Source organism: Pseudomonas sp. RW409, assembly GCF_003184125.1.
Taxonomy (GTDB): Bacteria; Pseudomonadota; Gammaproteobacteria; order Pseudomonadales; family Pseudomonadaceae; genus Aquipseudomonas; species Aquipseudomonas chlororaphis_I.
The window spans coordinates 752,383-861,266 of record NZ_QHHP01000041.1; the positions used below are offsets into that span (position 1 = coordinate 752,383).

Below are 108,884 nucleotides of genomic sequence, written 5' to 3' on the forward strand. Positions count from 1 at the left end.
ACAAAAGCAGCCGTTCATGAACAACTGCCTCGGAACCAAAGCACGCCTTCCACTCAAGACTGCTCAGTGTGGGCTGGCAGTCGGACGAACCACAATCTCACTTACATCAACATCGTCGGGCTGTTCGATGGCATAGGCGAGCGCTCGTGCAATAGCGTCTGCGTTGAGCGCCACACGACGGAAGGCTTTCATTTCCTCTCGCGCCACCTCATCGGAAATCGTATCGGCCAGTTCAGATTCGACGACACCCGGGCACACCACGGTGACCCGGATCTTGTCCGTTTCCTGCCGCAGGCCATCTGAGATTGCCCTGACTGCGAATTTTGTCGCGCAGTACACCGCGGCTGTCGGAGAGACCGCAAGGCCGCCGATCGACGAAATATTGATGACTTGACCGGACCCTTGCGCCTCCATGCCCGGCAAGACGGCGGCAATACCGTGCAGCACCCCGCGAACGTTGACATCGAGCATCTGGTTCCACTCGTTGACCTTTAACGAGGCCAAGGGAGACAGGGGCATCACGCCCGCGTTGTTGATGATCACATCAACTTTGCCATGTTGCGCCTTGGCGAACGCCACGAACGCATGCATGGACTCCAGATCCGTAACGTCCAGTGCGCAGGCACTTGCCGAGCCACCTTCGGCCTGGATCTCGCTCACAAGTTTTTCCAGACGCTCGGTACGGCGGGCACCGAGTACCACACGGGCACCTTTGGCGGCGATCAGCCTGGCCGCCGCTTCGCCAATACCACTGCTTGCCCCGGTAATCAGTACGACTTTGTTTTTGATGTTCGACATATCCGTAGCTCCTGCTGTATGCATTGAAGTTTCAGCTCCAACCGCTGATAACGCGGATGTTGCTGCGGGGTACGTCGGAAAGGTTAAGGGCACTGGCCTGGTCGACGCGTGCCAAAACCTGCGCACCTTTTGCCTATTCGTGTCTGTGTGCATCACCCGCAAAACCTGTCACGGAAAGACACTCATGCACCTCGGAACTTACTGGGCGTTACGCCCACCTCGCGACGAAACACCTGAGAGAAGTGACTGGGGCTTGAGTAGCCGACCTCCAGCCCGACGTCGATGACGCTACGCCGGGTCTCGAGCAACAGCTGCCGCGCGCGAACTATGCGCAAGCGGATAAAGTACTGGGAGGGCGACAGTCCCGTCGCACGCTTGAACATGCGGCTGAAGTGGTACTCACTCAGCTCGGCAAGCCTGGCCAGCCTCGCCAAGCTGAACTCAGCGCCTAGATGCTCACTCATGGCGTCAGTCACTTTGCGCAGCTTGTACGCTTGCAAGGCGTTGACCCGACGCCCAGGCTGGATATCGGCGAGATAGCTGCGCACCAGATGTACGGCCAGCGCCTGTGCCAGAGAACGGACGAAAAGGGAGCTGGGCGAGCGCTCTACAACCAGTTCGGTGCGCAACTGCTCCATGACAGACGCGACGCGCCCGTCCCGTGCCCCTGAAACATCGCGCAAACGCACTGGCCCGGCGTGCTCACCCAACAGCTCCCGTGACGCTTGCTCGATCAGCGGTAACCCCAGATAAAGGTGCATGACTTCGAAGGTGTCACCCCCGTGAGTCTGCCACCGCATTTCATACGGCTCATCAGAACTGGTGAGAAAAAAATCGCCGGCGCTGACCTCTGCCGCTTCCCACTCCCCACCCAGTACGCGCTCCTCCACCCTCGCCGCCCCCGCCAGAACCAGGACGACCAGCGGTTCCACCACCGCAGGCACGAGAATGGGCTCAATGACGCTGCGATGGGTAAACAGCTGAATCACAATGTCCTTGATTTCCGGGCACTGCGGTAAAGCCTGCGGCTCGCCTGGCAGGTATTCACGCATCGACTCCCCGGTGATGCGCAAGCCTGGCGAGAATGTCGACATCTGTTCGAGGGACGTTAACCCGGTATTCGCCATGAACATGTCCTTTTCATACTCGACTGTGCAAAGTCAGACAGGCTTCAACCACTCTCCAGGCGCTTGCCCGACCTCTGCGCGATGAGACCGGATCGATGATATCGAGCTTTTCCCGCTCGTTGAACCGAGCGCCGAACCTTCCTCACTTAACATTCGGCGCAAAATCCCGACAGCCTGGGCAAGCCCACGAAAGCCGACTTCGCCTCGCTGCGAGACAGTAGGCCCGTCGCCGATGACAGCGCCTTGCAGGTGCCGACACGGCTCACCCCCTACTCGATCACAACGCTGGAGAAAATCATGACCGATATCAAGAACAGCATGCCAAACGAAGTGGCAGGTAAAGTCGCCTTGGTCACTGGCGCGGCCAGTGGCATCGGCAAGGCAATCGCACTGTTGCTGCACGCCCGCGGCGCCAAGGTCATCGCCGAAGATATAAACCCTGAGGTGGAGGCGCTGGCCTGCCCCGGCCTGGTACCACTGGTGGCCGACATCACTCAGGACGGTGCCGCCGAGCGTGCGGTCGCATTGGCCGTCGAGCAATTCGGTCGGCTGGACATCCTGGTCAATAACGCCGGCATCATCATCAACAAACTGGTCATCGACATGACCCGCGAAGATTGGGAGCGCATTCAGGCGGTCAATGCTACAGCGGCATTTCTGCATAGCCGGGAAGCGGTCAAAGCGATGATGCCAAATAAATCCGGCTCGATCGTCAACATCGCGTCCTATGCCTCCTACTTCGCCTTCCCCACTATTTCCGCCTACACCGCCTCCAAAGGTGCGCTTGCCCAACTGACGCGAACCCTTGCGCTTGAGGTCATCGCCCACGGCATCCGCGTCAATGCTGTCGGTGTTGGGGATGTGGTGACCAACATCCTCAACAATGTGGTCGACGATGGCCCTGCTTTTCTCGCCAAACATGGCGAAGCCGCGCCGATCGGCCGCGCCGCACGGCCGGAAGAAATTGCTGAAGTGGTCGCGTTCATCGCCTCGGATCGTGCCAGCTTCCTGGTCGGTTCGGTGGTCATGGCAGACGGAGGCATGACCGTCACGGCCGGGTGAGCCTCCGCTGGAAGGCGCCGCCGGGCATTCTCGGCAAGCCCGAGAGGATCAGGCAAATCTGCGACAGTTTCGACCTAACCCCCCTCCGCTCGGCTACGTAATCTGAAAACACGCAACAGATGCAGAAACAGGCCATGGCAGGCCATTCAGCTGAACAACATCGATGAGGACTGAACAATGAAAAACGCAAACCGGCTTTCCATTTCACTGGCTATGAGCGCGATCGTTGCTTGCGCGGTCAATCTCTCCTCCACCAGCCTTTACCTGGCCGCAGACGGGGCCGACCGAACTCCCGGCATGCGGGTGACTGAAGGTGGCAGTGACCGCACACCCGGGTTCAGGGTTGCCGAGGGTGGCTCGGACCACACTCCCGGCATGCGCGTAAGTGAGGGCGGCAGTGACCGCACACCGGGTTTTCGCGTTGCCGAAGACGGCTCAAGCCAAACTGCCCTGGGTCGTATCGGCTAAGCATGCAATCGAGGAGAAGCCCTATGAAAAATGCTAAACGAGCCACTCCCGATCATCGTTACGCAGGTATGTGGGTAACCGCTGATGGATTCATCCGTCACGAGCTTCTGGCAACTGGGCGTTACGACGAGGCCCGTGGTAAAAATAAGAGCGCCTATCAAGGCCGCTACGAAATAGTGGGTGACTACATCCAGTACTGGGACGATAGCGGCTTCACCGCCGATGGGCACTTTCATGACGATGTGCTGTATCACGCCGGCATGATCCTCTATCGGCAATGAGCAATTTGATGATGTCGGGTGAATATGGTCTGCCTGGACAGCCACCAGGCAGATGCTCATGAATACGTGTGAGAGCCTTGAAATGGAACAGAGCGATGCTTTCATCCTTCAGAACACAGCCATATACCGTGACGAACTGGTTCGCTTACTGACGCAACGGTTTACGACACCCGGGATCTATGAGACCGCCATAGCGCCCCTGCATGTCATTCGTTTTGACGCCCCCTCGGAGCTTATCCATACCGTCCACAAGCCGGCACTTTGCCTGATCGTGCAAGGACAAAAAGAAATCGGCGTGGGTGACGACCATTATCTGTACGACCCGCTCAGTTACCTGGTGGTATCGGTGACACTTCCAGTTTCCGGTCGCGTGCTGATGGCCAGCCCGGAGGCGCCTTACCTGTGTATCCGTCTTGATTTCGAGGCCACGGAAATTGCCCAGGTCATTGCCGATGCTCCCCCGACGGGCGTCCCGGACGAACCGGAGCGTGGCCTTTTCCTTGAGAAAGTCGATGTTCCCCTGCTGGAAACAATGCTTAGGCTGGTACGTCTGCTGGAGACGCCGAAGGACATCGGCATGCTGGCTCCGCTCGCCCTGCGGGAGTTGTATTACCGCCTCCTGCGAGGCGTGCACGGTAGCCGCCTGTATGAGCTTGCCCTCGGTGATTCACAAATGCGGCGGGTGACGCGGGCAATCGATTGGTTGAACAACCATTACACCCACCCCTTGCGCATCGAAGAACTTGCACGGGTAGCCAATTTGGGCAGTTCTACTTTGCATCACCACTTCAAGGCAGTGACCGCGATGAGTCCGCTGCAGTATCAGAAACAACTTCGTCTGCAGGAAGCCCGCCGACTGATACTCGGCGAAGGGCTGGATGTGGCGAGTGCATGTTATCGAGTGGGCTACGAAAGCCCATCGCAATTCAGCCGAGAGTACAGTCGCCAGTTCGGGTGTCCGCCATCCAGAGATACCAGTCGAGTTCGTCGCCCTGCATGAAAGGCTACTGGACGGTCTACGGCTGATGCGGTTCTACTCGTATCCTCAGGGCTGAGTAGCTGTTGCCCTGGAACCCAATTCACCGAATAGCCCACTTTCACTAATGGCAGTATTTGGCCGATTGCTGCCGGTCCCGAATGGCAGTAAATGGCCGATAGCAGCCCGCGACGAATGACTACATCGAGTTGTGGATTCAACCGGTCGATGCAACACAACTAAATTCTGTGTAAGCAGAAGGAGTGTTGCAGATGAAGCAGAGACCTCGGATCTATTACACCGAAAGCCAGAAGAAACTGATGTGGGATCACTGGCAGAAAGGCGACTCTCTCCAGCAGATCGCCCAACTATTTGATCGAAACCACTCATCGGTACAGCGCATCCTGGCGGAAACAGGGGGTATTAGACCCGCTGTACGGCGCAGGTCCAGATTGGCCCTGACGTTGGCTGAACGCGAAGAGATTTCGCGGGCAGTGGTGGCAGGTAACTCGATCCGTTCCATAGCCGCGCTGCTAGGGCGAGCAGCCTCTACGATCAGTCGTGAGATCAGACGCAACGGTGGCCAAGGAGGCTACCGGGCTAATCGAGCTGATCAGGCGGCCTGGGATCGCGCCCATCGACCCAAGGTCTGCAAGCTTGTTGAGAACCGAGCGGTGGCGCAAATTGTTGCAGACAAGCTTCAATTGCAGTGGTCACCGGAACAAATTGCCGGCTGGCTGAAGCGCACCTACCCGGATGATACGAGCTATCAGGTGTCACACGAGACGATCTATCGCACCCTCTTCATACAGGCTCGCGGGGCCCTGAAGAAGGAGTTGCTTGAGCATTTACGGCGCACGAGAGCCATGCGTCGCTCGCGACATCACACGCAGAAGAAAGAAAATCACGGCCGAATCACAGACGCGGTATCCATCCGCGAACGCCCGGCCACGGCTAAGGATCGGGCGGTGCCTGGTCACTGGGAAGGTGACCTGCTGTGCGGCAGCAGGAACAGCCAGATCGCCACTCTTGTTGAGCGAAATACCCGCTACGTGATGCTGGTGAAGTTGGCCGGTAAGGATACCGAGACGGTCATCAGCGCCCTGATCGAAAACGCCCGCGAACTCCCCGAGGAACTCTACCAATCGCTGACGTGGGATCGCGGCAAAGAGATGGCTGACCATAAGCGTTTTACGGTGGCGACCGACATCAAGGTCTACTTCTGCGACCCCCATCGTCCCTGGCAACGGGGATCGAATGAGAACACCAACGGGTTGTTAAGGCAGTACTTCCCGAAAGGGACCGACCTGGCGGAGCACTCGCAAGCCACGCTCAATGAAGTGGCAAGGCAGTTGAACAGTCGTCCTCGGAAAACACTAAACTACGAAACGCCCGCTGAACGATTTAGCCAATCTGTTGCATCGACCGGTTGAATCCACAGTCAAAAGCAGCCTCTTCTACAGCTTCCATCTACACATCCAACCAAGCCCCACACCCGATTTACCATTAAACTCTCCCCCCTCACGCCGCTCTCCTCTTCCCTGCGGCTCACCTGATTGTTTGCGGAGTTTGCCTTGCGTCTGTTTCACACCTCCGACTGGCACCTGGGGCAGAACCTCCATGGCCAGGAACGCGATTTCGAGCATGCTTGCTTTCTTGAATGGCTGTTGCGCCAGCTGGCGCTGCACAGCCCTGACGTACTGCTGATCGCTGGCGATATCTTTGACACGGTCAATCCGCCGGTCAAAGCCCAGGAGCGGCTGTACGACTTTATTGTCAGTGCCCATGAACAGCAGCCCGGCCTGACCATTGTGATGATCGCCGGCAACCATGACTCCGGTTCGCGCATCGAGTTGCCGGCGCCCTTGATGCGGCGTCTGCGCACCCATGCCCTGGGCCGGGTGCTGTGGCTGGACGACGGGCAACTGGACAGCGAGCGTCTGTTGCTGCCGTTGCCCGATGCCAGCGGCGCGATTGCCGGTTGGTGCCTGGCGCTGCCGTTCCTGCGGCCGGCGGAAGTCACCGGCCCGCACCTGGGCGACGATTACCTGCGCGGTATCGGCCAGGTGCATGAGTGGCTGATCGCCGCGGCCAACGCCAAACGTCAGCCAGGCCAGGCGCTGGTCGCCATCAGTCACGCGCACATGGCCGGCGGTTCGGTGTCGGAAGACTCCGAGCGCAGCCTGATCATCGGCAATGCCGAGGCCCTGCCCGCCAGTCTGTTCGGCCCGAGCATCAGCTACGTGGCCCTGGGGCATCTGCACAAGCCGCAGAAGGTCAACGGCGAGGAACGCATCCGCTACAGCGGCTCGCCGATTCCGCTGTCGTTCTCGGAGATCGACTACCAGCACCAGATCCTCGATATCCAGCTCGACGGCGAAACCCTGGTCAGCGTCGAGCCGCGGCTGATCCCGCGGGCGGTCAACCTGCAACGCCTGGGCCCGGCGCCACTGGCGGAGATCCTGCTGCAACTGGAAGAACTGCCGGACATCGACCTGTTGGCCGAAGAGCAGCGCCAGCCCTGGCTGGAAGTACGGGTGCGCCTGGACGAGCCGCAACCAGACCTGCGCCAGCAAGTGGAAAGCGCCCTGCAGGGCAAGGCCGTGCGCCTGGTGCGGATTGCCGCCGAATACGCCGGCAATGGTGGACGCGAGGGCGACGACGGCGCCGCGCAACTGGTGGAGCTGGACCAGCTCAGCCCGCAGGACCTGTTCAGCCGCGCCTGGCTGGACAGCTACGGCAGCGAGGTGGACGAACAGACCCTCAAGGACTTCGCGCAACTGCTCCAGGAAGTGCAGCACGAGGAGGAGCAGCCATGAAGATTCTTGCCATCCGCCTGAAGAACCTGGCCTCCCTGGCCGGCCCCTTTGAAATCGACTTCAGCGCCGAACCCCTGGCCAGCGCCGGGCTGTTCGCCATCACCGGGCCCACTGGCGCCGGCAAGAGCACCCTGCTCGATGCGCTGTGCCTGGCGCTGTTCGGCGCGGTGCCGCGGCTGAACAATATCGGCCGCGAAACCAAGGTGCCGGAGGTGGACAGCGAAATGCTCACCAGCGACCCGCGCACCCTGCTGCGCCGTGGCACCGGCAGCGGTTACGCCGAGGTCGACTTCGTCGGCATCGACGGCCATCGCTACCGCGCCCGCTGGGAAACCAACCGCGCCCGGGACAAGGCCAACGGCAAGCTGCAGGCCAGCAAGCAGAGCCTGCACGACCTGGACAGCAATCAACTGCTGGCCAGCCAGAAGCGCGACTACGAGCAGTTGATCGAAGCCAAGCTGGGGCTCAACTTCGAGCAGTTCACCCGCGCGGTGATGCTGGCCCAGAGCGAGTTCAGCGCCTTCCTCAAGGCCGACGACAAGGAACGCAGCGAGCTGCTGGAAAAGCTCACCAACACCTCGATCTACAGCCAGCTCGGGCGGCGCGCCTACAGCAAGAGCAAGGAAGCCGAGGAACAGCACAAGACCCTCAAGGCCCAGGCCAGCGGCATCACCCCGCTGGAGCCCGAGGCCCGCGCCGAGCTGGACCAGCGCTTCGACGCCGCCCAGCAGCAGCTCAAGGCCCAGCAGGCGCAGCTCAAGCAACTGGAGCTGCAACACGCCTGGCTCAAGGAACTGCAGCAGCTGCAGGACCAGCAGCGGAGCGCCGCCGAGCAACTGCAACAGGCGCAAACGACCTGGGAAGGCCTGGGCAGCGAGCGGACCAGGCTGACCCGCCTGGAACAGCTGGCGCCGCAACGCCATCAGTTCGCCCGGCAGGTGGAACTGAACCAGCAACTGACGCCGCTGCGCGAGCAGATCCGGCAACAGCGCCAGCAACAAGGCGCAGAGCAAAAACGCCAGGGCGAACTGGAGCAACAACTGAGCACGGCCCAGGCCGCGTTGCTCGCCGCCCAGGAACAGCAAAGCGCCGGCGCCCCGCTGCTGCGCGAGGCCTTTGCCGAGCAAAGCACCCTCGCCCACCTGGGCAAGACCTGCGGCGAAGCCGGCGAGCTCAAGGACAAACTGCAACAGGCCAGCGAACAAGGCCAGCAGGCGACCCAGGCCATGCTCGAACAGCAGCGCCTGGTGGGCGAACGCCTGCAGCGGATTGCCGAACAGCTGGAACACAGCACCCATCTGGCGCCGCTGAGCGATGCTTGGAATGCCTACCGCGATCGCCTGCAACAGCTGATGCTGGCTGGCAACCGGCTGAACAAGGGCCAGGAAGAACTGCCCGGCCTGCAACAACGGGCCGCCAGCGCGGCGCAGCAGTTGGCCGCACAACGCGATGAGCTGCAAGTGCTGTACAGCGAGGCCGGCGCCGAGCCCCATGCGGTGGCCGAACAGTTGCAGATCCTCAGCGACCTGCTGCAGGACAACCGCAAGCAACAGCGCGCCTTCGAAGAACTGGCGCGGCTGTGGGCCAGCCAGCAGGAACTGGACAAGCGCGGCGCGGAACTGGCGGACAAGCTGCAGACCGCCGCACGCCAGCGCGAAGAACTGAACCGGATCGGCTTGCAGAGCAAGGCCGAACTGACGATCGCCGAACAGACCCTGACGGTGACCCAGCAACTGCTGGAACGCCAGCGCCTGGCGCGTAGCGCCAGTGTCGAAGAGCTGCGCGAGCAGTTGCAGGACGACCAGCCCTGCCCGGTCTGCGGCAGCCACGAGCACCCCTACCATCAGCCCGAGGCGCTGTTGCAGAGCCTGGGTCGCCACGACGAAAGCGAAGAAGCCAACGCGCGCAAGGCGGTGGATGAACTCAAGGAAAAGCTCGCCGAACTGCGCAGCCAGGTCGGCGGCCTGATCGCCCAGCAAAAGGAATTCCTCCAGCAACAGGAGCAACTGGCAAGCCAGCAGCAGGCCCTGGCGCCGAGTATCGAAGCCCATCCGCTGTCGGCGGCGCTGCTCGACCAGGACGCCGGCAAGCGCGACGCCTGGCTGAACCAGCAACTGAGCCAGCTGAACCAAAGCATCCAGCAGGACGAACAGCGCCAAGGCGCCCTGCTGAAACTGCAAAAGGATGCCGGGCGCCTGCAACAGCAACTGCAAGCGGCGGTCGAGGCCAGCCAGGAAGCCACGCAACAGCTGACCCAGCAGCAACAGCAGCTGGGCGCGGATCGCCAGCGCCTGGAGGAAGAGCTGTCGGCCTTCGCCACCCTGCTGCCGGCCGATACCCTCGAAGCCCTGCGCAGCGACCCGGCCGCGACCTTTATGCAGATCGACCAGCAGGTCATGCAGCGCCTGGAACAGCTCGACCAGCAGAAGGAAGAACAGCAGGAACAACAACAGCGCCAGCTGGCCCTGGACAAGGAACAGGACCGCCAGCAGACCCGCGTGCAGCAACTGCAAGCCGCCCAGGAGCAGTTCAATACCCTGGCCGAGCAACAGCAGGCCGCCCGCAACAAGCTCGCGCAACTGCTGGGCGAACACGCCAGTGCCGAGCAGTGGCAGCAGCATCTGGAACAGGCCGTGGAACAGGCGCGCGCCGCCGATGTGCAGGCCAACCAGCAGTTGCAGGAGGTCCGCAGCCTGCTGGTGCAACTGGGCGCGGAACTGCAAGGCAAGGAGGAACGCCTGCTGGCCCTGGAAGCCGAACAGCAGGCGCTGGGCAGCAAGATCGCCGACTGGCGCCAGCAGCACCCGGAGCTGGACGACGGCGGCCTGGAACAGTTGCTCAGCCTCGACGACCAGCAGGTCGCCGCGTTGCGCCAACAACTGCAAGAGCGCGAAAAGGCGGTGGAACAGGCCAAGGTCCTGGTCACCGAACGCGAGCAACGCCTGCACAGCCATCAGGCCCAGCACGACGGCCAGCTCGACGCCGAACAACTGGCCAGCGCCCTGAGTGAACTGCACAGCCAGCTGGCCGCCAGCGAACAGCTGAGCGCCGAACTGCGCGCCCAGCAGACCGAGGACCAGCGCCGGCAAGACGCCAACCAGGCGCTGGGCGAGCAGATCGCCCAGGCCTACGCCGAATGGCAACGCTGGGCGCGGCTCAATGCCTTGATCGGCTCGGCCAGCGGCGACACCTTCCGCAAGATCGCCCAGGCCTACAACCTCGATCTGCTGGTGCATCACGCCAACGCGCAACTGCGCCAGCTGGTGCGGCGCTATCGCCTCAAGCGCGGCGGCAGCATGCTCGGCCTGCTGGTGATGGACACGGAAATGGGCGATGAGCTGCGCTCGGTGCACTCCCTGTCCGGCGGCGAGACCTTCCTGGTGTCCCTGGCGCTGGCCCTGGGCCTGGCGTCCATGGCCTCCAGCACGCTGAAGATCGAGTCGCTGTTTATCGACGAAGGCTTCGGCAGCCTCGATCCGGAATCCCTGCAACTGGCGATGGACGCCCTCGACGGCTTGCAGGCCCAGGGCCGCAAGGTGGCGGTGATTTCCCATGTGCAGGAAATGCACGAGCGGATTCCGGTGCAGATCCAGGTACGGCGCCAAGGCAATGGCCTGAGCACCCTGGAGGTGAAATGAATACTTTGTATTCGTTCCGCCGCTGCCCCTACGCCATGCGCGCCCGCCTCGCGCTGCGCTACAGCGGAGTGCCGCTGGAGATAGTCGAGGTCAACCTCAAGGCCAAGCCGGCCGAGATGCTGGCGCTGTCGCCCAAGGGCACGGTGCCGGTGCTCAACGCTGACGGACGGGTGATCGACGAAAGCCTGGACATCATGCGCTGGGCCCTGGCCCAGCACGATCCGCAGGATTGGCTGCTGAAGGACGATGGGCCGGCGCAGCAACGGATCGAGGCGCTGATCGCGGAAAACGACCAAGTGTTCAAGCTGCACCTCAATCGCTACAAATACGCCGAGCGTTACCCCGAACAGCCGATGGAGCATTACCGCAGTCAGGGGGAAGTATTTCTACGGCAGCTGGATGAACTGTTGAGCCAGCACGATTACCTGCTGGCAGATCACCCGAGCCTGGCGGACATGGCCCTGGCGCCTTTCGTGCGGCAGTTCGCCCATGTCGATCGCGAGTGGTTTGCGCAGACGCCTTACCGGCATTTGCAGCGCTGGTTGCAGCGGTTCCTGGAGTCGGAGCTGTTTGTCGCGGTCATGGCCAAGGCCTGAGCCTGACACCTGTTATGTAGGAGCGAAGCTTGCTCGCGATAAATCCGCAACGATAACGCGATGCGATGGATAGAGCGCTGCTGCGCAGCGATCGCGAGCAATCGAGCGTCGACCGGCAGCTCCTACAGAAGACTGTGTTGCGTTCAACTCAGCACACTGCACATCTGCAACGCCGAGCAATCGACGCTGAACGGGCCGAAGAACGCGGCCCTGGGTTTGGCTGGCGGGTTGCCGGCCAGCAGGCCCTGGGCCTTGGCGGTTTCAATGTTGTGGGCGATGTTGTGATTGCATTCGATGGCCCGGGCCAGCGAGCCCGCCGAGCCCTGCCCGATCCCCAGCAAGAAAGCGCCATTGGTCATGAACGCCAGGACGGCAATGACCCAGAACCTGCGTCCTTTCATAGCAGCGCCACTCCCGCATCAGGAACCTGTTCGGCGGCTTGCGCGCGGTGTTCGAACTGGATGGCCGGGTAAGCGACCTGGATCGGCGGTTGCACCGTCGACGGGGTCTGGGCCGAGAGGCTGACCAGGAGGACCATGGCCAGGTACAGGCCAATGGCGACATAGGCGCCGCGCTTGGCAGAGGTGAGGATCGAGTGGGCCATGGTGGTCTCCGTGGGCATGTTTCAGTGCCCACAGAATCCGTTAAAAACGCCCGACGCAGAAACAACCTCGGTGCATAGTCACCATCAGTTGGATTGATCGTTGGTCCGCGGCCAATCAATCCTCAAGCAGGGTCAGCATTCGCTCGCGGGAGGTTTCCGGCTCGCCTTCAATGGGCTGGGCAGCCGAGAGAATCGGGGTGGAATAGAGGAACAGAAGAACCACTGCCAGACGCATCGCCATGCTGTCGATCCTTGGAAAGGAGGAGTCAATTAATTAGCGTCAAATTTAAACATATGGCGATATGACATTACCAAGCTAATTTGCCTGGCATGGGGGAAAACGTCGCATACAGGTAATGCAGGAGCGACATCACTGCTGATCCACCGGATGAACGAGTCCATTCAGGGAAGCCAGTGACTTCGCTCCTGCATACCTGGGCGGTGCGGGGAATTTCAGTGTTGGATCTTGTGATCCAGCGCGGCGTAGAAGTTGGCGCTCTGTTGCAGGTATTTCTGGGTGTAGGTGTTGGTCGCGGATTTTTTCTCGCTGATTTCCACGTTGGCGCTGGCTGGCAGGGCCACGGTAGCGGAGATGGCGGAAGCGGCGATCACGGAGAAGAGATTGAAGTTCATTGGGTAACCCTCGTATGCAGTCGGCTTGTTTGCCCGGAAGCCTTGATGCGCCGGGCCGTGAAGCAAAACTACGCCCGAGGGTTGGCGGGTTGAAATTTTTTCCAGCAGTAGCAGATATCAGCGTCATTAATAGAAAGGCGCAGGCCCCGTCAACCGGGGCCTGCGGCCTATTGACGCACCAGGAATTTGATATCGCTGGGTGAATCGAACGGCAGTTTCTGCACGGTCTTGCCGAGGAAACCGGTCTTGGCGTCGCGCTCGATCACCACGATTTCGTTGCTCTTCTGGTTGCCGATCAGCACGTACTTGTTGCTCGGATCGAGGCTGAACTCACGCGGGTGATCGCCCTCCACCGAACGCCGCTGGATCTCCTTGAGCTGGCCGGTGGCTTCGTCGATGGCGAACACCAGCAACTGATTGGCCGTGCCGCGGTTGCTCACGTACAGGTACTTGCCGTCCTTGGAAGCATGCAGCGCACCCGCCGCCTTCTTGTCCTTGCCGCCGCTGGTCAAGTCGAGGATCTGCTTCTGGGTCAGCTTGCCGTCCTGGTAGTCGAACACCGCCACCTGGGCGCTCATTTCCAGGGTCAGGTAGGCGTGCTTGCCATCGGCGCTGAACAGCAGGTGGCGCGGGCCGCTGCCCGGCGGCAGCTCGACGAACGCCGGCTCGGCCGCGGTCAGTGGGCGTTCGGCGTTGGCCTTGGGGTCGTAGCGGTAGACGAAGACCTTGTCCGCGCCCAGGTCGCTGGCGAACACGAACTGGCCGTCCGGCGACGACACCACCGAATGCACGTGGGCCGCCACCTGGCGCTCGGGGTTGACCCGGCTGCCTGGGTGGCTGCTGAGCTGGACCACCGGCGACAGCTTGCCATCGGTACCGACCGGCAACACCGCGAGGCTGCCGCCCGGATCCGCAACCACCGAGTAGTTGCTGACGAACAGGTAGCGACCATCGCCGCTCAGGCTCGAGTGCGTCGGCTCGTTGCCCAGGCTCTGCACCTGGTTGATCGGGTTCAGCTTGCGGCTCTTGGCTTCGATGCTGAAGCTGCTGACCCGGCCGATCGGGTCGGCTTGCCCAGGCCCGTTCTCATTGACCACGAACAGCTGCTTCTGGTCCTTGGACAGGGTCAGCCAGGACGGGTTGGCGCTCTTGACCACCTGCAGCGGCTTGGCCTCGATCTTGCCGGTGCGACCGTCGAACTTGAGGCGGTAGATGCCTTCGCTCTGGCCCTGGGTGTAGGAACCGACCAGCAGTTCCTGGGTCTCGACCGGCGCGGCCTGCACGGCCATGGCGCCGATACTGCCAGCCATCAGCAGTGGCCAGAAGTTACGCATCCTCATGTTCATCCTCCTCATCGTTACGGGCACTGAAAGCACTCATGCACACCAGGCGGTGCTCACCGGAGTCGCCGACGATGGTCCAGCTTTGCAGGGTGTCGTCGAAGGTCGCGGCGTTGACCTGGGCCAGGCTGAAACTCCAGCGCTTGGCCGCACGGCCGTCCATGCATTCGATCAGCAGCTGTTGGTCGTCAAGGGTGAAGTCGAAGGCATGCAGCCCGTCGATTTCCAGCATGTCGCAGGCTTGGAGGGCAGTCAGCAAAGTGTCTGTAGCGGCAGTCATAGTCGTCAGTCAGCAATGGAAAGCGGCCATGATAGCGGGTCCGGCGCGGCGCGGCTGTAGTGGCATTGCAAAGTTCGCACGAACCATTGCTACAAATTCTGTAGCCGCTGGCGCAGCTGCGCCAGGGCCGAAGGCCCTCCTGCACCAGGAACACCGCTGCGAGCGTGCCGGTCGATCGCAGCCTCGCGGGCTCGGCAGCGGCTACAGGGGCCGGTGGTGTCTGGCCGGGCAATAAAAAACCGCGACCTGGGTCGCGGTTTTGCTTGGAGCTTAGGGGATTAGTGGGCGAACAGCGAGTGGCCCTTCTGCCCCGCCAGTTTTTCCGGCTTGATCAGGAATCGCGCCAGCGCCGGCAGCAGCCACAACGCGCCGAACATGTTCCACAGGAGCATGAAGGTCAGCATCAGGCCCATGTCGGCCTGGAACTTGATGGCCGAGAAGATCCAGGTGGCGACGCCGATGGCCAGGCACAGGCCAGTGAACAGCACCGCCTTGCCGGTGGATTTCAGGGTCTGGTAGTAGGCCTCCTGCAACGGCAGGCCGGCACGCAGGAAACTTTCCAGGCGGCTGTAGATGTAGATCCCGTAGTCCACGCCGATCCCCACCCCGAGCGCCACCACCGGCAAGGTCGCGACCTTGACGCCGATGCCCATGAACGCCATCAGCGCGTTGCCCAGCACCGAGGTCAGCACCAGCGGCAACACGATGCACAGGGTCGCCGCCCAGGAGCGGAAGGTGATCATGCACATCACCGCCACGCAGATGTACACCAGTACCAGGATGGTCAGTTCCGAGCGCTTGATCACTTCGTTGGTGGCCGCCTCGATCCCGGCGTTACCCGCCGCCAGCAGGAACTCCAGGCCGTCCTTGTTGTGTTCCTTGGCGAACTCCTGCACCGCATGCACCGCGCGGTCGAGGGTCTCGGCCTTGTGGTCGTTGAGGAAGATCAGCACCGGCGCCAGCGAGCAATTGTTGTTGTACAGGCCATCGGCACGGGCGATGGAGTTGTTCAGCACATCCGGGTTGCGCGACAGGGTTTCCCATTTCAGGTTGCCCTCGTTCATGCCCTTGATCATCTGCTTGGACACGGTCACCAGGGAAATCGCCGATTGCACGCCCTCGGTGTTCTGCATCTTCCACATCAGCTCATCGATCGGCGCCATGGCTTCGTAGCGCGAGCAGCCTTCGGAGGCGGTCTTGACCATCACCACCAGCACGTCGGAACTGGTGGAATAGTTGTTGATGATGAAGTTGTTGTCCTTGTTGTAGCGCGAGTCCGGACGCAGCTCCGGCGCGCCCTGGTCGAGGTCGCCGATCTTCAGGTTCTGGCTGTACCAGAGGCCGCCACCGAAGGCCAGCAGGGCCAGGAAGATCGACACCGGGGCGACTTTCGGGCTGGCGAAGTTCGACAGCAGGCGCCAGAACGGATGCTCGCGGGTAGCGTCCCTCTTGCTGCGCTCGATTGCGCGCTTGCTGATGCCGACATAGGAAATCGCCACCGGCAGCAGGATCAGGTTGGTGAATACGATCACCGCCACGCCGATGGACGCGCCGATGGCCAGCTCGCGAATCACCCCGATGTCGATGATCAGCAGGGTGATGAAGCCCACGGCGTCGGCGAGGATCGCGATCATCCCCGGCAGGAACAGCTGGCGGAAGGTACGCCGGGCCGCGGTCAGGGCGTTGTCGGCACCGCTGGATTGCAGGGCGATACCGTTGATTTTCTGCACGCCGTGGGAAATGCCGATGGCGAAGATCAGGAACGGCACCAGCATCGAATAGGGGTCGAGGCCGAAGCCCACGGCGTGCATCAGGCCCAGTTGCCAGACCACCGCCACCAGGGTGGTGATGAGCACGGCGATGGTGCTGCGGATGCACCAGGTAAACCAGTACAGCAGCACCAGGGTGATCAGGAAGGCGACGCCGAAGAACATCACCACCATGATCAGGCCGTCGATCAGGTCGCCGACCTTCTTGGCGAAACCGACGATGTGGATCTTCACATTGGGGTTCTGCGCCTCGAACTTGTCGCGGATCTTTTCTTCAAGCTCATGGGAGAACTTCTGGTAGTCCAGGGCCAGCAGCTTGCCCTGGTCCTGCGGGTCCGGGTAGGACTCCAGCAGCGGAATGTCGACGATGCTCGACTTGAAGTCGTTGGCCACCAGGCGCCCGACCTGGCCCGACTTGAGCACGTTGTTGCGCAGCAGATCGAGGCTGTCGGCCGAGCCGTTGTAGCTCTGCGGGATCACTTCGCCGCCGGCGAAGCCCTCTTCCGTCACCTCGGTCCAGCGCACGCTGGGGCTCCACAGCGACTTGAGGCCCGAGCGGTCGACGCCGGAGATGTAGAACACCTCGTCGTGGATCTGCCGCAGTGTCTCCATGTAGTCCTTGGTGAAGATGTCACCGTCCTTGGCCTCCACCGAGATGCGCACGGTGTTGCCCAGGTTCGCCAGGTCGTTGCGATGCTCCATCATCTTCTCGATGAAGGGATGCTCGAGCGGGATCATTTTTTCGAAGCTGGTGGACGGTTTGATCAGCGTGGCCTGCCAGAACAGGAAAACGCTGACCAGCAGGCAGATGATGATCACTGCCGGGCGGTTGTTGAAAATCAGACGCTCGAGAAACGTCGCCTTGTCGGTTTGATGACTGCTCATGGAAGTGTTCCCGCCTTCTTATTATTGGCCCGGCTTGCTTGCCCTGATTATTTTCCGAGATCGGCGCCATTCGACGAGGTCGAGCGCACACCGCCCTGCCCCGCCAGAATCAGGTTGCCATTGCCGGCTGCCGTCACCGCTGCCAGGGAGATCCGGTCCGGACGGTTGTAGACGCTGAAGGTCACGCCGTTGTCGGTGCTGCGCACCACGCTGCCGCCGTTGCCGACGATCACCAGCGAACCGTCGTCCAGCAGCGTGGCGCCGGACAGGCCGAACTCCAGGCTGCCGCGGGCGGCCTTGAGTTCGACCTGCTCCCAGGTGCTGCCGAAGTCGGTGGAGCGATAGAGGTTGCCGCGCAGGCCGTAGGCCAGCAGCGTGGCGGGCTGGGCGGTGCCGATCACGCCGAAGAACGAACCTTCATAAGGGCCTTCGAGGCGTTCCCAGGTTTGTCCCCAGTCGGCGGAGCGGAACATGCTGCCCTGCTCGCCGACGATGAACAGGCCGGAATCCTTCACCGCAGCGATGGCGTTGAGGTGGTACTGGTCTTCGTTGTCCAGGCGGTCGCTGGCGTCTTCCCAGGTTTTACCGCCGTCGGTGGTGGCCAGCAGCGCGCCGTAGGCGCCCACGGCAAAGCCGTTGCTGGTGTCCTGGAACCACACGTCCAGCAGCGGTGCTTCACGCTTGAGGTCTTCGAATTGCTTGGTCCAGGTCAGGCCACCGTCTTCGCTGGCGAGCACCTGGGCATCGTGGCCGACGGCCCAACCGTGCTTGGCATCGACGAAATACACCGCGGTCAGCAGCTGCCGGGTCGGCACCTTGGCCTGGGTCCAGGTCTGGCCCTGATCGTCGGAATAGAGAATGTGCCCGCGATCGCCGACGGCGACCAGGCGCGGACCGGCATGCACGACATCGAGCATCAGGCCCTTGCTGGCCTTGGCCGATTCGGTGGAATAGACAGTGTCCGCCGCGGACGCGGCGGCCTGGACCGGGGCCGACAACAGGGCGACCCCCAACAGCGAGAGCGCTGTAGCCAGCAACGCAAATCTGCGCAAGGCCGGCGGGCGGCAGGAACTCACACCCATGACAGGCTCACTCATAGACCTCTCCCCCATTTATTATTGTTAGGTCGTTCAACCTTTACAGGGCGCCGTTCGGGGCGGTTAGGACAATGTCCTGAAACCTGCAATCTAGAGCCCCTTCGGAAGCTGACCTATCCTATCGGGCTTTCGAAACGTCTGACAATCGACGCCACGTTATCTTTTGTTAACCATCGCCCCAGCCTGGAACCTGACTGCTCAGTCGATACTGGGGGTGGTGTACGAAGCGTAGCTGAGGCAAGAACACCAACGCCGCGGACTGCACTCCTCGATCCCAGTGGCTGCAGCCGATAGCCGCGCAAAGACTGACTCAGGCCATGGGCCGCGCCTCCTGGCTTTGGCTATGATGAGCAGCGTGATCTGCGAGTCGGATGTCGGGAGTGAGCCATGATTGCCATACGCGAGGCGTGGAAAGCCGGATTGCTGGGACGCGCGCACTGGGCCCGCAACCTGGTGTCCGGGGTGATTGTCGGCGTGGTGGCGCTGCCCCTGGCCATGGCCTTCGCCATCGCCTCCGGGGTCAAGCCCGAACAGGGGATCTACACCGCCATCGTCGGCGGCCTGCTGGTGTCGCTGTTCGGCGGCAGCCGCTTGCAGATCGCCGGTCCCACCGGGGCCTTTATCGTGATTCTGGCCGGGGTCACTGCCAAGTACGGGGTCGACGGCCTGCAACTGGCGACCATGATGGCCGGGATCATCCTGTTCCTGCTGGGCATCAGTCGCCTCGGGGCGCTGATCAAGTTCATCCCGGACCCGGTGATACTCGGCTTTACCGCCGGGATCGGGGTGATCATCTGGGTCAGCCAGTGGAAGGACTTCTTCGGCCTGCCCGCCGTCGGCGGCGAGTACTTCCACCAGAAGCTCTGGCACCTGCTGCAAGCCCTGCCCGACCTGCACCTGGCCACCACCTTGCTGGCCCTGCTCAGCCTGGCGCTGTTGTGGGGCGTGCCGAGGATCGCGCAGCTCAAACGCCTGCCGGCGCCCCTGGTCGCCATGACCCTGGCCACGGCCCTGCAGTCCCTGTTCCAGTTCGACGGCGTGGCCACCATCGGCAGCGCCTTCGGCGGTATTCCCCAGGGGTTGCCGGCGTTGCAGCTGCCTGAAATCAGCCTGCCGCGAGTGCTGGACCTGATCGGTCCGGCCTTCGCCATCGCCATGCTCGGCGCCATCGAGTCGCTGTTGTCGGCGGTGGTGGCCGACGGCATGGCCGGCACCCGCCACGACTCCAACCAGGAACTGATCGGCCAGGGCATCGCCAACCTGGCCACCCCGCTGTTCGGCGGATTCGCCGCCACCGGCGCGATTGCCCGCACCGCAACCAATATCCGCAACGGCGGCAGCAGCCCGCTGGCGGGCATCATCCACGCGCTGGTCCTGGTGCTGATCATCCTGTTTCTCGCGCCACTGGCGGCCAATATCCCGCTGTGCGCCCTGGCGGCGATCCTGTTCGTGGTGGCCTACAACATGAGCGAACTGCACCACTTCAAGCGCATGGTGCAACGGGCGCCCCGGGCGGACGTGGCGATTCTGCTGGCTACCTTTGTCCTCACGGTGTTCAGCGATCTGGTGATCGCGGTGAATATCGGGGTGATCCTGGCGATGCTGCACTTCCTGCGGCGCATGGCCTCCTCGGTGGAGGTGCAACAGGTGGTGGAGCAGGACCTGCAACACGAGCTGCACGGCAACGGCCAATTGCATCTGCCACCGGGCGTGCTGATCTACACCATCGAGGGGCCGCTGTTCTTCGGTGCCGCGGAGACTTTCGAGCGCGCGCTGGCGCAGACCCACAGCGACCCGCAGGTGCTGATCATTCGCCTGAGACACGTGCCTTTCATGGACATCACGGGCTTGCAGATGCTGGAGGAAGTGATAGGCCAACTGCACAAGCGCGGGATTGTGGTGAAGCTGTGCGAAGCCAACCTCAAGGTCCACACCAAGCTTGAACGGGTCGGCATCCTGCACGCCATCGGCGCGCAGAACTATCACCGGGATCTGCCTGAAGCCTTGCAGAGCGAGCCGGACAGCTCCACTCCCCTGTAGGAGCGGCCGGTCGACGCTCGATTGCTCGCGATAAGACCTGAACGACAACGCGCGGCATCTGGGGCCGCGCGTTGGCTTGAGTTTTTTCGCGAGCAAGCTCGCTCCTACAAGGGTCAGGCCAGGCTTTTGCTGACCACTTCGAACACATCGCTGGACAGCTCACCGGAGGCGCGGATGCGTTCCAGCTCGCCTTTCATCAGCGCCTGGCGGGCGCTGTCGTATTTGCGCCAGCGGGTCAGCGGCGCCAGTTGCCGCGAGGCGATCTGCGGGTTGAAGCCGTTGAGCTGGATCACCAGGTCGGCCAGGAAACGGTAGCCGGAGCCGTCCGCGGCGTGGAAGTTGATCAGGTTCTGGCCGGCGAAGGCGCCGATCAGGGCGCGCACCTTGTTCGGGTTCTTGATGTTGAACGCCGGGTGCTGCATCAGCGCCTTGACCCGCTCCAGCCCGCCCGGCAGCGTGCTGCCGGCCTGGACGCTGAACCACTGGTCCATGACCAGGGCGTTGTCCTTGAAGTGCTCGGCGAACACCGCCAGGGCCTTGGCCTTCTCGGCCTCGAACGGCGAGTTGACCAGCACCGCCAGCGCTGTCAGGCGCTCGGTCATGTTGTCGGCGGCGTCGAACTGTTCGATGGCCGCCGCCAGCACTTGCGGCTTCTCGGTGAGCATCAGGTACGACAGCGCGATGTTTTGCAGGGCGCGACGGGCGAAGTGCGCGGACTCGGCGACATAGTCGGTGCTCCGAGAGACCTCGCGATTGGCCTGGTAACGCTTCCACAGCGCGTCGAACAGGCTATCGGCCAATTGCTGGCGAGCGAACTCGCGCGCCGCATGAATGGCCTCGACATCCGCCACTTCGCTGATCTCGGTCAGGTAGGCCTCGCCCGGCAGCGAGAGCATTTCCGCGACCATGGCCTGGTCCAGGCTGTCATCGGCCAGTAGCGTCGCCAGCGCGGTGACCAGACGCTGGTCCAGCACCAGTGCCTGGCCCTGCTGGTGCTGGGCAATCAGGTCTTGCAGCACCTGCACCGCCAGTTGCTGGCCGGCGTCCCAACGGTTGAAGCCGTCGCTGTCGTGCTGCATGAGGAACATCAGCTGGTCGCGGTTGTACGGGAAGCTCAGCTTCACCGGCGCCGAGAAGCCGCGCAGCAAGGACGGCAGCGGTTGTTCGGCGATGTCGACGAAGGTGAAGGTCTGCTCGGCCTCGGTCACCGAGATCACCCGCGAAGTGCCTTGCGCGGCGGCTTCGCCGGCCAGGCGCAGGGCAATGGCCGCGCCCTTGGCGTCCAGCAGGCCCAGCTCGACCGGAATCACGAACGGCAGCTTTTCCACCTTGTCCGGGGTTTGCGGGCAGCTCTGGCGGAAGGTCAGGCTGTAGGTCTTCGCCGCCGCATCATAGGCCTCGCTGACCGCCAGGCGCGGGGTGCCGGCCTGGCTGTACCAGCGCTTGAACTGGGCGAGGTCGATGCCGTTGGCGTCTTCCATGGCCTTGACGAAATCGTCGCAGGTCACGGCCTGGCCGTCGTGGCGCTCGAAGTACAGGTCGCTGCCCTTGCGGAAGCCTTCGGCGCCCACCAGGGTGCGGATCATGCCGACCACTTCCGAGCCCTTCTCGTACACGGTCAGGGTGTAGAAGTTGGAGATCTCGATAAAACTTTCCGGGCGCACGGCGTGAGCCATGGGGCCGGCGTCTTCGGCGAACTGGTGGGTGCGCAGGTAGGCCACGTCCTGGATGCGCTTGACCGTGCGCGAGTTCATGTCCGAGGAGAAGCCGGCATCGCGGAATACCGTGAAGCCTTCCTTGAGCGACAGCTGGAACCAGTCGCGGCAGGTCACGCGGTTGCCCGACCAGTTGTGGAAGTATTCGTGGGCGACGATCGCCTCGACCCGCTGGTGCGCGGCGTCGGTGGCGGTCTCGGCGCGGGCCAGCACGGCGCTGGAGTTGAAGATGTTGAGGCCCTTGTTTTCCATGGCGCCCATGTTGAAGTCGTTGACCGCGACGATCATGAAGATGTCCAGGTCGTACTCACGGCCATAGGTCTGTTCATCCCAGCGCATGGACTTCTTCAGGCTGGTCATGGCGTGCTGGCACTTGTCGATGTTTTCCGGCTCGACGTAGATGCGCAGCGCGACCTCGCGCTGGTTCATGGTGGTGAAGCTGTCCTCGACACACCACAGATCGCCCGCTACCAGGGCGAACAGGTAGGCCGGTTTCATGAACGGGTCTTCCCAGGTCGCCCAGTGCCGGCCGTCTTCGCCCGGCCCGCTGGCGATCGGGTTGCCGTTGGACAACAGCACCGGATAGCTGTGCTGCTCGGCCACCACTGTGGTGGTGAACTTGCTCATCACGTCCGGGCGGTCGAGGTAGTACGTGATCTTGCGAAAGCCCTCGGCCTCGCACTGGGTGCAGAACATGCCGCTGGACTTGTACAGGCCTTCCAGGGCGGTGTTGCTTTCCGGGTGGATCTTGACGCTGGTGTCGACTGTGAAGGATTCGCTGGTCGGCTGCAGGGTCAGGTGGTTGGCATTCAGCTGGTAATCCGCGGCCGTCAGCTCGCGGTCGCCCAGGGACACCGACAGCAGCTCCATCTGCTGGCCGTCGAGCACCAGCGGCGGCAGGCCGCCACCATGCACCGGATTGCGGCGCATCACCAGTTGCGCATGGACCAGGCTGTGGTCCTCGAACAACTCGAAGGTCAGGTGTGTTTCGTCGATCAGGTACTCGGGCGCCTGATAGTCCTTCAGGTAAATCATCTTCGGTTGTTCGGTGCGCATGCGTCGAATCCTTCTACTGATGCACGGCGAGCTGGTAGGCCGTGTATTTACGAATGTTGATCACGCCGGTATCGAAGATCAGGTATTGGCCCTTGATCCCCAGCAGCGTGCCTTCGGCAATCGGGTTCTTGTCCAGGTTGAAGCTGACGATCTTGGCCGGGTACTGCTCGACCGGGTAGCGGATCTCGATCGGCTCGACATCGCTGACCGGTTGGATCGCCTGCAGGCCGAAGCGTTCCTGCAAGGCGCGCAGGCCCTCGGCGCAGGAGGCGAACAGCTGGTCGCGCACCTGCGCCAGGTCCACCGCCTCGGCGTCGCCCTTGAGCAAGGCGCGCCAGTTGGTCTTGTCGGCCACCTGGGTGCGGAACAGGTCCTCGACGAAACCGGACTGCTGGCGGGTCGCCACGCGCATGATCGGCAACGCCTGGCTGGCGCCCTGGTCGAGCCAGCGGGTCGGTAGCTGGGTGGCGCGGGTAATGCCGACCTTGATCCCCGACGAGTTGGCCAGGTACACCACGTGGTCGGTCATGCAGAACTGCTCGCCCCAGGACGGCTCGCGGCAAGTGCCGGCGTCGTAGTGGCAGCGTTCCGGGCTCATGATGCAGACATCGCACTGGGCCAGCTTGGTCATGCACGGGTAGCAGTAACCCTGGCTGAAGCTGGTCTTGGTCTTGCGCCCGCAATGGGTGCAGTGGATCGCCCCCAGGTATTCCAGGCGCACAGTGCTGCCGATCAATGGATTGACCGGCACCTCGGTGTCGCCAAGACGAAAGGCGTACTGGACATCCGCCCCGTCCAGGCGCGCCGACATTTTACTGATGGAGCCACGGCCAATTTCGATCAATGGATGGCATCCGACTTGAACAGGATGTTCGGCACTTCGATCGACTTCGAGGCACACTCCTGCGGGCCCATGTAGCCGGTGCGCTGCTCTTCGGGCAGGTTCTGCATTTCCCAGGCGATCATCGCCTGCAGGGACAACTCGCGCTGCTCGGCGGTGAGCTTGCGGCCATCGGACCATTTGCCGATCTCTACCGCCAGTTTCAGGCTCTGGTAGATGTCCGGGGTGATGTTTTCAATCATTTCAACAAACGACGACATAAGCGGTCTCCAGCATTAGAGGGCCAGTTTACGGCGACTGTACAAGCCGCCCAACAAACCTGTGAGGCATCCGACGAGCAACCCGCCGACGTGGGCGGCGTTGGCGATTTCACCGAAGCCGATCACCGAGATCAGCCCCGACATACAGATCAGCAACCACACCAGCATCATCGCCAGGACTCCGCGAGGCAGGCGATAGGCCGGGTTGGGCGACAGCAACTGATAGATCCAGCAATGCCCGAGCAGGCCGTAGAGCACGCCGGACAGGCCGCCGAACAGGCTCGGCCCGCTGAACAGGTATTGCGCGTAGTTCGACACCAGGCTGAACAGCAACGTCAGGCCCAGCAGGTTGATGCTGCCCTGGCGCTGTTCGATGCGCCGCCCCAGCTCCCAGTACCACATGCCGTTCATGGCGATGTGCAGGAAGCCGAAGTGAATCAGCATCGGCGTGACCAGGCGCCACCACTGCCCCGCCGCCAGGCTGTCGGCCAGGGGCGTGAACTGGATGTAGTCGCCGACCACGCGGAACTCGAGGAAAGTCAGCCAGCGCAGGGTGCCAAGGTTTTCACCGAGCAAAGTCAAGGCGGCAACAATCAGGCTCAGCAGCAAGATCAGCGCGGTGGCCGGGCTACGCCGCAGTTGCTCGACGAACCCCGGACGACGCAGGGCGGCGCCGGCCTCGGGGATGTCCAGTTGCTGCTCGGGATCGCCCGCCGGAAAACGCTCGTACAACGAACGCACGTCCTCGCTGATGGCATCCGGCACCCAGAGCACCTGCTCCCCCGCTTCCTCGCTGACCCGGTGCGGCACCTGCATGCGCTGCAACAGTTTGACGAAGCCACTCAGGTCCACATTCAACGGCAGACGCAATACCGCAACCGCACTCATTGCTGCTCCTCCGGTCGCTCGACATAGACCCAGACGAATTTGTCCGGGTCCAGGCGGGTTTCCTGGTCCAGGCGATAAGCCACCAGCTTGCCGTAGAGCACCGCGCTGTAATCCAGGCAGGCCAGGTTCGAGCGAATCGGCGCCGGTTTGCCGCTGCGCCAGTAATGGCCGACGAACAGCAACGGCTCATCGACGCCGTAGCGCAGCAGGTTGTTTTTCTCCGCCGAGGACAGCGGCGTGCGAGCTACCGGCTCGGGCAGCGCATCGGGCTGGAACACGATGTCGCCGTAGGTCTGCGGGTCGTCTTCCCAGAACTTGGTGCGGAAGAACGAACGGGTCAGGCCATCGCCGCTGGTCATGGTCAGGCCATGGGGCAGGCGCATGTCGGTGCCGCGCAGCAGGCGGTCGAACACGTTATTGGCGAAGCTGCCGGGTACCGCCGAGGCCTGGAGGAAGTGCTCGTCGATGCAGCCGTCGGGGTATTGCGCCCGCAGCGGTTCGATCAGGCCGGCGTCCCAGCAGGCATGCACCACGCGAAAACGCCCGGCGTCGATGAACAGCGGCATCTGGTAGAACCAGTCGAGGAAATCGTGCCAGTCCTTGGGGTACTGCTCGAATTGCGCCAGGGTCTCATTGATCAGCCGGGCATGGCGCGGCGTGTGTTCGCGCACGAAATGCCTGCCGCCGCCGGGCGCTGCCGGGGTGACCCAGCCCAGGGCGTTGAACTCATGGTTACCCATGACGCACAGCGCCTGGCCGGCCTCGACCATGTCGTGGACGATGTGCAAGGCTTCGCGGATCCGTGGGCCGCGGTCGATGATGTCGCCGAGGAACACCGCCATGCGCGACGGATGCCGCCAGACGCCGCCCTGCTTGCGATAACCGAGCTTGTCCAGCAGGTGTTCGAGGGTCAGGGCGCAACCGTGCACATCACCGATCAGGTCATAACTTCGCGCGGGATCGAGCATCAGTCGCCTCCACCACCCAGTCGGCTGCCCCAGCCGAGCTTGGTCCGGCAGACCTCGTAATAGTTGTGGTCCAGCGGATGGATCAGGCGCAGTTTCTGCGCCTTCTTGCTGACAGTGATGGTGTCACCGGGGGCACAGGTGAAATGGTTCTGCCCGTCGCAGGAAACCTGCGGGTAGATCTGCATATCCTTGGACACGACGATTTTCAGCTCGCTGTTGCCATCGACCACGATCGGCCTTCCCGACAAGGTATGGGGGTACATCGGCACAATCACAATGGCGTCGAGCTTGGGATGCATGATCGGCCCGCCGGCGGACAAGGCGTAGGCGGTGGAGCCGGTCGGCGTGGCGACGATCAGGCCGTCGGCCTTCTGGCTGCAGACGAACTGGCCGTCGATGTAGATCTCGAACTCGATCATCCGCGTCGACTTGCCCGGGTGCAGCACCACATCGTTCAGTGCGTCGCCCTGGCCGATGGCTTCGGCGTGGCGCCGCACTTCGGCCTGCAGCAGGAAACGGTTTTCCACCAGGTAATGGCCGTCGAGGACTTCGGCGACCTTGACTTCCAGCTCGTCCGGACGAATGTCGGTGAGGAAGCCCAGGCTGCCGCGGTTGATCCCCAGCACCGGAATGTTGTGGCGCGCCAGGGCGCGGGCCGCGCCCAGCAGGCTGCCGTCGCCGCCGACCACGATCACCATGTCGCAGACTTCGCCGAGCAGCTTGCGCGAGGAGGTCTGCAGGCCGTGGCCGGGCAGCACTTCGGCGATGGTGTCTTCGAGGATCACATGCAGGTGGCGGGCGAGCAGAAACTTTTTCAGTCGGCGAACTGTGTCCAGCACCTGGGAACTGCCCAAGCGACCGATAATGCCGATATTGCGAAATTGCTCCATGGGGCTCCTGCAGGGGTTCTGGGACGGGCAAAGCAGAGATTATGGGCGAAAGCCGGCCATAGACAAAATCCTTTCAGCCTCGACGTTAGGCGCTATGCTCGCAGAATGATCCTGTTTCCCGGCTTGCTCGACCTCCCCCGCCAGTTGCGCCACCCCGAAGTGCGCGACCTGGCCTGGGTCATCCTCGCGCCGCCGATGCTCGACCAGACGCCCTGGCCGCAGCGCCATCCACTGGCCGGCAGCGACTGGGTGCAGGCGCCGCAGTTGCTGGCGCACTGGTTGCGCCAGCTGGACCAGGACAGCCGCGCCCTGCGCCGCTGGCTGGCCCTCGGGCCGACCAAACGCCTGGGGCTGTACTACGAACGCCTGTGGCAATTTGCCGTACAGCACGCGCCCGGCGTCGAGCTGCTGGCGGCCAACCTGCCGATCCGTCGCGCCGGCCACACCCTGGGCGAACTGGACATGCTGCTGCGCGATCGCGACGGCATTCACCATCTGGAACTGGCGATCAAGCTCTACCTCGGCCCGCAACATGGCAACGGCGCGAACACCGCGTTGTGGCTGGGCCCCGGCTGCCACGATCGCCTGGACCGCAAGCTGGCGCACCTGAACGAACACCAGTTGCCGATCTCCGCCCGCGCCGACAGCCTGGAAGTGCTGGCGGCCATGGATATCCAGGACTTCAGCGCCCACCTGTGGCTCGGCGGCTACCTGCTCTACCCCTGGCCCGGCACCACGCAACCGCCCCGCGGCGCCCACCCGCAGCACCTGCGCGGGCGTTGGCTGCACCAGCGCGACTGGCCGGCCTTTATCGCGCAAAGCCCGCCCGGGCGCTGGCAACCCTTGCCACGCCAGGCCTGGCTGGCGCCCGCGTCCTACCCGGCGGAACAAACCTGGAGCGCCCCGCAGCTGCAAGCCTGGCTGGAGGAACTCGACCCGCACGCCCCGGCGCAACTGCTGGTGCGCCTCACGGAAAACCGCGCCGGCGACTGGGAGGAAACCGAACGCCTGTTCCTGGTGGCGGACCTCTGGCCGAATGTGCCAGGGGCGAGTTGAGCTTCTATAACTCCTTCAACTGCGCCAAACACCGAACCTGTAGGAGCGAGCTTGCTCGCGACAGGGGCAACGCGGGGTGCCAGATACGACACTTCGCGAGCAAGCTCGCTCCTACAGGTTACGTGGTGGATGCGGGTTTTCGACGAATACGAACCTGCCCCTCACATCACCGACAAGCGCAGGGCCAGCGCCGCCAGGGTCACCAGCAGCACCGGCAGGGTCAGCACGATGCCGACCTTGAAGTAGCGGCCCCAGCCGATATGGATGTCCTTGCGATCCAGCACGTGCAGCCAGAGCAAGGTGGCCAGGCTGCCGATCGGAGTGATCTTCGGCCCCAGGTCGCTGCCGATCACGTTGGCGTAGATCATCGCGTCCTTGACCACGCCGCTGGCCTGGCTGGCGTCGATGGACAGCGCGCCGATCAGCACCGTCGGCAAGTTGTTCATGATCGATGACAGGACGGCGGTCAGCAGCCCGGTGCCCATGGCCGCGCCCCAGATGCCGTAGTCGGCGAAGCGGTCGAGCCAGCCGGCCAGGTGGGTGGTCAGCCCGGCATTACGCAGGCCGTACACCACCAGGTACATGCCGAGGGAGAAAATCACGATCTGCCACGGCGCTTCCTTGAGCACCTTGCGCGTCGAAATCTTGTGGCCCTTGGCCGCGATGCCCAGCAGCAAGGCCGCGCACACCGCCGAAATCGCGCTGATGGGAATGCCCAGCGGCTCCAGGGCAAAACAGCCCAGCAGCAGGATGACCAGCACCCACCAGCCGGCGACGAAGGTGGCCTTGTCGTGGATCGCGCTGGCGGGCGGCTCCAGTTCCTCGGGGTTGTAGGCCTGCGGAATGTCGCGGCGGAAGAACCACAGCAGCACCGCCAGGGTCGCGGCCACGCTGACCAGGTTCACCGGCAGCATCACCGCGGCGTACTGGTTGAAGCCGATATTGAAGAAGTCCGCGGAAACGATGTTCACCAGGTTCGACACCACCAGCGGCAGGCTCGCGGTATCGGCGATGAACCCGGCGCCCATGACGAACGCCAGGGTCGCCGCCCGGGAGAAGCGCAACGCCAGCAGCATGGAAATCACGATCGGCGTGAGAATCAGCGCCGCCCCGTCGTTGGCGAACAGCGCCGACACCAGCGCCCCCAGCAGCACCATGAAGGCAAACAGCTTGCGCCCGCTGCCCTGCCCCCAGCGCGCCACATGCAAGGCCGCCCAGGCGAAAAACCCGGCCTCGTCGAGCAGCAGGCTGATGATGATCAAGGCCACGAAGGTGCCGGTGGCGTTCCAGATGATCTGCCAGACCACCGGAATGTCCGTCAGTTGTACCACCCCGAACAGCAACGCCAGCACCGCGCCGAACACCGCGCTCCAGCCCACGCCGAGGCCCTTGGGCTGCCAGATCACCAGGGTAATGGTCAGCAGGAAAATCAATGAAGCAGTCAGCATGCCGGGCAGCCTTGAACAGGAAAAGTGAGGTGGATGGGAATTCAGCAGCAGCGCACGGGGCGATCGGGGCGATCGGCCATGGTCTGCAAGCGTTGCAGGTCAGCCTGCAGCCAGGGGCTGTTGGCCTCCAGCGTGTCCTGCAGCAATGTGGTCACCCAGGGTGACAATTGCGGGTGCAGCCGGTAGTAGATCCATTGCCCCTGGCGGCGATCGGCCAGCAGGCCGCAACTGCGCAACAGCGCCAGGTGCCGGGAGATCTTCGGCTGGCTCTGGCCCAGGGCGGCGGTCAACTCACAGACACACAACTCGCCTTCGCGGGTCACGAGCAAGGCGATGCGACTGCGGGTTTCGTCGGCAAGCGCCTTGAACAGTTCGGCGGGGTTGAGAGCGTCGGACACCAGGGCCACTCCAGGCAGTTGGAGCGGCGAATATATGAATATTCAGATATGCGGTAAAGCGCTTTTCTCACGACGAGAGGAATATCCCATCACCCGCGGAAGCCGGCTGGCCGACTCCCGCGGTGCCAGGATCAGAGCTTTTTGTGCTGCTCGACCCACTGCGCGTAGGCGTTGATGAACTTCTCCAGGAACGGCTTGAGCGACTCGGACAGCTTGCCCGCCTCGTCGAAGGCCGAACCGGCGCCGCTCAGGTAGGCTTCCGGCTGCTGCATGCACGGTACATTGAGGAACACCAGGGACTGGCGCAGGTGATGGTTGGCGCCAAAACCGCCGATAGCGCCCGGGGATGCGCTGATCACCGCCCCCGGCTTGCCGTTCCAGGCGCTCTTGCCGTAGGGGCGCGACCCCACGTCGATGGCGTTTTTCATGGGTGCGGGAACCGAGCGGTTGTATTCCGGAGTGACGAACAGCACGGCATCGGCGGCGCTGACCTGCTCGCGGAACACCTTGTAGGCGGCCGGCGGGTCTACATCGATGTCTTCGTTGTAGAGCGGCAGGTCGCCGATCTCGACAATCTGCAACCGCAGGTTGGCCGGCGCCAGTTCGGCCAGGGCCAGCGCCACTTTCCGGTTGATCGAGGCCTTTCTCAGGCTGCCAACCAGCACTGCAATCGTGTAGACGTTGCTCATAGTGAATCCCCGACTTCTGGTTAAGGAGGCTGATAGTTATAGATGATCCACCCTGCCCACAACCACCTGCCGCAGGAAATTCCGTGGGCTTTTCCAGGCTCCACGCCGCTGCACGCCAGTTGCAATCAGGACCGCGGACTATTTTTTTTCCGCCGCTAAACTTACTTCGCCCAGGCACGGTCTACAGGACCGCAAATTGAGTGTTTATCTCCAGAGGCTCTAAAGATGGCAGCAGTACTCGTCGGACAATTTCATGCCAGGGACGCGGAAGGCCGGGTCTATTCGGTGCATGAGTTCCAGGAATCCACCCCGTCGCCAGACGGCATCGCCGGCTCGGAGCCCGTTACCACCTATCGCCTGGCCATTGGCGACCGCGTCAACAAAATGGACGACAACCAGTTTCTCCTCGTGCAATCGGGCGTCACCCTCATTCGCGAACCCGAGACCATCCTTCCTTCATAACGTGCCGTTATGAGCAGAAGTCATATGCGCGGACATGAGTTAGGATTCAGTGTGAATCCCTCACCGGCTGGACATGGACTTCAAGCATGCGTTTACGTCATATCGAAGTGATTCAGGCGCTCCTGCAAACCGGACACCTGGGCACGGCCGCCGAGCTGCTGCAACTGCCGGTGGCCGAGGTGGAAACGATCCTGCGCGACGCCGAAAGCCAATCGGGTTTCATGCTCTTCGCCAGTGTCCGCGGACGCCTGCAAGCCACCCGGGAGGCCCGCGAGCTACAGCCGGCGATCGCCACCCTGTATGACGCCTTCGAACCCGTGCAACGCCTGGCCGACAGCCTGAAGCAATACCAGGCGCCGCCCTTGCGCATCATCGGCACCCCGCCCCTGGCCCAGCAACTGTTGCCACAGAGCATCGCCGCCCTGCGCCGGCGTTTTCCCGACACCCCGTGCAACCTCGCCAGCCAGGGCACCCGCGACATGGTCAAGAGCCTGTTGCTGCGCGAAGGCGACCTGGGCCTGAGCCTGCACAACCCCGATCACCCCGATATCCAGTGCGTCGCCCTGGCCCAGGGCAAGCTGCAACTGCTGGCCCCGCACGGCTGGCTGCAACCGAAGCAGAAGTATATTTCCCTGCAGGACCTGGCGGGCCAGGCCATGGTCGGCCTGGAAGGCCAGGACCCGCTGAGCGTGGCCCTGGACAGCAAGCTGCAGAACCTGCGCCCGAGCCCGACTATCCACACCCGGGTGCAAACCCACCAAATGATGCGCAGCATGGTCGAGGCCGGCGAAGGCCTGGCGATTGTCGACCCCTTCACCGCACTGGGCGCGCGCGAGGGCGGCCTGGACGTCTGCCCGCTGTCGCCACCGATCCCGGTCACCCTCTATGCCCTGACCCGCAGCGGCACCCCCTCCTCGCCCACCCTGGAGGCGCTGCTGGAAACCCTGACGGAAAAGGCTGAAGGCATGCTGGCCGGCTAGACCCCGGTTTCCCGCGCCAGCTCGTCGTTGAACAGCCGATACCAGAAAATCGCCACCTCGGCGGTGGTCGGATCGATCCCGCGGTAACGCAGATGATCGATGCCGCCGACCACATAACCGCAGCGCTCGTACAAGCGGCAGGCCCCCAGGTTGTTGTTCTGGGTCTCGAGCATGATGCCCGGCAGTTTTTTCTTGCGACTCCAGAACTGCGCCACATCCAGCAAAGCCTTGGCCACCCCGTGGCGCCGCGCCGGCGCGTGCACCGCCAGCTCGTCGATATGGGCGTAACCGTTCCAGTTGGTGCTGACCACCACATGGCCGACCGGCTCGTCGTCCAGGTAGGCCATGAACACCGCGCTGTCGGCGGCGTCGCGATAGCTGCTGAATTCTTCGGGGTCGATGCCGTAGCACTTGCGGTACGGGGTGATGTGATGCAGCGGCCACTTGGCCACCACCTGCTCGCTCTGTGCCTGGGCATAGGCGCTGACCTCGAAGCTGAAGTCGCTACCCCAGACATACGCGGCGAAACCGTCGTCGGCGACACGTACCGACAGGCCGGGGTACTTGGGATTGATCATTGGCTGCATAGCGGGAAACGTCCTCAAACCTTGATGCAATCGACGGTGTACTGCCGCCCATTGCCTTCGTCTTCATGCTGCAATCCATGCACATCCGCGACAAAGCCGGGAAAGCTACTATCGAACGTACGGGCGAAAGCCAGGTAATCGATGATCGAGCGGGTCGACTCGGTGAAGCGCTCGCCCGGCATGATCAGCGGAATACCCGGCGGGTATGGCACCAGCATCACCGCCGCCACCCGCCCGGCGAGGGCATCGATGGAGACCGCCTCGACCTCGCCCCGCACCAACTGATCGTAGGCGTCGGCGGGCTTCATCGCCACCTCCGGCAGCACGGTGTACATGCGCTTGAGGTGCTTGGCCGTGGCATTGCTGCGGTAGCAGGCATGCAACTGATCGCAGAGGTCGCGCAGGCCCATGCCCTGGTAGCGCGCCATGTCTTGCTGGGCGATGCTCGGCAGGCAGGCGGCGAGGCTGACATTGGCGTCGTAGTTGCGCTTGAACTCCAGCAGTTCGGTCAGCAGCGTGCTCCACTTGCCTTTGGTGATGCCCATGGAAAACAGCACCAGGAACGAATACAGGCCGGTCTTTTCCACCACCAGGCCGCGCTCCCAGAGAAACTTGCTGACCACCGCCGCCGGTATCCCGCGCTCGCTCAGGGCACCGCCAGCGGTGAGCCCGGGCATCACCAGGGTGACCTTGATCGGGTCCAGCAGCACATAGTCGTCGGTCACCCCGGCGAACCCGTGCCACTCGCCTTCCGGCTCCAGCAGCCAGTCCGCGGTGCTGACCTGGTCGATGCCTTCTACCCGCTCCGGCTGCCAGATGGAAAACCACCAGTCGTCCGCGGCGATGTGCTGGCGCAGGTTGGCCAGGGCCCGGCGGAAGCTCAGGGCCTCGTCGAACATTTCCTGCAGCAGCGAACGCCCCGCCGGCCCTTCCATCATCGCCGAGGCCACGTCCAGCGAGGCGATGATGCTGTACTGCGGCGAGGTGGAGATGTGCATCATGAAGGCTTCGTTGAAGCGGTCGCGATCCAGCTGCCGGGCACCGCCGTCCTGCACATGGATCATCGAGGCCTGGCTGAAGGCCGCCAGCAGCTTGTGGGTGGAATGGGTGGTGAACACCAGCGGGCTGTCGGCGCTGCGCGAGGTGCCCATGCCGTAGCGTCCCTCGAAGAACTCATGGAAGGCCGCGTAGGCGTACCAGGCCTCGTCGAAATGCAGCACCTCGACGCTGTTGCCCAGGCTCTGCTTGATCAGTTCGGCGTTGTAGCAGAGGCCGTCGTAGGTCGAGTTGGTGACCACCGCCAGCTTGACCTTGGCCGGCCGGCCCCGGGTCAGCGGGTTGGCGTCGATCTTGGCCTGGATCGACTCGCGGCTGAATTCGCTCAGCGGGATCGGGCCGATGATCCCCAGCTCATTGCGCTCCGGACAGAGGAACAGCGGGATGGCGCCGGTCATGATGATCGAGTGCAGCACCGACTTGTGGCAGTTGCGATCCACCAGCACCAGGTCATCGCGACCGACCATGGAATGCCAGACGATCTTGTTGGCGGTCGAGGTGCCGTTGATCACGAAAAAGGTGTGGTCGGCGCCGAAATTGCGCGCCGCCCGCGCCTCGGCTTCCGCCAGGGGCCCGGTGTGATCGAGCAGCGAGCCCAGCTCCGGGACCGACACCGACAGGTCCGAACGCAAGGTGTTCTCGCCGAAGAACTGATGGAACGCCTGGCCTACCGGGCTCTTGCGATAGGCCACGCCACCGCCGTGCCCCGGGGTGTGCCAGGAATAATTGGAGTCGGCCGTATGCTGCACCAGCGCCTTGAAGAAAGGCGGCAACAGGCCATCGAGGTAATTGCGCGCCGCCCGCGCCACCTGCCGCGCCAGAAACGGCACGGTGTCTTCGAACAGGTAAAGAATGCCGCGCAGCTGATTGAGCTCGCTCATGGCGTCGGCCGGGGCGTTTTCCAGGGTCACCTGCTCGCCCAGGGCAAAGATCGGCAGGTTCGGCGCGCGCACCCGGGCCAGGCGGATCAGTTCCACCATGTTCTGCAGCAGGTGGGTGTTTTCCCCGGCGCCTTCGGCGGCGATCAGCATGCAGGCCAGGCCGTGATGGGTCGAGGCCACCAGGCGCCCTTCGGCATAGTCCACTGCGGAAAAGATACTGAAGCCTTCCTGCTCCAGCTCCCTGGCGATCCCCCGCACCCGGTCGCCGGCGACAGTGTCGGCCTTGATGTCGCGATGCACGATAAGGACGGGGAATTTCAGGTCTTTGTACATGGCACCAGGCATCCTGAGGCGGCGGACAAGGGCCCGCCAATCATCTCAGGGTAGAAGCTCGGGGGCCGGCGCGTAACCCCGTCAACGACCTCCTGTAACAAAAGGTCGCCCACGAACAACTACTGTTGCTGGGCCTTGGCTTCGGCCAGCTGGGTCCAGAGCGCCGGGGCCCCGGCAGATTTGGCGATGATTTCGAGACGCACCTGGTGCTCGGCCAGTTCGGCTTCGCTGGCGCGAATGACCCGCCCACGCTGGCGATCCGCCGACAGACGCCGGATTTCGCTGGCGCGGTTGCCCGAACCTTCGCTGCCGTTACCGTCCGAGGCGTTGCCGGCCAGGGACAGGCTGGTCTGGCCGCCGGTCATGGTCAGGTAGACGTCGGCGAGAATCTCCGAGTCGAGCAAGGCGCCGTGCAGTTCACGGCCGGAGTTGTCGACGTCATAGCGCTTGCACAAGGCATCGAGGCTGTTGCGCTGGCCGGGGTGACGTTCCCGGGCCATCAACAGGGTGTCGAGGATGGTGCAGTGCTGGGTGATGTCGGCGCGGTCGTGCTGGCCCATCAGGGCGAATTCGTTGTTGATGAAGCCAACGTCGAACGCCGCGTTGTGGATGATCAGCTGCGCGCCCTGGATGAACTCGAAGAACTCGTCGGCGACTTCGGCGAAGCGCGGCTTGCCCACCAGGAACTCGTTGGTGATGCCGTGGACGCCGATCGCGCCCTCGTCGCTCTCGCGATCCGGTTGCAGGTAGACGTGGAAATGCCGACCGGTCAGGCGCCGTCCGATCAACTCGACGCAACCGATTTCAATGATCCGGTGGCCGTCGGTCACCGGCATGCCGGTGGTTTCGGTATCGAGTACAACAGATCTGTTGGCCATCAGGGGTCAGTTCTCAACGGTGGAAGTCTTTCAAGGCGCGGGATTTTAGCACGCTCTCGCGGCATGGCACGCATGGCGGATTCGCCTGGCCCCGGCGTGCGCAGTTTTTAACAATCATTCGCAAAGCTCATGCAGTTTGCCGCACAGGGGCTTGTTAGGGTGCGCGACGATATTTTTAGCGGACTCCACCCTGCCATGACTACCTGTAAAACCCGCCTGGCCTTTTTGTTTTGCACCTGCCTGTTCGCCGACATCGGCCAGGCCACCAGCCTGGTGATCAGTACCGACATCACCATGAGCCTGGCCTTGAGCACGACCGAAGGCAGTTCGAAAGCCACCAGTTCCTTCAAGGACGACAAACTGGTGCTCGCCGCCAGGACCGATGCCGCGGCCTTTGTCGCCAGCGCCGGCGAGATCCGCGGCGCCCAGCTGGAAGCAGCGATGCGGCACATTCGCCAGACGCTCGGCAACCCACAGTACTCCGACCTGCAACTGGCCAGCGCCATCCTCACCCTTTGATCGCCCCGGAACAGGGCCACTCATTCACCCCGAGCACCACGCGTTTGTTTAAATGAGCGCGGCCATTGCGCTACTGTACGGCCCACTCAGGCGGGCAGGGCTGGCACCCGGCCTTGCACTCATTTCCAGGAAACCGCCCTCCCATGCTCAAGACTCGACAGATGCTCCCACTGCTGTTGGCCGCGGCCTTCATCAGTGGCTGCTCTTCCCTGCCAGCAACGGAGCCCGACGCCGGGCAAGCCCCCTTGATCGTCGCCCATCGCGGCGGCGCCGCAGACTTTCCCGAGAACACCCTGCTGGCCATCGACAACGCCCTGCGCAACCGTGCAGACATGCTCTGGCTGACGGTGCAACTGAGCCGCGACGGCGTGCCGGTGCTGTACCGACCGGCGGACCTGAGCGCCAATACCCCGGCCTCCGGCGCGGTCAGCGAGAAAACCCTGGCACAGTTGCAAACACTGAATGCCGGCTGGAACTTCAAGCAGACCGCGGCCGATGGCCAGGTGACATTTCCCTTTCGCTCCCAGGCGGTGAGCATCCCCTCGCTACAGCAGGCGCTGGCGGCGATCCCCGACGCCGTGCCGGTCATTCTCGACATGAAGGCCCTGCCCGCCGCGCCCCAGGCCCAGGCGGTCGCGCAGTTGCTGGAACAGCTGCACGCCTGGAACCGGGTGCTGATCTACTCCACCGATGCCGGCTACCAGCAGGCGTTCGCACACTATCCGCAGGCGCGGCTGTTCGAGTCCCGGGACAACACCCGGGATCGCCTGGCGAGTGTCGCCCTGGCCCACAGCTGTACCACGCCGCCGGCGCCAGCCAGCTGGGTGGCTTTCGAGTACCGGCGCCCGGTGCAGTTGGTCGAGACTTTCACCCTGGGTGAAGCCCGTTCGAAGGTGGATGCCCGGCTGTGGACGCCCGCGGCGGTGGATTGCTTCCAGTCCCGGGGCAAGGTGCGGATGCTGGCGATCGGGGTCAATACGGCCGAGGATTACCAGGCGGCCGCCTGCCTGAAGATGGACGCGGTGCTGGTGGATTCGCCCCGCGCGATGCGGGACATGAAGCAGCGGCTCGAACGGCCGCTGCGTTGCGACTGACTACCCGTTCAGGGCATCAGGCCTGTTTGTAACCGCGCACCTCGTCGACGCCGCGGTTGGCCAGTTGGTCGGCCCGTTCGTTGCCGTGGTGGCCGGTATGGCCGCGCACCCATTTCCAGGTGACCTGGTGGCGGTTGACCTGCTCATCGAGCTGCTGCCACAGGTCGGCATTTTTCACCGGCTCCTTGGCCGCGGTTTTCCAGCCGCGCTTTTTCCAGTTGGCCATCCACTCGTTGATGCCCTTCATCACGTACTGCGAGTCGGTGACCAGGATCACCTGGCACTCGCGCTTGAGCTCTTCCAGGCCGCGGATTGCCGCCATCAGCTCCATGCGGTTGTTGGTGGTGTTGGCTTCGCCGCCCCAGAGTTCCTTCTCCACGCCCTTGAACACCAGCAGTGCGCCCCAGCCCCCCGGGCCAGGATTGCCCTTGCAGGCGCCGTCGGTGAAGATTTCTACGCTATCGCTCATGCCAGACTTCCAATCGAAAATACCTGTGGCTTGCCGATCGTCGATCGACAACGCCCAAGCCGGGCAGGTTCGGCCCGGCTAAATTAAAGAGGGGGTTCGCTGTGCCGGCGGTTGACCTTGGCCATCGGCAGCGGCACCAGCTTGCCCATCGGCTCGCGGCGTACCTGGCGCACCGGGCGCAGGCCGACCACTATCTTGCGTGCCACCAGCAGGTAGAAGCCGCCGCCGGACAGTTGCCAGTCACCGGCCTTGCGCTCCCAGCCGGCCAACCGAGCCTGCCAGGCCGCCGAGGCAAGCGGCGGACGATAGCACCCGAAGCGGCGTTTCTCCAGCGCGAAGCCCAGCAGGTTCAACCAGTCGGCGACCCGCGACGGGGAAATGCAGCGCGCCTTGCGCAAGGCGTCATGGGCGAACACATGGCGCAGGCCCCAACTGCTCCAGGGATTGATACCGACGATCAACAGGTGCCCACCCGGTCGCACGGCGCTGGCGGCTTCGCGCAGCAGGCCGTGGGGCGACAGGCAGAAATCCAGACCGTGCTGCAGCACCACCACATCGGCGGCGTGCTCACTGAGCGGCCAGGCCTGCTCCTCGCAGACGATCTCGACGCCGGGCAGCGGCGCGCCCAGGCGTACATTGCGCTGCACCTGGGGCGCCGTCGGCGGGGTTTGCGCCGACGGGCCATAATGCACCAGGTAGCCGCCGAAGAAGCGCCCCAGCTCGTCGTCGAGCATGCGCCGTTCTTCATCCAGCAGAAATTGCCCCAGTGGCCCGGACAGCCACTCACGGGCGGCACTGATCAGGGCCAGCCAGTCAGGATCGGCCTGAGCGAACGCTTTATCGGTCATTGCATTCTCCAACCCGCCAAGAAGTTCTAAGATGCGCCAATGTTTTCCGCTTGGCGACTCCAACGATGATACAGATCAGTGCCCTGCCCGCGTTCACCGATAACTACATCTGGTTGTTACAGGACCATCGCCATCAGCGTTGCGCAGTGGTCGACCCGGGTGACGCCGCACCGGTACAGGCCTGGCTTGCCGAACATCCGGGCTGGGTGCTGAGCGATATCCTGGTGACCCATCACCACCACGACCATGTCGGCGGTGTCGAACAGCTGAAAAAAGCCAGCGGCGCCAAGGTCTGGGGCCCGGCCAACGAAAACATCCCGGGGCGCGACGTGGCCCTGCACGACAACGACCGCGCCAGCATCCTTGGCTGGGACTTCGACATCTACGCGGTGCCCGGGCATACCCTGGGGCATATTGCCTACTACCATCACGGCCTGCTGTTTTGCGGCGACACCTTGTTCGCCGCCGGGTGCGGGCGCCTGTTCGAGGGCACGCCGGAGCAGATGCACCATTCCCTGAGCCGCCTGGCCGCGCTGCCCGAAGACACCCTGGTGTATTGCACCCACGAATACACCCTGAGCAACCTGCGTTTTGCCCAGGCGGTGGAACCGGATAACCCGGACATCGCCGAGCGCCTGCGCAAAGTCAGCGAACTGCGGGAAAACGGCCGCATGACCCTGCCTTCCACCCTGGCCCTGGAAAAGCTCACCAATCCCTTCCTGCGTACCGGTGAAACATCCGTTAAACAAAAAGCGGACGAACGGAATGGCCTCGATAACCGGGCTCAGAGTGCGGTTTTTGCTGCCTTGCGGGCTTGGAAAGATAAGTTCTAAGCAGGCTGCGAGTTGGTACGAAAATTCTGAATGGTTGACCGCACCGGGTGCGCTTTCTAGAATCGCCCGACATTTTTGCCCGGAACTTACTTCCAGCCAATGTCGTCATCTATTCGTAAATCCATCAATTCAGACGCATTGACGCGGTTGGCTCAAGCCATCGCGGTGGCTGTGTCCGCCACTCTGGCGGGCTGCCAAAGCACGAGCCACGTCCCGCAAACCGACGCTTCGCACACCCAGAATTTCAACGCCCGCATCAAGCAGAAACCCATCTGGCTGAATGAAAAACCCAGCCCGCAATTGCCCCAGGACGTCTGGGAGCGCATGCGCGAAGGTTTCCAGTTGCAGGAAGGCATCGGCGTCAACCCGCGCATCGAACAGCAACGCCTGTGGTTCGCCAGCAATCCATCGTTTCTCGAGAATGCCAGCGAACGCGGCAGCCTCTATATCCATTACATCGTCGAGCGCCTTGAAGAACGCAACATGCCGCTGGAGCTGGCCCTGCTGCCAGTGATCGAGAGCGCCTACAACCCGATGGCCTATTCCCGGGCCGACGCGGTGGGCCTGTGGCAGTTCATTCCGTCCACCGGTCGTTCCTTCAACCTGCGCCAGACCCGCTTCTATGATGGCCGTCGCGATATCACCGCCTCGACCACTGCGGCCATGGATTACCTGACCCGCCTGCACGACATGTTCAACGGCGACTGGCTGCTGGCCCTGGCGGCCTACAACGCCGGCGAAGGCACGGTCAGCCGGGCCATCGAGCGCAACGAGAAGCTCGGCCTGCCCACCGACTACTGGAACCTGCCGCTGCCGTCGGAAACCCAGGCCTACGTGCCCAAGCTGCTGGCCCTGTCCCAGGTGGTGCTGGCGCCCGAAGCCTATGGCGTCAACCTGAACCCGATCGCCAACGAACCCTACTTCCAGGTCGTCGAAATCAACCAGCGCATGGACCTGTCCAAGGTCGCCGCGGTGGCCAACATCGACGAGGACGAACTGTTCCAGCTCAACCCGGCCTTCAAGCAGCGCACCACCATCGACGGTCCCCAGCATCTGCTGGTGCCGACGTCCAAGGCGCAACTGCTGAGCGCCAGCCTGTCGACCATGAAGCCCGAGGAGCTGATCAGCCAGCGTTCGTTCAAGCCGGTGTTCGAGGGTGCCGACAGTCGCGAAATGGCCCAGGCCAAGCGCAACTACCGGGTCAAGCGTGGCGATAACCTGTCGCAGATCGCCAAGGCCAACAAGGTCGACGTCAAGGACCTGCAACGCTGGAACAAGCTGAGCGGCAAGCAGCTCAAGGTCGGCCAGACCCTGGTCATGCAGGACACCAGCAAAGCCAAGGGCAGCAGCAAGACCAGCGCCAAGGCTTCCGGCAAGAAGACCCTGGTCGCCAGCGCCGACAAGAAGTCGACCCAGTACAAGGTCAAGCAAGGCGATTCGCTGTACATGGTGGCCAAGCGCTTCAACGTCGAGATGCAACACCTCAAGCGCTGGAATCCCCGCGCCGGCCAGGCCCTCAAGCCAGGCCAGATGCTGACCGTCTACCTGCCTCACTAATCCCCAGAGCCCTATCTGTAGCCGCTGCCGCAGGCTGCGATAGGGCCGCAGGCCCTCCTGCGCCCTGAAGATCCCCGCGACCGTACCGGTCGATCGCAGCCTTCGGCAGCGGCTACAGATTGCGGCGTATCCAGCGGCGGCAAGCAAATGTCGCGGCCAGCCCGGGGCGGCCTTTTTCCTGTCGATACAAGCTGTTACTGTACGGAGCACAAAGCCCAAGCCGCCTGGATCGGATCTCTGCCTTGATGCGTCCCCTCCTCCTGTCCCTAATCAGTCTGGCCTTGAGCTTTCCCGCAGGCGCAACGATCACTGAAAGTCATGGTTACGCGCAGTTCGGCACGCTCAAGTACCCCGCCAAATTCACCCATTACGACTGGGTCAACCCCACCGCGCCCAAAGGCGGGACCTTGCGGGTCATGGCGTTTGGCACCTTCGACACCCTCAACCCCTACACCTTCAAGGGCAGCAGCCCGGTTTCCACGCCCAACTTCCTGCAATACGGGGTCAACGAGCTGAACGAGCCGCTGATGGTCGGCACCGGCCAGTACGCGCCGTCCGGCGACGAGCCGACTTCCAGCTACGGCCTGATCGCCCGCTCCGTCGAATACAGCGAAGACCGCAGCTGGGTAGTGTTCAACCTGCGCCCCGAGGCGCGTTTCCACGACGGCCACCCGATCACCGCCTACGATGTGGCGTTTTCCTACCGGCTGCTGCTCAAGGAAGGCCACCCGCAATACCGCACCAACCTGCAGGAAGTGCAGCGCGTGGACATCCTCGGCCCACAGCGCATCCGCTTCGTGTTCAAGCGCTCCGGCAACCCGCTGCTGATCCTGCGCCTGGGCGAGTTGCCGGTGCTGCCGCAGCACTACTGGAAAGACCGCGACTTCAAGGCCACCACCTTCGAGCCGCCGCTGGGCAGCGGCCCCTACCGCATCACCCGGGTGCAACCGGGGCGCTCGCTGCTGTTCGAGCGGGTCAAGGACTACTGGGGCAAGGACCTGCCGGTCAATCGCGGCTTCAACAATTTCAACAAGGTCGCGGTGGAGTTCTACCGTGACAGCGACGTCGCCTTCGAAGCCTTCAAGGCCGGCGAGTTCGACATCTACATCGAGCACCAGGCAAAGAACTGGGCCAATGGCTACAACTTCCCCGCGGTCAATCGCGGCGACATCATCAAGGCCCAGGTGGCGCACCAGATCCCGACCCAGACCCAGGGCCTGTTCATGAACAGCCGCCGGGCGATCTTCGCCGACCGTAAGGTGCGCGAAGCCCTGGGCCTGATGTTCGACTTCGAGTGGACCAACCGCACCCTGTTCAGCGGCGCCTACAAGCGCGCGACCAGCTACTACCCCAACAGCGAGTTCTCCGCCACGGGCCTGCCGGTCGGCCATGAATGGCTGCTGCTCTCGCCCTACCGCGAGCAGTTGCCCGCCAGCCTGTTCACCCAGCCCTTCAGCCTGCCGCAGACCGATGGCCGCGGCATCCCGCGGGCGACTCTGCGCCAGGCCCTGGGCCTGCTCGCCGAAGCCGGCTGGAAGCTCAACGGCCAGCGCCTGCTCGACAGCAACGGGCAACCGCTGCGCTTCGAGCTGTTGCTGGTCAACCCGAACCTGGAACGGATCCTCCAGCCCTACGTCGAGAACCTGGCCAGCATCGGCATCGACGCACGCCTGCGCACCGTGGACCGGGCGCAGTACAAACAACGCCTGGACCAGTTCGATTTCGACATGATCCTCATGACCCTGAACCAGACCCTGAGCCCGGGCCTGGAGCAATGGCAGTACTTCCACTCCAGCCAGGTCGGGGTCAAGGGCAGCAAGAACTATGCAGGCATCGACAACCCCATCGTCGATCACCTGCTGGAACAATTGCTCGCCGCGCAGAGCCGCGACGAGCAACTGGCCGCCGGTCGGGCCCTGGATCGGGTGCTGCTGTGGCAGCACTACATCATCCCCAACTGGTACCTCAACTATCATCGCCTGGCGTACCGCAACCGGTTCGCCTTCGTCACCACGCCGCCCTACCAGCTGGGCCTGAGCGCCTGGTGGCTGAAGTCTCTGGAGAAAGCCCAATGATGCCCCTGCGTGCCCTGCTCCCGTGGGCCGGCGGCGTGCTGCTGACGGGAATCGCCTGCCTCGCCCAGGCCGCCCCGCAACACGCCCTGACCCTGTACAACGAACCGCCGAAGTACCCGGCGACCTTCAAGCACTTCGACTACGTCAACCCGGACGCACCCAAGGGCGGTACCTTCCGCGAGTCCGGTTTCGGCGGCTTCGACAGCCTCAACCCGTTCATCAACAAAGGCGTGCCGGCGGACAATATCGGCCTGATCTACGACACCCTGATGCGCCAGAGCCTGGACGAACCCTTCACCGAGTACGGCCTGATTGCCGGGCAGATCGAGAAGGCCCCGGACAACAGCTGGGTGCGTTTCTACCTGCGCCCCGAGGCGCGTTTCCACGACGGCCAGCCGATCCGCGCCGAAGACGTGGTGTTCAGCTTCCAGACCCTGATGAAGGCCGGCGCGCCGATGTACCGCGGCTACTACGCTGATGTCGACGACGTGATCGCCGAAGACCCGCTCAAGGTGCTGTTCAAGTTCAAGCACAAGAACAACCGCGAGCTGCCGCTGATCCTCGGGCAGCTGTCGATACTGCCCAAGCACTGGTGGGAGCACCGCGACTTTTCCAAGGGCAACCTGGAAATCCCCCTCGGCAGCGGCCCGTACAAGGTGGCCGAGGTCAAGGCCGGACGCTCGGTGCGCTATGAGCGGGTCAAGGACTACTGGGGCAAGGACCTGCCGATCAACCGCGGCCAGTTCAACTTCGACGTCATGGCCACCGACTATTTCCGCGACAACACCGTGGCCCTGGAAGCCCTCAAGGCCGGGCAGTTCGACTACTGGCTGGAAACCAGCGCGAAGAACTGGGCCAACGCCTACAACATCCCGGCCGTGAGCGAAGGCCGGCTGATCAAGGAACAGATCCCCAACGGCAACCCCACCGGCATGCAGGGCTTCGTCTACAACCTCCGCCGCCCGCTGTTCCAGGATGTGCGGGTGCGCAAGGCCCTGAGCCTGCTGCTGGACTTCGAGTGGACCAACAAACAACTGTTCAACGGTGCCTACACCCGCACCCGCAGCTACTTCGAGAACTCGGAAATGGCCGCCACCGGCCTGCCCGACGCCGACGAACTGCAGATCCTCGAACCGCTGCGCGGCAAGATCCCCGACCAGGTCTTCACTGAAGCCTTCCAGCCCTCGGTGTGCGATGGCAGCGGCATGATCCGCGCCCAGCAGCGCCAGGCCTACCAGCTGTTGCAGGAAGCCGGCTGGCGCATCGTCGACGACAAGATGGTCGACGCCCAGGGCAAGCCGGTGGTGATCGAGTTCCTGCTGGCCCAGACCGAGTTCGAGCGCATATTGCTGCCGTTCAAGCGCAACCTCGCGGACCTCGGGATCGACCTGGTGATCCGCCGGGTCGACGTTTCCCAGTACATCAACCGCCTGCGCTCGCGGGACTTCGACATGGTGGTCGGCGGCTTCCCGCAATCGAGTTCGCCCGGCAACGAGCAGCGCGAATACTGGAAGTCCTCCAGCGCCGACAACCCCGGCAGCCGCAACTTCATCGGCCTCAAGGACCCGACCATCGATGCGCTGGTGGAAGACCTGATCAACGCCGACTCGCGCAAGAGCCTGGTGGCCCATGCCCGCGCCCTCGACCGGGTGCTGCAATGGGGCTACTACGTGATTCCCAACTGGCACATCAAGACCTGGCGCGTGGCCTACTGGGACCATATCGGCCACCCGAAGGTCTCGCCCAAATATGACATCGGCACCCAGACCTGGTGGATCAAGCCCGACGCCAAGCCGGCCGTGACCCCGGACACCCACTCGCAGGCCGCCCCCGCCGGCGTGGAGCAATAAGATGCTGGCCTACATTCTGCGGCGACTGCTGCTGATCATCCCTACCCTGTTCGGCATCCTGCTGATCAACTTCGTGATCATCCAGGCCGCGCCCGGCGGCCCGGTGGAACAGATGATCGCCAAGCTCGAGGGTTTCGAGGGCGCCACCAGCCGCATCGCCGGCGGCGGCGCCGAAGTCTCGGTGGCAGGTTCCAGCTACCGTGGCGCCCAGGGCCTGGACCCGGCCCTGGTCAAGGAAATCGAGAAGATGTACGGCTTCGACAAGTCGGCGCCGGAACGCCTGTGGATCATGATCAAGAACTACGCCACCCTGGATTTCGGCGACAGCTTCTTCCGCGACGCCAAGGTGGTCGACCTGATCCGCGAGAAACTCCCGGTGTCCATTTCCCTGGGGCTGTGGAGCACCCTGATCATGTACCTGGTGTCGATCCCCCTGGGGATCGCCAAGGCCACCCGCCACGGCAGCCACTTCGACGTCTGGACCAGCTCGGCGATCATCGTCGGCTACGCGATCCCGGCGTTCCTGTTCGCCATCCTGCTGATCGTGATGTTCGCCGGCGGCAGTTATTTCGACTGGTTCCCGCTGCGCGGCCTGACCTCGAACAACTTCGACCAACTGAGCTGGGGCGGCAAGATCCTCGACTACTTCTGGCACCTGACCCTGCCGGTGACCGCCCTGGTGATCGGCAACTTCGCCACCATGACCCTGCTGACCAAGAACAGCTTCCTCGACGAGATCAACAAGCAGTACGTGATCACTGCCAGGGCCAAGGGCCTGACCAAGCGCCGCGTGCTCTACGGCCATGTGTTCCGCAACGCCATGCTGCTGGTGATCGCCGGTTTCCCCTCGGCCTTCATCGGCATCTTCTTTACCGGATCCTTGCTGGTGGAGGTGATCTTCTCCCTCGACGGCCTGGGCCTGATGAGCTTCGAGGCGGCGATCAACCGCGATTACCCGGTGGTGTTCGGCACCCTGTTCATCTTCACCCTGCTGGGGCTGGTGGTGAAACTGATCGGCGATTTGACCTACACCCTGGTCGACCCACGCATCGACTTCGAAAGCCGGGAGCATTGAGATGAACCTGTCCCCCCTCAATCGTCGGCGCTTCGAACTGTTCAAGGCCAACAAGCGCGGCTGGTGGTCGCTGTGGCTGTTCCTGGTCCTGTTCGGCCTGAGCCTTGGCGCCGAGCTGATCGCCAACGACAAGCCGCTGGTGGTGCACTATGACGACGGCTGGTACTTCCCGGCGCTCAAGCGTTACCCGGAAACCACCTTCGGCGGCGAGTTCCCCCTGGAGGCCAACTACAAGAGCCCGTACATCCGCGAGCTGCTGGCGGCCAAGGACGCCTGGGTGCTGTGGGCGCCGATCCCGTTCAGCTACCAGAGCATCAACTACGACCTGAAGGTCCCCGCCCCCGCGCCGCCCTCGGCGGACAACCTGCTGGGCACCGACGACCAGGGCCGCGACGTGCTGGCGCGGGTGATCTATGGCTTCCGGGTCTCGGTGCTGTTCGCCCTGACCCTGACCATCCTCAGTTCGATCATCGGCGTCATCGCCGGGGCGCTGCAGGGTTTCTATGGCGGCTGGGTCGACCTGGCCGGGCAGCGTTTCCTGGAGATCTGGTCCGGGCTGCCGGTGCTGTACCTGCTGATCATCCTTGCCAGTTTCGTGCAGCCGAACTTCTGGTGGCTGCTGGGGATCATGCTGCTGTTCTCCTGGATGAGCCTGGTGGACGTGGTGCGCGCCGAGTTCCTGCGCGGGCGCAACCTGGAATACGTGCGCGCCGCCCGCGCCCTGGGCATGCAGAACGGCGCCATCATGTTCCGCCACATCCTGCCCAACGCCATGGTCTCGACCATGACCTTCATGCCCTTCATCCTCACCGGCGCCATCGGCACCCTGACCGCCCTCGACTTCCTCGGTTTCGGCCTGCCGCCCGGCGCGCCGTCCCTGGGCGAACTGGTGGCCCAGGGCAAATCCAACCTGCAGGCGCCGTGGCTGGGCATCAGTGCCTTTGCCGTGCTGGCGATCATGTTGAGCCTGCTGGTATTCATCGGCGAGTCCGCTCGCGATGCCTTCGACCCGAGGAAATGAGATGAATCAGGACAATTTGATCGAAGTCCGCGACCTCGCCGTCGAATTTGTCGTCGGCGAGCACCAGCAACGGGTGGTCGAGGGCATCAGCTTCGACATCAAGCGCGGCGAAACCCTGGCTCTGGTGGGCGAAAGCGGCTCAGGCAAATCGGTGACCGCGCACTCGATCCTGCGCCTGCTGCCCTACCCGCTGGCCCGTCATCCGTCCGGCACTATCCACTACGCCGGCCAGGATCTGCTGACCCAGAAAGAGAAGACCATCCGCCATATCCGCGGTAACCGCATCGCCATGATCTTCCAGGAGCCCATGACCTCGCTCAACCCGCTGCACAGCATCGAGAAGCAGATCAACGAGGTGCTGGGCCTGCACAAGGGCCTGACCGGCAAGGTCGCGACCCAGCGCACCTTGGAGCTGCTGGATCTGGTGGGCATCCCCGAGCCGCACAAGCGCCTCAAGGCCCTGCCCCACGAGCTGTCCGGCGGCCAGCGGCAACGGGTGATGATCGCCATGGCCCTGGCCAACGAGCCGGAGCTGCTGATCGCCGACGAGCCGACCACCGCCCTCGACGTCACCGTGCAGTTGAAGATCCTCGAACTGCTCAAGGAGTTGCAGGCGCGCCTGGGGATGGCCTTGCTGCTGATCAGCCACGACCTCAACCTGGTCCGGCGCATCGCCCACCGCGTCTGCGTGATGCAGCGCGGCTGCATTGTCGAGCAGGCGCCCTGCGAAGAGCTGTTCCGCGCGCCGCAGCATCCCTACACCCGCGAACTGCTGGCGGCCGAGCCCAGCGGCAAGCCGGCGACCAATGTGGTCGGCCCGCCGCTGTTGCAGGTCGAGGACCTGAAGGTCTGGTTCCCGATCAAGAAAGGCCTGCTGCGCCACACCGTCGACCATGTGAAGGCGGTGGATGGCATCAACTTCAGCCTGCCCCAGGGCCAGACCCTGGGCATCGTCGGCGAAAGCGGCTCGGGCAAGTCCACCCTGGGCCTGGCGATCCTGCGGCTGATCGCCAGCAAGGGCGCCATCCGCTTCGAAGGCAAGCAGCTGGACGGCCTGTCGCAGCAGCAGGTGCGGCCGTTGCGCCGGGAGATGCAGGTGGTGTTCCAGGACCCTTTCGGCAGCCTCAGCCCGCGCATGTGCGTGAGCCAGATCGTCGGCGAAGGCCTGCGCATCCACAAGATCGGCACCGCCGCCGAGCAGGAACAGGCAATCATCGAGGCGCTCAAGGAAGTCGGCCTGGACCCGGAAACCCGGCATCGCTACCCCCACGAGTTCTCCGGTGGCCAGCGCCAGCGCATCGCCATCGCCCGCGCCCTGGTACTCAAGCCGGCGCTGATCCTGCTGGACGAGCCGACCTCGGCCCTCGACCGCACCGTACAGCGCCAGGTGGTAGAACTGCTGCGCAAGCTGCAGGCCAAGTACAACCTGACCTACCTGTTCATCAGCCACGACCTGGCGGTGGTCAAGGCCCTGAGCCATCAGTTGATGGTGGTCAAGCATGGCCAGGTGGTGGAACAGGGCGACGCGCAAGATATCTTCGCCGCGCCGCAGCATCCCTACACCCGGCAGTTGCTCGAAGCCGCGTTCCTGGTGCCGGCCGCCGAGTGACAACCGGCCAATAAAAAACCGCCTGAGGGCGGTTTTTTATTGGCTGGACTTTCTCCCCGTCCAGCCCACGCAGCGGGCTGGATCAGCGCCTAGTCCTTTATCTGCGGCCCGAGGCCCGGCCTGCTCATGGTCTTGTCGGCTTCCGCCAGCAAGGTTTCCACATCGGCCGGCTGGGCCGGATCGAACTCGATCTGGCCGATGCTGAAACAGATGTCGTAAATGCACTGCTGGGTGGCGGTGCGCTCGTCGAGGATGGCCTGCAGGCGAGCGATGATCGCCAGTTTTTCCACCCGTTCCGAGCCGGTCAGCAGTACCGCGAAACGCTGGTACTCCAGATGCCCGACCACGTCGCTTTCGCGAAAGGCGATGCGCAGGCCGTCGGCGAAGGTCTTGAGCGCCGCCTCGCCTTCTTCCGCCCCGTAAGCGCGGGCGATGCGGTAGATATCGTCGAGGTCGAACAGCAGCAAGGTCGCCGGGCAGTTAAGGTCCTTGCAGGCCTGCAATGCATCGCCGGCCAGCACTGCAAAGCCGTGGGGGTTGGGCAGCAGGGTCAGTTTATCGAGGTTGGCTACCTGCACCGCGGCCAGCTCCTGCTCGGCCCGGCGGTTCTGATCGCGCAACAGTTGCCGGGACGGGTCGTCCGCCTCCGGGGATGGCACCTGGTCCGGTGCCTGGACAGGCTTGTCTGGGGAAAACATCGCACACTCCATTGGCGGGTAACTCCTATAGAGCTTAGTTGCCGGGGCCTGCGACTGCCCCACAACCAGCCCTCCCAGGGTGCCCCTGGCGTCAACTTCCGACCGCCGGGCAGGGTCCGCCCGCCTCGGCCCAGAGCTTGAACTGGCTGACGAACACCTCATGGGGCACCGGTACCGGCGCGCGGTTGCCACCGGGGTTCCAGCCCCAGAGCACCAGCTTGTCTTCGCTGACATGCTTGATCAGCGCGGCAAAGTCGCGGTCGCCGTTGCTGGCCTTGTCCTTGATCATCTGGCACAGGCGGTCGGCCGGCAGGCCGATCCAGGCCATCTTGTGTGCCGCCGGCGGCAGGCTCCAGTGCGGCGCCCCCGGCGGCATGTGCGGGCCATAGCTGGCCGGCGGGTTGCTTTCGCCATGGCAGGTAGAGCACGGCAGCCCCGCCGCGCCCTTGCCGTCCAGGCCACGGACCACGGCCATGGCATGGGGCGTGCCGGCGTCGAACTGCAAGGGCGCATCCCCGGGAATATGGCAATTCTGGCAGCGCGGGCTCTGGAACACCTTCTGCACCGTCGCGAACGCCGCCAGCGCCGGTTCATCGGCGGCGAACAGGTCCGAGGCATAACCGCCCAGGCCGACCAGGATCAGCGAACCGAGGAACAGGTGGCGTTTCATCTCACACCCCCGCCAGTTGCAACGGCAGCTCGCGCAGCCGCTGGCCGGTCAGGGCGAACACCGCGTTGGCCACCGCCGGCGCCGTGGGCGGCACGCCCGTCTCGCCGATACCGCCGGGCTTGTCGGTACTGGCGACTATATGCACCTCGACCTGGGGCATCTCGTTCAGGCGCAACACCTGGAAGTCGTGATAGTTGGACTGCACCACCCGGCCGTCCTTGAAGGAAATGCGGCTGTGCAGGGCCATGCCCAGGCCGAAGGTGATGCCCGACTCCATCTGCGCGACGATGCTCTGCGGGTTCACCGCGATGCCGCAATCCACCGCACAGACCACCCGGTGCACGCGAATCCGCTCGGCCTCCTGGGACACCTCGACCACCTGCGCCACGTAGCTGCCGAAGGACTCGTGCACCGCCACGCCCAAGGCATGGCCGTTGGGCACGGGCTTGCCCCAGCCGGCCTTCTCCACCGCCAGGTTGAGCACGCCCAGGTGCCGCGGGTGATCCTTGAGCAGGATGCGGCGGTATTCCACCGGATCCTTGCCCACCGCGTCGGCCATCTCGTCGATCAACGACTCGACGACGAACGCGGTATGGGTGTGGCCCACGGAGCGCATCCACAGCACGGTGATGCCGGTCATCGGCGAATGCAGGTCGACCCGGTGGTTCGGCGTGCCCTTCAGGTAAGGCCCGTCCGCCAGGCCCTCGACCGAAGTGTTGTCGATGCCGTTCTTGACGAAGCTGGCCTCGAACGAGGTGCCGGCCATGATCGACTGCCCCACCAGCACATGCTGCCAGGCCAGCGGCAGGCCCTGGGCGTCCAGGCCGACCTGCGCCTGGTGCAGGAACGCTGAGCGGAAGTAGCCGCCGCGCACATCGTCTTCCCGCGACCAGACAGTTTTCACCGGGGCGGCGGCGGCCTTGGCCACCTCCACCGCTTCGCTGACGAAGTCCGAGGTCGGGTTGGCCCGGCGGCCGAAACCGCCGCCCAGAAATTGCGTATGGATCTGTACCTGTTCCGGCTTGAGCCCGGTGATCTTCGACGCGACCATCTGGTCCAGGGTCTGGAACTGGGTGCCGGTCCAGATCTCGCACTTGTCGGCGCCGATGCGCACCGTGCAGTTGAGCGGCTCCATCGGCGCATGGGCCAGGTACGGCACGCTGTATTCGGCCTTGATCACCTGCGCCGCCTTGGCCATGGTCCCGGCCGCATCGCCGGCCTCGGCGACCTTGGTCCCGGGGGTCAGCGCCAGCTTGCGAAAGCTCTGCATCAGGCTTTCGCTGCTCATGTTGGCGTTCGGCCCCAGGTCCCATTCGGCCTTGAGCGCATCGCGCCCCTGCTTGGCCGCCCAGTAATGCTCGGCGACCACCGCCACGCCCGTGGGCACCTGGAGCACCTTGATCACCCCGGGCACCGCCAGCGCCGCCTGGGGATCGAACGACTTGAGCGTGCCGCCGAACACCGGCGAACGCAGGACCACGGCGGTCAGCAGGCCGTCGAAATACATGTCCATGCCGAATTGCGCGCGGCCGGTTATTTTCTCCGGCGTATCCAAGCGCTTGGTCGGCTTACCGATCAGCCGCCAGTCCTTGGCCTCCTTCAAGTGCAGCGAGGCCGGGTCCGGCACCGGCAGTTGCCCGGCTTCGTTGGCCAGGTCGCCGTAGCTCAGGCGCTGCTTCCCGGCCACCACCCAGCCCTGCTCGGTGTGCAAGGTCGAGGGCGCCACCTGCAGGCGCTTGGCCGCGGCTTCGATCAGCATCTGGCGCGCTGCGGCGCCGGCCTGGCGATAGCGGTCAAACTCCATCCAGGTCGAGGTCGAACCGCCGGTGATCTGCATCCCGCCGAACGCCGGCAAGCCATACACCGCGGCGGCCGGCGCGTGCTCGACACGGATCTTCGACCAGTCGGCATCCAGCTCCTCGGCGATCAGCATCGACAGCCCGGTCCAGATGCCCTGGCCCATTTCCGAATGGCCGAGCACCACGGTGACCATGCCGTCCGGAGCGATGCGCAAGAACGCATTGGGCACGAATTCTTCGCTCGCCGCCCGGGCAAAACGATTGGCCCCCGGGATGACGAACGCCACCACCAGGCCACCGCCGAGCAGCGCACCCCCTTTGAGAAATCCACGACGCGACGCAGTGATCATGCCTTGTCCCTCTTAATGCCGACTCAGCCGATTTCGGCGGCGCGTTTGACCGCCGCGCGGATCCGTGGGTAGGTGCCACAGCGGCAGATATTGCCGGACAGCGCCTGGTCGATATCGCTGTCGGTGGGCGACGGGATCTTCGCCAGCAAGGCCGCGGCCGACATGATCTGCCCCGACTGGCAGTAACCGCACTGCACCACGTCCAGCTCGGCCCAGGCGCGCTGCACCGGGTGCGAGCCGTCCGTCGACAGGCCTTCGATGGTGAGGATTTTCTGCCCGTTGGCCACCGCCGCGGCCGGGGTCACGCAGGAACGCAGCGGCGCGCCGTCGACATGCACGGTGCAGGCGCCGCATTGCGCCATGCCGCAGCCGAACTTGGTGCCGGTCAGGTGCGCCACATCGCGCAGCACCCAGAGCAGCGGCATGTCCGCGGGCACCTCGAGCTGCTGGTCCTTGCCGTTGATATTGAGTGTCAGCATGTATAGCTCCTCAGGCCGAGGGGGGACAGGATTCACGGGATCCTGGAGCGGCGTCGCTGTGGCCGAAGGCCTACGCGCGCCGCGAGGTTTTCCATACAGCTAAGCGCAGTTTGCCGAACAGGCCGGATTCTGCGACCGCCGGTCACGCCCAGCCGGCCTGGACGGGGCGGCCGGGCGATGAGCGCAGCATCAGAAATCGGTGGAGGCCGACAGCGCCCGCCAGGTCGCGGTTTCCTGCTCGACGTAGGCGTTCTTCGCCGCGATGGCGCCCAGGGTGTCAGTGCCCAGGGGCAGGCGCAGCGGCGGTTGCTCGGCTTCGACCAGGGCGATCATCGCCTGCGCCAGCTTGTCCGGATCGCCCGGCTGCTGCTGGTTATAGGCCTTGGCCTGCTGGCGTACCTGGCCAACGGTGGTCGTGTAGTCGGCGATCGAGGCCGGCGACTCCAGCAACGAATTGCCATCGAGGAAGTCGGTGCGGAAGTAGCCCGGCTCGACCACCGTGACCTTCACGCCCAAAGGCGCCAGCTCGCTGTGCAGGGCTTCGCTCAAGCCTTCGACGGCGAACTTGGTCGAGCAGTAGACCCCGTAGCCCGGCCCCGACTGATAGCCGCCGATCGACGAGATATTGATCACATGACCGCTGCGGGCGGCGCGCATGTGCGGCAGCACCCCGCGGGTGACATTGAGCAGGCCGAACACGTTGGTTTCATAGACCCGGCGGATCTCGTCGCCGCTGGCCTCCTCCACCGCGCCGAGCAGGCCGAAACCGGCGTTGTTGACCAGCACGTCGATGCGGCCGAAATGCTCGACGGCCATCTGCGCCACGTCGCGGGCCTGGGCCTCGTCGGTGACATCCAGCTGCGCCGCCAGCAGGCCCGGCTGCGCGCCGAAACGCTCGCTGAGCGACTGGGCATTGCGCGCGGTGGCCACCACCGCATCGCCGTGGGCCAGGGCCGCAGCGGTGATTTTTGCGCCGATGCCACGGGAAGCCCCGGTGATCAGCCAGACACGTTTGAAAGGGGTTTGAGCAGTCATGATCAGTACCTTGTAAGGAGTGGGTGAGCACAAGGTACGCAGGAACATTGGTGAGAAAAATGGCTCCGTGCTACAAGCACTATGAACGTGTCTTTCATAATGGCCTTGCAATGAACCAGGACCCTTTCGACGGCCTGACCGAGTTTCTCGCCGTCGCCGAACACAAGAGCTTCACCCTCGCCGCCAGCCAACTGGGGGTGACCCCGACTGCCGTGAGCCATGCGGTAAAGACCCTGGAGCGGCGTACCGGGGTGCTGCTGTTCCAGCGCACCACCCGCCGCGTGGCCCTGACGGAAGCCGGCAGCAGCCTGTTCATCCGCCTGCGCCCGGCCGCCAGTGAAATCGGCGACGCCCTGGCGGTGCTGGGCAGCTATCGCGACCGGCCGATGGGCACCTTGCGCCTGACCGCGCCACGGCTGTCCGGCAAGCTGCTGATCGAACCCCTGGTCTCGCGCTATCGCGCGGCCTATCCCGACGTCAGGCTGGAGATTTCCCTGGACGATGCCACGGTCGACCTGGTCAGCGAGGGCTTCGATGCCGGTATCCGCCTGGGCGAGTCGATCGAAAAGGACATGGTCGCCGTGCGCCTGACCCCGGACCTGCAATGGTCGGTGGTGGGCTCCCCGGACTATTTCGCCCGGGCCGGCAGGCCGCAGACCCCGGAAGAACTGACCCGGCACCAGGGCATCGGCTTTCGCTTCCTCACCTCGGGCACGACCCACCGCTGGGAGTTCCGGCGCAACGGGCGGGATTTCACCGTCGGCGTCGAGGGTGCGCTGGTGGTCAACGATCGGCACTTGCTGGTCGCCATGGCGCGGGGCGGACAGGGGCTGGCCTACGCCTGCGACTTCGAGGTGGCCGACGACCTGGCCAGCGGGCGCCTGGAGTCTGTGCTGCAACCGTTCGTCCCGCTGAGTTCGGGCCTGTACCTGTACTTTCCCAGCCGCACCCAGAGCCAGCCGAAACTGCGCGCCTTCATCGACATGGCCAACGCCTGGGTCGCCGAGCAAGGGCGGCGATCCTGAGCCGGATGCGCCGGCTCGATACCGCTCCTCGCCCGGCTGCGCTTTGTCGATCTACGGCAGTCCCGGCCGCCCCCGGGCTGGCTACGCTTGCTCAAGCATGGACCATCCGCCGAGGAGAACCGTCATGTCGCACATTCATCGCATCACCCCCTGCCTGTGGTTCGACCATCAGGCCGAAGCCGCCGCCCAGTTCTACTGTTCGGTCTTCGAGCACTCGCGCATCACCGCCCTCACCCACTACGGCAAGGCCGGCTTCGAGTTCCACGGCCGCCCGGAAGGCTCGGTGATGACCGTGTCCTTCGAGCTCGATGGCCAGACCTTCACCGGCCTCAACGGCGGCCCGGTGTTCCAGTTCAACGAAGCGGTTTCGCTGCAGGTCAACTGCCAGAACCAGGGCGAAATCGATCATTTCTGGAGCGCCCTGTCCTACGGCGGCGATCCCCAGGCCCAACAGTGCGGCTGGCTCAAGGACAAGTTCGGATTGTCCTGGCAGATCGTGCCCTGCGCGCTGAACCACTGGATGACCGACCCCGACACGGCCAAGTCGCAGCGGGTGATGCAGGCCCTGCTGCAGATGAAAAAACTCGATATCGCCGCGCTGGAGCGAGCCTTCGCCGGCGAGACCTAATACACTCGCAGGCCGACGCTTGCCGATGGGATACCTTTGATGAAGCCGAGCTTGAGCCCCAGCCTCGATACCGCCCCGCAGTTCTGGCGCGATGCGGCGCTGCCCTTTATCGAGGCCCGCTCGATCGCCGACGGGCGCAAGGTCTGTTACGCCCGGCATGCCCACGAACATTTCTCCATCGGCGCCATCACCGCCGGGCACAGCACCTACCTGCACGAGCAAGCGCGGTTTCGCATCAGCGCCGGCACCGTAGTGCTGATGAACCCCGGCGAAGTGCACGCCTGCAACCCGATCGACGACCAGCCCTGGTCGTATCTCATGCTCTATGTCGACACCCCCTGGCTGACCGACCTGCAGCATCAGCTGGGGTTCAGCCAGGACCAGGGCTTTCGCGCCTTTTCCACGCCCCACAGCGACGACCCCGAGCTCTATGCCGGGCTCAACCGCCTGTATGAAGTGCTGGTGGACGAACAGGCCGAAGTCCTGCAAAAACACAGCGCCGCGGTGGCGTTTTTCAGCGACCTGCAACAACGCCTGAACCCGGCCAGCCGGCCACCGCGCGAGAGCAATCAGAAGCTGCAACGGGCCGCCGACTACATTCGCCAACACTGCACCCGTTCGCTGAAGCTGGAGGAAATCTGCCAGGCCGCCGAGCTGTCGCCGTCCTACCTGATCCGCGCCTTCAAGCAGCATTACGGCATGACGCCCCACGCCTTCGTGGTCAACCAGCGGGTGCAGTTCGCCCAGACCCGGCTGCGTGACGGCGAGCCGATCGCCGACGTGGCCCTGGAAGCCGGTTTCGCCGACCAGGCGCATTTCCAGCGCGCCTTCAAGCAGCACCTGGCGGCGACGCCGGGGCAATATCGCGGGTGATGCGTCGCCCCCGGTGGCCCTCATCGCGAGCAAGCTCGCTCCTACAGAACACATGAATCCTGTAGGAGCGAGCTTGCTCGCGATAAGGCTAGACCGGCCAACGCCCTCTCAAGGCAACAACAGATACACCGCACTCGCCACCAGCAGCGCCGCCATGCTGCGGTTGAACAGACGCATGCCCTTCGGGTTGCTCAGGTACTGGCGCAAAAACGTCCCGGCGTAGGCCCAACAGGCAATCGACAAGTAGCAGATCACGAAGTACACCAGCGCGAATTGCCACACCAGCAGCGCCTCGCCATTGGCGGCAAACGCGCCCATGCCGGCGACGCAGGCCAGCCAGGCCTTGGGGTTGAGCCATTGCATGATCGCGCCGTACCAGGCCGACGGCGCCTTGGCCTGGTCGTCGCTGCCCAGCCGGCCGTCGTCCAGCGCCAGCTTCCAGGCCATGAACAACAGGAAGGCCACCCCGAACAGCTGGATGCCGCGGGTCAGGAACGGCCACAGCCGCAACAGCTCATGCAGGCCCAGGCCGATCAGCACCAGCAACAGGACAAAACCCAGGGTCGCGCCACCGACATGCCGCAGGCTGGCGCGAAAGCCGAACTGCGCGCCGGAACTCAGGGCCACGATATTGACCGGGCCGGGGGTAATCGAAGAGGCTAGCGCGAAGGCCGCCATGGAAAACACTACGCTCATCACACACCTTCAAAGGATCAATCGGAGAGTCCGGTGACCAAGGTAAGTGCGCAGGCCGCCCAGTGTATTGAAGAAAAATACCCCCCTCGCGTACGGACGAACCCTATGCCCGATGCTCCCCCTTCCGCGACCACCCTCACCGCCCGCCTGCTGTTGCGCGCGCCAACGGCCGCCGACCTGGACGTCACCCACCTGATCCACAGCGACCCACGGACCCAGCGCTACAACCCGGCCGGTCCCGACAGCCGCGAGAGCTGCCAGCACCGGTTGCAGGGCTGGATACAACACTGGCAGGACCAGGGTTTCGGCTATTGGGTGGTCTGCGACCGCGCCCAGCCCGAACGGGTGCTGGGGTTCGGCGGCGTCATGCACAGCCGCTTCGGCGAGCGCAGCGGGCTGAACCTGTACTTTCGCTTCGCCGTCGAGGCCTGGGGCCAGGGTTACGCCAGCGAAATGGCCGGCGCCGCGCTGCACCTGGCGTTCCGCGTGCTGGGCAAGGAACAGGTGATCGGCCTGGTACGCCCCGACAACCTGCCGTCGCGCCGCGCCCTGGAACGCCTGGGCCTGACCCGCGACGGCGAACTGGACGACTTCCCCGGCCTGGCCCCCAGCCTGCTGTACAGCCTCAGCGCCGAACACTACTTCGCGGCCAAGGCCGTCTCGCCCACCGACACCGTGCGGAGCCTGGAACCATGAGCCAGATCGAACTGCACCCGGCCCAGCGCGACGAGCTGCAATGCATCGAAAACCTGATGCAGTTCTACCTGTACGAACTCAGCGAGTGGCTGCCGCTCAAACTCGGCCGCCACGGTCTGTTCGAGATCCGTCCGTTGCTCGAATACTGGCGCGAGGCGGCCACGCGCCCCTACCTGATCCGGGTCGATGGCGAACTGGCAGGTTTCGCCACGGTGGACGACAAGGTGAAACTGGCCGAGGTGCAGTACAACCTCGCCTACTTCTTCGTGGCCCGGCGCTTTCGCGGTCGCGGCATCGGCCGGCAGGTGGTGAGGCAACTGCTGGAACAGCTGCCCGGGCACTGGCAGGTCGTCCACATCGACGACAACCGGCCGGCCCGGGATTTCTGGGCCCGGGTCATTCCCGCGCTCACCGGCGACGCCTACAGTTGTCATCCGATCACGGCAGACGGCTATCCCTGCACCCTGTATAAATTCCACACCCCGACATCGCCCGGGCGATGATCGAAGCGCGATCATCAACAGCCTCACCCGCCGCACAAGGACCGCCCCGGCATGGATTCAATGAGCCTTCTGGACACCGAGCACTGGCGCATCAGCTATCGCCGCGATGCCCAGGTCGAACGCTTGCGCCCGCGGCTGGCGAGCTTGAATTGAACCCCGGAAACCTCGCTTTACCGCTGGAAACCACCGTTCCAGAGCCGTCCAGCTATTTTTTCGATGCATCGAAAAATATCACGCGTGAGCCATTGAGTCGTAACAAAATCCCCTGTAATGTTCTCACGCGTGATACGTGCACAACGGAGTCACCCCATGAAAAAGACCCTCCCGGCCAGTCAGCCTGCTGACCTACCGGCTTCCTCAGAGAGTCGACAAGGAGAGCGCTCGAAAGCTTCCAGCAACAGGGCCCCCAGCAGCAAGGCTTCCGCCAAGAAGCCGTCGAGCTTCTACATGAAGCAGATGCGCGCGGGCCTGAGTGCCGCTGGTTATGTGAAACACGAAACCTGGGTACTTCCGGAAAACCGGAGCGTGCTCAAGCACATTGAGAAGAAGCTGCGCCAACCCCTGATCGGCGGCGCACCGGTATTGGAGAATGACATGATCGCAGGTGAGAACTGGACCATCGACCGCCTCTTCAGCGCCTTGCAGGCCCTGGACGAAGTGACCTCGAACGAAATCGGCCTGAGCCTGATTCAAGGCGCCGAGCCAAGCATCAAGCTGGAAATGCACGACTTCGGCGGCCTGCCGATCTACATCGCGGTGGTCGGCGAGCAGATCATCGTCGACACCGTGCTGGTAGACCTGGAGTCGATCAACGACGTCGCCCGCTTCAATGACGCGGTGCTGCGCAGCCGGGAGATGTTCCCCCTGTCCTCGATCGGCATCGAGTCCATGCCCAACGGCCAGACCGTCTACAACATGTTCGGCGCCCTGAGCGCCAGCTCGAACCTGACCAACGTGGTGACCGAGGTCAAGACCCTGGTAGACAACGTCCAACGCGCCACCGAAGCCTTCGAAAGCTTCTTCAACTGATTGCCGAGAATCCGGAGTACGCCTACATGACTCAGTCCATCTGGAACAAACTGTTCACCGCCCTGCGCGGTGGCGCCAACGAAGTCGGCGAAAGCATCGCCGACCAGCAGGCCCTGCGCATCCTCGACCAGGAAATCCGCGACGCCGACAACGCCCTGTCCAACGCCAAGCGCGAGCTGGTCACCATCATGGCCAAGCACAAGCTGTCCACTGAGCGGGTCAGCGAATTCACCGCGAAGATCGCCGACCTGGAATCCAAGGCCCTCGCCTCGCTGCAGGCCAACCGCGAAGACCTGGCCCTGGAAGTCGCCGAAGCCATCTCGACCCTGACCACCGGCCTGGAAGCGGAGCAGAAGCAAGCCAGCGAATTCGGCGCCTACGCCGAGAATATGCGCAAGGACATCGGCAAGGCCGAGGCGCGCATCCGCAGCCTGCGCCAGCAAGTGGACATGGCCAAGGCCCGGGAAAGCGTGCAGAAGGCCCAGGTCAGCGCCTCGATCGCCAGCGGCGGCGCCAACGGCAAGCTGGAAACCGCAGTCAACACCCTGAACCGCCTGCAGGCCCGCCAGGATCAGCGCGCGGCGGAAATGGAAGCCCAGGAGCAACTGGCCGATGCGAGCAACGGCAACGACCTGGAACGCCGCCTGCGCGAAGCCAACATCGTGCCGGACCAGGGCAGCGCCAACGCGATCCTCGAGCGACTGAAGAAACAGAAGTCGGCCGAGTAAGGCTCCTGGAGCAGTAAAAAAGGCACGCGGTGCAATGCCACGGAAACTGTAGGAGCGAGCTTGCTCGCGATGGACTGGAGAGCGCCGCGCTCATCCAGTCAGTACGCGGTATCGTTAACGATCATCGCGAGCAAGCTGCGCTCCTACAATGGATCACCTGCGCTTAAGCACCCTGCGCCCTTTTTCTGGCCTATGGGAGGGCCTCGATGGCGGTTGCAAACGGTTTCAAGACCCTGGCGGGCCTGGCCCTGGTGATGATCGCCGTACAGGTGCTCAACAGCCTGAGCGGCTACAGCCTGAATATCCTCGGCCTGATCCCGCGTACCCTGCAGGGTTTGCCGGGGATACTCACCTCGCCCTTTCTCCACGGTTCCTTTACCCACCTGACCGCCAACCTGGTGCCCTTGCTGATCCTCGGCGCCATGGTGATCGCCGAAGGCCAGCGGCGCTTCGTGGTGGTCAGCCTGATCATCGTCCTGCTCGGCGGCGCCCTGGTCTGGCTGTTCGGCTTCAGGGGCATCCATGTCGGCGCCAGCGCCTGGGTCTTCGGCCTGTGGGCCTACATCCTCACCCGCGCCTGGTTATTGCGCAGCTGGAGCAGCCTGCTGGCCGCCGCGGTGACGATGTTCCTGTATTCCGGCCTGGTCCTGGGGTTCCTGCCACGGGCCGGGGTTTCCTTCGAAGGGCACATCTTTGGCGCCTTCGCGGGGTTCATCGCAGCAAAAATGCTTTTATCCGGCGCCAAGCCGATGTCTAATGCCGCGCGGCAATGAGCCATGCCTTGCCCGGGCACGGCGCGCTGCATCATGGATAGATCAGTTCAACAGGAAATCAGGGATTCGATGTCGATTTTCATCTTGCTTCGGGTATACGCGGCCACCTTCTTCCAGCGCTTCGGCTGGATGGGCCTGGCCATCGCGCTCGGCGTGCATGCCGCGACCTCCTATCTCGGCCTGGTGGCCCTGGGCGAGCAGCACCTCACCGCGCCCGCGACCTTCATCTACTTCTATTTCACCACCACCCTGACCGTGGGTTATGGCGACCTGTCGCCGCAATCCGCCGCAGGCCGGGTCTTCGTCGCCGTGTGGGTGATGCTCGGCGGCATCGCGCTGCTGACCGCGGCCATCGGCAAGACCACCAGCAGCGTTATGGACCTATGGAGAAAAGGCATGAAAGGCAAAGGCGACTTCACCGGCCAGACCGGGCATACCGTGCTGGTCGGCTGGGAAGGCGCGTCCAGTGAGCGGGTGATCGAATTGCTGCTGCAGGACGAAACCTCCAACGACAACCTGATCGTCATCTGCGACGCGACCCTCGACGAGAACCCGATGCAGGGCAAGGCCGCCTTCGTCAGGGGCGAAAGCCTGTCGTCCGCGGCCCTGCTGTTGCGCGCCGGAGTGCCCGGCGCCGAACGGGTGCTGGTGCGCACCAGCTCCGACGACCTGACCCTGGCCAGCGTGCTGGCGATCAACCAGCTGCGCCCCGCCGGCCATGTGGTCGCCCACTTCAACGACAGTGAAATCGCCACCCTGGCCGCCTCCTACGCACCAAAGCTGGAGTGCACCTCGAGTATGGCCATCGAGATGCTGGTGCGCTCCTCCCAGGACCCGGGCTCCTCGGTGGTGATCAACGAACTGCTGTGCGTCGGCCAGGGCGCCACCCAATACGTCATGCGCCTGCCCGAGACTTACGAGGGCCGTTTCGCCGAACTCTACGTACACCTCAAGGAACGCTACAACGCCACCCTGATCGGCTACCGCGCCCGCGGCGCGCAACACCCGCAGATCAACCCGCACAGCGATACGCGGATCCAGGGCGGCGAACTCTTCTACATCGCTTCCAGCCGCCTCAAGGACATCGACAATGGGATGGTTTAAACGCTTTCTGGGGCTGCAGGCCCCGGCCACCACAAGCTCGAGTTTCGCCACCGGCCCACTGGGCCTGAGCATGGGCGCGGGCATCCGCTTCGATGCCAGCCTCAAGCTGCTGCTCGCCGACAACAGCCGCGTGGCGATTCCCGGCGACCAGGCGGTCTACAGCGAAGGCCTGGTGGACCTGGGCCAGTCCGAATGGCTGTCGCGCTACTACCTGGACGACGAGGACTACTGGCTGCAGGTGCACACCAGCGGCGGCATCGACGGCCAGGTCAAATCGATCATCCTGTTCAACTACCTGAGCAACCAGGCCGTCAACAGCGAAGCCGAGCTGCGCCGCCTGGCCGGCCCGGACAGCCTGATCGGCCAGCCCACCTACAGCCTCGACGGCGTCGAGTACCAGCGCGAATGGGGTACCGAAGCCGGGCAGACCGAGCTGGTGCCGCTGCGCGAGCAGGTGTCCAAGCCGGACGAGACCTTCGCCTTCGAAAGCCACTCGATGCTCTATGCCCGCGACACCGGCCTGACCAATCGCCGCGAATTCCTGCTGTTTTCCGTGGAGCAATACGCCGACGGCAGCGTCAGCCTGGTGACCTCACTGGGCATTTCCCTGTACATGACCGACCTGCAAACCCTCTGACAAGGACCAGAACCCATGCTTGAAGCCCTTTCCATTTCCCTGAACAAATTCGCCGTGGTCGGTTTCCTGACCTACATCCTCGGCGCGGCCGTGCTGTTCGCCCTGTTCCAGTTCGTCTACACCCGCCTGACGCCACACAAGGAGTTCCAGCTGATCCGCGAGGGCAACATCTCCGCCGCCATCGCCCTGGGCGGCGCCATCATCGGCTTCGCCATCCCGGCGAGCAATGTCATCGCCTACTCCATCAGCCTGCTGGACTTCGCCGTCTGGGCGCTGATCGCCGCCGTGGTGCAACTGCTGGCGTTCCTGATGACCAGCCTGGTGCTCAAGGGCACTTCGCAGCGCATCCGCAACGGTGAAATCGCCGCCGGCATCTACGTCGCCGCCGTGGCCATCAGCGTCGGCCTGCTCAACGCCGCCTGCATGACCCCTTCGCAGAACTGATCGACCGCACGGAGCCCTCGATGAAACGAAGCCAATACGTTCAGCTCTCCCTGGCCGCCTCGGTGGCGCTGGCGATCTCGGGCTGCAACTCGGAGCCGGAGACCCTCGCGGTCCAGCAGAAATTCAACTTCCAGTCGGTGCAGGAATGCGTGGACGGCAAGATCGCCGTGGACGTCTGCTCCGATGCCTATATCAAGGCCATGGCGGAGCACCGCGCCCAGGCGCCGGTCTACGACAACCAGGCCGATTGCGATGCCGACTTCGTCGAAAACTGGTGCCAGGTAGATTCCAACGGCAAGTTCGTGCCGAAGCTGGGCGGCTTTGAAATCAACGCCCAGGGCGCCTTCACCCGCGAGCAGTTGGCGGCGGCCGGGGTCAGCCCCGGAGCCGGACAGGGTTCGTCGCTCAGCAGTATCGACAGCGGCCTGCTCACCGGCCTGCTGATCGGCAACCTGCTCAGCGGCGGTAGCCGCAACTATTACTCCGAGCCGGTCTACCGCTATCGCGACGACCGCGGCAGCTACGCCAACTCGACGCTCAACCAGCGCATCGCCAGCGGCTCGACCTTCTCCAAGTCGCGCCAGGCGCAGTCGGGCAGCGGCTTCCGGACCACCACCCGACCGATGTCGGTGTCCTCCTCTACCTCCCGTGGCGGCTTCGGCAGCCAGGCCAGTGCCCGCAGCGGCTGGGGCGGCTCCAGCTCCTCGAGCTGGAGTTCGGGACGCTCGAGCAGCTAAGGAAGCGCGCCATGAAGAAGATCCTCTGCAACGAACGCCCGGACTGGCGACAGACCGCGGAAAAACTCGGCTTCCTGTTCCACACCATCGACGGCGAAGCCTACTGGGACGAAAGCGCCTACTACCAGTTCAGCCTCAAGCAGATCGAGGACGACCTGGAAGACCCGACCACCGAAATCCATGAGATGTGCATGGACCTGGTGGACCGGGTGGTGCGCAGCGAGGCCCTGCTGGATCGCCTGAGCATTCCGCCGGCCTTCTACGACATGATCCGCACTTCATGGCTCGAGGGTCACCCGCACCTCTATGGCCGCCTGGATTTTTCCTATAACGGCCAGGGCCCGGCCAAGCTGCTGGAGCTCAACTACGACACGCCCACCAGCCTCTATGAAACCGCGGCGTTCCAATGGGGCTGGCTGGAGCAGAACATCGAGCGCGGCGTGCTGCCGCGGCATGCCGACCAGTTCAACAGCATCGACACCCGGCTGCACCAGGCCTTCGCCCAGCTGGGGATCGAGCGCCCGTTCTACTTCGCCTCGATGAAGGACTCGGTGGAAGACCGCGCCACCACCGACTACCTGCGCCTGATCGCGGAAAAGGCCGGCATCGAGTCGCGGCATATCGACGTGGAAGACATCGGCCTCACCGCCGAAGGCCGCTTCGTCGACCTGCAGGACCGCTGGATCCCGCACCTGTTCAAGCTGCACGCCTGGGAGTTCATCTTCCACGAACCCTTCGGCGCGGCGATCGCCGCCAGCGACACGCAGTTCTTCGAACCGGCGTGGAAATCCATCCTCTCCAACAAGGGCATCCTGCCGCTGCTCTGGGAGGCTCACCCGGGCCACCCGAACCTGCTGGAGACGCACCTGGACCTGCACCCGCAGCGCGATGTGCCCAAGGGCTGGGTGCGCAAGCCGTTCTTTTCCCGCGAAGGCGCCAACATCGAGTTGCGCACCCCGCAGGACGAGGTGGTCAAGGAAGATGGCCCCTACACCGACGCGCCCTACATCCTGCAGTCCTTCGCCCCGCTGCCGCGCTTTGGCGACAGCTACACCCTGATCGGCTCCTGGGTCATCGGCGACCAGGCCGCCGGCATCGGCGTGCGCGAAGACGACAGCCTGATCACCAAGGACTCCAGCCGCTTCCTGCCGCACCTGATCCTCGACTGATATAACCACCGGGGCGCGCAATGCGCCTCGGTCTGTTATTCAATGGCTGCCGCACAATAACTATCGCGTGAATTGTTTCAATGCCAGTTATTCAAGACTGCCCTATATAACTTGCCCCTTCATTTATCTGAGTCCCGATACAGACCTTACTTAAAGCTGAACGAACATATGATTCGTGGCAATTTAATCTTGACTTGACAGGTTGGCCTGAGTAAATTGCGCGGGCCGGCCAAACCGGCCTTTTTTCAACTCACTAAAGAAGCCAATGGACACAGTATCTAGACGCTGTCTGGTCGATGCGCTTGCGCAAGGCTGGGCACTTAACCCAGAAAATGACGGGACTCGACTTTTCGGTCGGGTGAGCTGCGCTAGAGCTTGACGCTCCTTCGTAACTTGCCTTCACCGGAGCCAGTCCGGTCGCGAGGCAACTGTTATGAACTTCAAATCCACTGTAATGCCCGGCGTACGCGCCTTTGCATCGACCATGCGGGTCAAGCCCTGCGCTGAGCGCGCGGGCGTTTCCCGGGTCGCCACCCTGTATTCCACCCCCTCCTCGCAAACCCGGCCGCGGGCCAACTGGCGCGTCTGCCCGGTCACCTGCCGGCTCCAGCAACGCTGGAGTTTCGACGACAGCCAGGACCCTCAGAGTCGGAGCCTGGCCGGCCTCCTGATGCGGGCCGGCCTGCTGCTGAGCCTGTCCCGGGACTCGCACTTCTAGTTCAACCGAAGGCACTTTCAAGTCCTTCTGGAACGTTTTCCTTAATAAGGAATTCGGCAACTTCCTATTGCCTGCTTAAAACTAAAAGTTGGTGGTAACTGTTATGGACGAAGCCAGTAGTAGGTTCGTCGTCTATTCATGCCCAGTGAATAGGCGGCGAACGTTAAAACCAATAAAACGCAACTACCTGAATCGATCGCTTACTTGCGGCTCGACATACGTTCGCTCGTCTTTGAATAGGTGAGTGGTCTGTGTGTCGTGCCGCAAGCCTGCGGCAGGAGCACACGTAATGACTACGGTAAAAACCCGCACCTCCTCCTCGCAAAACCCCACCCGCGACGACACCCGGCTGTCGATGCGGGCCGCCCGCGAAGCGCAGAACAGCCTTGGCGTGACCCTGGACAACGTCAAGTCGAACGCCAACGGCCTGACCGAACTCGACGCCGAAGGCCGCCTGCAGCGCGACGGCTTCAACGAGGTGGCCCACGACCGGCCGCCCCACGCCCTGGTGCAATTGCTGCAAGCCTTCAACAACCCGTTCATCTATGTGCTGATGACCCTGACCGGCATCAGCTTCTTCACAGACTTCTGGCTGCCCCTGCAGTCCGGCGAGGAAACCGACCTGACCGGGGTGATCATCGTCCTGGTCATGGTCCTGGTCAGCGGCCTGATGCGCTTCTGGCAGGAATACCGCTCGGCCAAGGCCGCCGAGGCGCTCAAGGCCATGGTGCGGACCACCGCCACCGTGCTGCGCCGCGAGCAGATGGGCATGAAAGCCGCGCTGCGCGAAGTGCCGATGCGCGACCTGGTGGTCGGCGACATCGTGCAGCTGTCGGCCGGCGACATGATCCCCGCCGATATCCGCCTGATCGAATCCCGCGACCTGTTCATCAGCCAGGCGGTGCTGACCGGCGAGGCGCTGCCGGTGGAGAAGTACGACACCCTGGGCGCGGTGCAGGAGAAATCCGCCCACCGCACAGCTGCTGCCGACCAGCAGGACCTGCTCGACCTGCCGAACATCTGCTTCATGGGCACCAACGTGGTCAGCGGCACCGCCACCGCGGTGGTGGTGGCCACCGGGTCGCGCACCTACTTCGGTTCCCTGGCGCGCTCCATCGTCGGCTCGCGGACCCAGACCGCCTTCGACCGCGGGGTGAACAGCGTCAGTTGGCTGCTGATCCGCTTCATGCTGGTGATGGTGCCGGTGGTGCTGCTGATCAACGGCTTCACCAAGGGTGACTGGGCCGAAGCCTTCATGTTCGCCCTGGCGGTGGCCGTCGGCCTGACCCCGGAAATGCTGCCGATGATCGTCAGCGCCAACCTGGCCAAGGGCGCCGCGGCCATGGCCAAGCGCAAGGTGGTGGTCAAGCGCCTCAACGCGATCCAGAACTTCGGCGCCATGGACGTGCTGTGCACCGACAAGACCGGCACCCTGACCCAGGACCGGATCATCCTCGAGCACCACGTCGATATCAGCGGCAGCCGCTGCGACCAGGTGCTGCAACTGGCCTGGCTCAACAGCTACCACCAGAGCGGCATGAAGAACCTGATGGACCGCGCGGTGGTGAGCTACGCCGAAAACAACCCGAAGTTCAGCGCGCCCGACACCTGGAGCAAGGTCGATGAACTGCCGTTCGATTTCGTCCGCCGGCGCCTCTCGGTGATCCTCGCCGACGCCAGCGGCCATCACCTGCTGGTGTGCAAGGGCGCGGTCGAGGAAATGCTCGACACCGCCACCCGGGTACGCCAGGACGGCGTCACGGTGGCCCTCGACGCCGGGCGCCGGGCGGCGCTGCTGGAGCAGGCCGAGGAATACAACCGCGACGGCTTCCGCGTGCTGCTGGTCGGCACCCGCGACCTGGCGCCGGGGCAGACCCGCCAGCAGTACAGCGCCAGCGACGAGCGCGAGCTGATCATCGAAGGCTTCCTGACCTTCCTCGATCCGCCCAAGGAAACCGCCGGCCCGGCCATCGCCGCGCTGCGCGAGAACGGCGTGACGGTGAAGGTGCTGACCGGCGACAACCCGATCGTCACCGCGAAGATCTGCCGCGAGGTCGGCCTGGAAGTCGGCCAGCCGCTGCTCGGGCGCGATATCGAGCATATGGACGATGCAGTGCTTGCGCGCCTGGTGGAAGAACGCACGGTGTTCGCCAAGCTCACCCCGCTGCAGAAATCCCGGGTGCTCAAGGCCCTGCAGGCCAACGGGCATACCGTGGGCTTCCTCGGCGACGGGATCAACGACGCCCCGGCGCTGCGTGACGCCGACGTCGGTATCTCGGTGGACAGCGGCACCGACATCGCCAAGGAATCGGCGGACATCATCCTCCTGGAAAAGAGCCTGATGGTCCTGGAAGAAGGCGTGATCAAGGGCCGCGAGACCTTCGGCAACATCATGAAGTACCTGAACATGACTGCCAGTTCCAACTTCGGCAACGTGTTCTCGGTGCTGGTGGCCAGCGCGTTCATCCCGTTCCTGCCGATGCTGGCGATCCACCTGCTGCTGCAGAACCTGATGTACGACATCTCCCAGCTGTCGCTGCCGTGGGACAAGATGGACAAGGAGTTCCTGCGCAAGCCGCGCAAGTGGGACGCCAAGAACATCGGGCGCTTCATGCTGTGGATCGGGCCGACCTCGTCGATCTTCGACATCACCACCTACGCCCTGATGTGGTTCGTGTTCGCCGCCAACAGCGTGGAAATGGCCGCGCTGTTCCAGTCCGGCTGGTTCATCGAAGGCCTGCTCTCGCAGACCCTGGTGGTGCACATGCTGCGCACCCAGAAGATCCCGTTCATCCAGAGCACCGCGGCGCTGCCGGTGATGCTGATGACCGGCCTGGTGATGGCCCTGGGGATCTACGTGCCGTTCTCGCCGCTGGGTGAAATGGTCGGCCTGGTACCGCTGCCGTGGGAATACTTCCCTTGGCTGGTCGGCACCCTGCTGTGCTACTGCATCGTCGCCCAGACCATGAAGACCCTCTACATCCGTCGCTTCAAGCAATGGTTCTGAGGGCTGACGGTTAGCGGCGCGGCCATCGCGAGCAATCGAGCGTCGACCGGCTGCTCCTACAGGTTGCAACTGTCCTTGTAGGAGCGAGCTTGCTCGCGAAAGCCGCAACGCGGCGCCAGACCGTACGGCCACGCCCCTGTCTGGCCCAGCCAAGTGGAGCATCCACCATGAAACCTATCACCGAGCTGCTGGCCCGCGGCGAGCGCACCTTGCGCGCCCTGCTGGTCAGCACCCTGGAAGGCATCGCCACCCTGATCACCCTGGTCGGCATCCGCCTGTATGCCAGAAGCCTGTTGAGCCGCGCTGCCATTCGCCTGCTGCTGGGCCTTGCCAGCGCCATTCATCGCCGCTGCATCCGCCTGCTGCGATCCGCCAAGCCATGAAACACACAAGGGAGAGTCCTCATGTCGGGAACTACTCTGCTGATCAACCTCGCCGGCTCCATCGCCCTGCTGCTGTGGGGCACCCAGATGATTTCCTCGGCGCTGCTGCGCGGCTTCGGCACCCAGTTGCGCCAGTGGCTGGGGCAGCACCTGAACAACCGCTGGATGGCCCTGCTGTCCGGCATCGCCATCACCGGGGTCCTGCAAAGCAGCACCGCGGTGAGCCTGATGGCCAGCTCCTTTACCGCCACCGGCACCCTGGGCCTGGCCCCCGCGCTGGCGGTGATGCTCGGGGCCAATATCGGCTCGACCCTGGTGGTGCAACTGCTCAGCGTCGATATCTCGATCCTCACGCCGCTGGTGCTGCTGGCGGGCTTTATCGTGTTCCGCCTGCGCGACGACTCGCGCTTTGAAAGCCTCGGCTGCGCGCTGATCGGCCTGGGGCTGATGCTGCTGGCCCTGCGCATGCTCGGCAGCACCCTGGGCGAAGTGGAAGGCACGCCGGTGTTCGCCGCGCTGATGCGTGGCCTCGACGGCGACCTGCTGATCGCCCTGCTGACGGCGGCGTTGCTGACCTGGCTGTGCCATTCCAGCGTCGCCGTGGTGCTGCTGGTGGCGTCACTGGCCGCCACCGGGCTGCTGTCCTCGGTGACCGCCATGGCCCTGGTGCTGGGGATCAATATCGGCGGCGCCCTGCCGTCGCTGCTCAACGCCGACTCCAGCGTCGCCCGGCGCCTGCCCCTGGGCAATCTGCTGGTGCGCCTGTGCGGTGCCGCCGCGCTGCTGCCGTGCCTGCCCTGGATCGCCCAGAGCGCGCCGGTCGCCACCCTCGATGCCAGCCTGCAGGTGGTGTACCTGCACAGCCTGTTCAACCTGGTACTGGCCCTGCTGTTCATCGGCCTGACCGGGCCCATGGCAACCCTGCTCAACCGCCTGCTGCCGGAGCCGCCGCGCGACGTCGACCCGGGCATGCCGCACTACCTGGACGAAGCCGGCCTGGCGGTGGCCAATATCGGCCTGTCCAACGCCGCCCGCGAAGCCCTGCGCCTGGCCGACATGCTGTCGCTGATGCTCGATCGGGTGCTGCGCCTGTTCCAGGCCTCGACCCCGGCCGGCGCCGATGAAGTGCGGCGCATCGACCAGTCGCTGGACCTGCTCAGCGCGGCGATCCGCGCCTACCTGGCGGACATCGGCCAGGACGGCATCAGCGACCAGGACGCCGACCGCGCCCAGGAGATCCTGCTGTTCGTGATCAACCTGGAACACGCCGGCGACATCCTCTCCAGCAGCCTGACCCAGCTGGCGGCGCGCCGGCTGCGGCGTGGCGAGCAGTTCTCGGTGTTCGAGCTGGATTGCATCGAGCCTCTGCACCAGGCCGTGGTGGACAGCCTGAGCCTGGCGATCACGGTGTTCCTGCGCGAAGACCTGGCCAACGCCCACCAGTTGGTGAACCGCAAGGAACTGGTCAGGCGGCTGGAAGCCGACGCCAGCCGCGAGCACTTTCGCAGCCTGCGCGAAGACCGCACGGCCTGGGCCGAATCCGGCGACATTTTCCAGCGGGTGCTGCGCGACTACCGGCGCGTGCACCACCACATCGCGGCCCTGGCCTATCCGGCGCTGGAGCGGGCCGGCGAGCGCGACCTGGATAACGCCGAGCTGGGCGACGTGCTGCTGGACAACCCGTTGAGCATCCAGCCGACGGCGCAGGAGCGCGCACGATGCGTGTCCTGATCTGCGCGGGGCGCCATTACGCCGACGTCCAGCTGTGCCGGCGGGTACTCGACGCCTTTCAGCGCCTGCATGAAGTGCAGGTGCTGATCCACGGCGGCAGCCAGTTCCTCGGCGCGGAGATAGAAGACTGGGGCCGGGAAATCGGCGCCGACATCGTGCGTTACCCGGCCAACTGGCAGCTGCACGGCAAGCTCGCCGAACGCCTGCGCAACGCCTTCATGCTGCGCGACAGCCGGCCCGACCTGGTCATCGCCCTGCCCGGCGGCGACGACACCGAAGAGCTGGTGGCCCTGGCCAGGGCCACCGGCATCCAGACCCTGTCAGTGAGCGACTGGCAATGACCCTGTTCCCCACTCGACCACGGAGCGGCCCGCGCAGCGCGGCCGCTTCCCATGCCTTAGCGAGAACCGTCATGTCCAAGTACAACCCTTCCCGCCACAACCGCTTCGCCAGCCTCACCCGCGACCTGCCCCCGGCGAAACGGCGCATGCTGCGACGCAACCTGATGTTCGTCACCCTCACCCTCACCCTGAGCCTGATCGGCCTGCTGACCCTGGTCGCCAAGGCCAACGCCGCGGGCGGCGCCTATGGGGTGGACGACGGCGCGATCAACGCCCCGGGGGAATGCAACCTGGATATCTGGTACCAGAGCCTGCGTCACCAGGGCTCCAACCATGGCGCGGTGTTCTCCCCGGCCTGCACCTTCGCCGGCCTGCCCTGGTTGCAGGTGGGCGCCGCCCTCGAGCGCAGTCGCGAGGACGGCCACGGCGAAACCCAGCTGAGCCCGCAGCTCAAGGCGCAACTGTGGAACCGCGAAGACCTGGGCCTGCAACTGGCGCTGGCGACGTCCGCGCATTTCGCCCTCGACCGCGGCCATGCGTTCGACGGTGGCGACATCAGCCTGCCCCTGACCTACCAGCCCCTGCAAAGCCTGCGCCTGAACTTCAACGCCGGCTGGGCCCACGCCTATGACGACGGCCAGCAGAACCATCGCTGGACCTGGGGCAGCGGCTTCGAATACGACCTGGGCGAACGCCTGACCCTGGTCGCCGAACGATACGGCCAGCGCGGCGGCGAACAGGCCTGGCAAGCCGGGCCACGCCTGCATCTGGGAGCAAACCTGGACCTCGACCTGGTGCTGGGCGGCCAGTTGAACGAAGGCCGCGACCGCTGGCTGACCAGCGGCGCGACCTTGAGGTTCTAAGAGGTTTCTGGCGGTGTGCCGCACAAGCTGCGCGAAGACCTCTTCTGTAGGAGCCAGGCTTGCCGGCGATTGCAGCAACGCGGTGTGCCTGACACAACACTTCGCACGCAAACTGCCCGAAGACATCTTCTGTAGGAGCGAAGCTTGCTCGCGAGGCGGTGTGTCAGATGTACCGCAGCGTATCTATCGCCAGCAATCGAGCGTCGACCGGCTGCTCCTACAGAAGCAGGACGCCGGTCTATCGGGTCAATGCAGCCTCAGCGTATATCGCTGCGCCGATACAGGCTCAGGCCCACCGCCAGGACCGCGAGCATGCCGGCGCAGCTGCGGTTGATCCACAGCATCGCCCGCGCGGAGAAGGTGCGCATGGCGTAGCGCCCGCCAAAGGCATAGGTCGCCATCATCACGCAATTGATCGCCGTGCTGACCAGCGCCAGGATCAGGTACTGCTGCGCCACCGGCTCATCGGGGCGTACGAACTGCGGCAGGAAGGCGGAGAAAAACAGCAGCCCCTTGGGGTTCGACAACCCCACCAGCAACGACCGCACAAACGCCCCGCGCCCGCTGCTGGCACTGCCGCCTGTCTGCGCGGCCAGAGCCTGGGTCGGCGCCTTCCACAGCACCCAGGCCAGGTACAGCAGGTACGCAGCACCGCCCCACTTGACGATGGAAAACAGCTGCTCGGAAGCTTGCAGCAACGCCCCCAGGCCGCAGCCCACCGCACCGATCAGCAGCAGGTCGGACAGCATCGCGCCAGCCATGCCGCAACCGGCGATGCGCATGCCATGGGTGGCACCGTTATTGAGAGCCAGCAACATCGACGGCCCCGGGGTCATCATCACCGCGCTGACGGTGACGACGTACAGAAACAATGTGGTGGCGTCCATTCGAACCCTCCGTAAAACCACAGGTACAACAGGTCGGCTAGCATACACCAGAGGCTTTCAGCCCTACAGCGATGCGCCCCAGTCCGCCACCTGGCGGGCGCTGATGCTGACGCCGCCGCACACCACGATCACCACGTCCCGCGCTGCGGCGATGGCCGGGTGATCGAGGTAGGCCACCGCCAGCGAGACGCCGCAGGCCGGCTCCACCAACTGGCGCAGATCGTCGGCATAACGCACCACGCCGAGGATCGCCTCGGCATCCGACAACACCAGCGACTGATAGGCAAAACCCTGGATCTGCTGCAACGGCCAGGCCGCCACCTGGGCCGCGCCGAGGGAACTGGCGACGGTGTCGATCTTCGCCAACTTGACCGGGTGCCCGGCCGCCAGCCCGGCGGCAAAGGAAGCGCTGCCGGTGGTTTCGCAGGCGATGATCCGGCAGTCCTGGCGCTGATGGCGCAACAGGCCGGTGAGGATGCCGGCCAGCAAGCCACCGCCGCCCACCGACGCGACGATGGTGTCGACCTGCGGACAGTCTTCGAGGATTTCATCGACCATGCTGCTGTGCCCTTGCCACAGCACCGGGTGGTCGAAGGCCGGCACGTATTCGCTGTCGGCGTCGCTGCTCAGTTGCAGCGCGCGCTCGTTGGCCTGGTCCCAGACCTGGCCGTGCACCAGCACCTCGGCGCCGGCCCGGGCGATGCGTTCGCGGGTGGTTTGCGGGGTGGTCTGCGGCACCACGATGCAGGCTTGCAGGCCGAGGCTGGCCGCCGCCACCGCGGTGGCCAGCCCGGCATTGCCGCCGGAGGGACAGACCACGCGGCGCTTGCCCTGCTGGGCCGCCTGGGAGCAGAGCAGGCCCAGGCCGCGCATCTTGAACGAGCCACTGGGTTGCAGGTTTTCCAGCTTGAGCCAGATGCGCCGGGTGGCCGTGGACAACCCGGGATGCAGGATCAGGGGGGTGCGGATATGCAGCATCATGGGCTCCTTGGAGGAAGACGGGCGTCTTGCAACCCTAGCTGCTCAGGCCTGCCTATGCCGCCTCCCCCTGGCCGCTCGCCGGTCAGCGAATCGGCGGTACGCGGATATCGCCTTTGCGGCACTGGGTGCGCACGCCCTTGCCACAGGCGCCGAAGCCCAGGTTCTTGTCCAGGCAGACCCGCACTTCGGAGAGTTCCGGGCCGCTGCACAACACCGCTACGCCCTTTTCGGGAATGCCCGGGTTGGCCTGGCGAAACAGCTGCTCGATCTCCCGGGCCTCGAAGTAATGCACGGTGGTCGAAGGTTCCAGCACCTCAGGAATCTTCACCTTGCCCAGGGCCTGGTCGGAGCTCTCCAGGTAGCCCATGGCGCCCAGCCCGCTGCAGGTGCCGTGCTTACTCCATTCATGCTCCATCAGCTTGGCCGTCGGGAACAGGGTCAGGCCCTTGGCCCGTTCTTCGGCGGTCAGCTGGGTCAAGGGCGGGCAGGATTCCGGCCAGCCACCCTTGGCGTATTGCGGCCACAGGCCATGCAGGACAAAACCGTAGCCCTTGCCCGAGCACTGCTCGTTTTCCGGATGGGTCAGGCAAAAGGTCGGCGACCAGGACAGCGACAACAGGTAGTAGTCGAACACCCCGGCGACCGAGTCGCGCTGCTGCCGCGCCTCCCGTGCCTGGCTGACACCGACGGTGCAGATCATCAGCGCGGCCAGCGCCGCGGTTGCGAAAAGTTTTCTCATAGACCCTCTCCTTGGGATGGGGCGGTAGGTGAACGGCCCCGTAGCGACCTGGCCGGTATCGGCCAGACACCTTTCTTGGCACGGGGCTGTTGCAGGAAGATGACAGGCCGCCTCCCGCGGGGAAGCTGGCCGATGCTAGCGAAGCGTTTTAGCAGACAGATCGGGTTGGCGCCATGGCCGACGGGCAGCGTCTACGGAATGACCAGGCGAATGCGGGATTTGTAGCGAACACTCGCTTCTGTAGGAGCCAGGCTTGCCGGCGATTGGGATGATGCGGTGTGCCTGACACGACGTCTCGCGAGCAAGCTTCGCTCCTACAGAGGCAAACCTGGGCCTGGCAATAAAAAATGGTCGTTGGCGGCAAGTGCGCAAGATCGTTCAAGCCATTCCCGCTGCGGGCTGGCACAGTCGGTGTCCGTTCCTTGATTGCAGGCTGTCATGTCCAGCGTTCATCTTCCCCGCGCCGCATTCCTGCGCGGCGCCGTTGCCATCATGCCGCTGTCCCTGGCCACCGCGCCCTGGGGCCTGTTGGCGGGTTCCATGGCCATCGAGGCCAATCTCACGCCCCTGCAAGGCCAGGGTTTGTCGAGCATCGTCTTCGCCGGCGCCGCGCAACTGGTGGCGATCGGCATGCTCAAGGGCGGCGCGGGGATATTCTCGATCCTGCTCACCACCCTGCTGCTGACCTCCCAGCACCTGCTGTACGGCATGAGCCTGCGCTCGGTGATTTCGCCGCTGCCGGGGCGCTGGCGGGTCGGCCTGGGCTTCCTGCTCACCGACGAGCTGTTCGCCCTGACCAGCCAGCACGACAAGCAGCAGTTCGACCGCTGGTACGCCCTCGGCGTGGGCCTGACCTTCTATATCGCCTGGAACCTGTTCACCCTGGCGGGCATTGTCCTCGGGCGCGCCATTCCCGGGCTCGAACACCTGGGCCTGGACTTCTCCATCGCCGCCACCTTTATCGCCCTGATCACCCCGCTGGTGCGCAATGTGCCGACCCTGGTCTGCGTGGCGGTGTCGCTGTTCTGCTCGGTGTTGTTCAGCTACTGGCAATGGGGCTCGGCCCTGGTGCTGTCGGGCCTGCTGGGCATGACCGCGGGTTTTCTCTGCAACAAGTTCTACCGGGAGCGCACATGATGGTCTGGGCAGTGATTTTCGGCATGGGCTTGCTGGTGTTTCTCAACCGCTATGTGTTTCTCGAACCGCGCCTGCCGGTGCGCCTGAGCAGCAACGCCCGGCAGTTCCTCGGGTTTGCCGTACCGGGCATGCTCACGGCGATCTGCGGGCCGATCGTGTTCATGCCCGAACACCAGCTGAACCTGGCCTACGACAACCCGTACCTGATCAGCTCGCTGGTGGCCATCGTCCTGGTGATCTACACCCGCAACACCCTGCTCAGCATGCTGCTGAGCATGGCGTTCTTTTTCCTGCTGCGGTGGTGGTTGTAGGAGCTGGCTTGTCGGCGATCGGGGCTGCGCGGGGCGTCAGGCAGGACGCCTCGCGAGCAATCGAGCGTCGACCGGCTGCTCCTACAGGTTCGGTGTTCGCCGCAAATCCGGCATGCGCCGCAAACCTGTAGGAGCCAGGCTTGCCGGCGATTGGGGGCAACGCGGTGTCACTGACTCACCGCCCCGCAAATCCCCGACCGGCAACCCTGCCCCTCACGACGCCTTGGCCTCCCGCAACAACTGCTGGATCACCTGCTCCTGCGCGTCATAACTCCCTTCGCCAAAGTGGCTGTAGCGCACCTGCCCGCGGGCGTCGATAAAGTAGTGGGCCGGCCAGTACTGGTTGTCGAAGGCGCGCCAGATCGCGTAGTCATTGTCGATGGCCACCGGGTAGCCGATATCCAGCTTGCGCACCTGGGCCTTGACGTTGTCGATGACCTTTTCGAAGGCGTACTCCGGGGTGTGCACACCGATCACCACCAGCCCGTCCTTGGCGTACTTTTTCGCCCAGGCATTCACATAGGGCAGGCTGTGCTGGCAGTTGATGCAGTCGTAGGTCCAGAAATCCACCAGCACCACCTTGCCGCGCAGGGCCTCGGCGTCCAGCGGCGGCGAATTCAGCCATTGCACCGCGCCACTCAACGAAGGCATCGGGCCCTTGCTCGGCAGCGTCTCGACGGGCGCCGCGCCAGCCTTGTCGATCAGGTAGTCCAGGGCCTTGGGCACGCTCTTCAGCAGGCCTTGCTCGAGGGCCGCGCCGCCTTGCGATGAAGTGCTGGCCAACAGACGGTCGTCCACCCCGCTGCCGATCGCCACGACCGCCAGCAACACCAGGTAACCGGCGGCGCGGCGCAACCAGGCGGTGGCCGGCAGGGATGGCTTGAGCCGGTTGACCAGCCCTCTTCCAGCGAAGATCAGCAGCCCCAGGGACAAGGCACTGCCCAAGCCGTAGGCCAGCAGCAACAGGCTGGTCTGGGCGCTGGCCCCCTGCAGCATGGCGCCGGTCAGGATCACCCCGAGAATCGGCCCGGCACAGGGCGCCCAGAGCAAGCCGGTGGCCACCCCGAGCAACAGCGCCGCCAGTGGCCCGGAAAGCTGGCGCGCCCGGTCGAGGCGCAGGCCATCCAGGCGATTGCCCAGGCTGACCCAGGGCCGCGCCAGCCAGTTGCCGAAGCGGGCAAAGATCAGCGACAAGGCGAACAGCCCCAGCACGATCAGCGCCAGCTGGCGCCCGATACCGTTGGCACGGACGATCCAGTCGCTGCTGACCACCGCCAGGCTCGACACCAGGGCAAAGGTCAGTGCCATGCCACCGAGGGTCAGCAGCAGCGAGCCGCGCGAGCGGTCGGCCCGGGCGAACAGGAACGGCACCACCGGAAGAATGCAGGGGCTGAGGATGGTCAGGACCCCGCCGAGAAACGCTATGAGCAACATGGCATCACCTGTGATCGGTCAATGTCCGCCCGCCATCGGCGGCGGGCGTATCCAGGGGTGGCAGGCCCGGTTCAGGCCTGGTGGTCGGCGCGCATCCCCTGCGGGGTGCGCTCGTAGCCGCCTTCGGCCAGCCAGCTGTGCGTCTGCAAGGTGCCGGCTTTCAAGGTGCTCGCTTTCAAGGTGGCAGCCTTCAAGGGGCTGGCACTTGAGAGCGGGCTGAGCTGGAAGCAGGTCGCACAGGATGAGTCGGCGGCGCTGGCATCCACGGCCACGCCGGCCAGGGTCAAGGTCAGGGCAAGCAGGGAGCTTTTCAGGGCGTTCATGGGCGAATCCTCATGGCGAACAGGGTGATAGGACAGGGAGTGTGTTCAGTTGCCGTCGTTACAGTTGTTGGCGAACTTGCGGTAATCCAGGGCCTGGGTGCGGCCCTGGGAATCGAGGTAGGTCATGCGGGCATTGACCACGCCGCAGCTCGGCTCGGCGTCTTCGGTCATCGACAGGACCTTCTGGATATCCAGCTGGGTGCCGTAGCGGTAGGTCTGGGCCTGCACGTTGCTTTCGGCGCGGGCCGACAGGGTGCAGATGTTCAGGGCGGCGAACAGGCAGGCGGCGTAGAGGGCGGTGCGTTTCATGATGTGTTCCTCGGGCGACAATGGGTTTGGGTGGCGAGGCAGTAGCTGTGCCTCGATGGAGCCCATTGAATGCGCGGGAGGTATCGCGCTTGTGTCGGCAAACCGCCCTTGCGGTCTCCCTGCGTATCCACGCCGCCGGGGGATACAGAGCGATACAAAAACGCCGGAAAAACCTTGTTTTGCATCGCCGTGTGTTCAACCAGGCGCCAGATACACTGCAATACAAAAGCCCGCAGGCAGGCCCGCCCGGGCCCTATAAACTAGGCAGCACGACCCTATACAGAGGCAGCCCCATGGATCATGTCGATCACGTATTGATAGTCGATGACGACCGCGAAATCAGAGAGCTGGTAGGCAACTACCTGAAAAAGAACGGCCTGCGCACCACGGTCGTGGCTGACGGCCGGCAGATGCGCAGCTTCCTGGAAACCACCCCGGTGGACCTGATCGTGCTCGACATCATGCTGCCCGGCGACGATGGCCTGCTGCTGTGCCGCGAGCTGCGCGCCGGCAAGCACAAGGCCACGCCGGTGCTGATGCTCACCGCGCGCAACGACGAGACCGACCGCATCATCGGCCTGGAGATGGGCGCCGACGATTACCTGGTCAAGCCGTTCGCCGCCCGCGAGCTGCTGGCGCGAATCAATGCCGTGCTGCGCCGCACGCGCATGCTGCCGCCGAACCTGGTGGTCACCGAGAGCGGCCGCCTGCTGGGCTTCGGCCGCTGGCGCCTGGACACCACCGCGCGCCACCTGCTGGACCAGGACGGCACCATGGTCGCCCTGAGCGGCGCCGAATACCGCTTGCTGCGGGTGTTCCTCGACCACCCGCAACGGGTGCTCAACCGCGACCAGTTGCTCAACCTGACCCAGGGCCGCGACGCCGACCTGTTCGACCGTTCCATCGACCTGCTGGTCAGCCGCCTGCGCCAGCGCCTGCTGGACGACGCCCGCGAACCGGCCTACATCAAGACCGTGCGCAGCGAGGGCTATGTGTTCTCGCTGCCGGTGGAGATCCTCGAGGCCGCGTCATGAAGCTGGCGTTGCACTGGCCGCGCACCCTCGCCTCGCGGCTGTCGCTGATCTTCCTGATCGGCCTGGCGCTGGCCCAGGGCCTGTCGTTCGCCGCGCAGTCCTACGAGCGCTACCAGAGCGCCAAGATGACCATGCTCGGCAACCTGGAGAGCGACGTCTCGACCTCCATCGCCATCCTCGACCGCCTGCCCGCCGCCGAGCGCCCCGCCTGGCTGCAACGCCTGCAACGGCGCAACTATGGCTACCTGCTCAGCGCCGGCGAACCCGGCCAGCCCCTGGACGGCGAGGATGTACCGGTCTCGGTGTACTCGATCAAGAACGCCCTCGGCCGCGACTACGACCTGGCGTTCAACAACATTCCCGGGCCGCGCCAGCACTACCAGGCCCACCTGCGCCTGGCCGACGGCAGCCCGGTGACCATCGACGTGCGCCCGGCGCTGACACCGATGTCGCCCTGGCTGCCGGCGGTGCTGCTGGGGCAGTTGCTGGTGTTGATCCTCTGCGCCTGGCTGGCGGTGCGCATCGCCGTGCGCCCGCTGACCCGGCTGGCCCAGGCGGTGGACAGCCTCGACCCCAACACCCACGGCGTACACCTGGACGAAAAGGGCCCGATCGAAGTGGTGCACGCGGCCAAGGCCTTCAATGCCCTGCAGGCGCGAATCGGCGCCTACCTCAAGGAGCGCATGCAACTGCTGGCGGCGATCTCCCACGACCTGCAGACGCCGATCACCCGCATGAAACTGCGCGCCGAGTTCATGGACGAGTCCGCCGAGAAGGACAAACTGTGGAACGACCTGAGTGAAATGGAGCACCTGGTGCGCGAAGGCGTGGCCTATGCCCGCAGCATCCATGGCGCCACCGAGTCCAGTTGCCGGATCGACCTGGACGCGTTTCTCGACAGCCTGGTGTTCGACTACCAGGACACTGGCCAGGACGTCGAGTTGGCGGGCAAGAACGGCGCGCTGATCGACACCCGTCCCCACGCCTTGCGCCGGGTCCTGGTGAACCTGGTGGACAACGCGCTGAAGTTCTCCGGCGCGGCGCGGATCGAGGTCCAGGCACAGGCTGGCGATCGCCTGTCGGTCAAGGTCCTCGACCGTGGCCCGGGGATCAGCGAAGAACAGCTGGCCGAAGTGCTCAAGCCGTTCTATCGGGTGGAAAGTTCGCGCAACCGCGACACCGGCGGCACCGGCCTGGGCCTGGCCATCGCCCAGCAACTGGCGGTGGCCCTGGGCGGCTCGCTGCGCCTGAGCAATCGCGAAGGGGGCGGCCTGTGCGCCGAGCTGATCCTGGTCAGCAGCAAAGCCAGTCTCTGAACACTTTGCTACACAGGCATACATAACCGCCCTTTGCCGACACAGCCGATATACACGGCCTTGCAAGACTCCTGGGACACGCCGCGACAGCGGCGCCCAACCTCAAGGAGCCTCTCATGCCCACTCAATCCCTCCCCTCGCGTTTCCACGGCTGGCGGCTGTTCAGCCTGCTGGCCGCCGCCGTGCTGCTGATGACCGCGCTGATCCTGCTGCTCGAGCCGGACCTGGTCGAGGCCACCCGCAGCGCCATCCGCGCCACCGCGCGTTCGTCCTTCGTGCTGTTTCTGCTGGCCTTCACGGCTTCGGCATTCGCCGTGCTGCTGCCCTCGCCGCTGGGCCAGGCGCTGGTGCGCGAGCGCCGTTTCATCGGCCTGGCGTTCGCCTTCTCGCACCTGGTCCACGCGCTGCTGATCTACAGCTACGGGCAACTGAACCCGGAGTTCTGGCCCGGCCGCAGCACCCTGGGTAACCTGCCCGGGTCCGTGGGTTACCTATTCATCCTGCTGCTGACCCTGACCTCGTTCAAAGGCCCGGCGTCGCTGCTCAGCCGTGTCGCCTGGAAACGCCTGCACACCACCGGCATGTGGGTGATCGCCGCGATATTCGCTTTCTCCAATTTCAAACGCATTCCGCTGAGCGCCTGGTACCTGCTGCCCTTCGCCATCACCTGCTCGGCCATGACGATCAACCTGCTGGGCAAGCTGGCCCAGGCCAACAAACGCCGGCAACGCCAGGCCCTGAGCCCACGCTGAGCTGATACCCCCCCTGTAGCCGCTGCCGCAGGCTGCGCCGCTTTTGCACTCCCCACTTAACACCGGAGATCCACCCCATGATCCTCACGCTTTCATCCGCCCTCGACGGGCTGCAACGCCAGCTCAATCGCGTCTCCCCCTGGGTCGCGCTCCTCAGCTTGCGCCTGCTGCTGGCCTGGGAGTTCTTCGAGTCGGGCCTGGAAAAATGGCAGGGTGAAAACTGGTTCCAGGAAATCCAGTCCGCCTTCCCGTTTCCCTTCGACCAGCTGCCGGCAAGCCTGAACTGGCAGCTGTCGATGTGGGCCGAGCTGCTGTGCGCCCTGGCGCTGCTGCTGGGCCTGGGCACCCGCTTCGCCGCACTGGTGCTGATTGTGGTCACAGTGGTCGCCACCGCCGCCGTGCACTGGCCGGCGGACTGGTCGACCCTGAGCGAGCTGGCCCAGGGTTACGCCATCAGCAACAAGGGCCACGGCAACTTCAAGCTGCCGGTGATCTACCTGGCGGCGCTGCTGCCGCTGCTGTTCCAAGGCCCGGGCAAGCTCAGCCTGGATGCATTGATCGGGCGCCTGCGCCACAGGCGCTGATACCCCGGGGACAAAAAAAGCCGCAGCGTGAGCTGCGGCTTTGGCGTTTCTACGGGGGAAATTCGATAACAGGCCCATCTCCCTGTAGCCGCTGGCGCAGCCTGCGCTCGGCGGCGTAGCCGTCGTAAAACCGGCTATCCCGTTCGGTCTGATACACCGCGCTGCCTGGGTTTGCGGCCGCTGCGCAGCCGGGCGCAGGCTGCGCCAGCGGCTACATAGGGCCAATAACGCCTTGGTTGTGCAGCTGTCGCAGCAGGTTCTGGCCAGTTGATCGGGCGCCTGCGCCACGGGCGCTGATACCTTGGGGCAGAAAAAAGCCGCAGCGTGAGCTGCAGCTTTGGTGTTTCTGCGGGGTGGAAGTTCGATAACAGGCGCATCTCCCTGTAGCCGCTGGCGCAGCCTGCGCTCGGCGGCGCAGCCGTCGTAAAACCGGCTATCGCATTCGGTCTGATACACCGCGTTGCCTGGGTTTGCGGCCGCTGCGCAGCCGGGCGCAGGCTGCGCCAGCGGCTACACAGGGCCAATAACGCCTTGGTTATGCAGCTATCGCAGCAGGCTCAGCCAGTTGATCGGGCACCTGCGCCACAGGCGCTGATGCCTCGGGGCAGAAAAAGGCCGCAGCGTGAGCTGCGGCTTTGGCGTTTCTACGGGGGAAAGTCGATAACAGGCGCATCTCCCTGTAGCCGCTGGCGCAGCCTGCGATCGGCGGCGCAGCCGTCGTAAAACCGGTGATCGCGTTCGGTCTGATACACCGCGTTACCTGGGTTTGCGGCCGCTGCGCAGCCGAGCGCAGGCTGCGCCAGCGGCTACACAGGGCCAATAACGCCTTGGTTATGCAGCTGTCGCAGCAGGCTCAGCCAGTTGATCGGGCACCTGCGCCACAGGCGCTGATGCCCCGGGGGCAAAAAAGCCGCGGCGTGAGCGGCGGCTTTGGTGTTTCTACGAGGGGAAATTCGATAACAGGCGCATCTCCCTGTAGCCGCTGGCGCAGCCTGCGATCGGCGGCGTAGCCGTCGTAAAACCGGTGATCGCGTTCGATCTGATGCACCGCGTTGCCTGGGTTTGCGGCCGCTGCGCAGCCGAGTGCAGGCTGCGCCAGCGGCTACACAGGGCCAATAACGCCTTGGTTATGCAGCTGTCGCAGCAGGCTCAGCCAGTTGATCGGGGCCTGCGCCACGGGCGCTGATGCCCCGGGGGCAAAAAAGCCGCGGCGTGAGCGGCGGCTTTGGTGTTTCTACGAGGGGAAATTCGATAACAGGCGCATCTCCCTGTAGCCGCTGGCGCAGCCTGCGATCGGCGGCGCAGCCGTCGTAAAACCGGTGATCGCGTTCGGTCTGATACACCGCGTCGCCTGGGTTTGCGGCCGCTGCGCAGCCGGGCGCAGGCTGCGCCAGCGGCTACACAGGGCCAATAACGCCTTGGTTGTGCAGCTGTTGCAGCAGACTCTGGCCATTGGCGAGAAAGGTGTCGAGGTCGTCGATGCCCGCTTCCAGGGCCAGGCCTTGCAACTGGTCGCGACCGTGGAGTTGGGGGAACGCCTCGATACGCTCCAGCAGGCGCCAGGCCAGCGGGCTGAGCTCGGAGAAATGCACCCGGTAGTCGGCATCGCGGCGGATCAGCAGCAAGGTTGGTGCAGCCCCAGGCTCCCTGGGACGCCAGGCCGGCCCCAGGCGCTGCACCGGCCAGGCGTAGGCCAGCGGCCAGGCCAGGGGCGACAGGCGCAAGGGGTGGGTCAGCAGCCGCTCCGGGTCGCTGGCTGGCAGCGGCTCGGCCTCGGCCTGTTGCAGGGCCATTTCGATCCACTCGTAATGGCTCAGCTCCAGCATAAAGGCCGGCCAGCTGGCGTCCTGCAAAGCGGCGGGCGTGGAAGCCATCCAGGCCACGAACTCGCCGGCGATCTCGCCGAACTTCGGCGTGGCGCAACGGTGTTCGCGCAGGAACACCCGCAGCAGCCGGCGCCAGTCCGCCTCGCCGAGTATCGAGCGCAGCACCGGGAAGGTATTGCCAAGCAACGACAGCAGGTTGTCGAACACCAGCTCGCGATAAATCTCCACCCGCGCGCGATCCATCCCGGCGGGCGGTGCGCGGTGCTCGGGATCGCGCAGGTAGGCGGTCAGGGCCTGTTGCTCGGCGTCGAGGGCGATCAGCGGCTTATCCATGGGCCCACCTCCCCTGTGCCTGACGGGCACTGGCCTGCAACCGGCGGATGCTGTCCAGCTCGCCCAGCAGCTCGGCGAATGGCGGGAAGTTGAAGTCCCGTTCCAGCAGGGTCGGTTGCACGCCAAACAGCTGGTAGGCGCGCGCCAGCAAGTCCCAGACCACCGGTTTGACCGGCGCGCCGTGGGTGTCGATCTTCAGGCTGGCGGACTGGTCGTAGTGCCCGGCCACATGCATCGCCACCACCCGCTCCGGCGGCAGGCCGGCGAGAAAGGCCTGGGGTTCGAAGCCGTGGTTCACCGAGTTGACGTAGAGGTTGTTGACGTCCAGCAACAGGTCGCAATCGGCTTCGGCCAGCACCGCGTTGGTGAAGGCCAGCTCGTCCATGTCCTGGCGTGGCGCGGCGTAGTACGAGACGTTCTCCACCGCCAGGCGCCGGCCCAGCACATCCTGGGCCTGGCGGATGCGCGCCGCGACATGGCGCACCGCCTCTTCGGTGAACGGCAGCGGCAGCAGGTCGTAGAGGTGCCCGTCGTCGCCGCAGTAGCTCAGGTGTTCGCTGTACAGCGGCACCTTGAAGCGCTCGAGGAACTGCCGCACTTCCCGCAGGAACCCCAGGTCCAGCGGCGCCGGGCCACCGAGGGACAACGACAGCCCGTGGCAGCTCAACGGGTAACGCTCGGCCAGGGCGCGCAACGCGGCGCCATGGGCACCGCCGATGCCGATCCAGTTTTCCGGCGCCAGCTCCAGAAAATCAAAAGCGCCCGCAGGCGCCGTATTCAATGCGTCGAGCAAGGCACGACGCAAGCCAAGCCCCGCGGCTGCCGAAACGGGCAGCCGTGGGGCTTGCGCGGATGATGGGATGTTGCAGGGTGGTATTGAGGGAGGCATGGGTCCGTCTCCTGGTTGCCCCGGAAAAAACGGGGGGCACCTGAGTGCCCCCCGCCACCGTCGATCAGGACTCGATCGCCGCACCGCATTTGCCTTCGCCACATTTGCCTTCGGCCGAACCGGCCTTGGCCGCCAGGTACTGCTTGGCTTCGCTCAGGCTGATGGCGCCATCGTGGTTGGCGTCGATCTTGTCGAACTCGGCGGCGCGCTCGGGGGCGGCGGCGATGAACTCCTCGCGGGAGACCTTGCCGTCGTGGTTAGTGTCGGTCTTGGCGAACTTGTCTTCGCCGCACTTGCCTTCGGTGGAGGTCTTGACCCCGTCGGCCGCGGCCAGGGTATAGCCCTGGGACAGCTCGGTCATGCTCAGCGCGGAAGCGGCGGTGGACAGGCCCAGGCCGCCGACCAGTGCCAGGCCGAGCGCGACGTTGGAAACATTGGAGAGTTTGAACATGCTGATACCCCTTCGATGGATTGATTAACGGTTCCCGCCACCGACACCGAGAAGCTCGGTGCTGGCGGGTGGACGTAGTTAATCCTCGGGGTGTATCCAGGTTGTGTGCACAACCGGCGCCAGGACAAGCAGGTGTATCAGCACCGGGCCGATACACACTTCGATACAAGGCCGTCGGCCAGTTGAGCGCTAACTTAACGGGCCGAAGTGCAACGCGGGATGTCCTGCAGCGAACGGTAGACCGGCAGGCCCAGGCGCTCGCCCATCGCGACCAGGGCATCGGCACTGGCGCAGGCGCCGCCGATGCGCAGCAGCGCGTCGCAACGCTGCAACTGCTGTTGCGCACGCTCCTGGAACCCGGCGCCTGGCTCGCCGGCAGCGCTCGAATCCTCCGCCGCCAGCCCCAGCCACTGGCCGAATACGGGGCTGTGCCCGGCCTCGAACAGCCGCGCGGCACAGTCATCCAGGCTGGCGACCTGCTGCGCCAGCGCCGCTGCATCGTCGGTCGCCGAATACCGGGGCGCGGCCACCAGAATCGTCAGGCGGCGCGACGGCATCAGGCGCAGCTCCAGGTATTGCAGGAGCATGATGGTCTTGCCGTCGACGATCTCGCCGCTGCGCACCATGTCCAGCGCCTGCTGGTAACCCAGCTCCAGCACCTCGATGTCCTCGCCCTCTTCTTCCAGGCCGCCACCGTCGCCGATACGGTCGTCGGGGGAATACTCGCCGATGAAAAAGTGCAGGCGCTCGGTGACCGAGCCGGGGCTCATGAAGGCTTCATAGACCTTCTGCACCGCGCCGACGCGGTAGCCGGTTTCCTCCTCGGCTTCCAGGCGGATGCGTGCTTCCGGACTGGCATTGTCCAGCAGGCCGGCGGCGGTCTCGATCAGGTAGCCGCTGTGGTCGTTGACGTAGGTCGGCATGCGGAACTGGCGGATCAGCAGCACCGTGCGCCGCTCGCGGTTGTACAGCAGGATGGTCGCGCCATTGCCGCGGTCGTAGACCTCGCGGGTCTGCGCCTGCCAGCTGCCGTCGCGGCGTTGTAGGTCGAAGCTGTATTTCTTCAGCAAATACCAGTTGTCGGAGAGCATCTCCTCGGCGGTGATGCGCACGGGTGTGGCTTGCATGGTCTTCCCCCTTGGCAATTGGATGTCGTTCAACGCGTCACTGATGGGCGCCGATCGAGCGCCAGGCAGCCTCGGCCAGTTCCTGGCGATAGGTGCCCGGGCTGCTCTGGACCCGGCCGGACAACCAGGCGCGGCAGTAGTTTTCCGCCTGCCCGACGATCAGCGACGGCAGCAGCTCGGCGGGTATCCGCGGTAATTCATCGGCCCGGGTGTGGGCCGTCAGCCACTCGCGCAACTGGCGGTTGCGCGCCTTGTTGCGGCTGGCCAGCTCTTCGGCGAACGGGCCCTTGGCGACCGCATACCGCGCCTGGAACTGGAACCGCGCCCATTCGGGCTGGGCGTCGACCCAATCCACATAGCTGTGCACCAGCGCCTGCACACCCTGCTCCAGGGTCTGGGCGTCGCTCATGTAGCGCTCGCGTAGGCCGGCCTGATCGTCCAGCGCGGCGAAAAACAGCGCGGCCACCAGCCCTTCCTTGTTGCCGAAGTGGTGATAGATCGCGCCGACGCTGGTATCGCAGGCCGCGCGAATCATTTCGATGGTGGTGGCTTCGATGCCCTGTTCGTTAAAGCACGCCAGGGCTCGGCGCAGGATGTCGCGTTTGAGTTCGGCCCTGCGGCCGGGGTAGCAGCGTTCAAGCAGATCGATCGTGTCCATTGCCCATCACAAAACCAAGGTCCAGGGAACAAGGCGCGCACGCCTCAGTGAATGGTGGCGCCAGCTTGACATATTTCGCGAAAGCAGAATATTGTTCTTTTACAGAATATTATTCTGTAAACCAAAAAATAATCCGCTACGAGGCATTACCATGAGTCAGGTTCTCAGCATGTTCAGCGCCGCAGGTCCGGAAAAGTTCAGTCAGATGGCCTGCCAGATGGCCCCTTACTTCAGCACCATCAACCCGTTGATCGCCGAGCTGAGCGCGGGACGTTCGGTGGTGCGGGTGCCGTTTCGCAAGGAGATCACCAACCACCTGGGCACGGTGCACGCCATCGCCCTGTGCAACGCCGCCGAACTGGCGGCCGGGGTGATGACCGACGTGTCGATCCCGGCCGGCGCGCGCTGGATTCCCAAGGGCATGACCGTGGAATACCTGGCCAAGGCCAAGACGTCGGTGCGCGCGGTGGCCGATGGCGGCGCGGTGGACTGGAGCAGCAGCGGCGACAAGATTGTCGCGGTGGAGATCTACGATGAGGAAGACCTCAAGGTCTTCAGCGCGCGCATCACCATGAACGTGAAAACCGCCTGACCCAGAAACGACAACGCCCCTCACGAGAGGGGCGTTGGCGATGACGCAGTAAGCTCGCTTACACCTGGATCAGGTTGGCGATCTTCACGTCCGGATCGACATCGGCTTCGTAGTCGACGCCGTCGATCTCGAAGCCGAACAGGCGCAGGAATTCCTGCTTGTAGCCGGTGAAGTCGGTCATCTGGTAGAGGTTTTCGCTGGTGACTTCATCCCACAGCTGCTTCACGCGGTCCTGGACGGCAGGTTCCAGTTCCTTGTAGTCGGCACGCAGGCGGCCTTCCTGGTCGATGATCGGGTTCGGGTTGTACAGGCTGTCCTTGTACAGACCATAGACCTGCTCGATGCAACCTTCGTGACTGCCCTGCTCTTTCATGACCTTGAACAGCAGCGACAGGTACAGCGGCATGATCGGGATCGCCGAGCTGGCCTGGGTCACCACGGCCTTGAGCACCGATACCCGCGCGTCGCCGCCCAGCTCCGACAGCTCCTTGCGGATGCCGATGACTTTCTGGTCCAGGTCCTTCTTGGCTTCGCCGATGGAACCGTTCCAGTAGATGTCGTGGGTCAGCTTCTCGCCCAGGTAGGTGAAAGCGGTGGTCTTCGCGCCTTCGGCCAGTACGCCGGCTTCGTGCAGCGCGTCGATCCACATCTGCCAGTCTTCGCCGCCCATCACGGCGACGGTGCCGTCGATTTCTTCCTGGGTGGCTGGCTGCAGGGTGGTTTCTTTAACGATTTCCTTGTCGGTGTCGACACCGCGCAGGGTCACCGATTTGCCCAGCGGCTTGAGGGTCGAGCTCAGGACTTCGCCGGTTTTCGGGTGGGTGCGACGCGGAGCGGCCAGGCTGTAGACCACCAGGTCGATCTTGCCCAGGTCGCGCTTGATGGTTTCGATGGTCTGGCGCTTCACTTCGTCGGAGAAGGCGTCGCCGTTGATGCTCTTGGCGTACAGGCCTTTTTCTTCGGCGAACTTGTGGAACGCCGCGGTGTTGTACCAGCCGGCGGTGCCGAGCTTGCCGTCAACGCTGCCGCGCTCGAAGAACACACCCAGGGTGTTGGCGCCGCAACCGAAGGCGGCGGTGATACGTGCGGCCAGGCCGTAGCCGGTGGAAGCGCCGAGCACCAGTACGTTCTTTGGCCCAGCGTCGATGGTGCCTTGTTCGGTGACGTAGTCGATCTGTTGCTTGACGTTGGCTTCGCAACCGACCGGGTGGGTCGTCACACAGATAAAGCCGCGAACGCGGGGTTTGATGACCATACACAATCTCCCAATTTCAATATGCCAAGAGCCAATACGGGCTGCAGCAGCGTCACTTGTTCAAGTCGTAGACGCTCGGAACGTCCTCGCGTCACGCCTTGGGTTTTCAATGAGTGCAGATTTGCCCGCCAGCATAAGTTCATTCCGGGGTTTGGGCCAGAAAACGCTGAGATTGCTCCATGGCCTGTACAGCCTGGGAAAAGCGGCGGTCATTTGTTCAAGCGGTGGGCATCGTAGGCGTCCAGGGCCTGATAGGCGGTGTAGGTCGCCTGCGCCGCGACCAGGCCGGCCAGGCCGAAGGTGGGCACCAGGCCGAACTTGCCGAACCCCTGGGGAATGGGGATGGCCTTGGCGATGGCATCCGCCAGCACCTCCCCCGCCACCGTGGTCGGGGCCATGCCGTGACCGCCGAACCCCACGGCATGCCACACGCCGTTGTCGTCCCGGCCGATCTGCGCCATCTGCTGGCGGCCGTAGCTCATCAGCCCGCCCCAGGCATACTCGATCTCCACATCGGCCAGTTGCGGGTAGACCGTGACCAGATCGGCTTTGAGCAAGCCGGCGATCGCCTGCGGGCCACGGTTGAGGATGGAAATGCGCCCGCCCCAGAGGATCCGGCTGTCCGCCAACGGACGGTAATAGTCGAAGGCAAAGCGGGTGTCGTAAATGGCCGACTCGCAGTTGATCGAATCCTTCAGGGCCTCACCCAGGGGCTCGGTCGCCACCACATAGGTAGCAATCGGCAGCGTCGCCCGCTCCACCGGGCGGTACAGCCCACGGGCATAACCGCCCGCGGCGAACACCACCTGCTCGGCCAGCACTTCGCCGCCCGCGGTCTTGACCAGGTACTTGCCGCCCTGCCGCTCGATCGCCAGGGCCGCGGAGTGTTCGTGGATATCGATGCCGTAGCCGGCAACAGCCGCGGCTACGCCATACACATATTTGAGCGGGTGGAAGTGAAAGGCGTTGCTCTCGAACAAGGCGCCGAAGTAGCGCTCGGTCTTGAGCTTTTCCCGCAACTCGCCCGGCGGCACGTACTGCCAGTCGACGCCGTAGACCTCCTTCATCAACTGCCGGGGTTTTTCCAGGCGCGCCGGGTCGTTGAACCAGTTGGCCAGCAGCACGCCCCTGTCGGTCAGGTCGCACTGGATGCCGTATTGCCGGACGCGCTGGCGAATCAGGTCGACCGCGTCGATGGTCAGCCGGTAGAGCCGCCGCGCCTCCTCGCGGCCCAGGGTCTTGAGCAGCTCGGCATTGCCCAGGCAGTAACCGCCGAATACAAAACCGCCATTGCGCCCCGAGGCGCCGTGCCCGACGGTGTGGGATTCGAGGATCACCACATCCTTGACGCCACGTTCGGCCAAACCCAGCGCCGTGGACAGCCCCGCCAGCCCTCCGCCCAGAATGCACACCCGGGTCTCCACCCGGCCGCCGAGCGCCGGATAGGCGGTCTTCTCGACCGTGGCTTCGTAATAACTTTCGAGAAAATCCTGACTCATCACTTGGCTCCGACCTGGGTCATGCGCACAGGAAGACCCACCTTCTCATTCATCGCCGATTCCGCTGGCAGATCACATTCGGACTTGCTGCGAATCATTGAAAAGCTCATGTCATCGAACCGGACGAACCTGGAGCCACTGATGACTTTGTGCGCCAGCCAGATCACCAGGAACAGCACCAGGCCAATGTAGGTGGCGGTCAGCCCGGCCCAATCGATCGAGTCGCCGAGCAGGGCCTGATAGTTCTGCCCCAGGGTGACGAACAGGCACAGGACAAAGGCGAAAATCGGCCCGAACGGAAAGAACCGCGACACATAGGGCAGATTGCCCAGGTCGTTGCCCTGGCGCACATAGCCGCGGCGAAACCGGTAGTGGCTGACCGCAATGCCCAGCCAGGCGATAAAGCCGAGCATGCCCGAGGTGTTGAGCAGCCAGTTGTAGATCTGCCCCGGGCTGAAAATGAAGGTCAAGAAGCACAGGGCCGCCACCGTGGCGGTGGCCAGCAGCGCCCACCGCGGGGTGCCGGATGCGCTCAAACGGGCGAAGATCGCCGGCGCCTTGCCTTCCAGGGCCAGGCTGTAGAGCATCCGTGAGGAGGCATACATGCCGGAGTTCCCGGCGGACAGCACCGAGGTCAGGATCACCGCGTTCATCACCGCGGCCGCGCCGAGCATGTCGGCCCGCTCGAAAATCAGGGTAAAGGGGCTGACGCGGATATCGGACACCCCATTCCTCAACAGGCTGGGGTCGTTGTAGGGAATCAACAGGCCGATGATCAGGATGGTCAGCACGTAGAACAGCAGGATCCGCCAGAAGATCTGCCGCACCGCGCGCGGCACGTTTTTCCCGGGGTCCCGGGTTTCACCGGCAGCGATACCGACGAACTCGGTGCCCTGGAACGAAAACCCCACGATCATCGCCACCCCGACCAGGGCCCCCAGGCCGCCGACAACAGGCGCATCGCCAATCAACCAGAGCCTGGGGCCGGCATTTTCACCGCCGCTGAGAATGCCGAACAACATCAGAACGCCCACTGCGATAAACAGCAGGATAGTGATGACCTTAATCAGGGCGAACCAATATTCGGACTCACCGAACAAGCGCACCGAAGCCATATTGAGTGCGGTAATGATCAATAGAAAACCCGCACTCCAGATATACCCCGGCACATCCGGAAACCAATAAGCCATGATGATCTGCGCGGCCACCAGATCCACAGCAATGGTCACTGCCCAGGCATACCAGTAGTTCCAGCCCAGGGCGAAGCCGAAACTTTCATCGACATACTTGGAGGCATAAGTGGAAAACGAACCGGTGACCGGCATGCAGGACGCCAGTTCACCGAGGCTGGTCATCAGAAAGAACACCATGGCGCCAATGACCACAAAGGCCAGCAGCGCTCCGCCGGGGCCGGACTGGGCAATGGTCGAGCCCGAGGCGACGAACAGCCCGGTGCCGATGCTGCCGCCAATGGCGATCATGCTCAGGTGCCGGGGCGTCAGGGTTCGTTTCAGTCCGCCGGTGGTTTTCTCGCTGTGAAAATCGCCGGCCATGTCGCACGCACCCGGCACTTTTGTGGAGTCGGTCATGGATCACCTTTTTATTATATTTAAGCCACCGATGAGTTGACTCACGCGGTATGGCAGTGTCCCTGGATTGTTTTCCGCACTCACTAAAGCCCACAAAAATACCGCTGACAAATGATTTTCCCGCATCACATCAGTCGCTCAGGGAATACGCCTGCGGTTAAAAGTTTTAAAAAATCGACACACTAGCAAAGTGCTATCCGCCCATAGACCATAACTAAAAGCCTGTCAGGATTAGTTGGTTTTCACGGAGAAAAATAGAAGTTTCCTACACGCTAATAACTTGAACTAAAGAAAATACTCATCCAATAGCCAAGCCCGTTCCTGGCGCCCGGCAGGCCTTGATCTTTGACGGAAAGTGCAGGCCCGAATCGCCCCGCCCGCTAACGCTGCCAACCAACAAACCACTGCCCGAACACCCGGGCCGGCATGGGCGAGGAAAACAGCTGGCCCTGCCCCACGTCATAGCCCCGCGCTTGAAGAATGTCGCGCTGCGCGGCGTGTTCGATGCCCTCGGCGACCACCCGCAGGGACAGGCCCTTGCCGATGCCGATGACCGCTTCGCTCAAGGCGCGGCAGGTGGCGTCGTGCTCCAGTTCCTCGACGAAACTCTGGTCCAGCTTCAGCTCGCTGATCGGCAAGCGCCGCAGATAGCCCAGGCTGGAATAGCCCGCGCCAAAATCATCGATGGCCAGGCGCACGCCCAGGGTGTGCAGGTCCTGCAGGGTCTGCTCGGTGGTCGGGCTGCTACACAGGAACACCCCCTCCGTGACCTCCACGCACAGGTCCGCCGGCTGCAGGCCGCAGCGCTGCAACTGGCGGGCGATCAGGGCCGCCAGGTTGAAGTTATGGAAGTTGATCGGCGACAGGTTGACCGAGATGGACGGCACCCGGATTCCCGATCGACGCCAGCGCGCCAGTTGCTCGCAGGCCTCGCACAGCACCCACTGGCTGAGGTAGTTGATCAACCCGCACTCCTCGGCCAGCGCGATGAATTGCGCGGGCGCGATAGTGCCCAGGCTCGGATGCTCCCAGCGCGCCAGCGCCTCGACCCCGACCAGGCCGTTGGTGCGCAAGTCGATCTGCGGTTGATAGACCAGGTGCAGGCCGTCGCTGGTCAGGGCCTGGCGCAGCGCCGTCTCCAGTTGCAGGCGCTGCTGGGCGAGCTGGTCCATCTCCTCGAGGAAAAACCTGAAACCGCCGCGCTCGGTACGCTTGGCCTGGTACATGGCGATATCGGCGCAGTGCAACAGGCTTTCCATGTCCTGGCCGTCGCTGGGGTACAGGCTGACGCCGACGCTGGCCGAAGGAACCATGGCGGTCCCGGCAATATCGGCCGGGGCGCCCAGGGTCAGCATCAGACGCTCGATAAAGGCCGTAACCCGGGCGGCATTCATCCGCGGCAGCACCAGCACAAACTCGTCGCCCGACAGCCGGCCGACGATGTCCGACTCGCGCAGCACGCTGCGCAGCCGTTGCGCCATGACCTTCAGCAGCTCATCGCCCGAGGCATGCCCCAGGGCATCGTTGACCTGCTTGAAGCGGTCCAGGTCGACATACAGCACCGCCAGCTCGCCCTGCTCCAGGGCGACCTCGGCGAGTCTGCGGTTGGCCTCGGCCAGCAGGGAACTGCGATTGGGCAAGCCGGTCAGGGCATCGGACAAGGCCATGCGCTGGATCGACTGGCGCGCCTCCTCGCGCTCCAGGGCCAGCATGCACAGGTAGGTCCCGGTCATGATCAGATGGGCATGGGTGGTATCGGGCTTGCGGCTCTCCCTGAAGTACAGGGCAAAGGTCGCGCAGACCCTGCCGCCGCTGTTGCGCACCGGCATCGACCAGCAGGCCCGCACTCCGGCCTGCTGCGCCAGCCAGCGGTAATCGGCCCACAGCGGATCGGTGTCGATATCGGTGACCAGCACCGGCTCGCCGCGAAAGGCCGCGGTGCCGCAGGAGCCGGCGGCGGGCCCGATCGGCAGCCCCTCCATGGCCCTGACGTAATCGGCCGGCAGGCCGGGGCTGGCCAGGTGATGCAGCAGCCCTTGTTCATCCACGCTGAGGATCGAGACGACGACCTCCGGCGCCAGGCGCTCGATTTCCTGGCACAGCAGGGTCAATACGCTTTCCAGGGGCTGCTCTTGCAACAGAGCGCCGATGACCTTGTCCTGTAGCACTTCGGGCAGCCTGGAACGGGTGATGTCGGTGAACACGATGATGATGTTGCCGATCCGCCCCTTGGCGTCGAACACCGGCGCCGAGCAGACCTGCACCCACAGCCGCTGGCCGTTGCGCTTGCTGACCAGGCCGCAGGCTTCATGGGGCTGGCCACTGAGGATGCTCTCCAGATGCAGCTCGTCGGCCTGGGCCGCCCCCGGGGTATCGGCGACGAAGAACATCTGCGGCGAGCGCTCCAGCAATTCCTCGCGGGAATACCCGAGCAAGCACACCAGCCCGTCGTTGATATAGATCAGCCGGCCGTCGGCGTCGACGATGCAGGTGGCCGAGCTGCTGGCGTTGACCGACATCGACAGCAAGCGCTGCTCGATATCCTTGAGCCGCGTCTGGGTCACGTCCTTGAAAAAGGCGGCATAGAGAATGCGCCCCTGCAGGGTGATTTTCGAGATCGCCATCGCGCCCCAGCGTTCTTCGCCATCCTTGCGGGTGATGCACACATCGCGGCTGGTGCCGATGATCTTGTTGACCCCGGTCTCGCCGTCATTCCGCGAGCGGATGGGGATCAGCACCAGCGTGCCGACCTCGCTGCCCAGCACCTCGTGCCGTTGACAGCCCCAGAAACGCTCGGCTGCCGCGTTGAAGAACACCACCTGGTTACGATCGTCGATAATCACCACGGCATCGTTGGCCTGTTCCAGGGTCTGCGCGAAAAAGTCCGCCGCCTCTTCTCCGGTCGTTGACCCGACGCTCATATCCATCGCCGCCACTGCATGCATGCCATCACGGTCATCGTCCCTGATCACGGTGAAGCGCCATCAAGAGCCCTCGAACTGGAGGGGGCCGGTCCTCGAAGCAGTACCCGGCACGGCTCAGCGAGGCTGAGAAACGCGCGTTTACCCGAGCGAGCAGGACATCAGGCCATCGGCGTGGACATGGATCTTCTAGGCCATCGACCTGAAATTAGAGAATAGCCGCGAAGTGACAGGGCCATGGAAAACCGTGCGAACGTCGCCAAACCTCGGCGTCCTGTCGCTGCTCGATCCGCGCCAGGCCATCGCCTTCGCCCAACGGACCAACGAGCAGGTCACCGAGCAGTTCGTCGCCCGCCACCCGCAGCGCTTCAAGGCCTTCGCCACCGTGGCCCTGCAATCGCCCAGGGCCGCGGCGGACGAACTGGAACGTGCGGTAAAGGATTACGGCATGCTGGGGGGCACTGATCAACGGCTACACCAACATCGGCAACGCCGATACCGCGCAGTACCTGGACGAACCGCCGGTATGGGAGTTCTGGGAGCGGGTCGCGGCGCTCAACGTGCCGGTCTACCTGCACCCACGCGAACCGCTGCCGAGCCAGCGGCGGATCTACGAGGGCTACCCATCGCTGGTCGGCTCGGCCTGGGGCTTCGCCCACGAAACCGCCACCCACACGATCCGCCTGATGCTCAGCGGCCTGTTCGACCGCTTCCCCAACCTGACCCTCATCCTCGGCCACCTGGCCGAAGGCCTGCCACTGATGCTGCCGCGCCTGGAACACCGCCTGCACATGCAACGCGAAGGCGAAGGCCTGGGCAACGCCAAAAAACCGGTCAGCCACTACTTCAGCCACAACTTCTACCTGACCACCGCCGGCCACTTCCACACCAAGGGCCTGCTGGATTCCATCAGCGAAATTGGTGTCGATCGTGTGCTGTTCTCGGCGGACTATCCGTATGAAAGTATGGCTACTGCGAGTAACTGGTTTGATGAGGCGCTGATCAGTGAGAACGATAGGGAGAAGATTGGGCGGGGGAATGCGTTGAGGTTGTTTGGGTTGAAGTAACACAAAATGGGGTGCGGGTATTCGGGTGAGTGGGTGGTGCCTGGGTATCCGTGCTATCGAATGCTCCTGTCTCTGTTTGTCAGTGCATACCTGCACAGATGGCCCCTGACCTCGAAGCACGCCTGAAATGGAACAGTTGACCACTTACCCGGCCAGCCCGCGACTTAATGAAGTTTCCCTCTTGCCGACCGCTCGCTAGAATCTGTGCACAAGCAGCGCACATGAATTCAGGAGTTCACGGATGATTCTTCCCACCCGCGCCGAAATTGTTGAATACGCAAAAAGTGGCACCTTGCTGGAAGCAATTTTCAACGACTACTGGGGGTCCCGATATCAACATTGTGACACGTTGGCCAAGGAGCTTGCGCAGGCTCAGAACGATGGAGACATTGATCTACTTAGCCTACTAGTTCCAGACGCGATAGACGCCTTTCACGGCTATAAAGCTGATCTAGGAAGACGAGTTTGCGGCCTGATACTCACGAAGCTCGACGTCTCAGCCCCGGTGTTTCTTACCGTTCTAGAGGCGCTCTACAGTAAAAACGGCACAGAGGAGCATGAGGCAACTGAGACGCTAAGTTCGTGGTGCGGAGCATCTCAAACGCGCCCAAAGGAGCTTCTTACCCTTGTCGACGTTAAACAGGTTGATGGGGGCAAGTTCTACAGTCTTCAGATCGCAATCAGATCGGGTCTTAAAGTTGATACGTCGTACTTTGCTGAGCGGGCCTATGAGTACATCACAGAGGGTACAGAGACACAGAAAGCTTATGTGATTCAGGCTTTGTCAGAGCCACCCTTCAACCTGGATGCTGATTGGCAAAGGGGGTTGAGCATTTTCAATATGAGTGTGGAGAAGGAAACAGCCGAGCAAATTCGTAGCGCGCTAACAAGAACCCTTCTGACTTGGCTCAAATCAGCACCTCCCCAACTTACTAATGAGCTTCATCTACTCGTCTCCAAAGCTGCAGTCCCTACCACACCTGCAGTCGCACGCGACATCGCCTATGCCTTGGCATTTAACTTCAAAGACTTTGAGTCTGCAGTGACTAAATCCCTTCTGTCGATCCTTCGACCTATCAATCCCGACCCGAATACGCTCAATCTCATCGACTACGGTTTGGCGCACTTTCTCAAGGCGGGAGAAGTCAAGCTTGTTCGGGACTACATTGCAGAATTGATCTTGCACCCAGAGACTAAAATTTCATTCGAAAACTTCGACTCTGTCATTTCGATGCTTCGTGAAGGGCCTGCTGATCGCCTAGAAGAGTGGATCATCTACTGGCTCAGGACGGCACCCTACAAGCTATGCCAAGAGCTCAGCGACGGCCTATTCGCAATTAAAGACGAATACATATTTCAATCAGATTTCGCGCGATTCGATTTATCAGAGCTTGAGTACGGTTTCATTGCACGCAAGGCGATTGCCACTTTCTTCATAAATCCTGCGATCGCAGCGTCCCTTATGGTTTCTTTAGGCCGCTGTGCCCCTCAACCTCAAGCTGATGTTCTAAGTGATCTATTGTTTGATCCTTTACTGGTGAACTATACCAGCGTCGATAAACACCTTCAGCCAATCGCCGATGACGATCAAGACAAAGCAGCTCCAATGGTAAAAAAAGCTCTGTGCAAACTAAAAGATTACTGCGACTCGCTAAGTATAATGGGTTTCGTTCCCGAGCTTCAGCCCTCTGAACGTGAGCGACAGCTAGAGTGGCAGCGTCATTCAGACTCGATGAATGACAATATGCGAGAATCAAGAAAAACTTCGCTTTTCGCAAATATCTTTTCCGAAAGAATCTTGTTATATGGAAATGGAATGGTTTCCTGGATCAAGGATGATCACATGGAAGGAAACGAGAACCGGAGTTCCAGCCCAGGCAGGAGGATGGAGCAAAAGCTAGCCAACTTCAGCCATCAGTACGATATACCTAGAGAAGAAGTGCTCGATCCGACAGGCCTTCGCATGAAACTGTTCAACTTCAAGTTAGAAGGTCGCCCAGAATGAAGCTTGTTTTCAGAGAGTACCTTGCCTCACTGCGTGAGAGACGCGAACTGGATGTAGTTCTACCTGATCTGCTGAGCGAGTTGGGCTACACGGTCATTTCTCGTCCTTCTGTAGGGACGCGTCAGTTTGGCGTGGACGTAGCAGCCATTGGCTCAGACGATGATGGTGAAGAAAAAGTATTCCTTTTCTCCATCAAACAAGGGGATCTGCTGCGAGCGGATTGGGACGGCACGCCGCAAGCGCTGCGAAGCTCAATAAACGACATCATCGACTTCTACATTCCCGTACGTATTCCCGAGCAACACAAGCAGCTAAAAATTGTTATTTGCTTATGCTTTGGTGGCGACGTCCATGAAGCTGTCCGAGATAACCTGACACAATTCACTAAGTCACTCACCAACGATCGAGTTTCGTTCCAAGAATGGAACGGAGACTATCTGGCAGGACAGTTGAGCAAAGGAGTATTGCGCCAACAGCTGGTCGACAAAAAGCTGCGCAGCAGCTTCCAGAAATCCGTCGCGATGCTGGATGAGCCTGATATAGCATATAAACACTTCTCTCATTTGCTCAATGGATTACTCTCTGCAGAGAACTTGACACCCCAGACTCGTCTGACCAGCCTCAGGCAGACTTACATCTGCCTCTGGGTTCTATTCGTGTGGGCTCGTGACGCAGGTAACCTCGAAGCGCCGTACCGATCTAGCGAACTCGCTATTCTCAAGGCATGGGATCACATCAAAACTGACATTGAAATCGGCAAGAAACTATCTGAAGACATAGGAATCACTTTTGCCGAACTGGTAGATCTTCACTTCCAAATCTGGGACGAGTTGTTAGGTAAAAAAATATTACCCTACGTACATCTTCGCCACGGCATCTCATCCGCAGTAAACTCTGCAACACCAGTAGATGTGAGCCTTAAGCTTTTCGAAACTCTTGGAAGAATTACTCAGCGCGGCCTGTGGATCCTTTGGCGTCAAAGCTGGGACGACACCGTCCCCACTCCTTACCTTGATAACACACTCCAAGAGGCGGAAATACTAGCCTCCCAAGTGCGTAACCTGATTGAGAATAACCCTTGCCTGCTTAGCCCCATGGCAGATGAGCACTCTATTGATATAGTGGTAGCGGTAATTTTTCTGTCGATGATGAAGAAGTGGCAACCTTTAGCTCAAAGCTATTGTGATTACTTATTGGAAAATTACCTTTTGTCCTATAGCACTCATGGCCGGTACCCGACCATTCACGGAAGCTATAGAAACTTAATCAGTCACCCCCAAGAGCAAACCGAGGAATACCGTAAGAGCCAAACAAAGGGTAGCACCCTACTCCCGCTGGTATCTGTATGGGCATCTTCACGAGGAGAAACAGTCAATAGCCGAGAGTTTTCAAATTTCGCTAAGGAAGATCTCAAACATTGCAACATGCAGTTCTGGATTCCAGGAGTAGACAGCGAGGAACATATCTACAAGGGACTCACTAGCCATGGTATGGCATTGACTGACGTACCAATCACCGCGAATGGCAATGCCGCCATGGATATGCTGGAGTCAGAAACCACCCATGACGAACATTTCAATAACTTGTCCGCCATCCAACTCGGCCATTGGCCGATCCTTGTAATGGCCTGTCGACACCATCGACTACCTCTCCCTCCTCAGCTATGGCTACCGTTGCTGAAAAATGTAAGGGGTTGCTCTTTCCCTATTGAATCCAGAGGCAGCGACAACGCTCCCACATAGAGAATCGCCCTGGACTTTCTAGATATTTCTAAGCTCCAGATTTTTCCGGGTACCGTAGAGAGGCATCCCTGATTGCTGTCTGTCGCGAGGGGTTGTGCCTTTACCCTATGTACTAATAACATTAGATGGACTTTTAGGAGCGAACAATGCGAGCAAGCTCTCTTTCACGGCCTAATTACATGCCAATGATTAAATGGAGGCGGTGGGAACAGCTTGCCATTGAGCAAATGGATCCTGCTATCAAGCTCCGTGTTTGTCCATGCTTTGAGGTCATGGGTTCGAGAGAGCACAATAATTTTATCGCAAAATTTGAAAAATCTTGGAATGCCCCTGCGCTGGTTGACTACTCAGATCCCGAGGGGAAGCTAAGTAAAGAAAGACAACTAGAATATACTGTTTTCCTGATCGCAGCAGCAACGCAGAAATTACCAGTCACGCCCGTATTATCAATCGAGACCGCCTGCTCTGCCACAGCACCTTTCTTAAAGCATATACGCAACTTAGGAAGCGTCGCCCTTCGTATTAGGCCGAAAGATCTAACTTTAACTGACGAGCTGATCAGTCAAACTTCCACATCCATTAAAAAGATATCCACTCTCAACATCAAAGTTAAAATTATTTTAGATATTGGCGCAACACCAAAGATTTGGAGCTCATCCGATATATCTACCTTTTGCCAGCAAGTAAAAAAACTGAGCGCCCTAGGAATTGTTATTTATTTCGTATCTGGCGCCTTTCCGGGCACCATAAAACACTTAAAGTCCGGGACACGAACAATAGCTAGAAGAGATTGGGCTCTATGGAATGCCATTAATTGCGAGTGCAACGGTTTGAATATTGGCTTCGGAGACTATGGTGTAGCCCCTCCGCGACAACCTAAGGAAGAGTTTCCATTGCGGCGCCTCACCAGGACAACAATCCGGTATACAAGGGAGTATGATTGGTTAATCATCAGTACCAATGGAAGAACTATAGCTAATTCCGTAGAACTATCCAAAACTTTGGTTGACGACTTTCGAAAGCACTTTAGAGCAGGCGCTTATTCTTATGGTGACATGCTTATACAGAATAGAGCTGATCCATACATTCGATCTGAAAAAAAGAAAGGCGGCCATTACCATATCACCGAGGCTTGGAGTCATCATATCGCTCTTGTGGTGAGAGAGCAGTACTCCTAAGCTCAAGCCAATTTAGTCTGCGAGCCAAAAACAAACAAGAGAGTTTGATCTGTGGAAGACATTATAGAAAGCTTAATCAAGATTTATCGTGGGACGGACGAGATTGACTTCAAAGAAATTTGGAGCGAGGGGCTTTTTGTATTCGACACAAATGTGCTTCTAGATCTGTATCGCATGAATCAATCGACGCGTTCTGATTTGATGGGGGTTCTCACAGACAGGTCTTTCACCAGTCGAATATGGATAGGTTTTCAAGTCGCCTTGGAATTTCTTAACAATAGATACGAGGCAATTGGCGATCAAAAAAGTGCATTCGCAAAAGTTAGAGATACGGTAAACAAGGCTATTGCGAGCTATAACACAGCCTTTGACAATCTAAACCTTGAAATTGGCAGTTTAAAACTTAGCCAGCGACATGCGCTAATAAACCCTGAGCAGTTTGTAAATCTCGAGAACCATCAGCAGGGGATCAAATGCCTTGTTGATTTTATTGAGCACTTAGGCCACTTGGAGAATGAACAAGCAGATGTTCATCAGCACGACTCTATTAAGGACTTTGTATTAAAAGCTTTTGAAGGGAAAATTGGAGAATGTTTTAGCAAGGAGAAACTTGAAAAAATATATGCCGAGGGGGCTATTAGATATGAAAAAGAAATACCTCCAGGCTATGAGGACAAGAAAAAAATAGATATCCGCCGTTTTCAGGACAAAGAGTTTTACTGTAAATATGGCGACCTGATTCTTTGGAATGAGATTCTAAACAAGGCATCTACAGGAGAGTACAAACATATTGTTTTGGTCACGGGCGATGTAAAAAAGGATTGGTGGTTGCAGAAACGTGGAAAAATACTAGGACCAAGACCTGAACTGCTTGATGAGATATATGGAGCCTCTCAGGGATTGGAGACATTTCATATGTACAATACATCTACTTTTCTAAGATATGCCAAGGAGAATATAAACTCAGAAATTGATGAATCATCTATTGTGGAAGCGAAAAACCTAATCTCGACAAGCAATGACCTTCGAGAGTTGCACGATCAAGAACACATTACACTCCCTGACATCTTGAAGATGTTTGAGTACATGTTCCCAAGGCTATCTGTAAATATTGACAAGTCAGTTTTTGATCTTCCAAGCTTTAAAGTTGATCCTGATATTTTCTATAGCCCAATTTCTGAAATCTATTCAAACGCTCAATCTCATGGTGCGGATGGTGCTCTATCGATATATGCCGAATCTCACAACTCCGCCTTCTTAATATCATTCAAGAACAAAGTAAATCCGTCATTTCGCACCACCTTACCTACATCCTATCTAGTTAAACTTAACTTACTTGGCAAAACCGAAGGCAAAGCCGGCCTAACCTTTATCACAAACGAACTATCCCGAAATGATATACAAGTGGAAATCACACATGAAAACGGGGAGTATTCAATAACAATGAAAATCCCTAAACATTTGGCTTGGCCAGTCATCTTGTAATTTAGAATCTATTAAAATCAATAGATCTCAATATGTTTTCTTGGACTTACTCAAACACGAAAGTGAAAAGACCTTCACTTTCGTGCATACACTATAAATATTTTGCTGGTTCCAGCCCGTCACAATTGACAGTAATCCATTGCGGACTTTCTGAGCTTCCGACTCTATACGGGCTTAAAGCGTCGCTATGAGCGGTAGCAACCGTCTGACGATGATGGGCTCTAGCCCGGACTGGATACGGCCAACCTTGCAGAAGCTTTCAGTGCCGAAAACACCATCGTACCGCAGGTTGCGAAGTGGATTGCGCGGAAGCTGATAGAGGCAGGTTGAACTAGGTCAAGCCTCATAGCCCTGAACAGCGTGCTTCGTCGCCAGTTGGTCCGGCTCAATAATATTTTTTTTGTTTATGCTCCAGCATATTCTACAGTCCGAACCTCAATAAATAGTCGGGACAGCTCTATGAAGAAGGTCTACATCGCTAACTTTGGGCGAAAAAATTATGAATGGTCCGAATGCCTCAAGAAAAACACCGTCGCAACAATGAATAACCTGGATGCACATGCCGCTTGGTTGGCTAACGATCGGGATGCGTACCATCAAATCTCCATGCGACCATCTAACTTTCTAGACAATAAACCGCCTACCCCTGCGGTTACCACGCGATGGTTCAATGCAACCACAACGATAAATGACACTGCAGGGGATATCTGGATGCATTGCGATCAAAATCACCTATGGTGGACAGAATCGACTGCCGCCGCCTGCGAAACTTACCAAATGACTGAACCTGTTGAGATAGGTGCTCGACCTGTCTTTGTCTACCATAAGCCTTGCCTGCCTTGGTCCAGCACGAACAAGAAAGGTAGGCCTTTAAGCTGGAAAAGTCTGCATCCGAAAGCGAGGCAGTTTCTTTTTACACAAGGCACCCTAGCGGCGTTATCACTGGAAAACGCAGGCTACGTGAGAGCCCTGATTGATGACGCAGACCTCTCGGAATGGCATAACCTGCCGAAATGGAAAGAGGTATTGCTGAACTCAAAAAAGACCTTGGGCTCCAGCTTTACCCCTTTAGAAAGAGCTTGCCATCGAATGGCTCAGACCGCTCTGTCGACGGCAGCTCAATCCAATGGGCAAGAGGTAGTGAGTGCCCTCAAGAACAAGCTAATGAGTCTTTCACTCGATGATATGAGAGAGCTACTGACTGAGCTTTTCATAGCACAGGAAGGGCTATGTGCTTTGACGGATATACCTCTTCAACTTGATGGTGAGCATGATGATGATCAATTTTTATGCTCACTTGATCGAATCGACAGTGATGGGCACTACGACCGAGACAACGTGCAGATCGTTTGTAGGTTCGCTAATCGCTGGAAATCCGATGGTGATAACGAGGCATTCAAACAGCTCGTTGATGCGATTAGAAGGCACTAGCTTTCCCAATACTTAGACGTTGGATGGCCGCCCCTGGCCGCTAGAAGTCATTTACAACCAGCGTTTCTCCCCTAAACGAACACCCAGGAACCTATACTCACGTCCTGAAGTCCCGGAAGTGACTATCACCCCAGGGCGCAGGACTCCAGCCCTTTGTGGAACAACTGATATCAAAAGAACCTGTATTAAATTCATTCAATGTGAGAGATGGGAATGAATCTGCTGGTGGCGGGGTGTGACTCACTTGCTCAAGCACATATCGACTCAAGTCAAGGCGGGGTCCACAAGGGACCTGGGCTTTGAACGAGTTTGTCAGGCGTTACGGGCTTTCCTACTCTTCAAACGTCCCTGTACACACCTCACCACTGCGAACGTAGTGAGCAATCAACACCCCGCCAGGAGTACTCGTCGAGTTTAGCAACGTGAAAGCCGACGCTTGTGCACGATCGTCAAACAGGCCCTTACCGCGTCCCAATACGATAGGAAAGATCATCAGCCGAAGCTCGTCCACCAACCCGGCGGCCAGCAGTTGGCGCACCAGATCGCCGCTGCCCTGGGTCAACAGGTGGGCGCCGTCCTGCTGCTTGAGGGCCTGTATGGCGTCGGCAAGGTTGCCTTGCAGCGCATGGCTGTTGTGCCAATCAAGCGTATCGGGACTATGGGTGGCGACGTGCTTGGGCACTCGGTTGAACAGGTCGGCGATAAAGCTGTTGCTTGAACCGGTCTGTATGTGCGGCCAATACCCGGCGAATATGTCGTAGGTGCGCCGCCCCAGCAGCAAGTCGAACGGCTGCGAGAACAGCTCCTGTATGGCCCGGCCGAAGGCTTCGTCGGCGTAGGGCACTATCCAGCCACCAAAGCGGAATTCGCCGCTGGTGTCTTCGTCAGGCCCGCCGGGCGCTTGGATGACGTTATCCAGACTCATGAAAGCGGCAACGATAAGCTTGCGCATGATCTTCTCCTGGTTCGTCTGCGTAAAAGTGCTCAGGCAGGGGGCGCCGACGCTCATTGCGACCTATCGGCTTCGTTCCCTGAAAGATAGTCGAACCAGACTCCGGGAAATCGACAGCGCGGTGCCGGGGTGACCGTCATAAAAAACGCCGCTTCCCTGCCACCCAGAAACGGCGCCCTACCCAACATCCTCCTACCTGTTAAACCTGCAACACCTCTTCCTTCAGCCCCAACCCCACATCATCAATCACCGCCTTGCCCATCTCCGCCAGAAAGTGCGCGGCCCAGGCGTAACGTTCGCCCTGCTCTTCCATCGCCGCATCCAGGGCGAGTTTCTTGGCGTAGTACAGCAGGGTCGAAGCGTGTTCCAGGGCTTGGTGCAGAGGCACGTCGGCGTTGACGCGAAACAGGGTTTGATCGCCGTCGCCGCAAGGGCCGAAGGTGACGAAACCGAGGGTTTTGACAGGGGTGGAGGTGCTCATAGCGCACCTCCTTTTACCCCGTTGAAGCGACCACGATTTGCGGAGGCCTTGATAGCGCACATGATTGAAACTCCCATATCAAAGTGAGAGCTGCCACGTTCGCGACCAAACGAATGGGTGGCAGCCATGCGCGGATTGGTCGACCGGAGATACAGGAACCCGGCAGGGCCGAAGCCCTTCCACGCACAGCCGCCATTGCACGGAAATGCGAGCGCAAAAAAAGCGCCTGCAATCGTCAAGGGGGCGCTGTTGCGCCTGTATCAAGTCGGGCGACCAAACCCGATCGCTGCTTTTGCAGCGACGATCAAAGGCTAGTCCCGGGCTCGATACGGAGCAACGACAAAGGCGTGGCAGTTTATGTCCAACCCATCGTCTTGGAAATATCTGGAGTGCGGTAAGTCATGGAGAGCCGTATTCTGCGCGCGGTATCGAGGTTTGAGCCTATCTGCGTTTAGCCAGTGCTGGTCGCAACTGGAAACACAGTCATGCAGCGGCCCGCCTGCTACCGGGACAGGCGAGCATCACGCACTATCATTTATTTTTCGAGTTCATCTGAAAAGTGTTCTGCGCAACCTTGGTCTTAAAGACTACTTTTTGCATAGTGCCAAGTTACTATCAGCGCTCCTCCGACCAGCAACCCAGCTACTAACAGTGCAATACTCAAGACATGCAACACAACCAACTTCCGTTTTAGAACAAATGGGAAGTTATCCAAGTCAGACTTGCTAACGCCACCATGCTTAAGAAAAACTCCGGGAAATGTCACGATTCCCGCAATTGCCCCCATGAGCATGATTCGCCCCCAGGGTCCGCAATACATGAGGAATTTTCTTTGCTGTATGGCATAGCAGTTTTCAAGGTAGGCTAAAAACTCCTCCATACGCGTATATCCGAGATACAAAAAAACACCCATCAAGGTAAAGATGGCAACAAGTATTCCGGCAAACGTGAATGCAAAGACAACAGCCACCAGGCTAAGCAGGCTCAATTAAAGCCTCATAAATTATGTAACCCACCATTTCGCCCGTTCCCACTCCGGCTTTACCTGGGCCGATTGATTTTTACATTCAGAGTCTGATTAATTTTATAAAAACAAACTCAACTATCAGACAGACCAGAAATACTAACTGAATATTAAACATTACAATCAGTCTCCGTTTGAGCGGCTCAGGAAAATTATCTACATCGCCAGCATCCATCAGCCCCTTTCTAATTTGATAGCTAGAGTATGCTAAGGCACCCGAAATCATCCCAATCATTAAAAAACGGCCCCAAGCCCCCATATAAAGGTAATACCTCTGGTTATTTACTACTTTGCAGTTTTTTACATACCCCAAAATCTCATCCATTCGGGTGCAGCTCAGATAGAAATACACCCCTGCAGTAATTCCCCCGCCCAAAAACGTGGCTACACCCAAAAATGTAAGCACGTACTCCGCCGTACTTAACTTACTCATTGCCCGACCTCATAAATATTTTCTCCGAGGAGCTCTCCGAAGGCCCCTCCGCCCTTCCCTGCCAAATAGCTCCCCGCTCCAACCACCACCAAACCACAGACAACACCACCCGTACCCCCTGTAGGAACAGCAATTGCAGCACAGATGGAGGTCATAGCCTGGGTTAAAATCGGGCTGGCGATTGCCCCTCCAAACACCCCACCAGCAAAACTCCCCACCTCAGTAAACTTCACCTTTTCGCAAGCCTTTTTATTCCCCGCAGAACAAACATCCTGAACCTTCACATAAGAGGCTCCGCCGCCTAAAGCAGTCCCGATCCAACCACCATACTTGAGCACCTGGGAAGCCTTCGACACGCCCTCGATATGCGTGGCATACCCCGGTATCTGCCCCGCTGCTCCCGCTTTAGTCCAATGATGAACCAGGCTGCGATTGGAAATCCCCAGTGCGGTTTTCAGGTCAGGGTGATCGGGAAAAGCGATGCTCATTTTCGTGATGGAGGTGAGGTTTGCGTCCAGCCGGGCGAGCAGCGTCCGCCGTTCGGCAAAGAACTGGACACTGCGTAGATGCCCATCCCGCAGGAAGTACCTTTGATGGAGGGATTCGATTTCCTGCAAGGTCCTTTTAATACTGTCTAGATGATTGCCGGCAGCTGACGTAGCGACACCCAGGCTGGTTGAACCGTAAGACAGCACCGACTCGATCTGCTGCCGGTACTGGACCATAAACGCCGCCTCTTCAGGAGTGAGGGTGTCCAGCGCAGCGCTGACCTTTTCAGCAGCCTCCATCAGCAAGGCTTCTTCACGGGTGCACTGATGGTTTTCGGGATGGCTGAGGACCACCATCTGACCGGGTTTGGCGGTGTCCGTCAGTTGGGGGTTGAGCCGACGAAATTTCTCCAGGAGGGCCGCGTCGGGCTGACCGAAAAGCACCACTTCGAGGGCTGCACGGCTCATCGGAGACTGAACGATATAAAAGCCCGGCTCTACGCTTTGTTGCGACAACTGAGCGGGCGCTGACAGAGCCGTTTCGCTGATGGGCGCCAGCCCCTTCACCTGATCGCGCGGCACCGAATCCGCAAATTGGTTTTGCGAATATCCCCGCCTGATCGCTTCGGCCCATTGGTGGGTATTCGCCACAACTTGCGGCACCAAGGCAGCGGGAACAGGAACCGGTGGCTGATTATCCGAGAGGACAGAAGACTGAGTGGCGACAAGACGGTTAGAACCTACAGGGCAGCCACACTGAACAGCGCACCCTTCCACCGCAATGGCCTGTTGGTTATCCAGCCATGTGTTATGGCCCTCCGCGATATAACCCACCGACTGGCACACCGGGCACCACACGGGGTCGGTGATGCGTGCAACTTTGCGGTACTCAACGATAGTCGTTGATGAACCTGCGATAACCTTCCCACCCGTCGTGGTCGGGTCTCCTTCCCTGATGACATAGGCCATGAGTACATCCTGAGTGTCTGAGAAATTCAGGCACCGACCCTATCAATGCAGAAAAGTCGTAAATATCAGAGCTTTCCCAAAGCTCCGTACTAAAAGTCCCTATGAACCGCAGGGGACGAATAAGAACGATCAGAACCTCCTGATTTCGCTTCAACAGGCCGACAAGGGGCACGGATGATGGGTGGAGCTATGCCACCACACCAATAAACATATCGAGGTGATCGGGTAAGGACTTTGATGGCTATCTGACCGGCCTGCTCATTGGTCAGTGGTCGCTCACCATCGGCTTCTGCGGCGAGGCTTTCCCAGCCCAAGATATCCATGACCCTCTGTTCAAACTCTGCAGCGACGTCCAGCTCATACTTTAATGAAGTGTCGTCAAAGCCATCGGGTGAAAAGCCGGTGAGGTATCCCGGCAAACAAAAAGGCCAATACCGTTGCCATCGTACTCAGCAAACTCACTTGTCAGCCTCGTAGATGATCTCACCCATGATTTTGCTCGTTTTCTCTCCTACCTTCCCCGCAGCATAAGAGGCCACGCCGGCAATGCATCCTGAGCAAAACTAAAGGCGCTCTACCAGGGTGTTCGCAGCGTCCAGCCAGGGCTCGTCAGTAAGCAGCTTGGCACGCCAGCCAGCTATCTCACTTTCATCCACATCCAGGCGTTTAAGCCACTGATCGGCCGACCAGCCGACCAGGCGCAGTTCGCCGTCGTGAGAACCTCCGTGCAACGAGCCCACGGTCTCGTAGCGGATGCCCTTGAGGACATGGTTCAGCAGTACGTAGGGGGCGGGCCTCGGGTCTTCGGCATCGCCGC

At 62.4% G+C, this 108,884-nt stretch carries 105 protein-coding genes and 2 pseudogenes; 55 read left to right on the forward strand and 52 right to left on the reverse strand.

Annotated features, from left to right (window positions below; all coding sequences use genetic code 11):
• Positions 1-63: 63 nt before the first annotated feature.
• On the reverse strand, positions 64-798 hold the full coding sequence (locus DK261_RS23915; protein ID WP_038632082.1) for an SDR family oxidoreductase: 735 nt from the start codon (positions 796-798) through the stop codon (positions 64-66).
• A 182-nt stretch (positions 799-980) separates the two neighbouring features.
• Positions 981-1,925 (reverse strand): AraC family transcriptional regulator, encoded by a 945-nt coding sequence (locus tag DK261_RS23920; RefSeq protein ID WP_038636564.1) that lies wholly within the window; start codon positions 1,923-1,925, stop codon positions 981-983.
• A 297-nt stretch (positions 1,926-2,222) separates the two neighbouring features.
• On the opposite strand from DK261_RS23920, the gene DK261_RS23925 reads away from it, so the two are divergent.
• The 8 genes from DK261_RS23925 (at position 2,223) to DK261_RS23960 (ending at position 11,765) form a co-directional block, all read left to right on the forward strand.
• Entirely contained in the window at positions 2,223-2,987 is a 765-nt protein-coding gene (locus tag DK261_RS23925; RefSeq protein WP_038632080.1) for an SDR family NAD(P)-dependent oxidoreductase, read from the forward strand.
• 177 nt (positions 2,988-3,164) lie between these two features.
• A complete protein-coding gene (locus DK261_RS23930; RefSeq protein WP_080710531.1) occupies positions 3,165-3,455 on the forward strand; it encodes a hypothetical protein in 291 nt (96 codons plus the stop codon).
• Positions 3,456-3,478: 23 nt separating this feature from the next.
• Positions 3,479-3,736, forward strand: coding sequence for an Atu4866 domain-containing protein (locus DK261_RS23935; protein ID WP_031286649.1), 258 nt, complete (start codon positions 3,479-3,481; stop codon positions 3,734-3,736).
• A gap of 82 nt (positions 3,737-3,818) precedes the next feature.
• Positions 3,819-4,736, forward strand: a complete 918-nt coding sequence (locus tag DK261_RS23940; protein ID WP_038636559.1) for an AraC family transcriptional regulator — start codon at positions 3,819-3,821, stop codon at positions 4,734-4,736.
• A gap of 248 nt (positions 4,737-4,984) precedes the next feature.
• Positions 4,985-6,145, forward strand: a complete 1,161-nt coding sequence (locus DK261_RS23945) for an IS30 family transposase (RefSeq protein ID WP_053275419.1) — start codon at positions 4,985-4,987, stop codon at positions 6,143-6,145.
• A gap of 141 nt (positions 6,146-6,286) precedes the next feature.
• Positions 6,287-7,531, forward strand: coding sequence for an exonuclease SbcCD subunit D C-terminal domain-containing protein (locus DK261_RS23950; RefSeq protein WP_038632077.1), 1,245 nt, complete (start codon positions 6,287-6,289; stop codon positions 7,529-7,531).
• Positions 7,528-11,169: an AAA family ATPase gene (locus DK261_RS23955; protein WP_103330970.1), complete on the forward strand. Its 3,642-nt coding sequence runs from the start codon at positions 7,528-7,530 to the stop codon at positions 11,167-11,169. The genes DK261_RS23950 and DK261_RS23955 overlap by 4 nt, the downstream gene beginning before the upstream one ends.
• On the forward strand, positions 11,166-11,765 hold the full coding sequence (locus DK261_RS23960) for a glutathione S-transferase (protein ID WP_038632073.1): 600 nt from the start codon (positions 11,166-11,168) through the stop codon (positions 11,763-11,765). The genes DK261_RS23955 and DK261_RS23960 overlap by 4 nt, the downstream gene beginning before the upstream one ends.
• Positions 11,766-11,908: 143 nt before the next feature.
• Here DK261_RS23960 and DK261_RS23965 read toward each other — a convergent pair whose 3' ends face one another.
• The 8 genes from DK261_RS23965 to DK261_RS23995 form a co-directional block, all read right to left on the reverse strand.
• Positions 11,909-12,166 (reverse strand): hypothetical protein, encoded by a 258-nt coding sequence (locus DK261_RS23965; RefSeq protein ID WP_110176617.1) that lies wholly within the window; start codon positions 12,164-12,166, stop codon positions 11,909-11,911.
• On the reverse strand, positions 12,163-12,369 hold the full coding sequence (locus DK261_RS23970) for a hypothetical protein (protein WP_009048729.1): 207 nt from the start codon (positions 12,367-12,369) through the stop codon (positions 12,163-12,165). Before DK261_RS23970 ends, DK261_RS23965 begins: the two co-directional genes overlap by 4 nt.
• Positions 12,370-12,484: 115 nt before the next feature.
• The gene (locus tag DK261_RS33660; protein WP_256587583.1) at positions 12,485-12,610 is read right to left on the reverse strand and encodes a hypothetical protein; all 126 of its coding nucleotides are present in this window, start codon (positions 12,608-12,610) and stop codon (positions 12,485-12,487) included.
• 212 nt (positions 12,611-12,822) lie between these two features.
• The gene (locus DK261_RS23975; protein ID WP_007923220.1) at positions 12,823-13,002 is read right to left on the reverse strand and encodes a hypothetical protein; all 180 of its coding nucleotides are present in this window, start codon (positions 13,000-13,002) and stop codon (positions 12,823-12,825) included.
• Between the two features lie 167 nt (positions 13,003-13,169).
• Positions 13,170-14,342, reverse strand: coding sequence for a lactonase family protein (locus DK261_RS23980; protein ID WP_009048726.1), 1,173 nt, complete (start codon positions 14,340-14,342; stop codon positions 13,170-13,172).
• On the reverse strand, positions 14,329-14,622 hold the full coding sequence (locus tag DK261_RS23985) for a DUF5629 family protein (protein ID WP_016704661.1): 294 nt from the start codon (positions 14,620-14,622) through the stop codon (positions 14,329-14,331). The genes DK261_RS23980 and DK261_RS23985 overlap by 14 nt, the downstream gene beginning before the upstream one ends.
• A 278-nt stretch (positions 14,623-14,900) precedes the next feature.
• A complete protein-coding gene (locus tag DK261_RS23990) occupies positions 14,901-17,276 on the reverse strand; it encodes an RND family transporter (RefSeq protein ID WP_009048725.1) in 2,376 nt (791 codons plus the stop codon).
• A 47-nt stretch (positions 17,277-17,323) separates the two neighbouring features.
• Positions 17,324-18,373, reverse strand: a complete 1,050-nt coding sequence (locus DK261_RS23995; protein WP_053268911.1) for a YCF48-related protein — start codon at positions 18,371-18,373, stop codon at positions 17,324-17,326.
• A 387-nt stretch (positions 18,374-18,760) separates the two neighbouring features.
• On the opposite strand from DK261_RS23995, the gene DK261_RS24000 reads away from it, so the two are divergent.
• The gene (locus DK261_RS24000) at positions 18,761-20,413 is read left to right on the forward strand and encodes a SulP family inorganic anion transporter (RefSeq protein WP_009048723.1); all 1,653 of its coding nucleotides are present in this window, start codon (positions 18,761-18,763) and stop codon (positions 20,411-20,413) included.
• A gap of 113 nt (positions 20,414-20,526) precedes the next feature.
• On the opposite strand, the gene pepN is transcribed toward DK261_RS24000, so the two are convergent.
• Genes pepN through DK261_RS24030 form a run of 6 tightly spaced genes read right to left on the reverse strand, consistent with a single transcriptional unit; the run spans position 20,527 to position 27,031 of the window.
• Positions 20,527-23,184 carry an aminopeptidase N gene (gene pepN / locus DK261_RS24005; RefSeq protein WP_110176619.1) on the reverse strand — a complete coding sequence of 886 codons (2,658 nt, stop codon included), beginning with the start codon at positions 23,182-23,184 and terminating at the stop codon, positions 20,527-20,529.
• A 13-nt stretch (positions 23,185-23,197) separates the two neighbouring features.
• Positions 23,198-24,028, reverse strand: a complete 831-nt coding sequence (locus tag DK261_RS24010) for a DUF2797 domain-containing protein (protein WP_009048721.1) — start codon at positions 24,026-24,028, stop codon at positions 23,198-23,200.
• On the reverse strand, positions 24,025-24,285 hold the full coding sequence (locus DK261_RS24015; RefSeq protein WP_007920905.1) for a YeaC family protein: 261 nt from the start codon (positions 24,283-24,285) through the stop codon (positions 24,025-24,027). The genes DK261_RS24010 and DK261_RS24015 overlap by 4 nt, the downstream gene beginning before the upstream one ends.
• A gap of 15 nt (positions 24,286-24,300) precedes the next feature.
• Positions 24,301-25,173: a rhomboid family intramembrane serine protease gene (locus DK261_RS24020; RefSeq protein ID WP_038579484.1), complete on the reverse strand. Its 873-nt coding sequence runs from the start codon at positions 25,171-25,173 to the stop codon at positions 24,301-24,303.
• Positions 25,170-26,144: a metallophosphoesterase gene (locus DK261_RS24025; protein ID WP_371920928.1), complete on the reverse strand. Its 975-nt coding sequence runs from the start codon at positions 26,142-26,144 to the stop codon at positions 25,170-25,172. Before DK261_RS24025 ends, DK261_RS24020 begins: the two co-directional genes overlap by 4 nt.
• Positions 26,141-27,031, reverse strand: coding sequence for an NAD(+) kinase (locus DK261_RS24030; protein ID WP_007920913.1), 891 nt, complete (start codon positions 27,029-27,031; stop codon positions 26,141-26,143). The genes DK261_RS24025 and DK261_RS24030 overlap by 4 nt, the downstream gene beginning before the upstream one ends.
• A 105-nt stretch (positions 27,032-27,136) precedes the next feature.
• Between DK261_RS24030 and DK261_RS24035 the strand changes: the two genes are divergently transcribed.
• The gene (locus tag DK261_RS24035; RefSeq protein ID WP_110176621.1) at positions 27,137-28,087 is read left to right on the forward strand and encodes a DUF1853 family protein; all 951 of its coding nucleotides are present in this window, start codon (positions 27,137-27,139) and stop codon (positions 28,085-28,087) included.
• Between the two features lie 161 nt (positions 28,088-28,248).
• On the opposite strand, the gene DK261_RS24040 is transcribed toward DK261_RS24035, so the two are convergent.
• The 3 genes from DK261_RS24040 to DK261_RS24050 form a co-directional block, all read right to left on the reverse strand.
• Entirely contained in the window at positions 28,249-29,535 is a 1,287-nt protein-coding gene (locus tag DK261_RS24040) for an arsenic transporter (RefSeq protein ID WP_038579489.1), read from the reverse strand.
• Between the two features lie 41 nt (positions 29,536-29,576).
• A complete protein-coding gene (locus DK261_RS24045; RefSeq protein ID WP_041988997.1) occupies positions 29,577-29,933 on the reverse strand; it encodes a metalloregulator ArsR/SmtB family transcription factor in 357 nt (118 codons plus the stop codon).
• 131 nt (positions 29,934-30,064) lie between these two features.
• A complete protein-coding gene (locus tag DK261_RS24050; RefSeq protein ID WP_009048715.1) occupies positions 30,065-30,622 on the reverse strand; it encodes an NADPH-dependent FMN reductase in 558 nt (185 codons plus the stop codon).
• 225 nt (positions 30,623-30,847) lie between these two features.
• On the opposite strand from DK261_RS24050, the gene DK261_RS24055 reads away from it, so the two are divergent.
• Together DK261_RS24055 and DK261_RS24060 are read left to right on the forward strand one after the other, a co-directional pair.
• Entirely contained in the window at positions 30,848-31,084 is a 237-nt protein-coding gene (locus tag DK261_RS24055; protein WP_009048714.1) for a hypothetical protein, read from the forward strand.
• An 86-nt stretch (positions 31,085-31,170) separates the two neighbouring features.
• Positions 31,171-32,064 (forward strand): LysR substrate-binding domain-containing protein, encoded by an 894-nt coding sequence (locus DK261_RS24060; RefSeq protein WP_016704653.1) that lies wholly within the window; start codon positions 31,171-31,173, stop codon positions 32,062-32,064.
• On the opposite strand, the gene DK261_RS24065 is transcribed toward DK261_RS24060, so the two are convergent.
• The 3 genes from DK261_RS24065 to dnaQ form a co-directional block, all read right to left on the reverse strand.
• Positions 32,061-32,651, reverse strand: coding sequence for a GNAT family N-acetyltransferase (locus tag DK261_RS24065; RefSeq protein WP_041988995.1), 591 nt, complete (start codon positions 32,649-32,651; stop codon positions 32,061-32,063). The genes DK261_RS24060 and DK261_RS24065 overlap by 4 nt on opposite strands.
• A gap of 14 nt (positions 32,652-32,665) precedes the next feature.
• Entirely contained in the window at positions 32,666-34,921 is a 2,256-nt protein-coding gene (locus DK261_RS24070) for an arginine/lysine/ornithine decarboxylase (protein ID WP_009048711.1), read from the reverse strand.
• A 119-nt stretch (positions 34,922-35,040) separates the two neighbouring features.
• Positions 35,041-35,799, reverse strand: a complete 759-nt coding sequence (dnaQ, locus tag DK261_RS24075; RefSeq protein ID WP_009048710.1) for a DNA polymerase III subunit epsilon — start codon at positions 35,797-35,799, stop codon at positions 35,041-35,043.
• 195 nt (positions 35,800-35,994) lie between these two features.
• On the opposite strand from dnaQ, the gene DK261_RS24080 reads away from it, so the two are divergent.
• The 3 genes and pseudogenes from DK261_RS24080 (at position 35,995) to DK261_RS24085 (ending at position 37,412) form a co-directional block, all read left to right on the forward strand.
• Positions 35,995-36,318, forward strand: a complete 324-nt coding sequence (locus DK261_RS24080) for a DUF2388 domain-containing protein (RefSeq protein WP_038579500.1) — start codon at positions 35,995-35,997, stop codon at positions 36,316-36,318.
• Positions 36,284-36,370: pseudogene (locus tag DK261_RS33975) on the forward strand (hypothetical protein); the annotation flags it as partial. The gene DK261_RS24080 and the pseudogene DK261_RS33975, both read left to right, overlap by 35 nt.
• Before the next feature lie 91 nt (positions 36,371-36,461).
• Positions 36,462-37,412 carry a glycerophosphodiester phosphodiesterase family protein gene (locus DK261_RS24085; RefSeq protein ID WP_110176623.1) on the forward strand — a complete coding sequence of 317 codons (951 nt, stop codon included), beginning with the start codon at positions 36,462-36,464 and terminating at the stop codon, positions 37,410-37,412.
• Between the two features lie 16 nt (positions 37,413-37,428).
• Here DK261_RS24085 and rnhA read toward each other — a convergent pair whose 3' ends face one another.
• Together rnhA and DK261_RS24095 are read right to left on the reverse strand one after the other, a co-directional pair.
• Positions 37,429-37,881: a ribonuclease HI gene (rnhA, locus tag DK261_RS24090; RefSeq protein ID WP_009048707.1), complete on the reverse strand. Its 453-nt coding sequence runs from the start codon at positions 37,879-37,881 to the stop codon at positions 37,429-37,431.
• Positions 37,882-37,964: 83 nt separating this feature from the next.
• Positions 37,965-38,729 (reverse strand): class I SAM-dependent methyltransferase, encoded by a 765-nt coding sequence (locus DK261_RS24095; protein WP_009048706.1) that lies wholly within the window; start codon positions 38,727-38,729, stop codon positions 37,965-37,967.
• Positions 38,730-38,794: 65 nt separating this feature from the next.
• On the opposite strand from DK261_RS24095, the gene gloB reads away from it, so the two are divergent.
• The 7 genes from gloB to DK261_RS24130 all read left to right on the forward strand — a co-directional run bounded on the left by gloB (position 38,795) and on the right by DK261_RS24130 (position 48,749).
• Positions 38,795-39,562 (forward strand): hydroxyacylglutathione hydrolase, encoded by a 768-nt coding sequence (gene gloB / locus DK261_RS24100; RefSeq protein WP_016704649.1) that lies wholly within the window; start codon positions 38,795-38,797, stop codon positions 39,560-39,562.
• A gap of 99 nt (positions 39,563-39,661) precedes the next feature.
• Positions 39,662-41,119 (forward strand): transglycosylase SLT domain-containing protein, encoded by a 1,458-nt coding sequence (locus tag DK261_RS24105; protein ID WP_028682275.1) that lies wholly within the window; start codon positions 39,662-39,664, stop codon positions 41,117-41,119.
• 245 nt (positions 41,120-41,364) lie between these two features.
• Positions 41,365-43,194, forward strand: coding sequence for an extracellular solute-binding protein (locus DK261_RS24110; protein WP_110176625.1), 1,830 nt, complete (start codon positions 41,365-41,367; stop codon positions 43,192-43,194).
• Positions 43,191-45,044, forward strand: a complete 1,854-nt coding sequence (locus tag DK261_RS24115) for an extracellular solute-binding protein (protein ID WP_110176627.1) — start codon at positions 43,191-43,193, stop codon at positions 45,042-45,044. The genes DK261_RS24110 and DK261_RS24115 overlap by 4 nt, the downstream gene beginning before the upstream one ends.
• Before the next feature lies 1 nt (position 45,045).
• On the forward strand, positions 45,046-46,119 hold the full coding sequence (locus tag DK261_RS24120; protein WP_009048701.1) for a microcin C ABC transporter permease YejB: 1,074 nt from the start codon (positions 45,046-45,048) through the stop codon (positions 46,117-46,119).
• 1 nt (position 46,120) lies between these two features.
• Complete coding sequence (locus DK261_RS24125) at positions 46,121-47,140, forward strand: ABC transporter permease (RefSeq protein WP_009048700.1); 1,020 nt, start codon at positions 46,121-46,123, stop codon at positions 47,138-47,140.
• A gap of 1 nt (position 47,141) precedes the next feature.
• A complete protein-coding gene (locus DK261_RS24130; RefSeq protein ID WP_038632050.1) occupies positions 47,142-48,749 on the forward strand; it encodes an ABC transporter ATP-binding protein in 1,608 nt (535 codons plus the stop codon).
• A gap of 89 nt (positions 48,750-48,838) precedes the next feature.
• Here the strand turns inward: DK261_RS24130 and DK261_RS24135 are convergent, their stop codons facing one another.
• From DK261_RS24135 to DK261_RS24155, 5 genes are all read right to left on the reverse strand, one after another.
• Positions 48,839-49,447 (reverse strand): GGDEF domain-containing protein, encoded by a 609-nt coding sequence (locus tag DK261_RS24135; protein WP_041988985.1) that lies wholly within the window; start codon positions 49,445-49,447, stop codon positions 48,839-48,841.
• 91 nt (positions 49,448-49,538) lie between these two features.
• The gene (locus tag DK261_RS24140) at positions 49,539-50,117 is read right to left on the reverse strand and encodes a hypothetical protein (protein WP_038632045.1); all 579 of its coding nucleotides are present in this window, start codon (positions 50,115-50,117) and stop codon (positions 49,539-49,541) included.
• Position 50,118: 1 nt separating this feature from the next.
• Positions 50,119-52,266 (reverse strand): xanthine dehydrogenase family protein molybdopterin-binding subunit, encoded by a 2,148-nt coding sequence (locus tag DK261_RS24145; RefSeq protein ID WP_038632043.1) that lies wholly within the window; start codon positions 52,264-52,266, stop codon positions 50,119-50,121.
• 23 nt (positions 52,267-52,289) lie between these two features.
• Positions 52,290-52,745 carry a (2Fe-2S)-binding protein gene (locus tag DK261_RS24150; RefSeq protein ID WP_009048695.1) on the reverse strand — a complete coding sequence of 152 codons (456 nt, stop codon included), beginning with the start codon at positions 52,743-52,745 and terminating at the stop codon, positions 52,290-52,292.
• Between the two features lie 189 nt (positions 52,746-52,934).
• A complete protein-coding gene (locus DK261_RS24155; RefSeq protein ID WP_028682281.1) occupies positions 52,935-53,780 on the reverse strand; it encodes an oxidoreductase in 846 nt (281 codons plus the stop codon).
• A gap of 110 nt (positions 53,781-53,890) precedes the next feature.
• On the opposite strand from DK261_RS24155, the gene DK261_RS24160 reads away from it, so the two are divergent.
• The 3 genes from DK261_RS24160 to DK261_RS24170 all read left to right on the forward strand — a co-directional run bounded on the left by DK261_RS24160 (position 53,891) and on the right by DK261_RS24170 (position 56,306).
• Entirely contained in the window at positions 53,891-54,805 is a 915-nt protein-coding gene (locus tag DK261_RS24160; protein ID WP_038579526.1) for a LysR family transcriptional regulator, read from the forward strand.
• Between the two features lie 124 nt (positions 54,806-54,929).
• Positions 54,930-55,433 carry a VOC family protein gene (locus DK261_RS24165; RefSeq protein WP_038632039.1) on the forward strand — a complete coding sequence of 168 codons (504 nt, stop codon included), beginning with the start codon at positions 54,930-54,932 and terminating at the stop codon, positions 55,431-55,433.
• A gap of 39 nt (positions 55,434-55,472) precedes the next feature.
• Positions 55,473-56,306: an AraC family transcriptional regulator gene (locus DK261_RS24170; RefSeq protein ID WP_110176629.1), complete on the forward strand. Its 834-nt coding sequence runs from the start codon at positions 55,473-55,475 to the stop codon at positions 56,304-56,306.
• 108 nt (positions 56,307-56,414) lie between these two features.
• Here the strand turns inward: DK261_RS24170 and DK261_RS24175 are convergent, their stop codons facing one another.
• Positions 56,415-57,002: a LysE family translocator gene (locus tag DK261_RS24175; protein WP_110176631.1), complete on the reverse strand. Its 588-nt coding sequence runs from the start codon at positions 57,000-57,002 to the stop codon at positions 56,415-56,417.
• A gap of 105 nt (positions 57,003-57,107) precedes the next feature.
• Here DK261_RS24175 and DK261_RS24180 point away from each other — a divergent pair, with 105 nt between their 5' ends.
• The 16 genes from DK261_RS24180 (at position 57,108) to DK261_RS24255 (ending at position 71,865) form a co-directional block, all read left to right on the forward strand.
• Positions 57,108-57,698: a GNAT family N-acetyltransferase gene (locus DK261_RS24180; RefSeq protein WP_053268896.1), complete on the forward strand. Its 591-nt coding sequence runs from the start codon at positions 57,108-57,110 to the stop codon at positions 57,696-57,698.
• Positions 57,695-58,201, forward strand: coding sequence for a GNAT family N-acetyltransferase (locus tag DK261_RS24185; RefSeq protein ID WP_110176633.1), 507 nt, complete (start codon positions 57,695-57,697; stop codon positions 58,199-58,201). The genes DK261_RS24180 and DK261_RS24185 overlap by 4 nt, the downstream gene beginning before the upstream one ends.
• 447 nt (positions 58,202-58,648) lie before the next feature.
• Positions 58,649-59,230, forward strand: coding sequence for a YjfI family protein (locus DK261_RS24190; protein WP_016704634.1), 582 nt, complete (start codon positions 58,649-58,651; stop codon positions 59,228-59,230).
• Between the two features lie 26 nt (positions 59,231-59,256).
• Complete coding sequence (locus DK261_RS24195; protein WP_009048686.1) at positions 59,257-59,958, forward strand: PspA/IM30 family protein; 702 nt, start codon at positions 59,257-59,259, stop codon at positions 59,956-59,958.
• Positions 59,959-60,164: 206 nt separating this feature from the next.
• Positions 60,165-60,731: a rhomboid family intramembrane serine protease gene (locus DK261_RS24200; RefSeq protein ID WP_110176635.1), complete on the forward strand. Its 567-nt coding sequence runs from the start codon at positions 60,165-60,167 to the stop codon at positions 60,729-60,731.
• A 69-nt stretch (positions 60,732-60,800) separates the two neighbouring features.
• Complete coding sequence (locus DK261_RS24205) at positions 60,801-61,835, forward strand: potassium channel family protein (protein WP_016704632.1); 1,035 nt, start codon at positions 60,801-60,803, stop codon at positions 61,833-61,835.
• A complete protein-coding gene (locus DK261_RS24210) occupies positions 61,822-62,472 on the forward strand; it encodes a DUF2491 family protein (protein ID WP_009048683.1) in 651 nt (216 codons plus the stop codon). Before DK261_RS24205 ends, DK261_RS24210 begins: the two co-directional genes overlap by 14 nt.
• 15 nt (positions 62,473-62,487) lie before the next feature.
• On the forward strand, positions 62,488-62,916 hold the full coding sequence (locus DK261_RS24215) for a DUF350 domain-containing protein (protein ID WP_028682288.1): 429 nt from the start codon (positions 62,488-62,490) through the stop codon (positions 62,914-62,916).
• 20 nt (positions 62,917-62,936) lie between these two features.
• Positions 62,937-63,653: a DUF1190 domain-containing protein gene (locus tag DK261_RS24220; RefSeq protein WP_016704630.1), complete on the forward strand. Its 717-nt coding sequence runs from the start codon at positions 62,937-62,939 to the stop codon at positions 63,651-63,653.
• A gap of 11 nt (positions 63,654-63,664) precedes the next feature.
• Entirely contained in the window at positions 63,665-64,822 is a 1,158-nt protein-coding gene (locus DK261_RS24225) for a glutathionylspermidine synthase family protein (protein WP_016704629.1), read from the forward strand.
• A 433-nt stretch (positions 64,823-65,255) separates the two neighbouring features.
• The gene (locus DK261_RS24230; RefSeq protein ID WP_053268892.1) at positions 65,256-65,540 is read left to right on the forward strand and encodes a hypothetical protein; all 285 of its coding nucleotides are present in this window, start codon (positions 65,256-65,258) and stop codon (positions 65,538-65,540) included.
• Between the two features lie 289 nt (positions 65,541-65,829).
• Positions 65,830-68,547 (forward strand): magnesium-translocating P-type ATPase, encoded by a 2,718-nt coding sequence (mgtA, locus tag DK261_RS24235; RefSeq protein WP_110176637.1) that lies wholly within the window; start codon positions 65,830-65,832, stop codon positions 68,545-68,547.
• A gap of 167 nt (positions 68,548-68,714) precedes the next feature.
• Entirely contained in the window at positions 68,715-68,930 is a 216-nt protein-coding gene (locus DK261_RS24240) for a hypothetical protein (protein ID WP_025809230.1), read from the forward strand.
• Positions 68,931-68,951: 21 nt separating this feature from the next.
• Positions 68,952-70,661 carry a Na/Pi cotransporter family protein gene (locus DK261_RS24245; protein WP_053268891.1) on the forward strand — a complete coding sequence of 570 codons (1,710 nt, stop codon included), beginning with the start codon at positions 68,952-68,954 and terminating at the stop codon, positions 70,659-70,661.
• Positions 70,649-71,002, forward strand: coding sequence for a DUF2493 domain-containing protein (locus DK261_RS24250; protein WP_110176639.1), 354 nt, complete (start codon positions 70,649-70,651; stop codon positions 71,000-71,002). The genes DK261_RS24245 and DK261_RS24250 overlap by 13 nt, the downstream gene beginning before the upstream one ends.
• A gap of 71 nt (positions 71,003-71,073) precedes the next feature.
• Positions 71,074-71,865 carry a hypothetical protein gene (locus tag DK261_RS24255; RefSeq protein WP_110176641.1) on the forward strand — a complete coding sequence of 264 codons (792 nt, stop codon included), beginning with the start codon at positions 71,074-71,076 and terminating at the stop codon, positions 71,863-71,865.
• 257 nt (positions 71,866-72,122) lie between these two features.
• Here the strand turns inward: DK261_RS24255 and DK261_RS24260 are convergent, their stop codons facing one another.
• The 3 genes from DK261_RS24260 to DK261_RS24270 form a co-directional block, all read right to left on the reverse strand.
• Positions 72,123-72,752 (reverse strand): LysE family translocator, encoded by a 630-nt coding sequence (locus tag DK261_RS24260; protein ID WP_009048674.1) that lies wholly within the window; start codon positions 72,750-72,752, stop codon positions 72,123-72,125.
• Between the two features lie 63 nt (positions 72,753-72,815).
• Positions 72,816-73,730: a pyridoxal-phosphate dependent enzyme gene (locus tag DK261_RS24265; RefSeq protein ID WP_009048673.1), complete on the reverse strand. Its 915-nt coding sequence runs from the start codon at positions 73,728-73,730 to the stop codon at positions 72,816-72,818.
• 85 nt (positions 73,731-73,815) lie between these two features.
• Complete coding sequence (locus tag DK261_RS24270; protein ID WP_016704622.1) at positions 73,816-74,472, reverse strand: ribonuclease T2; 657 nt, start codon at positions 74,470-74,472, stop codon at positions 73,816-73,818.
• Between the two features lie 438 nt (positions 74,473-74,910).
• Between DK261_RS24270 and DK261_RS24275 the strand changes: the two genes are divergently transcribed.
• Both DK261_RS24275 and DK261_RS24280 read left to right on the forward strand, forming a co-directional pair.
• Positions 74,911-75,609 (forward strand): AzlC family ABC transporter permease, encoded by a 699-nt coding sequence (locus DK261_RS24275; RefSeq protein ID WP_028682293.1) that lies wholly within the window; start codon positions 74,911-74,913, stop codon positions 75,607-75,609.
• Positions 75,609-75,920, forward strand: coding sequence for an AzlD domain-containing protein (locus DK261_RS24280; protein WP_009048670.1), 312 nt, complete (start codon positions 75,609-75,611; stop codon positions 75,918-75,920). The genes DK261_RS24275 and DK261_RS24280 overlap by 1 nt, the downstream gene beginning before the upstream one ends.
• A gap of 213 nt (positions 75,921-76,133) precedes the next feature.
• On the opposite strand, the gene DK261_RS24285 is transcribed toward DK261_RS24280, so the two are convergent.
• The 3 genes from DK261_RS24285 to DK261_RS24295 form a co-directional block, all read right to left on the reverse strand.
• On the reverse strand, positions 76,134-77,354 hold the full coding sequence (locus DK261_RS24285) for a cytochrome c biogenesis protein DipZ (RefSeq protein ID WP_110176643.1): 1,221 nt from the start codon (positions 77,352-77,354) through the stop codon (positions 76,134-76,136).
• Positions 77,355-77,425: 71 nt separating this feature from the next.
• Positions 77,426-77,677, reverse strand: a complete 252-nt coding sequence (locus DK261_RS24290; RefSeq protein WP_053268890.1) for a hypothetical protein — start codon at positions 77,675-77,677, stop codon at positions 77,426-77,428.
• Positions 77,678-77,722: 45 nt separating this feature from the next.
• Positions 77,723-77,986, reverse strand: a complete 264-nt coding sequence (locus DK261_RS24295; protein WP_016704617.1) for a DUF2790 domain-containing protein — start codon at positions 77,984-77,986, stop codon at positions 77,723-77,725.
• Between the two features lie 293 nt (positions 77,987-78,279).
• Here DK261_RS24295 and DK261_RS24300 point away from each other — a divergent pair, with 293 nt between their 5' ends.
• The 4 genes from DK261_RS24300 to DK261_RS24315 all read left to right on the forward strand — a co-directional run bounded on the left by DK261_RS24300 (position 78,280) and on the right by DK261_RS24315 (position 81,672).
• The gene (locus DK261_RS24300) at positions 78,280-79,020 is read left to right on the forward strand and encodes a response regulator (RefSeq protein WP_009048666.1); all 741 of its coding nucleotides are present in this window, start codon (positions 78,280-78,282) and stop codon (positions 79,018-79,020) included.
• Entirely contained in the window at positions 79,017-80,336 is a 1,320-nt protein-coding gene (locus DK261_RS24305) for an ATP-binding protein (RefSeq protein WP_110176645.1), read from the forward strand. Before DK261_RS24300 ends, DK261_RS24305 begins: the two co-directional genes overlap by 4 nt.
• Positions 80,337-80,452: 116 nt before the next feature.
• On the forward strand, positions 80,453-81,088 hold the full coding sequence (locus DK261_RS24310) for a hypothetical protein (protein ID WP_110176647.1): 636 nt from the start codon (positions 80,453-80,455) through the stop codon (positions 81,086-81,088).
• A 77-nt stretch (positions 81,089-81,165) separates the two neighbouring features.
• Positions 81,166-81,672 carry a DoxX family protein gene (locus tag DK261_RS24315; protein WP_038632008.1) on the forward strand — a complete coding sequence of 169 codons (507 nt, stop codon included), beginning with the start codon at positions 81,166-81,168 and terminating at the stop codon, positions 81,670-81,672.
• 1,397 nt (positions 81,673-83,069) lie between these two features.
• On the opposite strand, the gene DK261_RS24320 is transcribed toward DK261_RS24315, so the two are convergent.
• The 5 genes from DK261_RS24320 to DK261_RS24340 all read right to left on the reverse strand — a co-directional run bounded on the left by DK261_RS24320 (position 83,070) and on the right by DK261_RS24340 (position 86,956).
• Positions 83,070-83,831 (reverse strand): DUF2063 domain-containing protein, encoded by a 762-nt coding sequence (locus tag DK261_RS24320; RefSeq protein ID WP_110176650.1) that lies wholly within the window; start codon positions 83,829-83,831, stop codon positions 83,070-83,072.
• Complete coding sequence (locus DK261_RS24325; RefSeq protein ID WP_231999337.1) at positions 83,824-84,720, reverse strand: DUF692 domain-containing protein; 897 nt, start codon at positions 84,718-84,720, stop codon at positions 83,824-83,826. Before DK261_RS24325 ends, DK261_RS24320 begins: the two co-directional genes overlap by 8 nt.
• A gap of 64 nt (positions 84,721-84,784) precedes the next feature.
• Positions 84,785-85,171: an EF-hand domain-containing protein gene (locus tag DK261_RS24330; protein ID WP_009048660.1), complete on the reverse strand. Its 387-nt coding sequence runs from the start codon at positions 85,169-85,171 to the stop codon at positions 84,785-84,787.
• Positions 85,172-85,365: 194 nt separating this feature from the next.
• On the reverse strand, positions 85,366-86,298 hold the full coding sequence (gene nudK, locus DK261_RS24335) for a GDP-mannose pyrophosphatase NudK (protein ID WP_110176652.1): 933 nt from the start codon (positions 86,296-86,298) through the stop codon (positions 85,366-85,368).
• A gap of 37 nt (positions 86,299-86,335) precedes the next feature.
• A complete protein-coding gene (locus DK261_RS24340; RefSeq protein ID WP_028682179.1) occupies positions 86,336-86,956 on the reverse strand; it encodes a TetR/AcrR family transcriptional regulator in 621 nt (206 codons plus the stop codon).
• A gap of 151 nt (positions 86,957-87,107) precedes the next feature.
• Between DK261_RS24340 and DK261_RS24345 the strand changes: the two genes are divergently transcribed.
• Complete coding sequence (locus DK261_RS24345) at positions 87,108-87,548, forward strand: hotdog fold domain-containing protein (protein WP_039968008.1); 441 nt, start codon at positions 87,108-87,110, stop codon at positions 87,546-87,548.
• Positions 87,549-87,606: 58 nt separating this feature from the next.
• Here the strand turns inward: DK261_RS24345 and fabV are convergent, their stop codons facing one another.
• The 4 genes from fabV to DK261_RS24365 form a co-directional block, all read right to left on the reverse strand.
• The gene (gene fabV, locus DK261_RS24350; RefSeq protein ID WP_053268883.1) at positions 87,607-88,803 is read right to left on the reverse strand and encodes an enoyl-ACP reductase FabV; all 1,197 of its coding nucleotides are present in this window, start codon (positions 88,801-88,803) and stop codon (positions 87,607-87,609) included.
• A gap of 209 nt (positions 88,804-89,012) precedes the next feature.
• Entirely contained in the window at positions 89,013-90,302 is a 1,290-nt protein-coding gene (locus DK261_RS24355; protein WP_110176654.1) for an FAD-binding oxidoreductase, read from the reverse strand.
• Entirely contained in the window at positions 90,302-91,855 is a 1,554-nt protein-coding gene (locus DK261_RS24360) for an amino acid permease (RefSeq protein WP_038579596.1), read from the reverse strand. Before DK261_RS24360 ends, DK261_RS24355 begins: the two co-directional genes overlap by 1 nt.
• 416 nt (positions 91,856-92,271) lie before the next feature.
• Entirely contained in the window at positions 92,272-94,863 is a 2,592-nt protein-coding gene (locus DK261_RS24365; protein ID WP_256597600.1) for an EAL domain-containing protein, read from the reverse strand.
• A 196-nt stretch (positions 94,864-95,059) separates the two neighbouring features.
• On the opposite strand from DK261_RS24365, the pseudogene DK261_RS33665 reads away from it, so the two are divergent.
• The 7 genes and pseudogenes from DK261_RS33665 to DK261_RS32965 all read left to right on the forward strand — a co-directional run.
• Positions 95,060-95,203 (forward strand): annotated as a pseudogene (locus DK261_RS33665) (amidohydrolase); the annotation flags it as partial.
• A 169-nt stretch (positions 95,204-95,372) separates the two neighbouring features.
• Entirely contained in the window at positions 95,373-95,879 is a 507-nt protein-coding gene (locus tag DK261_RS33670) for an amidohydrolase family protein (RefSeq protein ID WP_256597601.1), read from the forward strand.
• Positions 95,880-96,120: 241 nt separating this feature from the next.
• Positions 96,121-97,884, forward strand: a complete 1,764-nt coding sequence (locus tag DK261_RS24375; RefSeq protein WP_110176656.1) for a hypothetical protein — start codon at positions 96,121-96,123, stop codon at positions 97,882-97,884.
• Positions 97,881-99,626, forward strand: coding sequence for a chemotaxis protein (locus DK261_RS24380; RefSeq protein WP_110176658.1), 1,746 nt, complete (start codon positions 97,881-97,883; stop codon positions 99,624-99,626). Before DK261_RS24375 ends, DK261_RS24380 begins: the two co-directional genes overlap by 4 nt.
• Before the next feature lie 179 nt (positions 99,627-99,805).
• On the forward strand, positions 99,806-100,804 hold the full coding sequence (locus DK261_RS24385) for a hypothetical protein (RefSeq protein WP_158286948.1): 999 nt from the start codon (positions 99,806-99,808) through the stop codon (positions 100,802-100,804).
• 51 nt (positions 100,805-100,855) lie between these two features.
• Positions 100,856-102,289 (forward strand): PIN-like domain-containing protein, encoded by a 1,434-nt coding sequence (locus tag DK261_RS24390; RefSeq protein WP_110176662.1) that lies wholly within the window; start codon positions 100,856-100,858, stop codon positions 102,287-102,289.
• 459 nt (positions 102,290-102,748) lie between these two features.
• The gene (locus tag DK261_RS32965; RefSeq protein WP_146218552.1) at positions 102,749-103,720 is read left to right on the forward strand and encodes a hypothetical protein; all 972 of its coding nucleotides are present in this window, start codon (positions 102,749-102,751) and stop codon (positions 103,718-103,720) included.
• Between the two features lie 331 nt (positions 103,721-104,051).
• On the opposite strand, the gene DK261_RS24400 is transcribed toward DK261_RS32965, so the two are convergent.
• From DK261_RS24400 to DK261_RS24430, 7 genes are all read right to left on the reverse strand, one after another.
• A complete protein-coding gene (locus DK261_RS24400) occupies positions 104,052-104,672 on the reverse strand; it encodes a dihydrofolate reductase family protein (RefSeq protein WP_110176983.1) in 621 nt (206 codons plus the stop codon).
• Between the two features lie 199 nt (positions 104,673-104,871).
• Positions 104,872-105,153, reverse strand: a complete 282-nt coding sequence (locus DK261_RS24405; protein WP_110176666.1) for a DUF3077 domain-containing protein — start codon at positions 105,151-105,153, stop codon at positions 104,872-104,874.
• A 580-nt stretch (positions 105,154-105,733) separates the two neighbouring features.
• Positions 105,734-106,141 (reverse strand): hypothetical protein, encoded by a 408-nt coding sequence (locus DK261_RS24410; RefSeq protein WP_177411727.1) that lies wholly within the window; start codon positions 106,139-106,141, stop codon positions 105,734-105,736.
• A gap of 79 nt (positions 106,142-106,220) precedes the next feature.
• Positions 106,221-106,610, reverse strand: coding sequence for a hypothetical protein (locus DK261_RS24415; RefSeq protein WP_110176668.1), 390 nt, complete (start codon positions 106,608-106,610; stop codon positions 106,221-106,223).
• Positions 106,607-108,067: a PAAR domain-containing protein gene (locus DK261_RS24420; RefSeq protein ID WP_110176670.1), complete on the reverse strand. Its 1,461-nt coding sequence runs from the start codon at positions 108,065-108,067 to the stop codon at positions 106,607-106,609. Before DK261_RS24420 ends, DK261_RS24415 begins: the two co-directional genes overlap by 4 nt.
• 89 nt (positions 108,068-108,156) lie before the next feature.
• Entirely contained in the window at positions 108,157-108,486 is a 330-nt protein-coding gene (locus DK261_RS33675; RefSeq protein ID WP_256597602.1) for a pyocin S6 family toxin immunity protein, read from the reverse strand.
• A 144-nt stretch (positions 108,487-108,630) separates the two neighbouring features.
• A partial coding sequence (locus DK261_RS24430; protein WP_146218555.1) for a type VI immunity family protein occupies positions 108,631-108,884 on the reverse strand: 254 nt, incomplete at its 5' end.

Excerpts from the sequence above, each read along its gene's own strand:
- DK261_RS24255 (WP_110176641.1), top strand. The coding sequence starts at position 71,074 with ATGTCCAAGTACAACCCTTCCCGCCACAACCGCTTCGCCAGCCTCACC.
- DK261_RS23965 (WP_110176617.1), bottom strand. The coding sequence starts at position 12,166 with ATGAAAGGACGCAGGTTCTGGGTCATTGCCGTCCTGGCGTTCATGACC.
- DK261_RS23930 (WP_080710531.1), top strand. The coding sequence starts at position 3,165 with ATGAAAAACGCAAACCGGCTTTCCATTTCACTGGCTATGAGCGCGATC.
- DK261_RS32965 (WP_146218552.1), top strand. The coding sequence starts at position 102,749 with ATGAAGAAGGTCTACATCGCTAACTTTGGGCGAAAAAATTATGAATGG.
- DK261_RS24040 (WP_038579489.1), bottom strand. The coding sequence starts at position 29,535 with ATGCTGACTGCTTCATTGATTTTCCTGCTGACCATTACCCTGGTGATC.
- DK261_RS24265 (WP_009048673.1), bottom strand. The coding sequence starts at position 73,730 with ATGCTGCATATCCGCACCCCCCTGATCCTGCATCCCGGGTTGTCCACG.
- DK261_RS24030 (WP_007920913.1), bottom strand. The coding sequence starts at position 27,031 with ATGGAGCAATTTCGCAATATCGGCATTATCGGTCGCTTGGGCAGTTCC.
- DK261_RS23955 (WP_103330970.1), top strand. The coding sequence starts at position 7,528 with ATGAAGATTCTTGCCATCCGCCTGAAGAACCTGGCCTCCCTGGCCGGC.
- pepN (WP_110176619.1), bottom strand. The coding sequence starts at position 23,184 with ATGCGCACCGAACAACCGAAGATGATTTACCTGAAGGACTATCAGGCG.
- DK261_RS23990 (WP_009048725.1), bottom strand. The coding sequence starts at position 17,276 with ATGAGCAGTCATCAAACCGACAAGGCGACGTTTCTCGAGCGTCTGATT.
- DK261_RS24180 (WP_053268896.1), top strand. The coding sequence starts at position 57,108 with ATGCCCGATGCTCCCCCTTCCGCGACCACCCTCACCGCCCGCCTGCTG.
- DK261_RS24215 (WP_028682288.1), top strand. The coding sequence starts at position 62,488 with ATGCTTGAAGCCCTTTCCATTTCCCTGAACAAATTCGCCGTGGTCGGT.
- DK261_RS24355 (WP_110176654.1), bottom strand. The coding sequence starts at position 90,302 with ATGAGTCAGGATTTTCTCGAAAGTTATTACGAAGCCACGGTCGAGAAG.
- DK261_RS24415 (WP_110176668.1), bottom strand. The coding sequence starts at position 106,610 with ATGAGTAAGTTAAGTACGGCGGAGTACGTGCTTACATTTTTGGGTGTA.
- DK261_RS24330 (WP_009048660.1), bottom strand. The coding sequence starts at position 85,171 with ATGTTCAAACTCTCCAATGTTTCCAACGTCGCGCTCGGCCTGGCACTG.
- DK261_RS24110 (WP_110176625.1), top strand. The coding sequence starts at position 41,365 with ATGCGTCCCCTCCTCCTGTCCCTAATCAGTCTGGCCTTGAGCTTTCCC.
- DK261_RS24115 (WP_110176627.1), top strand. The coding sequence starts at position 43,191 with ATGATGCCCCTGCGTGCCCTGCTCCCGTGGGCCGGCGGCGTGCTGCTG.
- DK261_RS24135 (WP_041988985.1), bottom strand. The coding sequence starts at position 49,447 with ATGTTTTCCCCAGACAAGCCTGTCCAGGCACCGGACCAGGTGCCATCC.
- DK261_RS23985 (WP_016704661.1), bottom strand. The coding sequence starts at position 14,622 with ATGACTGCCGCTACAGACACTTTGCTGACTGCCCTCCAAGCCTGCGAC.
- DK261_RS24295 (WP_016704617.1), bottom strand. The coding sequence starts at position 77,986 with ATGAAACGCACCGCCCTCTACGCCGCCTGCCTGTTCGCCGCCCTGAAC.
- DK261_RS24210 (WP_009048683.1), top strand. The coding sequence starts at position 61,822 with ATGGGATGGTTTAAACGCTTTCTGGGGCTGCAGGCCCCGGCCACCACA.
- DK261_RS24325 (WP_231999337.1), bottom strand. The coding sequence starts at position 84,720 with ATGCCTCCCTCAATACCACCCTGCAACATCCCATCATCCGCGCAAGCC.
- DK261_RS24360 (WP_038579596.1), bottom strand. The coding sequence starts at position 91,855 with ATGGCCGGCGATTTTCACAGCGAGAAAACCACCGGCGGACTGAAACGA.
- DK261_RS24200 (WP_110176635.1), top strand. The coding sequence starts at position 60,165 with ATGGCGGTTGCAAACGGTTTCAAGACCCTGGCGGGCCTGGCCCTGGTG.
- DK261_RS24225 (WP_016704629.1), top strand. The coding sequence starts at position 63,665 with ATGAAGAAGATCCTCTGCAACGAACGCCCGGACTGGCGACAGACCGCG.
- DK261_RS24250 (WP_110176639.1), top strand. The coding sequence starts at position 70,649 with ATGCGTGTCCTGATCTGCGCGGGGCGCCATTACGCCGACGTCCAGCTG.
- DK261_RS24280 (WP_009048670.1), top strand. The coding sequence starts at position 75,609 with ATGGTCTGGGCAGTGATTTTCGGCATGGGCTTGCTGGTGTTTCTCAAC.
- DK261_RS24300 (WP_009048666.1), top strand. The coding sequence starts at position 78,280 with ATGGATCATGTCGATCACGTATTGATAGTCGATGACGACCGCGAAATC.
- DK261_RS24020 (WP_038579484.1), bottom strand. The coding sequence starts at position 25,173 with ATGAGTGCGGTTGCGGTATTGCGTCTGCCGTTGAATGTGGACCTGAGT.
- DK261_RS24160 (WP_038579526.1), top strand. The coding sequence starts at position 53,891 with ATGAACCAGGACCCTTTCGACGGCCTGACCGAGTTTCTCGCCGTCGCC.
- DK261_RS24285 (WP_110176643.1), bottom strand. The coding sequence starts at position 77,354 with ATGTTGCTCATAGCGTTTCTCGGCGGGGTCCTGACCATCCTCAGCCCC.
- DK261_RS24290 (WP_053268890.1), bottom strand. The coding sequence starts at position 77,677 with ATGAACGCCCTGAAAAGCTCCCTGCTTGCCCTGACCTTGACCCTGGCC.
- mgtA (WP_110176637.1), top strand. The coding sequence starts at position 65,830 with ATGACTACGGTAAAAACCCGCACCTCCTCCTCGCAAAACCCCACCCGC.
- DK261_RS24165 (WP_038632039.1), top strand. The coding sequence starts at position 54,930 with ATGTCGCACATTCATCGCATCACCCCCTGCCTGTGGTTCGACCATCAG.
- DK261_RS24245 (WP_053268891.1), top strand. The coding sequence starts at position 68,952 with ATGTCGGGAACTACTCTGCTGATCAACCTCGCCGGCTCCATCGCCCTG.
- DK261_RS24015 (WP_007920905.1), bottom strand. The coding sequence starts at position 24,285 with ATGTCGTCGTTTGTTGAAATGATTGAAAACATCACCCCGGACATCTAC.
- DK261_RS23945 (WP_053275419.1), top strand. The coding sequence starts at position 4,985 with ATGAAGCAGAGACCTCGGATCTATTACACCGAAAGCCAGAAGAAACTG.
- DK261_RS24095 (WP_009048706.1), bottom strand. The coding sequence starts at position 38,729 with ATGACCGATAAAGCGTTCGCTCAGGCCGATCCTGACTGGCTGGCCCTG.
- DK261_RS24145 (WP_038632043.1), bottom strand. The coding sequence starts at position 52,266 with ATGATCACTGCGTCGCGTCGTGGATTTCTCAAAGGGGGTGCGCTGCTC.
- DK261_RS24230 (WP_053268892.1), top strand. The coding sequence starts at position 65,256 with ATGAACTTCAAATCCACTGTAATGCCCGGCGTACGCGCCTTTGCATCG.
- DK261_RS24340 (WP_028682179.1), bottom strand. The coding sequence starts at position 86,956 with ATGGACACGATCGATCTGCTTGAACGCTGCTACCCCGGCCGCAGGGCC.
- DK261_RS24150 (WP_009048695.1), bottom strand. The coding sequence starts at position 52,745 with ATGCTGACACTCAATATCAACGGCAAGGACCAGCAGCTCGAGGTGCCC.
- dnaQ (WP_009048710.1), bottom strand. The coding sequence starts at position 35,799 with ATGGCCAACAGATCTGTTGTACTCGATACCGAAACCACCGGCATGCCG.
- DK261_RS24065 (WP_041988995.1), bottom strand. The coding sequence starts at position 32,651 with ATGCAGCCAATGATCAATCCCAAGTACCCCGGCCTGTCGGTACGTGTC.
- DK261_RS24240 (WP_025809230.1), top strand. The coding sequence starts at position 68,715 with ATGAAACCTATCACCGAGCTGCTGGCCCGCGGCGAGCGCACCTTGCGC.
- DK261_RS24320 (WP_110176650.1), bottom strand. The coding sequence starts at position 83,831 with ATGGATAAGCCGCTGATCGCCCTCGACGCCGAGCAACAGGCCCTGACC.
- DK261_RS24185 (WP_110176633.1), top strand. The coding sequence starts at position 57,695 with ATGAGCCAGATCGAACTGCACCCGGCCCAGCGCGACGAGCTGCAATGC.
- DK261_RS24050 (WP_009048715.1), bottom strand. The coding sequence starts at position 30,622 with ATGAGCAACGTCTACACGATTGCAGTGCTGGTTGGCAGCCTGAGAAAG.
- DK261_RS24000 (WP_009048723.1), top strand. The coding sequence starts at position 18,761 with ATGATTGCCATACGCGAGGCGTGGAAAGCCGGATTGCTGGGACGCGCG.
- DK261_RS24275 (WP_028682293.1), top strand. The coding sequence starts at position 74,911 with ATGTCCAGCGTTCATCTTCCCCGCGCCGCATTCCTGCGCGGCGCCGTT.
- DK261_RS24125 (WP_009048700.1), top strand. The coding sequence starts at position 46,121 with ATGAACCTGTCCCCCCTCAATCGTCGGCGCTTCGAACTGTTCAAGGCC.
- DK261_RS24175 (WP_110176631.1), bottom strand. The coding sequence starts at position 57,002 with ATGAGCGTAGTGTTTTCCATGGCGGCCTTCGCGCTAGCCTCTTCGATT.
- DK261_RS24195 (WP_009048686.1), top strand. The coding sequence starts at position 59,257 with ATGACTCAGTCCATCTGGAACAAACTGTTCACCGCCCTGCGCGGTGGC.
- DK261_RS23920 (WP_038636564.1), bottom strand. The coding sequence starts at position 1,925 with ATGGCGAATACCGGGTTAACGTCCCTCGAACAGATGTCGACATTCTCG.
- DK261_RS24305 (WP_110176645.1), top strand. The coding sequence starts at position 79,017 with ATGAAGCTGGCGTTGCACTGGCCGCGCACCCTCGCCTCGCGGCTGTCG.
- DK261_RS24105 (WP_028682275.1), top strand. The coding sequence starts at position 39,662 with ATGTCGTCATCTATTCGTAAATCCATCAATTCAGACGCATTGACGCGG.
- DK261_RS24270 (WP_016704622.1), bottom strand. The coding sequence starts at position 74,472 with ATGAGAAAACTTTTCGCAACCGCGGCGCTGGCCGCGCTGATGATCTGC.
- DK261_RS23970 (WP_009048729.1), bottom strand. The coding sequence starts at position 12,369 with ATGGCCCACTCGATCCTCACCTCTGCCAAGCGCGGCGCCTATGTCGCC.
- DK261_RS24085 (WP_110176623.1), top strand. The coding sequence starts at position 36,462 with ATGCTCAAGACTCGACAGATGCTCCCACTGCTGTTGGCCGCGGCCTTC.
- DK261_RS23925 (WP_038632080.1), top strand. The coding sequence starts at position 2,223 with ATGACCGATATCAAGAACAGCATGCCAAACGAAGTGGCAGGTAAAGTC.
- DK261_RS23915 (WP_038632082.1), bottom strand. The coding sequence starts at position 798 with ATGTCGAACATCAAAAACAAAGTCGTACTGATTACCGGGGCAAGCAGT.
- DK261_RS24190 (WP_016704634.1), top strand. The coding sequence starts at position 58,649 with ATGAAGCAGATGCGCGCGGGCCTGAGTGCCGCTGGTTATGTGAAACAC.
- DK261_RS24380 (WP_110176658.1), top strand. The coding sequence starts at position 97,881 with ATGAAGCTTGTTTTCAGAGAGTACCTTGCCTCACTGCGTGAGAGACGC.
- nudK (WP_110176652.1), bottom strand. The coding sequence starts at position 86,298 with ATGCAAGCCACACCCGTGCGCATCACCGCCGAGGAGATGCTCTCCGAC.
- DK261_RS23995 (WP_053268911.1), bottom strand. The coding sequence starts at position 18,373 with ATGAGTGAGCCTGTCATGGGTGTGAGTTCCTGCCGCCCGCCGGCCTTG.
- DK261_RS23940 (WP_038636559.1), top strand. The coding sequence starts at position 3,819 with ATGGAACAGAGCGATGCTTTCATCCTTCAGAACACAGCCATATACCGT.
- gloB (WP_016704649.1), top strand. The coding sequence starts at position 38,795 with ATGATACAGATCAGTGCCCTGCCCGCGTTCACCGATAACTACATCTGG.
- DK261_RS24170 (WP_110176629.1), top strand. The coding sequence starts at position 55,473 with ATGAAGCCGAGCTTGAGCCCCAGCCTCGATACCGCCCCGCAGTTCTGG.
- DK261_RS24155 (WP_028682281.1), bottom strand. The coding sequence starts at position 53,780 with ATGACTGCTCAAACCCCTTTCAAACGTGTCTGGCTGATCACCGGGGCT.
- DK261_RS33660 (WP_256587583.1), bottom strand. The coding sequence starts at position 12,610 with ATGGCGATGCGTCTGGCAGTGGTTCTTCTGTTCCTCTATTCCACCCCG.
- DK261_RS24060 (WP_016704653.1), top strand. The coding sequence starts at position 31,171 with ATGCGTTTACGTCATATCGAAGTGATTCAGGCGCTCCTGCAAACCGGA.
- DK261_RS24130 (WP_038632050.1), top strand. The coding sequence starts at position 47,142 with ATGAATCAGGACAATTTGATCGAAGTCCGCGACCTCGCCGTCGAATTT.
- DK261_RS24385 (WP_158286948.1), top strand. The coding sequence starts at position 99,806 with ATGCCAATGATTAAATGGAGGCGGTGGGAACAGCTTGCCATTGAGCAA.
- DK261_RS24070 (WP_009048711.1), bottom strand. The coding sequence starts at position 34,921 with ATGTACAAAGACCTGAAATTCCCCGTCCTTATCGTGCATCGCGACATC.
- DK261_RS24315 (WP_038632008.1), top strand. The coding sequence starts at position 81,166 with ATGATCCTCACGCTTTCATCCGCCCTCGACGGGCTGCAACGCCAGCTC.
- DK261_RS23980 (WP_009048726.1), bottom strand. The coding sequence starts at position 14,342 with ATGAGGATGCGTAACTTCTGGCCACTGCTGATGGCTGGCAGTATCGGC.
- DK261_RS24120 (WP_009048701.1), top strand. The coding sequence starts at position 45,046 with ATGCTGGCCTACATTCTGCGGCGACTGCTGCTGATCATCCCTACCCTG.
- DK261_RS24080 (WP_038579500.1), top strand. The coding sequence starts at position 35,995 with ATGACTACCTGTAAAACCCGCCTGGCCTTTTTGTTTTGCACCTGCCTG.
- DK261_RS24220 (WP_016704630.1), top strand. The coding sequence starts at position 62,937 with ATGAAACGAAGCCAATACGTTCAGCTCTCCCTGGCCGCCTCGGTGGCG.
- DK261_RS24405 (WP_110176666.1), bottom strand. The coding sequence starts at position 105,153 with ATGAGCACCTCCACCCCTGTCAAAACCCTCGGTTTCGTCACCTTCGGC.
- DK261_RS24055 (WP_009048714.1), top strand. The coding sequence starts at position 30,848 with ATGGCAGCAGTACTCGTCGGACAATTTCATGCCAGGGACGCGGAAGGC.
- DK261_RS24260 (WP_009048674.1), bottom strand. The coding sequence starts at position 72,752 with ATGGACGCCACCACATTGTTTCTGTACGTCGTCACCGTCAGCGCGGTG.
- DK261_RS24420 (WP_110176670.1), bottom strand. The coding sequence starts at position 108,067 with ATGGCCTATGTCATCAGGGAAGGAGACCCGACCACGACGGGTGGGAAG.
- DK261_RS24400 (WP_110176983.1), bottom strand. The coding sequence starts at position 104,672 with ATGCGCAAGCTTATCGTTGCCGCTTTCATGAGTCTGGATAACGTCATC.
- fabV (WP_053268883.1), bottom strand. The coding sequence starts at position 88,803 with ATGGTCATCAAACCCCGCGTTCGCGGCTTTATCTGTGTGACGACCCAC.
- DK261_RS23935 (WP_031286649.1), top strand. The coding sequence starts at position 3,479 with ATGAAAAATGCTAAACGAGCCACTCCCGATCATCGTTACGCAGGTATG.
- DK261_RS24375 (WP_110176656.1), top strand. The coding sequence starts at position 96,121 with ATGATTCTTCCCACCCGCGCCGAAATTGTTGAATACGCAAAAAGTGGC.
- DK261_RS24205 (WP_016704632.1), top strand. The coding sequence starts at position 60,801 with ATGTCGATTTTCATCTTGCTTCGGGTATACGCGGCCACCTTCTTCCAG.
- DK261_RS23975 (WP_007923220.1), bottom strand. The coding sequence starts at position 13,002 with ATGAACTTCAATCTCTTCTCCGTGATCGCCGCTTCCGCCATCTCCGCT.
- rnhA (WP_009048707.1), bottom strand. The coding sequence starts at position 37,881 with ATGAGCGATAGCGTAGAAATCTTCACCGACGGCGCCTGCAAGGGCAAT.
- DK261_RS24345 (WP_039968008.1), top strand. The coding sequence starts at position 87,108 with ATGAGTCAGGTTCTCAGCATGTTCAGCGCCGCAGGTCCGGAAAAGTTC.
- DK261_RS24310 (WP_110176647.1), top strand. The coding sequence starts at position 80,453 with ATGCCCACTCAATCCCTCCCCTCGCGTTTCCACGGCTGGCGGCTGTTC.
- DK261_RS23960 (WP_038632073.1), top strand. The coding sequence starts at position 11,166 with ATGAATACTTTGTATTCGTTCCGCCGCTGCCCCTACGCCATGCGCGCC.
- DK261_RS24035 (WP_110176621.1), top strand. The coding sequence starts at position 27,137 with ATGATCCTGTTTCCCGGCTTGCTCGACCTCCCCCGCCAGTTGCGCCAC.
- DK261_RS24140 (WP_038632045.1), bottom strand. The coding sequence starts at position 50,117 with ATGAAACGCCACCTGTTCCTCGGTTCGCTGATCCTGGTCGGCCTGGGC.